Origin of the sequence: Paracoccus shanxieyensis (assembly GCF_009711265.1) — a bacterium.
GTDB lineage: Bacteria > Pseudomonadota > Alphaproteobacteria > Rhodobacterales > Rhodobacteraceae > Paracoccus > Paracoccus shanxieyensis.
This window is the reverse complement of sequence record NZ_WMII01000007.1, coordinates 55,579-166,202: the sequence shown is the minus strand read 5'-3', so window position 1 is coordinate 166,202 and position 110,624 is coordinate 55,579. Positions and strand designations below refer to the sequence as shown.

Here is a 110,624-nt window from a genome sequence, read left to right as displayed (position 1 = left end):
CACCTCGGGCGACTGGCCGGGCGGCAGCAGCGCACTGCCGGTCTCGGCCAGCAGGCGGATGGTGGCCAAGGGCTGGTTCACCTCATGCGCGACGCCCGCGGTGATCTGGCCCAGAGCCGCCAGCTTGTTGGCCTGCACCATGTCCGCCTGCAACTGATGCAGCCGCGCCTCGGCTTCGCGGCGTTCGTGCATCTCACCCGACAGCGCGCGGGTGCGTTCCTCGACCGCCTGTTCCAGATCGGCGCGATAGCGGCGCTCGGTCTCGGCCCGGCGGGCAGCGCGGCGGCGGGCGCGCAGCGTCCAGCCAAGGCCCGCGCCCAGCATCATCACCCCGAACCCGGCGCTGCCCGTGGTCAGCAGCGCCGCCCGCCATGCAGGCGCGGCCGAGGTCGCCATGACCATTGTCCAGTCCGTCCCCGGCACCGCCGTCTGCGCGGTGATCCGGCCCGTCTTGGGCGGAGGCGCGCCAAACCGCAGCGCCGGATCGCCACTCAGGATCACCTGCCCCGTGGCGTCGGTCACATAGGTCAGGCCACCCGCCGCCGCCCAGATGTTTTCCACCCGGTCGAACTCAACCTTGACGACAACGACACCCAGTGCGCGGTCCTGATCCACCACGTCATGCGACAGATACAGGCCGGGCCGGTGGCTGACCGTGCCCAAGGCGAATTGCGTCGCCTGCCCGCGCAGGATCGCGTCGCTGAAATAGTCGCGAAAGCTGTAATCCTGACCGACGAAGCTTTCCGCATCGTCCCAGTTCGAGGCGGCAATGGCCACGCCGCGGCGATCCAGCAGATATATCACGGCGCTGTCGGTTTCCCCCCGCAGACGGTCCAGCTTGCGCGACACCACCGCCCGATGCGCGGCGTCCTGATGCAGCAGCCCGTCGCGGATGGCACTGTCATCGGCCAGAACGGTCGCCACGGCGCGCTGGCGCGACAGCACGCTGTCCAGAGACTGCACCCGGCTGCGCAACTCGACCGCCTGCGCCTCTTCCAGATCATGCGTGGCGCCGCGATGGCCAAGGACGAAGCTGGCCACCAGCACCGCCGCAGCCACCCCGCCCCAACACAGCAGGCGGAACATGAACGAATCAATTCGGAATCGTGACACCCCTGACGCCTCTGCATCCAGACCATGCGGATTCCCACACTATCAGATCCGCAATGTGCGGAAAACCACACAATGAAACATGCCAAACCTTGCGGATTCCCCATGAAAACAGCGCATTCCAGCTATGCATTCCGCTTTTGGCCCGCATCGGCACTGCGCCTAATTTGCCCCGGTCAAACATCGCAGGTTGGAGGAGGCCTCAATGCAACTCGATACGTCGGCACAGCCGACCCCCCACGCCCATCGCCCGTTCTATCGCCATCTGTATTTTCAGGTGCTGTGCGCCATCGCCGCCGGTGCGCTGATCGGCCATTTCTATCCCCAGACCGGCGAGGCGCTGAAGCCCCTGGGCGACGCCTTCATCAAGCTGGTCAAGATGATCATCGCCCCGGTCATCTTTCTGACCATCGTGACCGGCCTTGCGGGCATGGGCACGCTGAAGGGCGTCGGCTCGGTCGTGGGCAAGGCCTTCGCCTATTTCTTCACCTTCTCGACGCTGGCGCTGATCGTCGGTCTGATCGTGGCCAATGTGGTGCATCCCGGTTCGGGCATGAATATCGACCCGGCAACGCTGGATGCCAGCAAGGTCGCGACCTATACCGAAAAGGCGCATGAGACCTCGCTCACAGGCTTTGTCATGGACATCATCCCGACGACGCTGGTTTCGGCCTTTGTCGAGGGCAACATCCTGCAAGTGCTGTTCGTCGCGATCCTGTTCGGCATCAGCCTGATCCTGATCGGCGAAAAGGCGAAACCCGTCGTCAGCCTGTTCGAGACGCTCAGCCTTGCCATCTTCCGCGTGGTCGACATCCTGATGAAGGCCGCTCCGATCGGCGCCTTCGGGGCCTTCGCCTTCACCATCGGCAAATACGGCATCGCCTCGATCGTCAATCTGGCGGCGCTGGTCGGCACGTTCTACCTGACTTCGGCGCTTTTCGTGATCGTCATTCTGGGCACGGTCTGCATGCTCAACGGCTTCTCGATCTTCCGGCTGATCTCGTATCTCAAGGCCGAGCTGCTGCTGGTTCTGGGCACCTCTTCCTCGGAATCCGCGCTGCCCTCGCTGATGGAGAAGATGGAGAAAGCGGGCTGCAAGCGTTCGGTCGTCGGTCTGGTCGTTCCCACCGGCTATTCGTTCAACCTTGACGGCACCAACATCTACATGACGCTGGCGGCGCTGTTCATCGCTCAGGCCACGAACACCCACCTGTCGCTGGAACAGCAGATCCTGCTTCTGCTGGTCGCCATGCTGTCCTCGAAAGGTGCTGCGGGTGTGACCGGCGCGGGCTTCATCACGCTGGCAGCCACCCTGTCGGTCGTGCCGACAGTTCCGGTCGCGGGCATGGCGCTGATCCTTGGTGTGGACCGCTTCATGTCGGAATGCCGCTCGATCACCAACTTCATCGGCAACGCCGTGGCCACCGTCGTGGTCAGCCGCTGGGAAGGCGCGCTGGACCGCGAAAAGTTCGACGCCGCCATGGCTGGCCGTCCGCAGGGCACCGCCCGTCCGGTGACCGAGCTGGACCACGCCCCCTCGGGCCTGCGTCTGGGCGAAGCCAGCGCCGACTGATCGACAGTCACCCGAGGCCAAAGAAAGACCGCGCCCCCCTGACCGAGGGCGCGGTTTTTCATTGAACGCCGGTCACGCCATCATCCCGCGCGCAAGCCTCCGGCCTTCTCTGTTCCCCAAATACTCACCTGCGACGCCTGCAATCAGGTAACCACGCCGATCTGCCAGGGCACGAATTCATCCTGCCCATACCCATGTTCCTCGGATTTCGATTTCCGCCCCGAGGCGCAGTCGATCATCATCTGAAAGATCACCTCGCCCAGTTCCTCGATCGTGGCCTCGCCATCGATGATGCTGCCGCAGTTCAGATCCATGTCCTCGGTCTGGCGCAGCCATGTCGCGGTATTGGTCGAGAATTTCAGCGACGGCGCGGGCACGCAGCCAAAGGCCGAGCCGCGCCCGGTGGTAAAGCAGATCAGGTTCGCCCCCGAGGCCACCTGCCCCGTCGCGGACACCGGGTCATAGCCGGGGCTGTCCATGAAGACCATGCCGTGTTCGGTGACGGGTTCGGCATATTCATAGACGCCGCGCAGATTGGTCGTGCCGGCCTTGGCCACCGCGCCCAGCGATTTCTCAAGAATGGTGGTCAGCCCGCCCGCCTTGTTCCCGGCCGAGGGGTTGTTGTTCATCTCGGCCCCGCTGCGGGCGGTGTGCTCTTTCCACCAGTCGATGCGGGCGATCAGCTTTTCGCCGATCTCGGGCGTTTCGGCCCGGCGGGTCAGCAGATGTTCGGCGCCATAGATCTCGGGCGTCTCGGACAGGATCGCGGTGCCGCCATGCGCGACCAGCAGATCGACGGCATGTCCCAGCGCCGGGTTCGCGGTGATGCCGGAATAGCCGTCCGAACCGCCGCATTGCAGCCCGACCACCAGCTCTGACACCGGGATGGGTTCGCGCGTGACGGCATTCGCCGTGGCCAGCATCGCGGTGATCTGGTCGATGCCGTGCTGAATGGTCTTTTGCGTGCCGCCCTGATCCTGAATGGTAAAGGCCTTCAGCGTCTTGCCCTCGGCCAACCCGCGCGAGGTCATGATCTCATTGATCTGGTTCGTCTCGCAGCCAAGGCCGATGAACAGGACGGCGGCGAAATTCGGATGCACGGCAAAGCCCGACATGGTGCGGCGCACGATATCCATCGACTCGCTTTTGCTGTCGACCGCGCAGCCGATGCCATGGGTCAGCGCCACGACGCCATCGACATTCGGGAAATCCGCCAGGGCCTCGGGGCGGATGTCGCGGCGGAAATGATCGGCGATCAGCCGCACCACCCGCGCCGAGCAATTCACCGAAGAGATGATGCCGATATAGTTGCGCGTTGCCACCTGCCCATTGGCGCGGCGATAGCCCATGAACGTCGCGGGTTCGGCAACCTGCGGCGTCGGATGGGCGTCCGCGCCGATGGCATGGTCCATCTGCACATCGGTCATCGCAAGGTTGTGGACATGGATATGCGCCCCCGCCGCAATATCCTGCGAGGCCAGACCGATGATCTGGTTATACCGTCGCACCGCCTGCCCGGCAGAAATCGCGCGCGTGGCGATCTTGTGGCCGGGGGGAATGTCGTCTTGCGTCGTCACGCCCTCGGTTGGCAGTTCGGTGCCTGCCGGAATGGCTGTCGTGGCGATCACGACATCGTCTTGCGGGCGCAGGCGGATGATGGCTGGCGCGGTCATGGCTGGCGATCCTTACTAATGGGGGCCTTGGAAATGGGGTCCTTAGACATCAAGAATGGCCTTGATCACGCCCGCCTCGGGGCGCGACCACTCCTTGAACAGGTCGACCCCGTCGCGGATCGGGCCGCGATGGGTATTCAACGCCTCGGTCGGCACATGGCCGGCCTGCATCTGCGCGACCACCTCGGCGAAATCGGCAGGCAGCGCGTTACGGCTGGCAATCAGCGTCGCCTCGCGCTTGTGAAACTCGGGGTCCGAGAACGAGATCTCTTGCCGCACGACGGATAACAGCACATAGCGCGCGCCATGCGCCAGAAAGTCGAAGCCGCGCATCATCGGCGCGGCGACCCCGGTGGCGTCGATCACCACGTCGAAACCGTCGCCCCGCGCCAGCGCATCGGCCTGATCGCTGGTGGCGATGACACTGGCATCCGCGCCCAGACCGCCGGTGGCGAAGGCCAGCCGATCCTCGCGCGTGTCCATCACCGTGACATGCGCGCCGCGCGCCTTGGCAAAGATGATCGCCGACATGCCGATGGGTCCGGCCCCGGTCACCAGCACCCGGTCATGCGCGGCGATATGTCCGCGCGACACGCCATGCGCGCCAATGGCCAGAAACTCGATCATCGCGGCGTCGCGCAGCGCGATGCCGCCGGTCGGGATGACATTCTGCGCCGGGACCGAGATGCGTTCGGCCATGCCCCCGTCGGTATGCACGCCCAGCACGCGGATATTGCGGCAGGCATTGGTCAGCCCGATGCGGCAGGCCTGACAATCGCCGCAGGACAGATAGGGCACGATATAGACCGGATCGCCCGGCTGCAGATCGCTGCCTTCGGGCGCCGCCTCGACCGTGCCCGACAGTTCGTGGCCCATGACGCGGGGATACTCCAGAAACGGATGCTTGCCGCCGAAGATGTGGAAATCCGTGCCGCAGATGCCGACATGGCGGATGCGGACCAGCACCTCGCCCGCCGCCGGTTCGGGATCGGGGCGGTCGATCAGTGCCAGCTCGCCCGGTTGATTGCAGATCAGGGCCTTCATGCGCGGCTCCATTCGGCGATGGCGGCGTTCACCCGGTCGCGCCAGTCGCGATTGCCGGACAGCGCCTGCGGAAACAGCCCCGGAATGGCGAAAAACGGGGCCGAGGCATCCCCCTCCGGCATGGCCTGCACCGCCGCGATCAGATCGTCCTTGCGCGGGTCGTCCGCCTCGCCGCGATGTTTCAGCGCGGCGATCCAGATGCCGACGGCGCGGGCAAAGGCCGCCGCATCGTCACCTGCGGCCAGCGCATCCACGGCAGGCGACAGCAGGCGCTGCGGCAGCTTCTGCGTCGTGTCCATGGCGATCTGCAGATTGCGATGCGCAATCGCGGGATTGGCAAAGCGCGCGATCAGGTCGTCCATATAGGCGTCCAGATCAATCCCCGGCACCGGGTCCAGCGTCTGCACCGCCGCCGCCATATGCGCCCGCGCCAGCGCGGCAAGCTGGGGCACGGCCATCACGTCGCGCACATGCTCCAGCCCGTTCAGCACCCCCAGATGCGCGATCAGCGTATGCGCACCGTTCAGCAGCCGCAGCTTCATCTTTTCATAGGGTTCGACCTTGCTGGCAAACACCGCGCCGCCCGCCTGCCAGTCGGGGCGGCCTTGCGGAAACCGATCCTCGATCACCCATTGGATGAAGGGCTCGGTCTCGATCGCCAGCGCGTCCTGCGTGCCCAGCAGGGCCGCCGCGCGGGCGCGGGTGTCATCGGTCGCGGCAGGCACGATGCGGTCGACCATGCTGCACGGGAAGGCCACATGATCCGCGATCCATTCCGCAAGGGCCGGATCGCGCGCCTCGGCCAGTTCCAGCACCAGCCGCCGCACCACCCGCCCGTTCGAGGGCAGGTTGTCACAGCACAGCACCGTGAAGGGCGCGGTGCCCGCGTCGCGGCGCAGACGCAGCCCCTCGACCAGCCAGCCGATCGGGCCGGTCGGACGTTCGGGATGCTGCAGATCCGCCGCGACCGAAGGATGCGCATGGTCCAGCCCGCCGGTGTCGGGATCCAGCCCATAGGCCTTTTCCGTCACGGTCAGCGTCACGATGCGGATGCGGGCATCGGCCAGATGCGCCAGCACGGCATCGGGATCCTCGGCGGCACAGGCCCAGTCGCAGGTCGCGCCGATGACGCGGGCGCTGTCGCCATCGGCGCTGCGCGTGACGACGGAAAACAGCCCGTCCTGCGCCTGCAGATCCTGCACCGGCTTCGGGCTGCGCAGATTGACCGCGACGATGCCCCAAGGGCCGAAATCCGCGTTCAGCGCGTCATCGGTATAGACCGCCTGATGCGCGCGGTGAAACGCGCCAAGCCCAAGATGCAGGATGCCGGGGCGCAGTTCGTCGCGCGGATAGGCGGGGCGCTGCACATGGGCGGGCAAGGATGTCGTGGCGTTCAAGGTCATGCGAAGATACCCCGTTGCGGGTGGGACAAAGCGGCTTCGATGCCGCGCAGTTCGGCCAGCCCCTTCAGGCGACCGATGGCCGGATAGCCGGGCTGAGCGCCGCGCGTCAGGTCATCAAGGATTTCCTGCCCGTGATCGGGGCGCATGGGGATCTGGTGATCGGCGCGGCCTTCGTCGCGGCGGCGCTTTTCCTCGGTCAGCAGCGCCGCGATGACCTGAACCATATCGGTGCCGCCCGCCAGATGCTCATCTTCAAAGAAGGAACAGGGCAACGTGTCGGCGTCGCGCGTAACATTGCGCAGATGCACGAAATGGATGCGGTCGGCAAAGGCGCGGGCAATCGCGGGCAGGTCATTGTCGGCCCGCGCCCCCAGCGAGCCCGAACACAGCGTCACCCCCGAAGCGCGAGAGTTCACCTGCCCCAGCATATGCGCGTAATCCGCCTGCGTGGACAGGATCCGCGGCAGGCCCAGCAGCGGCCATGGCGGATCGTCGGGATGGGCGCAGATATTGATGCCGACCTCTTCGGCGACGGGCACCACGGCGGCAAGGAAATCGACCAGATTGCCGCGCAGGCGGCCCGCGTCGATGCCCTGATACGACCGCAGCCTTTCCAGCAGTTGCGGCAGGGAATAGCCATCCGCCGATCCGGGCAGACCCGCACCGACATTGCGGCCAAGCTGGGCGATGCGGTCGTCGGTCATGTCGGCAAAACGGCGGGCGGCTTCGGCCTGCAAGGGCTGGGGATAGTCTTCGGCGGCAGCGGGCCGTTTCAGGATATGCAGATCGAAGGCCACGAAATCCACCAGATCGAAGCGCATGGCGCGGGCGCGCTGATGGGTTTCCCAGCGCAGATCGGTGCGCGTCCAGTCCAGAACCGGCATGAAGTTATAGCACACCGTGCGGATGCCGCATTGCGCCAGATGCCGCAGCGTCGTCTGCCAGTTCGCGATATGGTCGCGCCAGTCGCCGGTCTGGGTCTTGATGTCTTCGGACACGGGGATGCTTTCCACCACCTCCCATGCCAGCCCGCCGGCCTGCACCTCGGCCTGACGTTGGCGAATGCCCTCAATGGTCCATGCCTGCCCGGTGGGGACGTGATGCAGGGCGGTGACGATGCCCTGCACGCCCGCTTGCAGCGCGTCCGTCACCGTCACCTTGTCCACGGGGCCGAACCAGCGCCATGTATGTCTCATGCCTTTTCTCCGGCGAAGGTCAGTTGCACTTTGCAGGCGATGCTGCGGTCCGATGCCATCTCGAAGGCCGCAACCGCCTGATCCAGCGGCAGGCTGTGGCTGATGATGGGGCGCACGTCGATGGCGCGGCTGCCGATCAGATCGACCGCCAGCGGAAATTCGGCATGGAAGCGTTGCGAGCCGCGCCATGTCACCTCTTTGCCCACCAGCGCATTCAGCGGGATGGTGATGTCGCCGGTGACGCCGACCTGAATGATCGTGCCGCGCGGGCGGATGGCCGCGAAGGCCGCGCGCAGGGCGGGACCGGCGGCCGAGCAATCGAAGATCAGGTCGATCCGGCCCTTGTCCTTGCCCAAGGGCTCAAGCCCCGCCGCGTCGGTGGCGACGTTGATCGTGGCCCCTGCCCCCATCTGACGCGCCCGCGCCAGCGCGGCATCGGTCAGGTCGGTGACGATGACATCGCGCGCCCCCGCATGGCGCAGCGCCGCCAGCACCAGAAGGCCGATGGGGCCCGCGCCCGTCACCATCACCCGCAGCGCGGACAGGTCGGGCAGCAGATCGCGCGCCTGCGCCACGGCATGCAGGCAGACGGCCAGCGGTTCGGCGCAGGCGGCCTCGCCCGGTGTGGCGGTGTCGGGCAGCGCGTGGATCTGAGCGGCATCGACCACGAACAGATCGCGGAACATTCCCTGTTCATGCGGCAGCCGCATGGCGCTGCCGATGAAATGCATGTCCAGACAATGGATCGGCAGCCCCTTGGCGCAATAGTCGCACGACCCGCAGGGCTGCGAGGGGCTGACCGCGACCAGCGTGCCGGGCGGCAGATCGCCCCCGGACACCACCCGCCCCGATGCCTCATGCCCCGAGATGATCGGCTCACGCACCCGGACCGGGCCGAAGCCGCCATCGTGATAGTAATGCAGGTCCGAGCCGCAGATGCCGCCCGCCTCCATCGCCAGCAGCACCTGACCGGGACCGGGGGTCGGCACCTCCTGCTGCTCGACGCGCAGATCATGGGCGGCGTAAAGCCGGGCTACACGGGTTTTCATGCGCGCGCTCCTAGCGGATCAGGCCAAGCTGCGTCGGCAGCCACAGCGTCAGGGCGGGAATAAAGGTGATCAGCAGCAGCGCCACGAACAGCGGGATCATCCATGGCAGGATCGCCAGCGCCGTGCGTTCGACCGACATCTTGGATATTCGCGCCAGCACGAACAGCACCATCCCCACCGGAGGCGTCAGAAGCCCGATCATCAGGTTCAGCGTGACGATGACGCCCATATGCACCGGATCGACGCCGTATTTCGCCGCCACCGGCATCAGGATCGGCACAAGGATCGAGATGGCGGCAATGGTGTCCAGAAACGCGCCGACGATCAGCAGGATGATGTTGACGATGATCAGGAAGGTCCACCAGTTGTCGGTCAGCGAGAACATGAAATCGGCAAACAGCGCCGCCGCCTGCGACACCGTCAGCAGCCAGGCAAAGATCGACGCGGCGGTGACGATGAACAGCACGGATGCCGTGGTCTCGATGGTGTCGAAGCTGGCCTTGGCAAGCGTGCGGAAGGTCATGGTCCGATACCGCACCAGTCCCAGAAACAGCGACCACAGCACGGCGGCGACAGCGGCCTCGGTGGGGGTGAACCAGCCCATCGTCATGCCGCCGATCAGCAGCACCGGGGCCATCAGCGCCATGACGGCGTGCCAGTCGAAATACCAGTCGGCGGCGATCAGTGCGGCCAGCGCGATCAGCACCGCGATGTTGATCGACAGCCCCGCCATGATCATCAGATAGACCGCCAGCGGGAAGCACAGCACGATCACCACCTCAAGCCCGGCCCCCATCAGCTGGCGCAGCTCGAAGGGCGTATCGCTGCCCCAGCCCTTGCGGCGGGCAAAGATCCAGACGGTCAGCATCATCAGCACCGTCATGACGATGCCCGGCAGGATCCCCGCCATGAACAGCGCCCCGATCGAGGCATTGGCCATCATGCCATAGATGACGAAAGGCAGCGACGGCGGAAAGATCGGCCCCAGCGTAGCCGATGCGGCGGTGACGCCCACGGCGGCCTCGACCGGGTAGCCGTGATCCTTCATCGCCTTGATCTCGATCGTGCCGATGCCCGCCGCGTCGGCCAGCGCCGTGCCCGACATGCCCGAGAACACGACCGAACCGATGATGTTGACCTGCGCCAGACCGCCCTTCATCCAGCCGACCAGCGACAGGGCAAAGTGATAGATGCGCCCGGTCACGCCCGCGATGTTCATCAGGTTGCCGGCAAGGATAAAGAACGGCACGGCGATCAGCGGAAAGCTTTCCACCCCCGCGATCATGCGCTGCGCGGCCACGATATCGGGCGCGACGTTATAGACCAGAAGATAGGCCAAGGACGACACCGCCATCGACACCGCAACCGGCACCCCGACGATCATCAGCAGAAGAAAGCCACCAATAAGCAGAAGCATGTTCAGATCCCTGTCGTGCCGCTTTCGGCAGCTTGTTCACGGACGGTTTTCGCGCGGGTCAGGTCGCGCACGAAGTTCTGCACGCCGCGCAGAAACATCAGCACAAAGGCCACAAGCACGGTGTAGAAGACGATGCCGCGCGGCAGATCGACGGTCACCATGCGCTCGGATCCGACGATGGCGACATAGCGCCACATCAGCCAGCACATATAGCCGAAGAACGCGACCGAGATGATGTCGACGGCGATTTCCAGCGACCGGCCGACCTTGCGCGGCAGGAAGTTGAAGATCAGGTCCACGACGATGTGGCGCGCCTGCCGCACGCACATGACCGAGCCCAGAAACACCACGACCACCAGACAGTTGGCGGCGATTTCCTCGGTCCAGGCGAAACTGTTGTTCAGCACATAGCGCGTGAAGAACTGCAGAAAGATGCAGACCGCCATGGCCCAGAAAACGGCCAGCGTCAGCCAGTCCTCGGGGGCATAGGGTGACAGGTCCACCTCGGTCACCTCGTCCTCGAAGGCATGCGCCATTTGCTCCACGCTGGTCAGCGTGTGATCGTGATCGGCCATGGATCAGCTCCGGAATTTTGGGATGGGCCGGGGCGCATGGCCCCGGCGCGATGGGGTTACTGGACCGCGCGGATGGCGTCCCAGTCCTCTTTCAGATAGCCGTATTGTTCCAGCGGCGACTTTTCGAGGACGTTCTTCAGGAAGTCTTCCTTGTCCACCTCGGTCACGGTCAGGCCGTCGGCCTTGAACTTGTCGACCAGCGCCGCCTCGCGTTCCTCGACGATCTTGGTGGCGCGTTCGGCGGCCTCAAGCATGACTTCGGAAAAGATCGCCTTGTCCTCGTCCGAGAGGCTGGCCCATGTGGTTTTCGACATCACGGTGTTCAGGTGATCGACGATATGGCCGGTCAGGACGATGTTCTTCTGAACTTCGTAGAACTTCTTGGCCTCGATGGCGGTCAGCGGGTTTTCCTGCGCCTCGACCGTGCCGTTCTGCAGCGCCAGATAGACCTCGGCAAAGGCGATGGGGGTGGTGTTCGCCCCACAGGCACGCGGCATCGCCAGATAGGCGGGCACGTCCGGCACGCGCATCTTCAGCCCCTGCATGTCGGCACAGGTCTTGATGTCCTTGTTGGCCGTGGTGTGGCGCGTGCCGTAATAGGTCACGGCGGTGATGTGGTTGCCCGAGGCTTCCTCATATCCGGCGGCCAGCTTCTTGAAGACATCGCTTTTCGTATAGGCGATCAGATGCGACGGGTCGCGGAAGATATAGGGGTAATAGGTCACGCCGATCGGCTTGTATTCCCGCGACGCGAAGCTGGAGCCCGAGATGATGATATCCACCGTGCCCAGCTTCAGGCCCTGATTGATGTCGGCTTCCTTGCCCAGCTGCGAGGCGGGGTAGACGTCGATCTTGTAGCGGCCATCGGTGCGCTTGGCGATCTCGTCGGCGGCCCAGACAGATTCAGTGTGGAACGGCTCTGACGTTTCATAGACATGCGCCCATTTCAGCGTGGTCTGGGCCTGCGCGACGGCGGCGCTGGCCAGCACGGCCGCGGCACCCAGCAGGGCTTTCATCGTGAACTTCATGCGTATCCTCCCAATAGCGTTAAGTTCGGTGTCAGGGTTTCAGCGCTCGAACAGGCGTCCTTCGATAAAGCGGCGCTGAGATTCGGTCAGGTGATGGCGCATCGCTTCGCGCGCTGCGGCCGGGTCGCCCTCGGCAATGGCATCGCGGATCGCGCCATGTTCGGCCAAGGCCAGCCGCCAGGTGCGCGGCCCCTCGAAATGGGTCGAGAATTGCGCGAACAGCGGCGACAGACGGCGGGCATAGATATTTTCGGTCAGGCTGCCCAGCACGGCATTGCCGATGCCCGAGGCCAGCGTGATGTGAAATTCGCCATCGGTGCGGATCGCCACGGGCGTATCGTGAACCGCGGCCCCCATCTCGGCCAGATTGCGGTCAAGACGCGCAATCAGATCGGGTGTGGCGCGCCGCGCCGCCTCCTCGGCGATGGCGCTTTCGATGATGCAGCGGGCCTGCAACAGCTCCAGCGGGCTTTCGCCGGTCTGATCGGCCCCCGGTTCCGGCGGACGCGCGCCCAGATAGACGCCCGAGCCCATGCGGATTTCGACATGGCCTTCGACCTCAAGCGCGATCAGCGCCTCGCGCAGCGACGGACGCGACACGCCAAGCTGTTCGGCCAGATCGCGTTCCGACGGCAAGCGCGCGCCGGGACCAAGGCCCTGCCCGCTTGCCAGCCCAAGGATCTGATCGGCCACCTGCCGATATTGGCGGCGCGGCCTTGCATCTGTCAGCATGTTCCCTCCGCCGATGCGCGGCCTCCACACCGCGCGGCCAAACTGGTTTGACCACTTGTGACGTTATGGGGCGATTCCAATTTTGGTCAAGACAATTTTCCAGCTTGGCCTGAAATCTGTTCGCGGATGCCCCTACATGTCGGGCATCACGATGCCCAGCCGTGTGGCCCAATGATCAAAGCCCGCCAGCGTCACCGGGTCCAGAACCACCCCGTTTTCAAGGCGTTCCGCCGCAACCTGCCATTCGCGATCCCCCGGAGCCATGACCTTGCAGCCCGCGCGCGCGGGTGAATTGCGCAGTGTATTCAGGTAATGCGCCATTGCGGCATCAAAGCCCGCGCGGTCGCCGAAAGCTTCAGGATTGACCGCCATGACAAACGATCCCATCTGCCGCGGCGTGGCCATGTCCGGGCCGCCCATGGGGGCAATATCAAAGCTGAGCGTCATGCCGGTCAGCACGGCGCTGAAGATCTCGGCCACACCTGCCAGCGCCGCGCCCTTGAAGCCGAACTCGCCCCCCAAGGGCGCCAGCATATCCGCCTGATGCGCATCGCGGGTATCGACGCCCTGCACATCCGAGGCGACCCCTTCCGGCAGCGTGACGCCAAGGCTTTGGTAAAGCTGCACGCGGTTAAAGGGGATGGCGCTGGTTGCCATATCCAGCAGCCATGGATCGCCCGCCGCAGGTGCTGCAACCGCAATCGGATTGGTGCCGTGAAACCGCATCGCACCATCATGCAGACGCACGAAACTGTCGGAATTGCAGAAGGTTACGCCGATCATGCCTGCCCGCGCCGCCTCGACCGCATAGGCCCCTGCCGGACCGAAATGCGACCCGTTGCGCACGCCCACCGCGCCGATCCCGAATTGCCCGGCCAGTTCGATGGCGCGGGCCATGCCGCGATATGCGCCCACCGCACCCTGCGCGTGATCGGCGTCCCAGACCTCGACCGCGCCGAAACCGCCGAGTTTTTTCGGCTGCGGGTTCAGGTTCAGCCGCCCGCCCTGCAGCGCGGTCAGATAATGCGGCAGCAACCGAACGCCGTGGCTGTCGACGCCCAGCGTCGTGCCATGCATCATCGCGCGGGTTGCGGCATCGGCGGTTTCGGCATTGGCCCCCAAGGCCAGAAACGCCGCGCGGCAAAAGCGGTCAAGATCGGGCAAGGACACCCGGCTGGCTGCGGTCATGAGCACCTCCCGTCAATGATCTTTGCGCACACTAGACACCTGCGACACAATTGCGCAACAGCCGATTGGAATTGCAAAACCCGGCCTCATGCGCAATCTGCGCCCATGTCCGACACCGACCCCGCCCGCCCCGCGAAACAGCTTGCGCCGCGCCTGTATCAGCAGGCCCGCGACGCGCTGGCCCATGACATTACCAGTGGCGCCCTGCCCGACGGGACGTTCCTGACCCAGCTTGGTCTGGCCGAGCGGTTCGGCATCAGCCGCGCCCCCGCCCGCATGGCCCTGCAGGAACTGACCGAGGCCGGGCTGATCGAGCGGGTGGGCAGCCGCTACAAGGTCCGCGGCGGCTCTGCCACGGCCCCCTTGGGCGTCTTGCCCGAAACCCGGCTGACGCCGCGCAGCAGTTGGGAAATGCTGTATCCCGATATCGAGCTTGCCATCGTCTCGCGCACCTCACTGGCAAGCTGGCGGGTGAATGAGGCCGAGATGGCCCGCCATCATGGCGTCAGCCGCACGGTGGCGCGCGATGTCATGGGGCGGCTGCAACAGCGCGGCATCATCCGCAAGGATGACAACAGCCGCTGGATCGCCCCGGCCCTGACGGCGGCGAATGTCGATGAGCTGTTTGAACTGCGCTGGCTTCTGGAACCGGCGGCCATGGAAAAGGCCGTGCCGAAACTGCCCGCAGGCTTTCTGCAACAGATGCAGGCCGATCTGCACAGGGCCATGGCGCGGGATGCCAGCATCGACGCCGCCGTGCTGGACCGGCTGGAACAGCAGCTGCATGTCGATCTGCTGGGCCATTGCGGCAATGAGGCGCTGATGCGCGCGATCAGCCTGCCGCAGGCGCTGCTGGTCGCGCATCATTTCCTGTATCAATGGACGCTGGAACTGTTCGGAACCGAACCGTTTCTGGGCGAACATCTGGAGATCGTGAACCACCTTCTGGCCGGGGACGTGGCGGCGGCCAAGGCCGCGCTGGTCGCGCATCTGCGCATCTCGCGCCGCCGTGCCATGCTGCGGATCGAGGCGGTGCAGGACATGATCCAGCCCGAACCCCTGCCCTATCTGGAGCGGCTGTAGCCGCTGCCCAGCCAGTCCAGCATCTCGCGTTCGGCGATGCGCAATGCCTCGACATTCAGGGCGCCGCTGGTCATGGCGCAGGCGACGGCGCGCACGCGCTTGTTCATCGCCTGCGCGTCGCCCGGCAGATCGACGGCCAGCTTGTCGTAAAGCGCCAGCAGCCGGTTTTGCACCGTGCGTTCGGACATGCCCCGCCTGCGGGCGATTTCGCGGTCCGGCAGCCCCAGCGCCATATCCAGCAGCACCTGATATTCGCTTTCCGACAGGCCCTGCGCCGGGCGGCTTTGGCGCTGTTGCAGCCGGTGGATTTCGCGGTCCACGACAACCTGCCCCTCGACCAGCACGGCGCGCATCGCCAGATGCAGCCGCTGCACGGGCGCGGTCTTCAGCACATAGCCATAGGGCGAGCCGTTGGGCACGATCCGCGTCAACCCGCGCAGATAGGCCTCATCGGCATAGTTCGACCAGAACAGGATCCGGGTCTCGGGACGTTCCGACCAGATGGTGCGGGCGGCGTCGATGCCGTTGCGTTCCTTCATCTGCAGATCCATGACCACCGCCTGCACGTCGCGGCGGGCCATCGCCTCGCCCTCGCGGCCGTTTTCGGCGGTCAGGATCTGGCTGACCTCGGGCAGCGCCTGACCCACGGCATCGCGCAGAAAGGCGGCGTGCAGGGGGTCGTCCTCGACCAGCAGGATCTTCATGGCTGCTCCTTCGGCAGGCTGACGCTGACGCTGGTGCCGGTGCGGCCCGAGCGGACCGACAGCCGCGCCCCGATCAGCTGCGCGCGGGTGCGCATATGCGACAGGCCACCCCGCTTGCGCGACCGGCGGATGTCATCGGGCAGGCCGCAGCCGTCATCGGCCACGGTGACACGCAGGCGCGGCGTCTGGGCGATGCGCACGTCGATCCGCGCGGCGCGGGCATGGCGCCCGGCATTGTTGATGGCTTCCTGCACGATGCGGTAAAGCGCGATCCGCGCCACCGGATCCAGCCGGTCTGGCGCGCCGTCGCTGTCGTCATGCACCGCAATCCGCGTGCCGTCGCGGGTGGCGCGTTCCAGATGCACGCGCACGGCATGGGCAAAGCCGAACATCTCAAGGATCGAGGGCACGGCGGTGTCGATGATCCGCCGCAGATCGCTGACACAGCCATCCAGCCGCGCCATCACCTCGGGCGTGGCGGGCGCATCGGGGCGCGTCAGATCGCGCATCAGCCGCGACAGGTCGGCCAGCGTCTGGTCGTGCAGATCCATACCGATGCGCTGGCGTTCCTGTTCCAGCGCCTGCGTCAGATCGCGCGCGCCCAGCCGCAATCCCTCTTCGCGGGCGCGGGCCTCGGTCTCGACGATGGCGGCATGGCGCGACCGCTCGGCCTCGCGCAGCGCGAACACATAGGGCGAGATCAGATCGGCCACATATTGCGCCGCCGCCACGTCGCGCGGCCCGTAGACCCCGGCGCGGTGCGAACTGATGCTGAGACCCCCGATGACGCCATCCGCCACGACCAGCGGCACATGCACCCGCGCGCGCAGCCCGTGATCGTGAATGGGCCCGTTGAACGCCTCGGCGAAGGCAAAGCGCGGATCGCGGGTCGCATCCTCGGTCAGCATGTTGGGCAGGTGGCCCAGCAGGATCTCGCGGATGGGGGAATTGCGCACATCGCCGGTGCCGTGGCGGCCCCATGCGGTTTCGATCCCGGTTTCATAGGCAGCCGAGACATTGCCGTCATGGCGCAGCAGGCACAGGTCCAGATGGTCATAGGGCAAAAAGCGTTCGATTTCCTGCGCGACCGACTGGATGGCCGACAGGAAATCCAGCCGCCCCGCCAGCGCCCGCGAGATGCGGAACAGATGCGGCAGCAGCGGGCCGGGGTCGATGTCATCGACGGTGACTTGCACATGGCCGCCCTCCCCTGCGGTGTCATGACGTTGCCACAAAGCCCATGTCAGCGCCAAGCACCCGCATGGACCCTTGCGGGTTTCCGCAAACGGGACGCGGGGACATGCAGCACGCCCGCGCATCCGGGGCTATGCAGATGCCGCCGCGCGCCTATCCTGATGCGACCAGACGCTGGGGAGAGCGTCCTAGGGAGGGGAAAGACCATGACCCGCAAGGGATTGATGCTGACGGCTGCCGCCATGCTGGCCGGCACGGCCGCGATGGCCGATACGGCCGACAAGAAAATCGCACTGTCCAACAACTATGCCGGCAACAGCTGGCGTCAGGCCATGCTGGAAAGCTGGAAGCGCGTGACCGACAAGGCCGTGGCCGATGGCGTCGTGGCCAGCGCCGACGCCTTTACCACCGCCGAGAATCAGGCGACCGAACAGGCCGCGCAGATCCAGAACATGATCCTGCAGGGCTATGATGCCATCGTCATCAACGCGGCCTCGCCCACGGCGCTGAACGGCGCGGTGAAAGAGGCCTGCGATGCGGGCATCACCGTCGTCAGCTTCGACGGCATCGTGACCGAGCCCTGCGCGTGGCGCGTCGCCGTGGACTTCAAGGCCATGGGCAAGGGCGAGATCGACTATCTGGCCGGTCGCCTGCCCGAGGGCGGCAACCTGCTGGAGATCCGCGGCCTTGCGGGCGTTTCGGTGGATGACGAAATCCATGCGGGCATTCAGGAGGGCGTGGCCGCGCATCCGAACTTCAAGGTCGTGGGATCGGTGAACGGCGACTGGGCGCAGGACGTAGCGCAAAAGGCCGTGGCGGGCATCCTGCCGTCGCTGCCCGATATCGTGGGCGTGGTGACGCAGGGCGGCGACGGCTATGGCGCGGCGCAGGCCTTTGCGGCGGCGGGACGGCCCACGCCGATCATCATCATGGGCAACCGTCAGGATGAGCTGAAATGGTGGGGCGAACAGCGCGACGCGAACCAGTATGAAACCATGTCCACCTCGATTGCGCCGGGGGTCTCGACGCTGGCCTTCTGGGTGGCGCAGCAGATCCTGGACGGGCAGGACGTGCCCAAGGATCTGACCGTGCCTTTCCTGTCGGTGACGCAGGACACGCTGGATCAGGCGCTTGAATCGACCCCCGAAGGCGGCGTCACCAACGTGGATTACACGCTGGACGACGCCAAGCAAGTGATCGGCGGGTCCGCAAGCTGATGACCGACGCTGACCGCGCGGCGGTCGTGGTGCTGGATGGCGCGTCGAAATCCTTCGGCGCGCTGAAGGCGCTGGACCGCGTGACCCTGTCCATCGGCCCCGGCGAATGTCTGGGGCTGGTGGGCCATAACGGGGCCGGAAAATCGACGCTGGTGAACCTGATCACCAGCCTGTTTGCGCCGACCGAGGGCCGGGTCGCCTATCCCGGCCATGCCGATCACCTGTCCGCAGGCATCCGCGCCATCTCGCAGGAAGGCACGCTATGTCCCAACCTGACCGTGCTGGAGAACCTGCAGGTGACCCAGCGCGACCTGACCGGCTGGGGCTGGCGCGGGGTGGCGGGGGGCCGTGTCATGGCGGCTTTGGACCGGATCTTTCCGGGCCACCGCATCCGCCGCGACACGCTGGTCGTCGACATGACGCTGGCCGAAGCGCAGATGGTGGAAATCGCCATCGGTTTTGCCGAAGGCGCGTCCCCGGCCCGGCTGGTGGTGCTGGATGAGCCCACCTCGTCGCTGGACGCCTCGATCGCGGCGCAGCTAATGGCGCATATCCGGCGCTTTTGCGGCGCGGGCGGCGCGGTCATCTTCATCTCGCACATGCTGGGCGAGATTTTCGATGTCGCCACCCGCATCGTCGTCATGCGCGACGGGCGCTGCATCGCGGATCGGCCAGCGGCAGCGTTTTCGCGGCAGGGGCTGGTCGATCTGATGGGCCATGTGGCCGATGACGATCACCAGCCCAGCGCCGCAGCCCTGGCCCGCGCGCTTGGCGACACGTCCAACCACATCCTGCGCACCCCCGAAGGGATCGAGGCCCGGCGCGGCGAAATCGTCGGTCTGGCCGGTCTGGCAGGCCACGGGCAGGCCGAGGCTCTGGCGCGCTTTTATCTGTCGCGCAGCAGCGACTGGCGCGGCAGCCGCGATCCCGAAGCGGTCTTTGTCGCGGGCGACCGGCGGCGCGATGGCGTCATGCCGATCTGGTCGATCCGCCGCAACCTGACGCTGGCCGCGCTGGACCGCCTGACCCGCTGGGGGCTGGTCGATCAGGCGCAGGAACAGCGCATCGGCACGGATTGGCAAAAGCGCATCGGCATCCGCACACCCGACATGGGCAACCCGATCCTGTCGCTGTCGGGCGGCAACCAGCAAAAGGCCCTGTTCGCCCGCGCACTTGCGACGCATGCGCCGGTCGTCGTCATGGACGATCCCATGCGCGGCGTCGATATCGGCACCAAGACCGAGGTTTACGACATGATCCGCCATGAGGCCGCATCCGGCCGCACCTTCCTGTGGTATTCGACCGAGATGGACGAGATCCGCAACTGCGACCGGGTGTTCGTCTTCCGCGACGGCGCGATCTCGGCCGAGCTGCAGGGGCAGGACATCACCGAGGAAGCCGTCCTTGCCGCCAGCTTTGAATTCGGAGACCACGCGGCATGAGGGTGGTGAACGCACGCCTTGCGCTGCCCGTGATCTCGCTTGCGGTGCTGATCTGCGCCGTATTCTGGCTGCAGCCCCGCGCCATGAGCTATGTCGGGCTGAACCTGCTGTTCAATCTGGCCGTGCCCATCGCCTTGGCGACGGTGGCGCAGATGGTCATCATCATGGTCGGCGATATCGACCTGTCGATGGGGGCCTTTGTCAGTCTGGTGGCCTGCATCACCGCCGCGATCCTGCCGGTGAACCCGGCGATGGGCGCGCTGATGCTGCTGGGTTGCGTCGCGGCCTATGCCGCGCTTGGCGCGCTGATCGAGGCGCGCGGCCTGCCCGCCATCGTCGTCACGCTGGGCATGTCCTTCGTCTGGGGCGGGGCCGCGGTGCTGATCCTGCCCTCGCCCGGGGGCACGGCACCGGTCTGGCTGACCGCCATCATGAAGGCCAAGCCGCCGATGGTGCCGGTGGCGATCATTGCCAGCGTGGTCATCGCCACGGTCGCGCATCTGGTCATCATGCGATCGGCCTTCGGCGTGCGGCTGCGCGCGCTGGGGGGCAATGCGCGGGCGGTGTCGCGCGCGGGGCGTTCGACCATTGCGCTGCGGGCATGGGCCTATGCCGTGGCGGGGGTGTTTGCCGTGCTGGCCGGGATGGCGCTGGTGGGGCTGACCACCTCGGGCGATGCCAATATCGCGCTGCGCTATACGCTGCTGTCCATCGCAGGGGTGATCCTTGGCGGCGGCGAATTCACCGGCGGGCGCGTCTCGCCGGTGGGTGCGGTGATCGGGGCGCTGACCCTGACGCTGGCGGGCAGCTTCCTGTCCTTCCTGCGGCTGTCGCCCGACTGGCAGATCGGCGCGCAGGGCGCGATCCTGATCCTTGTGCTGGCCGCCCGTCTTGTCGTCCGTCAGGCAGAGAGGCGCACATGACAAACCTGCACAAAGCCCCGTGGTTCTGGGCATGGATCGCGGCCTTCGCGGCCTTCGGCGCCACATGGCCGCTGAGCGCGGGCGGCGGAGGCGGCATGGCGCTGCTGGTCGCGGCGCTGACCTTTGGCAGCTTCTCGGTCCTGACCGGGCTGGGACAGATGCTGGTCATCACCATGGGGCCGGGCAATACCGATCTGTCGATCCCCGCCACGATGACGCTGGCCGCGACCCTGTCGCTGAAGCTGATGAACGGCGCCGGCGGCCTCTGGATCGTCGCGGGGCTGCTGGCGGCGCTGCTGATCGGGGTGGGCGTGGGGATCGTGAACTTTGCGCTGATCCGCCTGCTGCGCATCCCGCCGATCATCGCCACCCTGTCGGCCAGCTTCCTGTATCAGTCGCTGGCCATCTGGTCGAACCGTGGACTGCGCATCAAACCGCCGCAGGCGCTGGCCGATTTCACCACAGGCCGCGCGGTGCTGGGCATCCCGAACCTTGCATGGGTGGCGCTGGCCATCACCGTGCTGTTCTGGATCATCCTGAACCGCGCGCGGTTCGGCAGGCGCATCTCGGCCATCGGGCAGAACCCGCGCGCCGCGCGGCTGGCTGGTGTGCCGGTCGCCAGCGTGACAGCCGCCACCTATATCACCTGCGCCGTCATGGCGGGCCTGACCGGCTTTCTGCTGGCCTGCTTTTCCGGCGGCGCGGCGCTGAACATGGGGGCCGAGTTCCTGCTGATGTCCATCGCCGTCACCGTCATCGGCGGATCCTCGATCGCGGGCGGCAATTCCAACGTGCCCGGCATCTGGGCGGGCGCGCTGTTCATGTATCTGATCGTCTCGATGCTGAACTCCTATGGCTTGGGGGCCGGCGTGCGGCTGCTGGCCACCGGGGTCATCATCATCGCCATCGTCGCCACAGCCAGCGGCAGAAAGGCCCGTCTATGAGCATTTACGACAAACGCGACCCACGCTTTCGCGGGCTGATCCATCCCAATGCCCAGCTTCGCCAGATCGGCGCGGGCTTTGAATGGACCGAGGGTCCGGTCTGGTTTCCCGCCGCCCAGATGCTGCTGTTTTCCGACATCCCCGCGCATCGCATGATGCGCTGGACCGCACAGACCGGCTGTTCGATCTTTCGCGAGGATTCGGGCTATTCCAACGGCAATACTCGCGACGGTCAGGGCCGCCTTGTGACCTGTCACCACGGGCTGCGCGCGGTGACACGGACCGAACATGACGGCACGCTGACCACGCTGGCCAACCAAGGCGCGGGCCAGCGGCTGAATTCACCCAATGATGTCGTGGTCAGCCGCGACGGCAGCATCTGGTTCACCGACCCGACCTATGGCATCATGTCGGATCTTGAGGGTTATAAGGCCACGCCCGAACAGCCCGGCAGCTATGTCTGGCGCATCCCTGCCGAGGGCGGCGCGGCCCAGCCCGTCATCACCGATTTCACCCAGCCGAACGGCCTGTGCTTTTCGCCCGACGAACGCCTGCTGTATGTCGCCGAATCCGGATCAAGCCATGACGCGGCCATTCCCCCGGTGATCCGCGCCTATGAGATGACGGCCGAAGGCCCGGCGAATGGCCGCGATTTCGCGACGGTCGATGCCGGGCTGCCGGACGGGATCCGCTGCGATGCGCAGGGCAATATCTGGTCCTCGGCTGCGGATGGGGTGCATGTGTTCGCGCCCGACGGCACGCTGCTGGGCAAGATCCTTGTGCCGCAGGTCGTGTCGAACCTGTGCTTTGGCGGGCCGCGCGGCAACCGGCTGTTCATCACTGCGACGACCGGGCTTTACACGATCGCGGTGAATGCGTCAGCGGCCCAGCCCTGACGCAATGCCGCTTACGAACAGAAAAAAGGCCGCCCCAAGCTGGGACGGCCCTGATGCGTTCAGCGACCTGGCCTTAGTTATAGCGCGAAAAGCCGCGTGCGGTGTTGGCGGTGAAGAGACCCCCCAGCAGCATCGGACGCAGCACGCGGCTGGCCCCCAGCGTCTCGGCGATTTCGGGGGCGCGTTCCTGACCCCAGCGCAGACTGATGATCGCGCCATCCACCAGCCCCGAGGCAATCTCGGCCTCGGACAGGTCCGAGATGGCGGGCAGGATCAGCACGACGTGATCCACCTTCTCGCGCAACCCCTGCAATACGCCGGCCAGCGCCTGAAATTGCGCGGGCGACAGCAGATCGGCGGTGACGCCTTCGGCCATGGACACCACGGCAGGACGCCCCGCCTGTGCCAGTTGCGCGATCCGGCCCGACAATTGGGCGACATCGCCGATCTGGTTCAGCGCGGGCAGCGCCATGTGGCCCGGCTGGCCTGCGAACAACCGCGCATGTTCCGGCACAATCGAGATCAGCGCCACGCGCGCATCATGGCCCGCCAGTTCCGCCGACAGCCAGCCTGCGGTCTGTGCCCGCCCCTCGCCCCGGCGGCAGGACACGACGCCCGTGACCAGCGCACCGCGTTCCGGGCGACGCTGCTGCAATTCGGCGGCAAGGCCGCGCAGCACGCGCTGCACGCCGTCGCCGCGCGCGGGCTGCATCAACCCGCTGGGCTTGACCGAATAGGACGAACGCACGCCGGGCAGCATCCCCAGATAGCGCAGACCCAGCCCCTCGCGCACATCCGAGATGCGCAGCAGCCGGTTGTCCATGACCTCACGCAGGAAAGCCAGCGCCGAACCGATGACCAGACCACCGAAAATGGCAAGGATCAGCGTGCGCATGCCCTTGGGCGAGGATTTCTCATCCGGGGGCACGGCCTGCCCGATGACGCGGGCGGGCGAGCGCTGGAAGGTTTCCCGCTGGGCCGAGGTGTTCAGCTCATTCAGCATCGACTGATAAAGGCCGCGTTTGGCGTCGGCCTCACGCTCCAGCACGTTCAGCTGGATCGACTTCTGCGCATCCGAGTTCGAGCGGTCGCGCAATTCTTCCACATGCTGTTCGGTCGCGGTGATCTGGCGACGCACGGTGATGATCTGCGTGTCCAGACGTTCGACGATCTGTCCGGCTTCCTGCATCATCGCTTCGCGCAGGCGGGCCTGATCGCTGCGGTTGCGGTTCACCATGTCGCTGTTGGCGCCCCAGCGCGTGACCAGATCGGTCTCCTCGGCCACCAGCCCGGAATAGCGGGTCTGGAAATCGCGCAGCGCCGGGCTGGCGACTTCGCCGCCCAGCGTGCCGTCCAGCAGCGCGCCCGTGGATTGCGACGCGACGATGGCCTTGATCTTGTCCTGACGGGTCTGGGTTTCGATCAGTTCCTGACGCAGGCGGATCAGCAGATCGTTGGCGTTGGAGAGTTCCACCTCGGACGGCAGATTGCCGTCGCGCATCGCAAACAGGTCATTGGCCTGGCGATATTGCGCGACTGCGGCATCGGCGGTCTGCACCTCCTGCCCCAGCACCTGCACGCGCTGGTCCAGCCAGCCATGGATGCGGCGGGTGTCGGACAGCGCGGCATCCGAGGCGGCCTTGAAATATTCGTCGACCATCGAATTGACCGCGCGGGTCGCAAACATCGGATCTTCCGAGGTATAGGCGATGTCGATCACATAGGTGCCGCCGTCACGGCTGATGTCGAAACCCTCCATCATCTTCTGACGGATCGTCTCGCGCCGGGTCGCCTCGGCTGCTTCGGCATCGGCGAAGGTCGGCGGCTCGGACCCGCTGCCCAGCAGGGCGCCGATCCCGTTCAGCACCATGCGCGGCAGGCTGACGGATTCCGGCTCGGGCTCCATGTCGTAAAGGCCCAGCGACTGCGCCACGCGCGAGGTCACATCGCGCGAGCCCAGCACTTTGATTTCACTGTCCACCAACAGCGCATCCGACAGCAGAAGCGTCGGCGCCTCGACCCCGTTGGGCGAGTTCGAGATGCGCGGGTCGATGACCAGCGCGGCGCGCGCGGTATATTGCGGCGTGGCCGTCAGCACATAGGCCAGCGCCAAAAGCGACATCAGAAGCGTCGTCCCGGCGATCAGACGCCAGCGACGGCGCAGGCCGGATGTGATGGCCCGCAGCGTCGAGGCAAGATCGACCTCAGGCACAGTCCCATCCCGCGGCGGTTCGGCGACACGGCGCCATTGACGGTCATTCTGGATCATGCGGCTATCACTTTCAGTTCTTGCTGCATCAGGCCAGGCGCGATGCGTCGGGAATGTTCAAAAAGCTCGATATCGGGGGCGCAAAGCTGCTCAAGCCGGCGCCGCTGGCTTTCGGTCATCTGCAACGGGGCGTCCTGTTTGCCCGCGCCGTTGTAATGCGCGATCCGCGGTTTCACGCCGAAGATCTTGCCGAAATCGCGGGCGAACCCGTCCATGTCCTCCATGAAGCCGATCAGCGCGAAGCGGGCCATGTTCTGCTTGGCCAGCGCCATGGCCTGCGCCTCCTGATCGGGGCGCACCGTGGCCATACCGCTGAAATAGCGCAGCTTGTGCAGCGCCTGACGGCGACCGTGATCGCTTTCCAGATATTCGTCGAAATCGCCGAAGAAATGCCCGATCCGCTTGTCGAAGCGATAGTTCGAGATGGTGCGCTTCACCGGATCGCGCAGGATGGTGATATAGCTGTAATCCTTGCCGAAATGCTTCCACGCCTGTTCCGAAAACAGGAAATGCCCGTGGATCAGCTGCGCGTTATGGCACATGTGCATGACCAGCAGCTGTTCGCGAAAGGCGGCGATTTCGTCGGCATTGTCGCCTTCGTCGTGAAAGGCGATGTCATTGTTCACATCCGCCTTCAGCACGCCCATGGCCTTGCGGATCGACACCGAATCCAGAATGCCGATCTTCTGATGCAGGGGAACGGTGGCATACAGCGCCTCGGACACCGAGGTGCCGCCGCATTTGGGCATATGCATATAGACGCAGCGCTTGCGCAGCCGCGTCGGAGAGACGGTGTGGATCGACCGGCCCATGTAAAGACGCGACCTGCGACGAAACTGCGTAAGTGGAGAAAATTTTATCATCTTTAATCATTCACCTGGGAGAGATCGCCGGCCAGATTACGGCTTGACGGATTGACGAAGGGCGGCGCGTGACATTTCACGCTGACACCGATCATGATAAGCCACATGAGCATGAACTCGTGCTGGCGGAACAAATAGGTTTCGACAAGACCCACATTCAGCGGAAGCAGGGTCAGCACCAGACAGCCTGATGCCAAGGCCCAACCTGTCGCCAGATAAAACCGCAGCGTCCGCCACAGCACGGTTCCCAGAAGCGTCAGGTTGCACGCAAGCCCGATCGCTCCCGTGCCAACCAGAATGTCGATCATGAAGTTGTGAAAGGACGGTGCAGGGGAGCCCGCCTGAACCACCGCGAATTGCTCTGGTGCAAATCTGTCCATCGCCCAGAAGGCACCAAAGCCGAAACCCGTGAGCGGGGATTGCGCGGCGACGCCCAGACCGATGCCCCACAAATCCGTGCGGCCGGTCAGGGTCGGATCCTTGCCTGTCGCCCGGAAAATCTCGGTCAGAGGGTCAATGCCCATCAGTGCCAGCACGAAGGGACCTGCTCCGATCAGCACGATCAGCAGCCCGATCGTACCATAGCGCAGACTTACCGGAAGCCGGCGGCGATTGATCAGCAAAAACAGCCCCGTATAGCAGGGCAACAGCAGCACCGCTGTCATGGACTTCGACATGACCATTGCAAATGCACAGATGGCAAAAGCAAACGGCGCATACAGGCGCAGCAGGCGCGGCACTTCTCCGGGGCGCATCAAAAGGACGGTCAGCGACATCAGCGCCGCCATCTGCGAATAATGTCCCAAGGTGTTCTTGTTTGTATAGATCCCAAGCAAACCGCCAACAGCGCTGTAGACGGGCTGCACAAATCCCACGACCATGTTGACGAGCGACAGCGCAGACCCCGCTGATACGATCAGGAAGATACCGATGATCAGCTGCTTTGGACTGAACCTCCATCCGACATACACAGCGATCAGCGTCGACATCATCATCTGCGTGCCTGCCGCCATGGTCGTCGCCCGAGACCCCGACCACACCACCGAGATCAGGCAGACTGTTGCGAACAGCAGCAGCGTCCAGTTGCGCGACAGCAGCCGGAAGTAATCCGGCCAGATCATCGTGACTCGCAGGATGAACAGCAGATAGACCAGCAGCCAGACCAAGCCACCCACACCCCAGCGCTGCGGCATGTCGGCCATGGCAATGACCGTCAGCGACAGCAGGCCGACATCATAGGCCAGCCAGAATGCGCGCTGCCCATCGCCGATCCGGCCCCCCCACCCCATCGGGCGATCGGGGCCCTGCGTCAGATCGACCATTTGGAAAACTCCTGCCCGGTCATCTTGCGTAACCGGCTGACCTCGGGGGCCAGTTCGCTGCGCATGGTCACAAGCATCGGCTCGGGAAAGCAGGGTGCGACGCGCGCCGAGCCCAGACGCGCCAGCATCTGCCGCAGCCTGCGGCGCAGCGCCGGGCTGATAAGGCGCGTCAGCAGCGGCCTCAGCCTGCCTTGCGACAGCTTCAGCACGGCCATCGGCACGCGCTCCAATTCGTCATTCGCGTTCTGCCGATCCATGCCGGGCATCTGCATCGGGCTGGCGCCGATATGGGCCAGTATCGCATCAAGATGCACCTGTGGCGCGCTGATCAGGCTTTCGAATTCAATCACAAGAATCTGCGAGCGGTCGAAATATTGCAGATAGGCATCCAGCTGGGCGGCATAGTTGCTGGTGTCCATGATGCTGAAATATTCATGTCCTCCCGCCATCTGCGCGGGCGTTTCCGTGACCTCACCCATGTTCCACGAATGCAGGTATTGCGACACGGCCCGTTTGACCGGATCGCGCAGCACATAGATCAGCCGGGCATCGGGACAGTCGCGGAAGATCCGCTGGGGCACGCCGGGAAAATCACGGGCCTTGGCATAGTTCGGGCTGACCTCGCCGCGCAATGCCCGCGTGGTGTCGAACTGCCCGCGATACCAGTCGGGACCGCGCGCATAGTTCTTTTCGGCGATAAAATAATCGGTTTCCTTGACCCGCGCCATCGAGATCTGGGGGTGCTTTTCCAGAATGTCCTGCAACATCGTCGTGCCGGCGCGCATGGCACCGATCACGATGAAATCCACGAGCCTGTCTTCGTCCCTGCGCACCAGTGACGACGTTTCAATGATCGAGGGATCGATCTTCATTGTAGCTTGGACCTTTCGACAGCGCCCAGAAAACCCGGATCACATCGCGTGCTGGACGAGGAAATAGGCTTCCCAGTAGCGCGGCAGATACTCGGCGGCTCCCGATGGACGCGAGAAGTTGATATCCCAGCGCCGTGACCTGACATCCACATGTTCGCGGCGCATGTAGTATTTGTGGCTCTGCGATTCATGCATGGCGATCGCGGCGGCCTTGGTCTCATAGTCTTCGGTGATGTCGACGAACCAGTTAGGGCGGAACGTCATGTCGTGGTCGATCCCCTCGCCCAGCAGCAGGGTGGGACGCCATGGCGCACGGCGGACGGCGATCTGCACCGCAGCCTCGACCGCCACGTGGTCCTGATGGCTGGTGCGGTTGTCGCCCGTGAAATGGGTCAGCACGATATCTGGCCGCCACTCTTGCATCAGGCCTTCGATCCAATGCACCAGATCGCCCGATACCGTGACGAACCCGTCCGAGAAATCCCCGAAGATCAGCTCGGCGCCGATACTTTCTGCAGCGCGGCGAGCCTCATTCATTCTGTCCCAGGATGCGACATCCGCACCGTTTTCGCCGCGCGTGACGACGACCATGGCAATGCGCCAACCTTCGCGGCGAAGCTTGGACAGCAAACCAAAACAAGAAATCTCTGCATCGTCGGGATGTGCGAAAACAGTAAGCGCGGTGCGCTGAACATCAGGGGAAAATAAGCTTGGAGACATGTGGTCCATCTTACTCGCTAAAACACATAATCGGCAAAGATGCGCCTATGCAGGCAGTGTTGGACAACGCAGGGCATCTGTCGATATCCAATTGATCCGAAATCAGTAATACTATCCCAAAGGGCAAGTATCAACGGCTAATAAATAAGCAGTGTGACTTATAAAAATACCACACAGGCGAATATCCGCCTGTTGAAAAATTTTGCGCTTGGCAACCAAAGGTTGAATGTCGCTCACATAATCTACCCTCCAATTCGGTAAAATTTTAATGTTTTCAGAGATGCGGAGGATAAAATTAAAATAGTGCGCAACTGTCATTTAAGAGAAATGCAATTCTTGGATGCAGTGCTGCATCAGATTCGTCCGATCTTCGCTGCCCTGCAGCAAAATTTTGCCGAACTCAGCAGTTTTCCGCCAAGCTGCAATTGACAGCCTTCTGCATCAGGGTTCACTTTCAGGTCAGAACTACTGTTATTTATCCGGGCGATAGAGTTTTCTTCCTTCCCCGAGCTTTGGCGCATGTTTCAGGAGCGAGTATCAATGTTGTCTGACGCCGTAAAAACGACCCCCGACGCCATGGACAGACATGCTTTGGGGGCGCAGCCGCGTCTAAGCCCCGGGCCGGTTTCGGGCCGCAACTGGTACAACGTGGCGGGCAAGCGCACGCTGGACGTGACCGGTGCTTTCACCATTGGCATGGTATTCCTGCCGATCATTCTTGTCGTGGCATTTTTCGTTAGAATGCAAGGTAAAGGCATGATTTTCGGTCACGAGCGCGTGGGCCGGAACGGGCGGAAATTCCGCTGCCTGAAGTTCCGCACGATGGTTCCCAATGCCGAACAGCGCCTGCAAGACCTGATTGCAAACGATCCCATCGCCCGCAAGGAATGGGAAGAGCATCGCAAGCTGGACAAAGATCCGCGCATCACCAAACTGGGCCAGACGCTGCGCAAAACCAGCCTTGATGAGCTGCCGCAGCTGTGGAACGTGATTCGTGGCGACATGAGCCTGGTCGGCCCCCGCCCCGTCACCGCGCCCGAACTAGAGCGTTATGGCGAATCTGTTCATCACTACCACGCCGTCCGGCCCGGCCTGACCGGCATGTGGCAAGTCAGCGGGCGCAACGATGTGTCTTATGACGAACGGGTCCGGCTTGACCGCGATTATGCGCAGTCACATTCGCTGACGAAGGATATCTCTATTCTCGCCCGGACCGTGATGGTCGTTGTTGGGGCAACCGGGAAATGAACGGAACGGCGGTCCTTCGGGCCGCCGGTTTCTTGTTCTGCCTGACAAAAATCGCACCTGCTGCGAAAACATTCGCAGCAACAACGACGACCGCAAGTGTCGCAAGGGGCCCTGTGCCCGCGAAACCGGCCGCCAGCAAACCGGCGACCGCACCTGCGACAATTCCTGTGAGAAGAATGCCAAACATGATACTGCAATCTAAACACGAGTTGCAGATGTTGGCCAGCCCCGCATTGCCTGCTGGGCCTGACCTTTACGTCAAATTTTCCGGTTTCAGCCATGGTTAAGTTTCTGGGGAAACGCATGGGCAGCGACCATTCCGGCGGTCTGATCGATTCGCTTCTGCTGATCGTCGCCCGGATCGGAGCGAATGTGCTGACGCTGGTCTGGACGCTGCTGCTGGTTCGGCTGCTGCAGCCCGAGGCCTCGGGCCATGCGTTGCAGGCGATTTCGGTGGCGCAGATCATCTCGATCATGATGACGCTGAACCTTGAATCCGGCGCCATGAAGGTTGTCGTGCCCGCGCGCCATGACGGGCAGCTTGAAAAGGCCGCGGGCTATATCCGCTTCAACCGCCAGCTTGTGATGATGATGACGCCGGTCCTGCTGGCCATCGTCGGGCTGATTTATGCGGTCGGGATTGCCGTGCCCGAAACCCCGGCGACGGTCGCTGCGATGGTGCTGGCCATTGTGCTGGTGGCCATGGCCCGGCTGACCGCCCGCCATGCCTCGGCGCTTGGTGTGATGCGCAAGGGGCTGATGCCGCGCCTGCTGACCGGGCCTGTTGTGCTGACGCTGGGACTGGGACTGGCCTGGCTTGCGGGTCTGCAGATGCAGCCATGGCATGTCGTGCTGCTGTTCGCCCTGTCCGAGGGCATCACGGTTCTGATCCAGAACCGCCTGCTGCGCGACGATTTCACCTTTCTGCAGCATACCCGCAGCGACCGTTCGGAATGGCTGGGCTGGACCAAGCTGGGCATCTGGCTGACCCCCGGCCTGATCATGACCGAATACCGCAAGGCGATCCTGATCGCGACGGCCGGCCTTGTGCTGACCGGCACCGAGACCAGCCTGTTCGCCGTCGCCTTCTCCATCATCAACATCATCAATTTCGGTGTCGTCGCCGTCGACGTGGCCTTCAGCCCGCGCATCGCGCAAGCCATGGCAGCGCGGGCCGATCAGCGCCGCGACAAGCTGCTGGCCAGCTCGGGCGCGATCAAGCTGGCGGGGCTGTTGCTGGGCGCGGTGCTGGTTCTGCTGTTCGGCCGCATGGCGCTTGGCTGGTTCGGGACCGAGTTCCATGACGCCGGCCCCGCGCTGCTGATCATGCTGCTGATCCCCGCCACGTCGGTCGTTTTGGGACCGGCCACGGTGCTGATGTCGTCGCGCGGTCTGGGCCGGCAGGACTTTACCGGCAATGTGATCGGCGCCATCAGCTGCGTCGTGCTGATCTGTGCCTTTGGCGCGCTTTGGGGCGTCGTCGGCGCGGCCATCGGCGCGGTCATGGCCAATCTGCTGGGCCAGATCGCCATGACGGTGCTGTGCCGGCGCAAGCTGGGCGTGGACCCGACGTTGGCCACGCTGCGCCACCTGTTGCCGGGCAACACGGATGGCTCGAAAACGGTGTCGCCATGAACCAATTTGCCTCGATCAACGACACTGACCAAGACACGGGCCACGCCATCCGTGGCGATGAGGTGCTGATCGTCGTGCCCACCCTGAACGAGGAAACCGCGATCGAGCCCTGCCTGCGGTCGCTGCTGACCGGCGATCCGCGATTGCGGCATGTCGATATCGTCGTGGCCGATGGCGGCAGCCATGATGCCACGCGCCAGATCGTCACCCGCCTGTCGCAGGAATTTCCCAATCTGCGGCTGATCCATAATGCCGGTCGGCTGCAATCGGCGGGCATCAACCACGCCGTCGAATTCTGCGCGCTGCCGCGCCACCGCGTCATGCTGCGCGCCGATGCCCATGCGCTTTATCCCCCGGGCTATGCGATGCAGGCGGCGGATATGCTGGTCGAAAAGGGCTGCGCCTCGGTCGTGGTGCCGATGGATTCGCGCGGGCAGAGCTGCTTTCAGAAGGCCGCCGCATGGATCGTCGACACGCCGGTCGGTTCGGGCGGATCGGCGCATCGCGGCGGGCGCGCCTCGCGCGAGGTGGATCACGGCCATCATGCCGCCATGGATCTGGACTGGTTCCGCCGCGTCGGCGGCTATGACCCCAGCTTCAGCCATAATGAGGATGCCGAGCTGGACCACCGCATTCGTCTGGCGGGCGGCCGGATCTGGCTGGCGGCAGAGTTGCGGCTGGATTACTGGATGCGCCCGACCCTGCAGAAGCTGGGGCGGCAATACTGGAACTATGGCCGGGGCCGCGCGCGCACCGTCACCAAGCACGCCATGCGTCCGCGCTTGCGTCAGATCGCGCCAGCGGTCAATCTGGTGCTGATCGCGGCCGGGCTGCTGCTTGTGGCACTTGGCGCGCTTGCGGGTGCGTCGGGTCTGGTCTGGCTGGGGCTGTTCTGGCCTTTGCTGTATCTGGCTGTTCTGGTCGGCGCTTCGCTGGCCATGACCTTTCGCCATTCCAGCGCCTGCGGGCTTTGGGCTGGTCCCGCGCTTGCTGCCATGCACATCCCTTGGGGCGCCGGTTTCCTCAGCGGGATGATTTTCAAACGGAGCCAGACCCATGCGCATTGATATCCTGATGTGCACGTTCCGCCGCCCTCAGGTCGCGGAAACCATTGCATCCATCGGCAAGCTGCGCGGGGTCGACCAGCATGAGCTGCGCCTTGTCATCGCCGATAATGACGACACCGACAGCGCCCGGCAGGTCGTGACCGAGGCGGCGGGGCTGCTGCCCATTCCGCTGGTCTATGTCCATGCGCCGGCGCGCAATATCTCGATCGCGCGGAACGCCTGTCTGGATGCGGCGGGCGATGCCGATTGGGTTGCCGGGCTGGATGACGATGAAATCGTCACCCCCGACTGGCTGGCCGAGATCCTTGATGCCGCCGTCAAGGCGGGCGCGGAATGCGCCATCGGCAAGGTGATCGCCGACTATCCCGCCGACACCCCGCATTGGGTGCGCGAGCTGGACTATCACTCCAGCTATCCGGAACTGGAAAAGGTGCCGACGGCCAACAGCGGCAATGCCATCATACGCTGGAAAGGCATGCCATGGGTCAATGAGCGTTATGATCTGGCGCGCGGCACCACAGGCGGCGAGGATACCGAATTCTTTCTGCGCCTGTCGCGCATGGGGATGCGCATGGTCGCAGCGCCCAAGGCCACGCTCAGCGAATCGGTGCCGCCGAACCGGCAGACGCTGGAATGGCTGGCCAATCGCCGCTTCCGCATGGGTCAGACCCATATCATCACCGCGCCGACGCCTGTCGCGCGGGCCAAGCTGCTGGTGACGGCCAGCGCCAAGGCCGCTTATTGCCGCATTCAGGAACGCCGCCACGCCGATGACGAAACCAAGCGCAATTTCTGGTTCCTGCGTGGCCAGTTGCATCGCGGCGTCGTCACCGCGCTGACCACCGACCGCCCGCAGGCCCAGCTTTACGGCGGCGATCCGGCATGACCCCGATCCAGCCCGAACAGGCGCAGGGGCTGCGCATCGCGGTCTTTGGCTTCGATGTGGCCGAGGCTTCGCAGATCCGCCGCATCCGGGCGCTGCGGGCGCTTGGCTGCGAGGTCACTTCCTTTTGCCAGCGCCGCGAGGGCAGCCCGGATTTCAGCCCGGAATGGCAGAACATCGACCTTGGGCTGGTCAAGCATCAGGACATCAAGGGCCGGGCGCTGGGGCTGGGCGGCGCGGTCCGCCGCGCCATGTCGCAATGGCGCGTGCTGGCGGATGCGCAGCTGATCATCGCGCGCAATCTTGACCTTGCGATGATCGCCCTGACCGCCCGTCGCCTTGCCGCCCTGCGTGCCGGGCGGGCCGCTGCGCCGCTGGTCTATGAATGTCTGGACATCCACGACCTGATGACCGCGTCCGGCCGCAAGGGCCGGATCATGCGGCTGGCCGAACGCCGCGTGCTGGCCAATGCCGCGCTGCTGGTGGTGTCCTCGCCCGGCTTTGTCGAGAATTACTTCGCGCCGATGCAGGGCTATCGTGGCCCGGTGGCCTTGGTGGAAAACAAGCTGTGGCTGGGACTTGATCCCGCCGCCGCCCCTGCCCGTCCGGCGATGCCCGACCCCAAGCCCGATGATGCGCCGATCACGCTGGGACTGGTCGGGTCGATCCGCTGTCAGGCCTCGGCCGACTTGCTGTTCCGGACGCTTGATCTGATGGGCGACCGGCTGCGCCTGCGCTTTTCCGGCGCGCTGCACGATCATGCGCTGACGAATTTCCGCGATGAACTGGCCAAGCGGCCCAATGCCGAATGGACCGGCCCCTATCGCTACCCCGATGGGCTGGCGCAGGCCTATGCGGGCTGCGATCTGGTCTGGGCACAGGATATGTGGCAGCGCGGCACGAATTCGGATTGGCTGTTGCCGAACCGGATCTATGAGGCAAGCTGGTGCGGCTGCCCGCAGATCGGTTTGTCCGACACTCAGACCGGGCGGCGCATCGCGCAGGACGGGCTGGGCTTCACCATTCCCCGTCCCGATCCGGCAGAACTGGCGGCGCTGCTGTCGCGCCTGACCCGCGCCGATCTGGCGCAGGCGCGGCAGGCCCTGCTGGCCCGCCCGGCCACCGATTTCGTGCAGTCCCCCCAGGAATTGCTGCCGGTGCTGGCCCCCGCCATCACCCGGCGCGGCGGGCCGTCTGCCCTGGCGCGTCCGCAACCGGCGCGCTAATTCGGGCGCTCGGTTCCGGTCCGGCCCAAGCCTGCGGTTTCAGGCGCCTGCCCCGACAGCCCGACCGGATCGACCTGCGCGATCCATTTGCTGCGGTCGCGGTCTTTCAGCAGATCCTCGACCGCCTGACGCGGCGTGGCGGTCAGGAAACTGATCGGCTTGCCGTTCAGGCGCGGCACTTCGCCGGTGCGGCGATCAATCAGGCGGATCGCGAACAGCGGCGCCCCCGGTGCGGCATTGCTCAGCGCGTGCAGCGGAAATCTTTGCATCATGGCCATGGCTCCCTTGTTGTCCCAGCGGTAAAAATTCATGAGCGATAAATACACGACATTGCTTATCGTTTATAGGTAGAATAATCTCCTCCCCGATAGCCAAAGCTGACAGGGGTTGGAAAATATGTCTGATCTGGACCTGATCGACCGCAAGATCGTTGCTGAACTGATGCGCGACGCAACGCTTCCCATCTCGCAAATCGCGGAAAAGGTGGGGCTGTCGCAGACGCCCTGCTGGAAGCGAATTCAGAAGCTTGAGGCGAATGGCGTGCTGACCGGCCGCGTGGCGTTGGCAAACCCGTCGCAGTTGGGTCTGGGCATCGTCGTCTTTGTCGAGATCGAGGCCCCGAATCATACCGTGGAATGGCGGCAGGATTTCACCAAAGCTGTCGAGACGCTGCCCGAGATCATGGAAGCCTATCGTATGGCGGGCGATATGGACTATCTGCTGCGGGTGGCGATTTCCAGCATGGAAGCCTTTGATATATTTTACAAACGCCTGACCGATGCCGTGCCCATCAAGAACGTCACCTCGCATTTCGCGATGGAGCGGATCCGCTTTACCACCGCCTATCCCATCGACACGCGCAACCGCTAGCCTTAAGCCGAAGCTCTGACGACGGAAGGATGGACCATGCGCCAATATCTCGACGCACTTCGCACCGTATTGGAGCAAGGCACGCAATCCACCGACCGCACCGGCACGGGCACGCTGTCGCATTTCGGCATGCAGTGCCGCTATTCGCTGGAGGATGGCTTTCCGCTGGTCACCACCAAGAAGCTGCATCTGCGCTCGATCGTGCATGAGCTGCTGTGGTTTCTGTCGGGCGACACGAATATCCGCTATCTGCAGGAAAACGGCGTCAGCATCTGGGACGAATGGGCGGATGCGCAGGGCGATCTGGGGCCGGTCTATGGCCATCAGTGGCGCCATTTCCCGACCCTGCGCGAAGCCGATGGCCGCGTCGTGGTGGGCGAGGTCGACCAGATCGCGCAGCTGATCGACCGCATCCGCAAGACGCCCGATTCCCGCCGCCTGATCGTGTCGGCATGGAACCCCGGCGAGGTCGACCAGATGGCCCTGCCCCCCTGCCATACGCTGTGGCAGGTGCGCATCCAGAAGGGCAAGCTGCATCTGCAGCTTTACCAGCGCTCGGCCGACATGTTTCTGGGGGTGCCCTTCAACATCGCCTCTTACGCGCTGCTGACGCATATGCTGGCGCATGTGACCGGGTATGAGGCCGGGGATTTCATCCACACCATGGGCGACGCGCATATCTATCTGAACCATCTGGATCAGGTGCAGACGCAGCTGTCCCGCGCCCCCCGCCCGCTGCCCCGGCTGCGGATCGCGCGGCAGGTCGATTCGATCTTTGATTTCCGCTTCGAGGATTTCGAGTTTCTGGACTATGACCCCGCCCCCGCGATCAAGGCTCCGGTGGCGGTATGATCTCGCTTGTGGTGGCGCGGGCGCGCAATGGGGCGATTGGCCGCGACAACGACATCCCGTGGCATTCGCCCGAGGATCTGCGCAGCTTTCAGCGCGAAACGCTGGGCAGCGCCGTGGTCATGGGCCGCCGCACATGGGACAGCCTGCCTGTCAAACCGCTGAAGAACCGCATGAATATCGTCGTCAGCCGTGATGCCGGGCTGGCCGAACATGTTGCAGCCAGTGTTGCGGATGCCATCGCCATGGCGCAGGCCGCAGGCTATACCCGCATCAACGGCATCGGCGGACAGGCGATCTATCGCGAGATGCTGCCGCTGGCCGACCGGCTGCTGGTGACCGAGGTCGATCTGGACATCCCCGATGCCGATGCGTTCTTTCCGGCCTTCGACGAAGGCGACTGGAAAGAATTGACCCGCCGCACCTTGTCGGGCGACGGGCCGGGTTGCGTGCTGCGCGAACTGATCCGCCGCTGAGGCCGCGTTACAGCGCCGTCCAGCCGCCATCGACGGAAATCGCCGTGCCGGTGATCTGGTCGGCGGCGGCCGAGCACAGGAAGACCGCCGTGCCGCCCATCTGTTCGACCGTGGCGAATTTCCCCGAGGGCTGCCGCTCCAGCATGACCTTTTCGATCACGTCTTCGCGCGACATGCCGGTGGCCTTCATCTGATCCGGGATCTGCTTTTCCACGATGGGCGTCAGCACATAGCCGGGGCAGATCGCATTGGCCGTGACGGCATCCTTGGCGGTTTCCAGCGCCGTCACCTTGGTCAGCCCGACGATGCCGTGCTTGGCGGCGACATAGGCCGACTTATAGGGGCTGGCCGTCAGACCATGCGCCGAGGCGATGTTGATGACCCGTCCCCAGCCCGCCTTGCGCATCATCGGCAGCGCCACGGCGGTGGTGTGGAAGGCCGAGCTGAGGTTGATCGCGATGATCGCGTCCCATTTCTCGACCGGGAATTCCGGGATCGGCGCGACATGCTGGATGCCGGCATTGTTGACCAGAATATCGCAGGTGCCGGCCTTTTCGATCAGCGCGCGGCACTCATCGCCCTTGGACATGTCGGCCTGGATATAGCGCACCTTGACGCCATGTTCCTTGGCCAGCTTTTCGGCCAGCGCGTGATCTTCGGGCGCATCGGTAAAACTGTTCAGGACCAGATCCGCCCCGGCCTTCGCCAGTTCGACCGCCACGCCAAGACCGATCCCGGAATTCGAGCCGGTCACAACGGCGGTCTTGCCGCCAAGGAATTTCTGAAACATCGCCATCTCCTCACCTGATGCTGCGCGTGCAGCATCGGAAATTCTTCGCGCAAGAACAAGTCCGGGACCGGGCAGAGGTTCCGTGCAAGCCAAGGATGGCTGCCATGCGAAATCCGGGCGGTCACCGCCTTCTCACGCTGCATCGCGAATGTTTGACACGGCGTGGGCTGGTCCCTGAAAGCCGTGGTGCTATGCAGACGCTCCGATCTAACATTCCGGAATATCACCATGAAGATTGCAGCTTACGCAGCCCTCGCCACCATCGCAGCTTCGGCGTCGGCCCATGCTGGCGGCTACGTCGCCCCGGTCGTCGAAGCGCCGGTCGTCGTCGCGCCCACGCCCGTCACCGTCGACGCCAGCGACTGGACGGGCTTCTATGCCGGTCTGCAGTACAGCAAAGGCAATGCCGAGCCGAACTACGCCGCAGACGAGGACTTCGATTCATACGGTCTGCACGGCGGCTATCTGCGCGACTTCGGCAAATTCGTTGCCGGTGGCGAACTGTCCTATGACAAGACCGATTTCGACAATAGCGGCGACGCCGATCTGTGGCGCCTGCGCGCCCGCGCCGGTTACGACATGGGCCGCTTCCTGCCCTATGTCACGCTGGGGGCGGCCCATGTCAGCGGCGACAACGACCTGTCGGAAACCGGCGTGACCTATGGTGTCGGCGCCGACTTCAAACTGACCGACAAATTCACCGTGGGTGCGGAATATTCGCGCGCCGACTTCAAGGATGTCTTCGACGTGGACAACGCCGATATCGACACCGATCTGGTGCAGATCCGCGCATCCTATCGCTTCTGATTGCGGCTGACGCATTCGTGACCAGCTTGGCGCCCCCGAAACTCCGGGGGCGTTTTGCATGGCGCAGACAGGATTTTCTGCCTGTCGCGCAGGGCTGATACAGAACAAAAAAAGCGCCCGCACAAGGCGGGCGCAAGTCATGAGGCAGGTTTCATACAGGCAAGAAACCTATCGAGCAGTGAGATATCTATACGCTTTTCCCCAGTTGAGTCCAATGGGTAAGTTTGCCCTCTGGTAAACGCGCGGTTATTCTGATGTGCAACAAAACCAGCGACCCGAAAATCAGGGCCATCGAGCATGCGATTCTTCAGATTCTCCCGTGAATCCGCGATCTGGCGGGCGCTCGCGCTTAGCGTGTGTGTTGCATCCATGCCATTGGCAAGCCCTGCCGAGCCCAGCCATGCCATTGCAATGTATGGAGAACCTGCGCTGAAGCCGGGCTTTACCCATCTGCCCTATGCCAATCCCGACGCGCCCAAGGGCGGGACGATTCGACTGGCAGAATCAGGCACGTTCGATTCGCTGAACCCCTGGATCCTGATGGGCAATCCGGTCTGGCCGATCTTTACCCAGCCGGGCCTTCTGGCCGAGCCGCTGATGATCCGCTCGATCGACGAGCCGTTCACGCTTTACGGGCTTCTGGCCGAAAGCGTCGAGACCGATGCGGCGCGGTCATGGGTGGAATTCACCCTGCGCCCCGAGGCGCGGTTTTCCGACGGATCGCCGGTGACGGTCGAGGATGTGATGTGGTCGTTCCAGACACTGGGGACCAAGGGGCATCCGCGCTATACCAGCACATGGTCGCGCGTCGAAAAGATGGAACAGACCGGCCCGCGCTCGGTCCGGCTGACCTTCAACACGCCCGACCGCGAACTGGCGCTGCTGATGGGGATGCGCCCCATCCTGCAAAAGGCCCAGTGGCAGGGGCGCGACTTCGACAGATCCGGGCTGACCGTGCCCATCGGTTCGGGGCCCTATGTCATCGACCGGGTGGATGCCGGGCGGTCCATCACCTTCCGCCGCAATCCCGAATACTGGGGCCGCGATCTGCCGGTGATGCAGGGGCTGAACAATCTGGATGTCATCCGCTACGATTATTTCGGCGATGCCTCGGCCATGTTCGAGGCCTTCAAGGCCGGTGAGATCGACCTGTGGCGCGAACTCGTCGCCTCGCGCTGGGACAGCAATTTCGATTTTCCCGCCATGCGTGACGGCCGCATGGTGAAATCCGAAATCGAGGATCACCGCCCCTCGGGGATTCAAGGGCTGGTGATGAACACCCGCGATCCGATCTTTGCCGATTGGCGCGTGCGGCAGGCGATGATCGAGGCGTTCAATTACCGTTTCATGAACATGACGCTGTCGGGCGGCAAGGATCCCCGGATCACCAGCTATTTTTCGAATTCCGAACTGGCGATGCAGCCCGGTCCCGCCACGGGCCGCGAGGCCGAGTTGCTGGAACCGTTCAAGGCCGATCTGCTGCCCGGAACGCTGGAGGGCTACGTCCTGCCGCCGGGCGGCGACCGCGCCATCGACCGCAAGGGCATCCGCGCCGCGCTGGACCTGCTGCATCAGGCGGGATGGACGGTGCAGGACGGGGTTCTACGCAACGACAAGGGCCAGCCCTTCGCGTTCGAGATCCTGCTGAACCAGTCAGGCAGTGCCATGCGCTCTTCTGCCGAGGTGCGGCAGATGGTGAACATCTTTGTGGAATCGCTGCGAAATCTGGGTATTCGCCCGCAAGTCACGATGCTGGACGCGGCGCAATATGTCGAACGCACCAACAACTATCAGTTCGACATGACATGGTATGAGCGCGGCCTGTCGCTGTCGCCGGGCAATGAACAATTGCTGTATTGGGGCGCAAAAGGCGTGACCGCGACAGGCACGCGCAACTGGATGGGGATGAATTCGCCCGCAGCCGAGGCGATGATCGCCGAGATGGGCCGGGCGACATCCGAGGCGGATTTTCAGGCTGCGGTCAGGGCGCTGGACCGGGTGCTGACGGCGGGACGTTACGTGATCCCGGTCAGCTCACCCCGGATTTCGCGCTTGGCGCATCGCGCCGACCTGCATTATCCTGAAAAGACGCCACTTTACGGAGATTGGCCCGGCTTCATGCCGGAAACCTGGTGGCAGGAAGAAAGGAAGTGAACGTGATCAGAACCGCAACTCTTATCGCCCTTCTGGCGTTGGCCGGATGTAACACCGTGGCAGGTGTCGGTGAAGACATCACCGGCGCATCGCGCATGGTCCAAGGAGGCGTCGGCGGAGGCGGATACTGATGAAATGGACGCATGTCAGTGAGAACTGGCCAGCCTTTTTCGAGGCGATCACCGAGAAATGGCCCGAGGCTGACGAGGCCGAGCTGGATGAGATCGACGGCGACCAGCGCGCCTTCATCCGCTATATCTCGGAAGTAACCGGGCAGGAAATCGAGGAGACCCGCGATGAGATCCGCGAATGGCTGGCGGGTGAAATCCCGTCCGATGTCGTGATGGATCCCACGCATGACGGTCATTCCATCGCGCTGTCGGCAAAATATGTCGGCGAGGGCGAGGATGAATATGACGACGATGCGCGCTTCGGCGATGACGACGACGCCGAAGACCGCGACTGACGGCGTTTTCCGAGGCGCTGCGGGGGCTCTGCCCCCCGCCTTTGCCACCCCCTTGATGGGGGCGGCAAAGGCGTCCCCCGGGGTATTTTCAAAACAAGGATGGCAGGTCGGCCTGGCGAGTTCAGCGCGTCTGGATCAGGCGTCCAGCGTCACCCAGACCGGCACGTGGTCGCTGGGCTTGTCCTTGGCGCGTTCGTCGCGGTCGATGCCAAGGTCGACCAGCAGATCGGCGGCCTGCGGCGACAGCAGGATATGGTCGATGCGGATGCCATTGTCTTTCTGCCACGCGCCTGCCTGATAGTCCCAGAAGGTGAAGGGACCACGGGTGGCATCGGGATCGCGCAGGCGCACGGCCTCGGTCCAGCCGTCATGCAGGATGCGGCGCAGGCTGGCACGGCTTTCGGGCTGGAACAGCGCGTCATCCAGCCAGCGTTCGGGATGGGCGGCATCGCGCGGTTCGGGGATCACGTTGAAATCGCCCAGCATGATCGTCGGGATCTCGCTGCTGCGCAATGCGTCGGCGCGGCTGCGCAGCCGTTCCATCCATGCCAGCTTGTAGTCGAATTTCGGCCCCGGAAACGGGTTGCCGTTCGGCAGATACAGGCCCGCGATGCGGATGGCGGCATGTCCGACCACCGTCGCCTCGATATAGCGGGACTGTTCGTCGCTGTCGTCGCCGGGCAGGCCGCGCATCACGTCTTCCAGCGGCAGGCGCGACAGGATCGCCACGCCGTTGAAGCCCTTCTGGCCGTGCGTTTCGATATTGTAGCCCAGATCGGCGATGGGATCCGCGGGGAAGCCTTCGTCCTGCGTCTTGATTTCCTGCAGCACCACAACGTCCGGCTGGGCCTCGGCAAGCCAGCCGGTCAGGGTCTCGATCCGGGCGCGGACGCCGTTGATATTGAATGTCGCGATCTTCATGGCGCAGAGACTAGCGGCGCGGATCGGCGGTGGCCAGATCAGATCGCGCCCGATCAGGTCACGCCCGGTCAGATGGCGAAGGACGTGCCGCAGCCGCAGGATGAGGTGGCGTTCGGGTTTTCGATGACGAAACGCGCGCCGATCAGTTCATCGGTGAATTCGATCACCGCGCCGGTCAGGAACGGCAACGACACCGGATCGACCACGACGCTTTGCCCTTCCCCCTTCAGGATCAGGTCATCGTCGGCCGGGTCGTCCAGCTTGATGTCATATTGAAAGCCCGAGCAGCCCCCGCCCAGCACCGCCACCCGCAAGGCGCGCATGGGCCCGTCGGCATTGATCTGGGCCAGTCGCGCGAATGCGCGTTCCGTGACCTTGGGGGGCAGGTTCAACTCTACGTTCATGGGGCGTTCCCGTTTCCGTCTTCTGGTGTGGAATATAGGGTTCGGGACAACCACCCGCAAGGAATGCCGCACCGATGACCGCCCCTTATGCCTGCCAGCCCGAAGACAGCCGCGGCCGCCACTGGCCCGAGCGCATGTCGACCTTTCGCAGCCCATGGCAGCGGGACCGCGACCGCATCATCCATTCCAGCGCCTTCCGCAGGTTGAAGCACAAGACGCAGGTGTTTGTCGAACATGACGGGCAGGCCTATCGCGGCGATTACTTCCGCACCCGGCTGACTCATACGATCGAGGTGGCGCAGGTCGCCCGCACCATCGCGGGCGCGCTGGATCTGAACCCCGATCTGGCCGAGACCGTGGCCTTGGCGCATGATCTGGGCCACCCGCCCTTTGGCCATACCGGAGAGGATGCGCTGGCCGAGTTGATGGCCCCCTATGGCGGCTTTGACCACAACGCGCAGGCCCTGCGCATCGTCACCCGGCTGGAGCGTCACTATGCCGATTTCGACGGGCTGAACCTGACATGGGAAAGCCTTGAGGGCATCGCCAAGCACAATGGCCCGGTGACGGGCGCGTTGCCCTATGCCCTGGCCGAGGTGAATGCCGAATGGGATCTGGAGCTGCACACCAATGCCAGCGCCGAGGCGCAGGTTGCAGCCGTGGCCGATGACGTGGCCTATAACCACCACGATCTGCATGACGGGCTGCGCGCGCGGCTGTTCACCGAGGACGACCTGTCGCAACTGCCCGTCGTCGGCGAGGCCTTTGCCGAGGTCGACCGCCTGCATCCCGGTCTGGACCCCATGCGACGCCGTCACGAGGCGCTGCGCCGCGTCTTTGGCGTCATGGTCGAGGATGTGATCGCCGTGGCGCAGGGCCGTCTGGCCAGCCTGCGTCCGACAAGCGTGCATGAGATCCGCGACATGGACGGGCCGATCATCCGCTTTTCAAAGCCGCTGTATCAGAACCTGAAGGCCATCAAATCCTTCCTGTTCCAGCGCATGTATCGCGCGCCCTCGGTCGTGGTGGAACGCACCAGCGCAACCCAGATGCTGAACGGGCTTTTCCCGCTTTATCTGAACGATCCCTCGAAAATGCCGGATCACTGGTGCGCCGCGGCCGATGCCGCAAAGGACGACACGCAGCGCGCGCGCATCGTGCTGGATTACGTCGCGGGCATGACCGACCGCTATGCCATTGCCGAGGCGGAAAAGCAGCTGGGGTGACTTGCATCTGCCGGGCGGGCTTGGCATCACACGGCTGTTCTCAGGGCGGGGCGGAATTCCCCACCGGCGGTTACAGCCCGCGAGCGCCTTTCGCAGCGAAAGGGTCAGCAGATCAGGTGAAACTCCTGGGCCGACGGTCACAGTCCGGATGAAAGAGAGCGTGCGACCCCGTTTTGCGGGATCGCAGCGTGATCGCCTTGGGTGACGTGTCACTTTGGAAAGGGATCATGATGACACACACCCGCTATGCCTTCGTAAAGGCCAATTGGCATACCGATATCGTCGATCAGGCGCTGGACGGGTTCTGCCAGATCATCCCGCGCGATCAGGTCGATGTCTTCGACGTTCCCGGCGCGTTCGAGATGCCGCTGATGGCGCGCGATCTGGCGCGGACCGGGCGCTATGCCTCGGTCGCCTGCGCGGCGCTGGTCGTGGATGGCGGCATCTATCGCCATGATTTCGTGGCGGCTGCCGTGGTTCAGGGGCTGATGCAGGCCGGTCTGGAAACCGGCGTGCCGGTGCTGTCGGTGTCGCTGACGCCGCATCACTATCAGGAAACCGATCATCACACGGCCATCTTCCGCGACCATTTCGTCCAGAAGGGCCGCGAGGCCGCCCATGCGGCGCTGGCCATCGCCAAAGCCCGCGAGGCCATCGGCTAAGCCAATGGGGCGGCGTTCCAGCCGCCCCACCATCCTAGTGGTCGTGCTTGGCCAGCCAGTCCTGCATGAACTTGATCTCGGCCTCTTGTGCGTCGATGACCTCTTGGGCCAGTTTGCGAACTTCGGGATCCTTGCCATATTCCAGCGCGATCTTTGCCATGTCGATGGCACCCTGGTGGTGCGGGATCATGCCGCGCATGAAATCGACATCGGCATTGCCGGTATAGCCCACCATCATGTCTGCATGCATCTTTTCCATCGCCGCCTGATAGGCTGCGGTCGAGGGGCTGTCGGCGGTTTCAGCAGTGCCATGGCCGCTGTGATCCTGCGCAAAGGCAAGGCCGGGGATCAGGGTCAGGGCAAGGGCGGGGATCAGGGTCAGGGCAAGGGCGGCAGCTCGGATCATCTTGGTCTCTCCGTCAGGTTACCCGGCAAGCTTGGCGCAATGGCGGGCTTTGGCAAGTGACAAGCCCGTCAGCGCAGGAAGATCAGCGACATGCCGATCACCGCCAGCGCCGCCCCCGCCCATGACGTGGCCGAGGGGCGCGCGCCGGTCAGCGCCCACAGCACCGGCAGAATCAGCACCGGCGACAGCGCCGACAGGGTCGAGACGATGCCGACCTTGCCGCCCTGCAGGGCAAACAGCATCAGCGTCATGCCGATGACCATGGCGACGATGCCCGACAGCACCGTCATCACCAGAATGCGCGGCGTGACGGCGCCCTTTGGCCGGAACATGGCCAGCGGCAGCGTCATGATCGCCACCTGCGCCACCGAGGCCGCGCCGATGCGGATCATCGAGGCGACATAAGGGTCGAACCCCTGCGCCATGGCCGGGCGCGCGATCAGCGATCCCGTGGCCTGTCCGGTCGCGGCCAGAACGCCCATGCCGACCGCGATCCAGACCGGGCCGCGCACCTCCTCGAAGCGGTGCTGGCCCGACCGGCCGGGGCGACCCAGAACCGCCATGGCGATGCCCAGCGTGGCAATGCCGATCCCGGACGAGGCCATCAGCGACAGTTCCTCGCCCAGAAACAGCCAGCCCAGCAGCGCGGCGATGGGGGCGTTCAGCGCAAACAGCGCCCCGGTCCGGCGCGGACCCAGCCGCACCATGGCCATGAACAGCATCATGTCGCCCAGAAACACGCCCAGCAGCCCCGACACCGCGATGCGCCAATGGCCCGGCGCGGTCACGCCGTCCCACCGCCCGCTGATCACGACAATCGCCAGCAGGATCAGAAACACCGAAATCCAGCGGATCCTGTTGAAGGCAAAGGGCCCAAGCACCGACACAGAATGTGCGGCGATCAGCCCGGTCACCGACCAGCACATTGCCGCGCCAAAGGCGGCCAGTTCATGATACGGCATGTCGTGCCCGCCCTTTGCGCCCCCACACTTCGCGCCATGGATAGGCGCAGAATTGAACCGCCTCAAGCCGGGCCGCGTTGGGAAGGCGCAATGCATTCAGAACAGGAGTTCGACAATGATCGTCAATCATGGTTCGGCGAAATGGGAAGGCGGCCTCAAGGATGGCAAGGGTCTGGTCTCGACCAAATCCGGCGCGCTCAGCGATGTGCCTTACGGCTTCAAGCAAAGGTTCGAGGATCAGCCCGGCACCAATCCCGAAGAGCTGATCGGCGCCGCGCATGCCGCCTGTTTCAGCATGGCCCTGTCGATGATCCTTGAAGGCAAGGGCATCACCGATGTGAAGATCGAGACCACCTCGAAAATCGGTCTGGACAAGGATGGCGACGGCTTCGCGATCAAATCCGCCGCGCTGACCGCAAAAGTCAGCGGCACCGGCGACAAGGCCGTGATCGAGGAAGCCGCGAAAGCTGCCGAACAGAACTGCCCCATCAGCAAAGTGCTGAACGCCGACATCACGCTGGACCTGACGGTGGTGTGACTGGGCCTCAGGCCCGCAAGGGCTGACCCGATCGCTTAAGTGGCGCTGAAGGTCAGCACCCGACCGCGGGTCAAAACATGCAGCGCGGTGAAGTGCTGCCACAGGCGGCGGATGGTATCAGTGTCCGCCGCCAATATTTTCAGGGCGTCGTCGGTGACCACATCCGGCGCCCCCGAGTTTTCGTATACCAACAGCTCATTACGCTGGAACGACGCGTAATTGCCCTTGGCGGCACGGTCAGATTTGCTGTTGATCGCGTGCGCCATGCAATGCGCCCATTCGCGCTGTGGCTCATCCCGATGCCAACCGCAGCGGTCAAGCTTTCGGTCAATGACACGTCGTCTGATCTCATGGCGTTTCGACATCTGGCTGTCCGACCTGTAAAAGCTGAGATCATAGCATTTCGGCAGATCGTGGTCGTCGCCTGATGCGTCGTCGCCGTTTGACGCATAGAGCCTGTTGATTTCGCTGCTGGCGTGGGCGCGCTGGGGGGAAATAGCCTCGACCACTTCCAGGCCAATCGTGCCGCCCGGTGTTTCGATGTGAAAATCCGGGCTGTCGCGATGCCAGATCGTCTGCGGAAAATCCGGCCCGAAGATGTGCGGATTGCCCATCAAGGCATGCGCAAGGGTCCAAAGCTCACTTGGCGCTGTGGTCTTGCCGATCCCGTGTCGCGGCGCGACCTCCCCCGCAATGCGGACAGCCGCACGGCGCATCATCAAGGCATCGGATGCCTTGATGAGCGGCGCGGTCACACCATCATTTCCTTGGTCGCGGTCAGCTTCAGGTCCGGATGGTCGCGCTGCACGCGGTCGATGTCCCATTGCAGCCGCGTCAGATAGACCAGATCGCCGTCGTGATCCTGCGCCATATGGCCCTTGTTGACATTGGCAAAGGCCTCGACCTTGTCCTTGGGCCCGGCGACCCAGCGGGCGCTGGTGAATTGCGAGGGTTCAAACCGGACCGGCAGGCCGTATTCGATCTCGATCCGGCTGGCCAGAACCTCGAATTGCAAGGCCCCCACCACGCCGACGATGAAGCCCGAGCCGATCATCGGCTTGAAGACCTTGGCCGCGCCCTCTTCGGCGAATTGCATCAGCGCCTTTTCCAGATGCTTGGCCTTCATCGGATCGCCCGCGCGCACCGTTTGCAGCAGTTCCGGCGCGAAACTGGGGATGCCGGTAAAGCGCAGCACCTCGCCCTCGGTCAGCGCGTCGCCGATGCGCAGCTGGCCGTGGTTCGGGATGCCGATGATGTCGCCCGCCCATGCCTCTTCGGCCAGTTCGCGGTCGGCGGCCAGAAACAGCACCGGGTTCGACACGGCCATCGGCTTTTTCGAGCGCACATGCAGCAGCTTCATGCCGCGTTCAAAATGCCCCGAGGCAAGACGCACGAAGGCCACCCGGTCGCGGTGCTTGGGATCCATATTGGCCTGCACCTTGAAGACAAAGCCCGTGACCGGCTTTTCGTCGGGGCTGATCTGGCGTTCCGAGGCGTTCTGCGGTTGCGGCTGCGGGCCGTATTCACCGATGCCCGCCATCAGTTCGCGCACACCGAAGCTGTTGATCGCGCTGCCGAACCAGATGGGCGTCAGATGGCCTTCCAGAAACGCCTGACGGTCGAAGGCGGGCAGCAATTCGCGCGCCATCTCCAGTTCTTCGCGCAGCTTTTCCAGCAGATCGGCGGGAACGTGATCGGCCAGCTTCGGATCATCCAGACCGCTGATCTTGACCGATTCCGCCACCTTGTTGCGGTCGGCGCGGTCCATGATCTCCAGCCGGTCGTTCAGCAGATCATAAGCCCCGATAAAATCGCGGCCCATGCCGATCGGCCATGAGGCGGGGGACACGTCGATGGCCAGATTTTCCTGAATCTCGTCGATGATTTCAAAGGTATCGCGGGATTCGCGGTCCATCTTGTTGCAGAAGGTCAGGATCGGCAGGTCGCGCAGACGGCAGACCTCGAACAGCTTGCGGGTCTGGCTTTCCACGCCCTTGGCGCCGTCGATCACCATGATCGCCGCATCCACGGCCGTCAGCGTGCGATAGGTGTCTTCGGAAAAGTCGCTGTGGCCGGGCGTGTCGACCAGATTGAACAGATATTTGTCGAATTCAAACGACATGGCCGAGGCCGAGACTGAGATCCCCCGGTCCTGCTCCATCTTCATGAAGTCCGAGCGCGTGCGCCGCGCCTCGCCCTTGGCGCGGACCTGACCGGCCATCTGGATGGCGCCGCCGAAAAGCAGGAACTTCTCGGTCAGGGTGGTCTTGCCGGCGTCGGGATGCGAGATGATCGCGAAGGTCCGGCGGCGGGCGATTTCGGGCGGAAGGACGGGCATGTTTGTCATGCCCGCGCTTTACCCTGCCCCGGCTGCCGCCTCAAACGAATTGTTCGCGCATCAGCCGTTCATCCAGCCCGTGGCCGGGATCGAACAGCAGACGGTGGCGGATGCTGGTTTCGGTCCGGATCTCGACCCATTCGACCGAGTCGACGCCGCGGCTGTCGGCATCGGCCATGACCGGGCGCTTTTCCAGATCCAGCACATCGAAGCGCACTACGGCATTGCTGGGCAGGATCGCGCCGCGCCAGCGTCTGGGGCGGAAGGCGGCAATCGGGGTCAGCGCCAGCACATCGGAATCCAGCGGCAGGATCGGGCCATTCGCCGAATAGTTATAGGCCGTCGAACCCGCGGCGGTGCACAGCAACACCCCGTCACAGACCAGTTCCGGCAGCCGCACCCGGCCATTCACGCTGATGCGCAGGCGGGCGGCCTGCGGTCCGGCGCGCAGCAGGCTGACCTCATTGATGGCCAGCGCGCAATGTTCGTGCCCATCGGTGGTGCAGGCGGTCATGGCCAGCGGATTGACCACGGTTTCCTCGGCTGCGGTGATGCGTTCGATCAGGCGGTCTTCGGAATAATGGTTCATCAGGAACCCGACCGTGCCGCGATTCATGCCATAGACCGGCAGCCCGCGATTCTGATGCATGACCGACAGCATCAGCCCATCGCCGCCAAGCGCCACGATCACCTCGGCATCGCGGATCGCGTGCTGACCATAGCGCGCCGAAAGCCGGTCGGCGGCATCTGCGGCGGGTTCGGTGCTGCTGGCGATGAAATGCATTTTCATGCCCGACATCTTCCCCGCGCGGGGCGCAGACGCAAGCCCCTGCGGTGTCATGGAATATCTACCGCCCGCGCGTCGCATCCGTCCTAGCGGGGAATTGCAAAACCGTCTAGAACGCGGCCAAGCCGTTTTTGCATGAGGGACGACATGAGCAATACCGGATTCTTCACCGAAACGCTGGACAGCCGCGACCCCGACGTGTTCGGCGCCATCCGCAAGGAACTGGGCCGCCAGCGGGACGAAATCGAACTGATCGCCTCGGAAAACATCGTCTCAAAGGCGGTGCTCGAGGCGCAGGGCTCGGTCCTGACCAACAAATATGCCGAGGGCTATCCGGGCAAGCGCTATTACGGCGGCTGCCAATATGTCGACATCGTCGAGGATCTGGCGATCGAGCGCGCGAAACAGCTGTTCGGCTGCGAATTCGCCAACGTCCAGCCGAACTCGGGTTCGCAGATGAACCAGGCGGTGTTTCTGGCGCTCTTGCAACCGGGCGACACTTTCATGGGTCTGGACCTGAATTCGGGCGGCCACCTGACCCACGGCTCGCCGGTGAACATGTCGGGCAAATGGTTCAACGTCGTCAGCTACGGCGTGCGTCAGCAGGACCAGTTGCTGGACATGGAAGACGTGCGCGCCAAGGCCTTGGCCAACAAGCCCAAGCTGATCGTCGCGGGCGGCACCGCCTATAGCCGCGTCTGGGACTGGGCCGCCTTCCGCGCCATCGCGGACGAGGTTGGCGCCTATCTGATGGTGGACATGGCCCATATCGCCGGTCTGGTCGCCGGTGGCCAGCACCCCTCGCCGCTGCCGCACGCCCATGTTGTGACCACCACCACGCATAAATCGCTGCGCGGCCCGCGCGGTGGCATGGTGCTGACGAATGACGCCGATATCGCGAAAAAGATCAACTCGGCGGTGTTCCCCGGCCTGCAGGGCGGTCCGCTGATGCATGTGATCGCCGCCAAGGCCGTGGCCTTTGGCGAGGCGCTGCGCCCCGATTTCAAGGATTATGCCGCGCAGGTGGTGAAAAACGCCCAAGCCATGGCTGATGAGCTGATGAAGGGCGGCGTCGACATCGTTTCGGGCGGCACCGACAACCACCTGTGTCTGGCCGACCTGCGCCCGAAAGGCGTGACCGGCAAGGCGACCGAGGCGGCCTTGGGTCGTGCGCACATCACCTGCAACAAGAACGGCGTGCCGTTCGATCCCGAAAAGCCCTTCGTCACCTCGGGCATCCGTCTGGGCGCGCCCGCAGGCACCACCCGCGGCTTCGGCGAACAGGAGTTCCGCCAGATCGCCCGCTGGATCGTCGAAGTCGTCGACGGGCTGGCCGCCAATGGCGAAGAAGGCAATGCCGAGGTCGAGGCCAAGGTCAAAGCCGAGGTCGAAGCCCTGTGCGCGAAATTCCCGCTTTACAGCGGCATGTAATCGCCAGACCTGATCCGTCAGATGAAGCCGCGCATGACAACCTCATGCGCGGCTTTTTCGTCTGCCTAGATCAGCCCACGCTGCAGCATGATCCACACGACTAGCGCCGCCAGCACCATCAGCCCCAGCACCACGCCCGATGCCCAGCGAATGAAACCGCCTTGCAGTCGCGCCCCCTGCCCCAGCGGACGCAGATAGGCCGTCAGCGCCTTATGGGCCCGCAACAGCCGGTCCTGATCGACCTGCCGTGCCAGCTTGGGCTGGCCCGCCATGCGGTCAGCCTGCACCAGAAACATCGCCTCGCGCCGCAATTTCCGGGGCAGCGCGCCGCCGCGCTTGCGCATGACGCCCTCAAGATCGGGCTGCTGGCCGCGTTTCGCGCCGCCAAAGCGTGCCGCCATCAGTCCCGCCACCTCATCCGCCATCGGGCGAATATTCTGGATGCCCATGGATCTCTCCTGTTTTGGGGCAGGCTAGCGCCTCTGGCGCACCGCCGCCAGTGGCGCTAGGGTCGCGTCATGATGCTGAACATGACCGAAATCGGAAGCGAGAATGCCGGCCCGCCGGTGATTGTGGCGCATGGCCTGCTGGGGTCGGGCAAGAATCTGGGCGGCATCGCGCGGCGTCTGGCGGAAAGCGGGCGGCGGGTGGTGCTGGTGGACATGCGCAACCACGGCGACAGCTTTCACGATCCCGACCACAGCTATGCCGCCTTGGCGGATGATCTGGCAAGCGTGATCGAAGCCAAGGGCAGCCCGGCGGATGTGCTGGGACATTCCATGGGCGGCAAGGCTGCGATGATGCTGGCGCTGACGCATCCCGATCTGGTGCGCAGGCTTATGGTGCTGGACATCGCGCCCTATGCCTACAGCCACACGCAATCCGGCTACATCGACGCGATGGAAGCGGTCCGGCTGGACGGGCTGAAACTGCGCTCGCAAGCCGATGCGCAGATGGCGGAAAACATCCCCGAGCCGGGTGTGCGCGCATTCCTGCTGCAATCGCTGGATCTGAAATCCGATCCGCCGCGCTGGCGCGCCAACCTGACGGCGCTGCGCGACCAGATGTCCAATCTGGTCGGCTGGCCCGACGCCCCCAAGGCCAGCTTCCAGGGCCCGGTGCTGTTTCTGGCCGGAGGTCAGTCCGATTATTGCCGCGAGCCGCAGGTTCAGGCGATCCGCGAATACTTCCCACAGGCCAAGATCAAGTTTCTGGCGGGCGCCGGGCATTGGCTGCATGCCGACCGCCCGACCGAGGTGGCCGATGCCGCCGCCGAATTCATGGGCTAAGCCTCAGCAGCGCAGGGTGATGCGCGCCTCTCCGGTGTCGCCGGGAATGCGGGTCACCATGCTGTGCGGGATGGCATCGCAGCCGCTGGCCTTGGCTGCGGCCTGCATCATCAATCCGGGGATCCGGTCGCGGTCCTTGCGGCGCAGATAGCCAAGGCGGATCACCTCGGCCTCATTCGGTTTTACGAAAACCGCGAAATCCACGCCATCCAGCGTGATGTCGTGACGCGGCGCGCCGATGAAGCCGGGCGCGGGCGAGGCGCATCCGGCAAGGATCAGCATGGCAAGAAGCAAAAGCGATCTGGTCATGCCGGACACAGTGGCAGGATTTCATTAACCAAAAGCTAATTCGCGCTGGAACTGTCGGCGGTTTCATGACGTTACCTCGCAGACACAAACCGCAGGAGTTCCAATGATGCGTCGCGTTATGAAGCTGACCCCTATTCTTGCCCTGATGGCGCTGGCCGCGTGCGAAACCGTTCAGGGTGCAGGCCGTGACATGCAGGCCGCTGGCACCGCCGTTTCGCGCGAAAGCCAAGAGGTCCAGCAAGGGATGTAATCCACCCCCTGCATGACCACAAGGCGGCCTTCGGGTCGCCTTTTTTCATACCCGCTGTTGAATACACGGCATTTTAATGTCGTGGGATCACGGGAAATATTCCATCCGCCGCCCGATCGGCATAGAGAAATATCGGTGGATTTCCGCCGATAATCGCGTGTCTTCTGATTCTCGCGCTTCCGTGAGCAGCAGACAAATCCAGCCTGAATTAGATTCGCCGCAAAAGAGCAGTCAAGAAAGGACAAAAAATGGGACGGATGCTTCAATTCGCACCGCTGATCGGGCTGATGGCCGTGTCTGCCTGTGAAACCATGCAGGGCGCGGGCCGTGACATGCAGTCGGCAGGTGCGCTTCTGACGGAACAGTCGGCCAATACCCAGACCCAGATGGGCCAGACCCCCGGCCAGCCCTATGTCGCGCCGGGCGGTGCCGCCTATGGCGCGACCGGGACGGCCGCGCCTTACAGCCCCGGCCCCGGCGGCTTCTGAACCGAACGCCTTGATCTGACGTGATCTGACGGGCAGCCCTGCAACCGATGTTGCGGGGCTTTTGGCCGTAAAGCCATGACGGGCGGGACAGCCGCGCGGCCATGAAAAAGGGCGCCGCAGCGCCCCGTTTCAGTTGTCCATTTTCAGCGCCTGAATGAAGGCTGTCTGCGGGATTTCGACCTTGCCGAACTGCCGCATCTTCTTTTTCCCGGCCTTCTGCTTTTCCAGCAGCTTCTTTTTGCGGGTGGCATCGCCGCCATAGCATTTCGCGGTCACGTCCTTGCGCATCGCCGACAGCGTTTCGCGCGCAATCACCCGCGCGCCGATGGCCGCCTGAATCGGGATCTTGAACATGTGGCGCGGGATCAGCTCTTTCAGCTTTTCGACCATGACCCGGCCACGCGATTCCGCGCGGTCGCGATGCACCATGATCGACAGCGCGTCCACGGGTTCGTCGTTCACAAGGATCGACATCTTGACCAGAAAATCCTCGCGGTATTCGCTGATCTGATAGTCGAAGCTGGCATAGCCCTTGGTGACGGATTTCAGCCGGTCATAGAAATCGAAGACCACCTCGGCCAGCGGCAGGTCATAGACCACCATGGCCCGGTTGCCCGCATAGGTCAGGTCCATCTGGATGCCGCGGCGGTCCTGACACAGCTTCAGCACATCGCCCAGATATTCGTCCGGCACCATGATCGTGGCCTTGATGCGCGGTTCTTCGATATGGTCGACATAGGTCAGGTCGGGCATGTCGGCGGGGTTGTGCAGGTCGCGCACCTCGCCATCCTTCATGTGCAGCTTGAAGACCACGCTGGGCGCGGTGGTGATCAGGTCCAGATCGTATTCGCGTTCCAGCCGGTCGCGGATCACCTCAAGGTGCAAAAGCCCAAGGAAGCCGCAGCGGAAACCGAAGCCAAGCGCGGCCGAGGTCTCCATCTCATAGCTGAAGCTTGCATCGTTCAGCGCCAACTTCTCGATGGCGTCACGCAGAGCCTCGAAATCATTGGCATCGACCGGGAACAGACCACAGAACACCACCGGCTGAGCCGGCTTGAAGCCCGGCAGCGGCGTATCGGTGCCTTTTTTCTCATGCGTGATGGTGTCGCCGACGCGGGTGTCGCGCACCTGCTTGATCGAGGCGGTGAACACGCCGATCTCACCCGGGCCAAGCTCGGCAATGTCCTGCATCTGCGGACGCAGCACGGCCAGCTTGTCGATGCCATAGACCGCGCCGGTCTGCATCATCTTGATGCGCTCGCCCTTTTTCACCACGCCATCCATGACGCGGATCATGACGACCACGCCCAGATAGGCGTCATACCATGAATCGACCAGCATCGCCTTCAGCGGCGCATTGCGGTCACCCTTGGGCGCAGGCAGGCGGGTGACGATGGCTTCCAGCACATCGGGAATGCCAAGCCCGGTCTTGGCCGAGATCGGGATCGCATCCTGTGCATCGATGCCGATGACTTCCTCGATATTGGCCTTGACGCGCTCGGGTTCGGCGGCGGGCAGATCGATCTTGTTCAGCACCGGCACGATCTCGTGGCCTGCGTCGATCGCCTGATAGACATTGGCCAGCGTCTGCGCCTCGACGCCCTGCGAGGCATCGACGACCAGAAGCGAGCCTTCGACCGCGCGCATCGAGCGGCTGACCTCATAGGCGAAGTCGACATGGCCGGGCGTGTCGATCAGGTTCAGGACATAGCGCTTGCCGTCCTTCGCCGGATAGTCGATCCGCACGGTGTTGGCCTTGATGGTGATGCCCCGCTCGCGCTCGATATCCATGCTGTCCAGCAGCTGGGCCTTCATGTCGCGTTCGGCGACCGTGCCCGTCATCTGGATCAGCCGGTCGGCCAACGTGGATTTGCCGTGGTCGATATGCGCCACGATGGAGAAATTGCGGATCAGGTCAAGCTCGGTCATGATGGCCGGGCTATACAGGGGGTTTCGCGCGCTCGCCAGAGATTTCGCGCAATCCGCCGCTCAGGCGATCAATCCCGCCGCACGCCGGATGCGCCGACGCAACAGCGCTTCGCGCCACATCGCATAGGCCCCCGAGGCAACGATCACCGCCGCACCCAAAAGCGTCAGCGTATCGGGGCGTTCGTGAAACACGATCAGCGCCAGCACCAGGGCAAAGACCAGCCGGACATAGCGATAAGGCGCCAAGGCCGAGGCCTCGCCCAGCCGGGTGGCCGAAACCAGCAGCCCATAACCCAGCACTCCCACGGTCAGGCAGCCCGCGACCTGCAGCCATTGCCACGCATCCGGCAGCACCGGCCGCTGCCCCAGAACCAGCGCCATCGGGATCGAAACCAGCGCCAGCCCCAGAAAGGCCGAGGCGGAAAGCTGCAGCGAATGCACATGTGCCGGCACCCGGCGCGTGACGATATCGCGCGCGGCAAAGCACAGGACCGCCAGCAGGGCCAGCAGCGATGTCGCCGAAAAGCCGTCGATTCCGGGCCGGATCACCAGCAAAACCCCGAAAAACCCGGCCCCGATCGCGGACCAGCGCCGCCAGCCCACAGGCTCGCCCAGAAACAGCGCAGCGCCCATGACGATGACCAAAGGCAGCGCCTGCATGATGGCTGCGGTCGGGGCCAGTTCCCCCAAGGCCAGCGCGCTGACAAACAGCACCGAGCCCAGGGCCTCGCCCAGATTGCGCAGCACCAGCGCCGGATTGCACAGATCGCGAGTGAACAGCCGCCCGCCCCGCAGCCGCAGCACCGCCCAGAAACTCAGCCCGCCGATCACCCCGATCAGCCCCAAAACCTGCGCATAGGGCATCTGTGCCGTCAGCAGCTTGATGAACATGTCCTCGAAGGCGAAAAACACCATCGAGGCGATCATCAGCAACGCGGCACGAAAATTCTCGCTACCCATGGGGCATCCTGATCTGGCAATTATGGAAAGAAGACCATGCGGCCTGCACGGCTTGCCGCAATCATAGGCAGGTTACTGCGGAAGAAAAAGGCGAAGTGATGAGATTTCTGGTCGAAGACATGAGCTGCAGCCATTGCGCGGCAACCATCGAAAACGCCATCGCGACAGCCGGCGGCCGGGCCAGCTCCGATCTGGCGACCCATACGGTGCAGGTCGAGGGGCTGGACGACGAACGGGCAGCGCAGGTGATTCGCGACGCCGGATACACCCCCCGCCCGGCCTGAGCGCATATGTTGCGCCTGATCCGGCGCATCGCGCCATTTCTGGTCACGGTCTCGCGATTGAGCGCAAGCCCGCTTTCTGCTAGCATCGCATGAAACAACACGCGGCCATGCGAGGGCGATCAGCTCCGCCGCGACGGGCAAGAAAAATCCGAGGAGACAGCCATGTTCAACCGCCTGATGATCGCCGCGGCCGCGGTGGTGCTGACCGCACCGCTTGCCGTTGCCGGCCCCATAGATTCCGCCTGCAACCGGTCCGAGCGCACGGCCTCCAGCCGCCAGCTCTGCAACTGCATTCAGCAGGTCGCCGACATGACGCTGTCGCGCGCCGACCAGCGCCGGGCGGCCGCGTTCTTCAAGGATGCGGATTCGGCGCAGGATGTGCGCATGTCGAAATCGAATGCCGATAACGCGTTCTGGGGCCGCTACAAGAACTTCGCCGACACCGCCGAGGCCTATTGCGCAAAGTAACACGATGCGGATCGCCATCCTGACCGGTGCCGGGATCTCGGCGGAAAGCGGCATCCGGACCTTCCGCGCGACCGATGGCCTGTGGGAGGAACACCGCATCGAGGATGTGGCAACCCCGCAGGGCTTCCGCCGCGATCCCGCATTGGTGCACCGCTTCTATAATCAGCGCCGGGCCGATGCCGCCCGCGCCCAGCCCAATGCCGCGCATCGCGCGCTGGCGCGGCTGGCCCGCCACCATCAGGTCACGCTGATCACCCAGAATGTCGACGACCTGCACGAACGCGGTGGCTCGCCCCATGTCATCCATATGCATGGCCGCCTGCTGGGCGCGCTTTGCGCCGCCTGCGGCCATCGCTGGCCTGCCACGCTGGTCATGCGCGCAGCCGACCCCTGCCCCGGCTGCGGCCAGCCCGCGACACGGCCGGATATCGTCTGGTTCGGCGAAATCCCCTATCACATGGAAGACATCTGGCAGGCGGTCGAAGATGCGGAAATCTTTGCGGCCATCGGCACGTCGGGACAGGTCTATCCGGCGGCGGGCCTTGCCCAGCACGCCCATCGCAGCGGTGCGCAGACGGTCGAACTGAACCTGACCCAGACCACGGCCAGCCGCGACTTCACCCAGCACCTCGTCGGCCCCGCCACTCGAACCGTGCCCGATTGGGTGGACAAGCTCGTCGCCGAACACGGCTAAGATCCTTGTTTTCAAAATACCCCGGGGGTGGGCCGCGCAGCGGCCAAGGGGGCAGCGCCCCCTTGCCGCAGGTCAGGCCATCAGGCGGTCCTTGACCATCGGGCCGACCGCGCCGAAATCCATCTGCCCCGCGTGACGCTCACGCAGTTCCGCCATGACGCGTCCCATGTCGCGGATCGTGCTTGCGCCCAGATCCGACACCACCGCATCAATGGCCGCCTGCGTTTCTTCCGCGTCCAGCTGACGCGGCAGATAGCCTTGGATCACGGTGATCTCGGCCTGCTCGCGTTCGGCCAGTTCAAGCCGCCCACCCTCTTCATAGGCTTTCGCAGATTCCTGACGCTGCTTGACCATCTTCGACAGGATCGCCGTCAGATCGGCATCGCTCAGCCCCGCCTCGTCGCCGCCTTCGCCGCGCGCGGCGATCTCGCGATCCTTGATCGCGGCCGAAATCAGGCGCAGCGTAGACAGCCGCGCGCTGTCCTTGGCCTTCATAGCGTCCTTGGTGTCGGCGGTGATGCGTTCACGCAATCCCATGTCATCCCCTTGGGCTGTGGTCCGGCGGCGCTTGTCTAAGGCTTCGCGCCCGGCGTCAACCCGGCCCCCTGCGGCAAAGTTCCCGCCATGCGGCCTTGACGCCTGCCTGCGCTGCTTCTAGTTTCCCGCCGATTTATTCCCGGAGACACGACGATGGCCCAGAAACCGACCGCATGTCTAGCGCTTGCCGACGGCACCGTTTTCCACGGCCAGGGCTTTGGTGCCACGGGCGAGGTGGTGGCCGAGCTGGTCTTCAACACCGCGATGACCGGCTATCAAGAGATCATGACCGATCCCTCTTATGCCAGCCAGATCGTCACCTTCACCTTCCCGCATGTCGGCAATACCGGCGTGACCGAACAGGATGACGAGGCGGGCGATCCGGTCGCCTCGGGCATCGTGGTGAAATGGGATCCGACCGAACCCTCGAACTGGCGCGCCACCGACGATCTGGTGCAATGGATGGCCCGGCGCGGCCGCATCGGCATCGGCGGCATCGACACCCGCCGCCTGACCCGCGCGATCCGTCAGCAGGGCTCGCCGCATGTCGTCCTGGCCTATGATCCGCAAGGGAATTTCGACATTGCCGCCATGGTCGCCAAGGCGCGCGACTGGCAGGGTCTGGTCGGTCTGGATCTGGCCAAGGACGTGACCACCCGGCAAAGCTATCGCTGGGATGAAGGGCTGTGGGAATGGCCCGGCCAGTTCGGCGCGCCCGCAGAACAGAAGCCGTTCAAGGTCGTGGCGCTGGATTACGGCGCGAAACGCAACATCCTGCGCTCGCTTGCGGGCAGCGGGGCCGAGGTCATCGTGCTGCCCGCCAGCGCCACCGCCGATGAGGTGATGGCCCATGATCCCGAAGGCGTATTCCTGTCGAACGGCCCCGGCGATCCGGCGGCGACCGGCGCCTATGCCGTGCCGATGATCCGCGAATTGCTGAACCGCGATCTGCCGATTTTCGGCATCTGCCTTGGCCATCAGATGCTGGCTTTGGCGCTGGGGGCCAAGACCGTGAAGATGGGCCACGGCCATCACGGCGCGAATCACCCGGTCCGCGACGTGGAAACCGGCAAGGTCGAGATCACCTCGATGAATCACGGCTTCGCCGTCGATGCCCAGACCCTGCCCGAGGGCGTGATCGAAACCCATGTCAGCCTGTTCGACGGCAGCAATTGCGGGCTGCGCATGGCGGATCGGCCGGTTTTCTCGGTGCAATACCACCCCGAGGCCAGCCCCGGCCCGCAGGACAGCGCCTATCTGTTCGACCGCTTCGCCGAGGCGATGCGCGCGCGGCGCTGAAGCGGCGGCTGCGCGGTTAACCCGTTCTTAACCTGTCCTGTGCTTCTAGTGGCGCAGCAAGACAGGGGACAGACATGGCCAGCAACGCAGTCACCAAGCTTCGCGCGACGATGCCGCAGGCGGCTCCTTCGCCGTCCGCGCCTGCGCCGGCTCAGGTCATTTCCGGCCGCGACCTGCGCCCGCTTGGGCAGATCCTGATCGAGGATGGCGCCGTCGATCCCCGCCACCTGCTGCGCGCTCTGGTCATGCGCCAGCGCCAGTCCCTGCGGCTGGGGGAAATCCTTCTGGCCCATGGCTGGGTCGAGGAAGAGGCGCTGACCCGCGCGCTGGCGCGGCAATGGCGCGCCTCGGTCATTGATCTGGCCGCCATGCCGCCGGATCCGCGGCTTGTCGATGCGATGGGTGCGGGGCTGTGCCTTTCCGAAGGGGTCGTGCCGTGGCGGCGCATCGGCGGCATCACCTTCGTGGCAACCGCCCGCCCCGATCTGTTTCAGGCGCTGCTGCCACAATTGCCGGCACATTTCGGCACGGTGCGCATGTTGCTGTGTTCCGAAGCCTCGGCGCGCGAGGCGATTCTGCGCACGCGCAAGACCAAGATGATCCGCCAAGCCGAAATGCGTGTGCCTGCCGCCGAAAGCTGCCGCACGCGCAACGAACGGCTGACCGGCCGCATCGCCGTCGCGCTGATCGTCGCGACGCTTTTGGGGCTGTTGCTGGCGCCGGTCGCGGTGATCGGGGTTCTGACCTTCTGGGCGGTGCTCTCGCTTGTCGCCTCGATGGGGCTCAAGGTTCTGTCCTTTCAGGCGATCCTGCGCAAACAGGCGCAGGACCGGACGCTTGCCCGCGCGGTGGCCGCAGGCCAACTTGCCCGGCCCGAGATGTCGGGGGCCTTGCCGGTCATCTCGGTCATGGTGCCGATGTTTGCCGAGGCGGATATCGCCGACCGGCTGATCGGGCGGCTGTCCCGGCTGGACTATCCGCGCGAGCTGATGGACGTGCTGATCGTGGTCGAAGAGACCGACCGCATCACCTGCGAGGCGCTGGAGGGGGCGACGCTGCCGCGCTGGATGCGCGTGGTCAAGGTGCCCGACGGGCCGGTCCGCACCAAACCGCGCGCGCTGAACTATGCGCTGAATTTCTGCCGTGGCTCGATCATCGGGGTCTGGGACGCCGAGGACCGGCCCGAGCCTGACCAGTTGCACAAGGTGGCGCGCGGCTTTCATTTCGCCGCGCCCGATGTGGCCTGCCTGCAGGGCGTGCTGGACTATTACAATCCGCGCACCAACTGGCTGGCCCGGATGTTCACCATCGAATATGCCGCGTGGTTCCGCGGCACACTGGCCGGGGCTGCGGCGCTGGATCTGGTGGTGCCGCTGGGCGGCACGACGCTGTTCTTTCGCCGCGACCTGCTTGAGAAAGTCGGTGCCTGGGACGCATGGAACGTCACCGAGGATGCCGATCTGGGCGTGCGTCTGACCCGGCGCGGCTATCGCACGGAAATGCTGGACACCGTTACGCATGAGGAAGCCAACTGCCGCATGATCCCATGGGTCAAGCAGCGGTCGCGCTGGCTCAAGGGTTTCATGATGACATGGGCCGTGCATATGCGCGACCCGGCGGCCCTGTGGCGCGATCTGGGCGCGCGGCGTTTTATCGGGCTGCAGGTGCAGCTTGCGGCCTCGGTGTCGCAATATCTGCTGGCCCCGGTCCTGTGGAGCTTCTGGCTGCTCAGCCTCGGCCTGCCGCATCCGATCCGGGAATCGCTGGCAGGCCAGCTTGGCGGCAACGCGATCCCGCTGCTGTTCACGGTGTTTCTGGCCTCCGAGCTGCTGAACTGGGCCGTGGCATTCTGGGCGGTGCGGGGCCGCGAACATCGCCATCTGATGCCGTGGGTGCCGATGCTGCATCTGTATTTCCCGCTGGGCTGCCTTGCTGCGTGGAAAGCGATCTATGAGGTGGTCAGAAAGCCGTTCTATTGGGACAAGACCCAGCACGGCCTTTTCGACGCGGCCACCGATATGCCCGCCGCGCCGGTCACGGCAGAGGCGACCCTGATCCCGCTGCACGGCGCGGCAAAGCCCGCAGCCGCGCCGCAAACGGCTGCGGTGGGAATGCCGGTGCTGGGCAAGATCGGCTAAGCCCCGCGCGCCTGCCGCCCCCGGCACGTCACCGCCCCGCCCATCGGTCAGGCCTTGGTCTGATCGGCGGGTTTCGGGCGTTCGGTCCCAGCCAAGGCGTTGTCGATGATCGCCCCGGCGGCCGTGGTGGCCGTGCGCAGCTGTTCGGCAAGGGCGTCCAGCGTCTCGCTTCCCGTCTCGCGCAGCAGGAAGGCCTGTCCACCGCGTCCGACATGGTCCATGTCCAGCGGACGCTCGGTCAGCAGGCGGGTCGCGGATTGCAGGCTCCACAAAAACCGCCGCGCCGAGGCCAGCGTCTCCGCATCCTCGCGCGAAATCAGCCCCGCGCGGGGGCCGACGCGCAACTGTGCCGCCGTGCCGCGTGCCGGGCTGGCCGCGCGCAGGGCAAAGGATTGCGCCAGCAGGTCGATATCCTGCAGATGGCCCGGACCGATCTTGGCCTGCCACACGCTGTCGGCGGCCTTGGCGGCAAAGATCCGGGCACGCATATCGGCCAGATCGGCCATGACCTGCGGCCCGGTTCCGGTGGCGGCCAGCACCTCGACGCGCAGCGCCTCGACTTCGGCGGCCAGTGCTTCGGCCCCTGCTCCGCAGGACCCGACGACGCGGGCGCGGGTCAGGGCCAGATGTTCCCATGTCCAGGCCTCGGTCAGCTGATAGTCGCGGAAGCTTTGCACCGAGGTCGCGACCGGCCCCTGCCGTCCCGAGGGGCGCAACCGCATATCGACCTCATAAAGCCGCCCCGCCGATGTGGGCGCGGATACGGCGGTGATCATCGCCTGCGTCAGCCGCGCGTAATAGGGCCGCGTCGCCAAGGGCCGTGGCCCGTCCGAGCCGTCGCTGCCATCCGCGTCATAGATCACGATCAGGTCCAGATCCGATCCGGCATTCAGTTGCCGCGCGCCCAGCGACCCCATGCCCAGCACGACCGCGCCGCGACCGGGGGGCGGGCCGTGGCGGCGCGCGAATTCATCGGCCACGACGGGAAACAGCGCGGCGATGGCGGCATCGGCGATATCGGCATATTGCCCGCCCGCCTCCTCGGCGCCGATCAGGGCGCGCAGGTGGTGAACGCCGGTGCGGAACTGCCATTCATGCGCCCAGCGGCGCGCCGCGTCCAATGCGCGTTCATAGCCGCCATCCGGCGCGGCCAGAATGCGCGCCAGATGGCGCGACAGCTCGGCCCGCAGCCCGGACGCGCCCGGCCATTCCAGAAAGAAGCTGCCGCCCAGCACACCGTCCAGCACCTCGGGATGGCGCGCCAGATAGGCCGACAGCGCGGGCGAGATCCCGCAGATATCGGCAATCAGATCAATCAGTTGTGGATTCGCCTCGAACAGCGAGAAAAGCTGCACCCCGGCAGGCAACCCGGCCAGAAAGGCGTCGAAACTGGCCAGCGCGTCATCGGCATGTGCGCCGCCGGTCAACCGCGCCAGCAGCGGCGTTTCGATCCGGGCAAAGACCTGCCGCGCCCGGTCCGAGCGCAGCGCGGGATAGGCGCGCCAGCCATCGACCAGCGTCTTTGCCGTCGAGGACAGCTGCGGACGCGGCCCCTGATCGGTCGGCGAGAAGAAATCGGCGGTCAGCGCCTCGACCCGCGCCAGACGGTCGGCCAGACGCGCCGACCATTCGGCGGTATCGGCCTGCCCCATCAGATGCGCGATGGTGGCCACCCCCTCGGGCGAGGTCGGGACCTGATGGGTCTGCGCATCGTTCACCATCTGGATGCGATGTTCGATGTCGCGATGCTCGCGGTAATGCCGGGTCAGTTCTTCGGCGACCTCGGGGGGCACCCAGCCCTTTTCGGCCAGCCGCGCCAGCCCCTCGACCGTGCCGCGCACGCGCAGATCGGGATCGCGGCCCCCGGCAATCAACTGGCGGGTCTGGGTGAAGAACTCGATCTCGCGGATCCCGCCCTGCCCCAGCTTCATGTTATGGCCCGGAACCTCGATCCGGCCATGCAGCCCCTTGTGGTCGCGGATGCGGCGGCGCATGTCGTCGGTGTCCTGGATCGTCGCGAAATCCAGATGCCTGCGCCAGACAAAGGGCGTCAGATCCCGCAGGAACCGCTGGCCCGCCGCGATGTTTCCGGCACAGGCGCGCGCCTTGACATAGGCCCCGCGTTCCCATGTCCGGCCTTCGGATTCGTAATAGCCAAGCGCGGCCGAGATCGAGATGCAGACCGGCGTCACCGCCGCATCGGGCCGCAGCCGCAGATCGGTGCGAAACACATAGCCCTGATCGGTATTGTCCGACAGCGTGGCCGCCGCCTTGCGCGTGGCCCGGATCAGCGCCGCCCGCGCCTCGTGCTGGTCATCGGGCGCATATGCGCTGTCATCGTAAAAGACGATCAGGTCGATATCCGAGGAATAGTTCAGTTCCCCCGCGCCCATCTTGCCCATGGCCAGCGCGGTGATGCCGCCTGCATCGGCATCGGTATCGGGCAGCTTGCGGCGGGCGATTTCATGCGCGACATGCGCGCGCAGCGCCAGATCGGTGGCGCGGTCGGCCAGATCGGTCAGCGCGCCGGTCACCTGCTCCAGCCGCCACACCCCGCCCAGATCGGCCAGCGCCGTCCACAGCGCCACCCGCCGCTTGGTGCGGCGCAGCGCCGGCCCCAGCGCATCGCCCCCCAGCGCGTCATAGCCTTGCGTCTCGTGCCGCACCACATCCCGCACCGGGGCGTCGGGATCTGCCAGCATCCCGGCCAGCCACTCGGCCTCAAGCCCGATCAGCCCGGCCAGATAGGGGCTAGAGCCCGCCGCGCCGCGGATCAGATCGCCAAGCGCGGCATCGGTGATGCCCGTGACCGCCAGCGCCGAGGCGCCCCGGTCGGGATCCATGGGAATCGGCAGTCGTGTGATACGCGATGCAAAGCTCATGCCCGAAGCCTAGCGGGCGGCCCGGCAAGGTCAATGCGCCGAAAATGCCGTGACATCGGGCAGATGCACCGTCTTTACCAAGCCATGGTTTCCCGGCTTGGCGCGGGGGGGAACTGTTGCTACGCTTCGGTCCACCCGGATAGCCGATGAAACCAGATGAGCCGCCCGCCAAAGATGCGCGCAATCAGGATCAGACCGCTGGAGCCCATGCTTCGCTGCCCCCGCTGCCCCATGCAGGCGGGGCCTGTCTGATGCGCCACAGCCTGCCGCACGCGCCGCAATTCTATGTCACCGCGCCCCAGCCCTGCCCCTATCTGCATGGCCGGGCCGAACGCAAGCTGTTCACCGCGCTGGCCGGGGACAGCGCCAATGAGCTGAACAACGCCTTGTCGCGCCAGGGCTTTCGCCGGTCTCAGAACGTGCTGTATCGGCCAAGCTGCGAAAGCTGCGTGGCCTGCATGTCGGCGCGGATCCGCGTGTCGGAATTCCAGCCCTCGCGCACGCAGCGCCGGGTGCATCGCAAGAATGGCGCGCTGCGCCGCCTGCCGACCAGCGCATGGGCAACCGAGGAGCAGTATGAACTGTTCCGCCGCTATCTGGACGCGCGCCATGCCGATGGCGGCATGGCCGACATGGACATCTTTGAATTCGCCGCGATGATCGAAGAAACGCCGGTGCGCACCCGCGTCATCGAATATCGCCATACCGAACCCGGCAGCCCCTCCAGCGAGGATGACCGGCTGGCCGCCGTCTGCCTGACCGATGTGCTGGATGACGGGCTGAGCCTTGTCTACAGCTTCTATGACCCGGCGCTGGAGGCGTCGAGCCTTGGCACCTATGTCATTCTGGACCATATCGAACTGGCGCGCAGCGCGGGCCTGCCCTTTGTCTATCTGGGCTATTGGGTGCCGGGCAGCCGGAAGATGGATTACAAGGCGAAGTTCAGCGCGCTCGAGATCTATAAGGGCGGCGTCTGGCAGCCCATCGGCGATCCCGCGCAGCATTCCTCGGACATCCATCCGCTGTCGGTCGACCCGATCGTCGAACAGGTCGCCCGCATCACCCTGCCGCAGAAGCAGCGTTGATGACGCAAAACGGCAAATTTCGGTAATAAAATTTCAATAAATCCGATTTTCAGGTTATTTTCTGTGAAAATCGCCATTGACCCTACCCGGCAAGCCCCATAGTTTCCCCCGACGCGACGACCAGGAGGACGGCGTTGCATTCAGGCTTAACTATGGAGAATGGGCATGTCCCGAAGCATGACGGGTGCAAGGATGGTTATCGAAGCTCTGCGCGATCAGGGCGTCGATACGGTATTCGGCTATCCGGGCGGCGCCGTTCTACCCATCTATGACGAGATTTTTCAGCAAAACGACATCAAGCACATTCTGGTCCGCCACGAACAGGGCGCGGTGCATATGGCCGAAGGCTATGCGCGATCGACCGGCAAGCCGGGGGTCGTGCTGGTCACCTCGGGACCGGGGGCGACGAATGCCGTCACCGGCCTGACCGATGCGCTGCTGGATTCGATCCCGCTGGTCGTGCTGTCGGGTCAGGTGCCGACCTTCCTGATCGGCACGGACGGCTTTCAAGAGGCCGATACCGTCGGCATCACCCGCCCCTGCACCAAGCATAACTGGCTGGTCAAAGAGACGGACGATCTGGCTGCGACCATCCACAAGGCGTTCCACGTCGCCACCTCGGGCCGTCCGGGGCCGGTGCTGGTCGATATTCCCAAGGATGTGCAATTCGCGACCGGCAGCTATGTCGGCCCGTCCGAGATCGCGACCCCCAGCTATCAGCCCGCGCGCAAGGGCGACATCGCTGCGATCACCCGTCTGGTCGAGTTGATGGAAAAGGCCGAACGCCCGATCCTTTACACTGGCGGCGGCGTCATCAATTCCGGGCCAGAGGCCAGCGACAGCCTGCGCGAGTTGGCCGATGCCACGGGCTTTCCGCTGACCTCGACCCTGATGGGTCTGGGGGCCTATCCGGCCTCGGGCAAGAACTGGATCGGCATGTTGGGCATGCATGGGCTTTATGAAGCCAACATGGCCATGCATGACTGCGACCTGATGATTGCCGTCGGCGCGCGGTTCGACGACCGTATCACCGGGCGCGTGGCGGATTTCAGCCCCGGCTCGGTCAAGGCGCAGATCGACATCGACCCCTCGTCCATCAACAAGGTCATCCATATCGACCTGCCGGTTCTGGGCGATGTCGGGCTGGTGCTGAAGGATCTGCTGGAGATCTGGAAATCGCGCGGCTCCAAGGTGAACCGCGCGGGCCTGACGCAATGGTGGGCGCAGATCGAAGCGTGGAAATCGGTCGATTGCCTGAAATATCGCGGCTCTGGCACGGTCATCAAGCCGCAGCACGCGCTTGAGCGGCTGCAGGCGCTGACCGCGCATCGCAAGGACCGCTACATCACCACCGAGGTCGGCCAGCACCAGATGTGGGCCGCGCAATATCTGCATTTCGAGGATCCGAACCGCTGGATGACCTCGGGCGGGTTGGGGACCATGGGCTATGGCCTGCCGGCCTCGATCGGCGTGCAGGTCGCGCATCCCGATGCGCTGGTCGTCAACGTCGCGGGCGAGGCCAGCTGGCTGATGAACATGCAGGAAATGGGCACGGCGGTTCAGTTCCGCGCGCCGGTCAAGCAGTTCATCCTGAACAACGAACGGCTAGGCATGGTGCGGCAATGGCAGCAATTGCTGCATGGCGAGCGCTACAGCCAGTCGTGGTCCGACAGCCTGCCCGATTTCGTCAAGCTGGCCGAGGCCTTTGGCTGCAAGGGGCGGCTGGTCAGCGATCCGGCCGATCTGGATGCCGCCATTCAGGAAATGCTGGATTATGACGGCCCGTTCATTCTGGATGTCATGGTCGAAAAACACGAGAACTGCTTCCCGATGATCCCCTCGGGCAAGCCGCATAACGAAATGCTGCTGGGCGAAGCCTCGACCGAAGGTGCCATCACCGGCACCGGCGCGGCACTGGTCTGAGGAGAGCGAACATGGCGGCACTGAACATTCAGAAGGGCGCGTCCAGCCATTCGGCCTATGACCTGCGCGACCCCAATTCGCAGGTGATCGAAAGCCACACGTTGGCGATCCTGGTCGAAAACGAGCCGGGCGTTCTGGCCCGCGTCATCGGGCTGTTTTCCGGGCGCGGCTACAATATCGACAGCCTGACCGTGGCCGAGGTCGATCATCTGGGCCACCGCTCGCGCATCACCATCGTGACGCGCGGCACGCCTGCCGTGATCGAACAGATCAAGGCGCAGCTTGGCCGGATCGTTCCGGTCCATGAGGTGCATGACCTGACTGTCGAAGGGCCGAATGTCGGCCGCGAGCTGGGGCTGTTCAAGGTGGGCGGGAAAGGCGACAAGCGCGTCGAGGCGCTGCGCATCGCCGAGATCTTCCGCGCCAATGTGGTCGATTCGACGCTGGAAAGCTTTGTCTTTGAAATCACCGGCACGCCCGAAAAGCTGGACGCCTTCGCCGATCTGATGCGCCCGCTGGGCCTGTCGGACATGGCGCGCACCGGCGTCGCCGCGCTGGCGCGCGGCGTCTGACCGATCAGCCTGCCGCCGCCACCTTGCGCGGCGGCAGTTGCGGCCCGGCAAACGAGGTGTTGGAAATCACCCGCAGCACGGGCGGCTCTGCCGGCGAAACATCGCCCATGCCCCGCAACAGCCCCGGCAGTTCCGAGCGGTTTCCATTCGAGACCAGCGACACAGACCGCGCATGGCGCAGCTCGTTGATGGTCTCGAACTCAAGCTCCACCAGATCACCCGATTCGGGCCAGCGATCAGCGGATTGCAGGTTTTCCTGTCCTTGCAGATAAGCCAAGGCGCCATGGTCTTCGCACCAGATGACAGCCTTTTCCTTGGCAAGACTGCTCCACAAAATGATGCCGATCATAAAATAGCCCCCAAAAATTTTGCCCTTATGCGGCGGGCCGCCGTTTCAATCTGTCTTCCTGATCTTCAATCACACCGGGAAACTATAGGCGAAGTCTCGCCTATGAAAGCAATTTTTGGGAACCCGGCGCCCACAAGCCATGAAACCACACGTCATATATGTTCGTTTTGTTGCTGACCGAAAAATTCCAGACCGTTCCGTTCATGAAAAATCACGCAGATTCCTTGGCTTAACGGCCAATCGGCGGCTTGCGGCAACTCTGCCACAGGGGCAAGGTTTTATCGCGCGCGACCGGATCTGTAATCGGCAACCGCGCGGCTGACCTGGGCGATCCGCGCCTCGCGCGACGGGTGTGTGCCCAAAATCTTATCACCCGGATCGGGGATGCGAGCGAAGAATTGCGCACCGTGCTGCGGGTCATAGCCTGCATTCATTGTGATAATCGCGCCCAGATAATCCGCCTCAAGCTCCCATTCCTTGGAATAGTAGCGCGCGCCGAATTGTGCGCCCATTTGCTGGGCACTTTCGATCGCCTCGCTATTGCCGCCATAGGCGCTGGCCAGACCGCCAAGAATCACCGCGCCCATTGTCGCGGCGCTGCTTTTGCGGGTGATATGTCCAAGGATGTGGTGGCTGGCCTCATGGCCGACGACAAAGGCCAGCTCGTCCTGATTGCGGGCAGCGCCGATCAGCGACAGCGTAAAGCCGATGATCGGGCGACCGCTGTCATCGACGGTCTGAAAGGCGTTCGGCTCCAGCCCCTCGCGGTCGTCGACGACGAACTGGAAATCGCAATTGATCGGCTGCTGGCGACGTTCGCGGCATTCGCGTTCGACGGCAGGCTCCATCCGGTCGATGACCTGAATGAAGGCGCGGGCCGAAGCGCGCGGCCCGGTCGGCGTATCGGGCGCGGGGCTGCCCGAGGGCAGCGGCAACGGGGGCAGCGCGCCGCCCGGCGGTTGCGTCATCGGCTGCGCGACGCAGCCAGCAAGGACCAGCGCCGAAATCGCTGCCATCTGCCACATTCTGAACATCCGCGCCCCCTTTGTAGGTCCGGCGCGTCGTGGCCGGTCGTCAGATCAACATATCCGTGTGGCGGCCCTGACGCCAACCCCCGCTCTTGCCCCCGCTCCCGGTTCACGCGAAAGTTGGTTAAATCCTGCCGCAGAAAGGCTTTGCGATGTTCACCATCGAACATGACTTCGACGCCACCGTCATCACCCTTGTCGATGAGCTGCCCCGCGGCCCGAATGCCAGCGAGCGTCCGCTGAACGAAGATGTCATCATCCAGACCTTCGACGACCGTGTGGTGGTCGAGCAATTCGACCCCGATACCGGCGAGCTGGCCCAGATCGTCATGACCATGGAACAGCTTGAGGAATTGCGTGCGGCCCTGAACCTGCCCGAGGGGAATTACCGGCTGGAACGCCGCTAATCCACGCGAAACACCTTGTCGCGCGCAGTCGCGCCCCGGATCAGCACCAGCCGCGACGGCGCGATGCCCAGCGACTTGGCCAGCAGCTTCTGCACCGCCTTGTTGGCCTTGCCATCTTCGGGAACGGCGGTGACGGTCACGCGCAACCCGCCCGCATCCGCCAGCACGGCGTTGCGGCTGGCCCGAGGCGTCACGCGCACCGCAATCTCGGTGCCGGGTTGCGCAAGATGGCTGAGATCGGTCATGGTCCCCGGCATGACGAAAGCGCCGCGCCGATGCAAGACGCGGCCCATTGCCCCTGCCCCAAGGTGACCCGATTGCAGCATACCGACCCCGCCGCCCTTGCCTTCCTGCGCAACCGCCGCTCGCACCCGCCGAAGCTGCTGACCGGCCCGCCACCCTCGGATGCCGAACTTCTGGATCTGCTGGAACTGGCCGCCCGCGCGCCCGATCACGGCAAGCTGGAGCCGTGGCGCTTTGCCGTTCTGGGCCGTGCGGCGCTGGACCGGTTGGCGCCGCTGTTGGGCCAGCATGTCGCGGCAATGGGCGGCGATGAGGCTGCGGTGGAAAAGGCCCGCTCGGCCTTCGGCTCGCCCGTCGTGGTGGCGGTGATCTCTGCCCCGGTCGACAGCCCGAAGATCCCGGAATGGGAACAGTTCCTGTCCGCGGGCGCGGTCTGTCTGGGGCTGGTCAATGCGGCGCTGGCGGCAGGCTATGGCGCAGCATGGCTGTCCGGCCCGGCCACCCAGCCGGAATTTGCACAGGCGCATCTGGGCACGACCCCGCAGGAACGGGTCGTCGGGCTGATCCATATCGGCCAGCGCGGCACCACGCCCCCCGACCGCCCGCGCCCCGATATCGCCGCCAAGACGGTCTTTCTGTGATCGTTCCGGCAGCCCTGATCCGCGCGCTTGGCGACCTGCGCCGCCCGCGCATCTTCGGCGTGGTGGCGCTGGGGGTGCTGCTGTCGCTGCTGCTGTTCGCTGCCTTGCAGGCCCTGGTGATCTGGGCAGTGCGCAGCTTCGGCCCCGACATCCTGACCCTGCCCCTGATCGGAGAGATCCATATCAACGGCGCGCTGTCATGGGGCTCGTTGCTGCTGTTTCCGATCATGTCGATCTTCCTGATGGCCCCGGTCACCGCGGGCTTTGCAGGGCTTTTCGCCGAGCATCTGGCCAAGGCCGTCGAGGATATCCATTACCCCGGCGTGCAGGGAAAATCCGTCCGCTTCCGCGAGGGGCTGCTGGAATCCTTGGCGGTGATGGGCGCGGTGATGCTTGTCACGCTGGTCTCGCTGATCGCCTCGCTGTTTCTGGGGCCGCTGGCATCGCTGCTGTTCTATGGGCTGAACGGCTGGCTGCTGGGGCGCGAGTTTCTGCAGATGGCCGCCCGCCGCCATCTCAGCGCCGAGGCGACGCGGGCGCTGCGCAAGCGGCTGTTTGCGCAGGCAACCGCGCTTGGCATCGTCATTGCGCTGCTGGCAACGGTGCCCATCCTGAACGTCTTCGTGCCGGTGCTGGCGGCGGTGGGCTTTACCCACCTGTATCATCTCAGCTCGTCCAGGACTGCAGATCGGCGCGGGTGATGATATCGGCCAGAATGATCCATGCGATCACCGCCCAAAGCACCGCGGTGATCAGCGTGGCCCACAGCATCTTCTTGCGCAGCATCGGTCGATAGGGCGCGCCGGGCGGTGTGCCGGGCGTCACCTCGCCCATTTCCTCCTGACTGCGATGGCCGATGGGCAGCAGCAGGAACATGACCAGAAACCACAGGACGGAATACAGCACGATCCCCCCGGTCAGGCTCATCAGACCTGCTCCAGTTCGATCAGGCAGCCGTTGAAATCCTTGGGATGCAGGAACAGCACCGGCTTGCCATGTGCGCCGATCTTCGGCTCACCGCTTCCCAGAACGCGCGCACCCTCGGCCTTCAGACGGTCGCGGGCGGACAGGATATCCTCGACCTCGAAGCACATGTGATGGATGCCGCCCGAGGGGTTCTTTTCCAGAAACCCCCTGATCGGGCTGTCATCACCCAAGGGGTAAAGCAGTTCCAGCTTGGTGTTGGGCAGGTCGATGAAGATGACGGTGACACCGTGATCGGGTTCGTCCTGCGGCTGGCCGATGGCGGCCCCCAGCGTATCGCGGTATTGCGCCGCCGCCGCCTCAAGATCCGGCACGGCGATGGCGATATGGTTCAAGCGTCCGATCATGCGATGTCCCCCCTGCATCCCCGTTCTAGGGCGGGCAATGCCATGGTGAAAGCAAAAACCGCCCGACTGCTTTCCCGCCCGTTAACCACTTCTTAGGCGAATCGCGCGATTTTTAACGCATGAGGAAGCGACCCCCATTCAAGGAATCGGACCATGAGCGACGATCTGACCACGGACCTCGATGAAATTCCCACTCTGATCTCCGGCTTGCCCAACCGGCCACTGGCCGGGCTGACCGTGCTGGTGGTCGAGGATTCGCGCTTCGCCTCCGAGGCGGTGCGGCTTTTGTGCCTGCGGTCCGGCGCGCGGATCCGCCGTGCCGATACCATCCGCGCGGCGCTGCGCCATCTGCAAACCTATCGCCCCGGCGCCGTCATCGTCGACATGGGCCTGCCCGACGGCAACGGGGCCGACATGATCCGCACCATCCTGCGCGCCACGCCCCGCGTTCCGGTGGTGCTGGGCATCTCGGGCGATCCCGACAACCGCGATGCGGCGATGGCTGCGGGGGCGGACGGGTTCCTGACCAAGCCTATCGAAAGCCTCGCGACATTCCAGCAGGCCATTCTGGCCGCCCTGCCGCCACAGGATCGCCCGCAAGGCCTGCGCCTGCTGCCCGACGATGTGATCACGCCGGATCAGGACGCGCTGCGCGACGACCTTGCCCATGTGGCCGAGGTTCTGTCGGGTGCCGATGACATCGCCGCCATCGAATACATTGCCCGTTTCCTGGCCGGTGTCGCACGCTCGTCGCATGACCGGCCGCTGGAGGATGCCGCGACAGCGCTGACGCGCGATCAGGCGAACGGCCCGGCACTGGCGATGGAACTGGCACGAATCAGCGGCATGGTGCAGGACCGGCTGTCGGCGGTTCAGGGCTCCTGACCCCAACGCCTCAAGGCTGATCCCAGCCCATCGCCTGCGCCGTCAGCTGCGACAAGGCCTGACGCTGCCGCCCCGCCCCGTCGAAATTCGCCGGATCCAGCCATGCCGCATGGGCAGGCCCCAGCCGCGCCCATTCGTCATCCAGAATGGCAAACCACGCGGAATCGCGGTTGCGCCCCTCGACCAGCATGTGCTGGCGAAACGTCCCCTCATGGCGAAAGCCATAGCGCCTTGCGGCCAGCATCGAAGGCGCGTTCAGCGCATTGCATTTCCATTCGACGCGGCGATACCCCGCCTCGAAGGCCCACCGGATCATCAGCGAAATCGCCTCGGTGGCCGCCGGGCTGCGCTGCATCGCGGGCGAAATCTGGATATGCCCGATCTCGATCACGCCATTCGACGGATCGATCCGCAGATAGGACGCCAACCCGCCGACCCGGCCCGAAATCGTGTCGCGCAGCGCGTAAAAGAACGGATCGGCCTTCGTGGCCATCTCTGCCTGCCAGTCGCGATACTCCTGCAAGCTCGCGAACGGACCATAGGGCATGTAATCCCACAACCAGTCCTGCCCCAGATTGTCGGCAAAAAGCGGATCGGCATGCCGCGCCGCATCCAGCCGCTCCAGCGTGACATGCACGCCGCCGATCACCTCCGGACCGGGGGGCGGGGGCGGCACGAAACCCGCAACCTGCGGGCCAAGGGGGCGTTCACTCATGATTTTTCGGCCTGTAACTGCAACCCGGCCAGAATGCGCCCGCAGCCGGGCAGGTCAAGCCCGCAGCGCAGCGCCACAGGTTTCTTCGTTCCGAAAATACTCCGGGGGAGTCCCGCAGGGACGGGGGCAGCGCCCCCCCTTCCCCGCTCAGGCCAGCATCTTCGGATCGCCGCCCAGATCCAGCCCCGGAAAGATGCTGCGCTCCAGCATGTCGCGATCGGCGCCGAACAGCCCGCGCATGGCCCATGCGGCATAGGCGCGGATGTCGCGCGTGGGCATCAGGTCGCGATCGGCGTAAAGCTGCCCCTCGCCCAGCCCCGGCCAGTCGCCATAGGCGCGCCCGCCCCGGATGGCGCCCCCGGCCATCAGCATCGCGCCGCCGGTGCCGTGATCCGTGCCGCCGGATCCGTTCTCGCGCACCGTGCGCCCGAATTCGGTCATGGCCAGAACGGTGGTGCGCGACCAGTTCGGTCCCAGCCCGTCCCGCAGCGCCAGAATTGCCGCGGCCAGCCGGTCCAGCGCCCGCCCCAGCGCCTGTTCCTGATTGGCATGCGTGTCCCAGCCGGCGATGGAAAACGCCGCAATCCGCGATTGGCCATTCAGCCGGTTCGCCGCAAAAGCCCCCAGCGCCTGCGCATCGGCGGTCGGCCCCTTGCCACGCTCGCCCTGCTCGGTCTCGGACCCGATGCGGATCGCATCGCGCGCCGCTTCGCGAAACAGCGGGTCTTCATGATAGACATGCTCCAGCAGGGTCTGGGCTTGCGGCGACAGCGTCAGGCTGGCGCGCGGGGCCCATGCCAGATGGGCGGCATCGCCCGACAGAATGCGCATCTGCTCGACCCCGACCGCATAGGCGGTTTCCGCGGTCGCCCCCGGCATGGTCTGCAACAGCCGGTTCAGCCAGCCCCCGATGCGACGGTCGACCGGCAGGTCATTGCCGGTCCCGGCCTCCAGCAGATCCTGCCCGTCGAAATGGCTGCGTTTGTCGCGGTAGGGGGTCGAGACCGCATGCGCAAAGCCCAGCTCGCCCTTCTGCCACAGCGGCAGCAGCGGCTGCAGCCGGGGATGCAGCGCATAGAACCCGTCCAGATCCAGCGCCCCCCGCTCGGGCCCGGCCGAGATGTCGCGCCGCAGCTTGGCCAGCATCGGATCGCCGTAAGGCTGCAAGACATCCAGCCCGTCCATCGCGCCGCGCAGGATGATGACCACCAGCCGGTTGTCCGACGGGACCGAGGCAAAGGTCATCGACGACATCAGCGGATGCGCCGCAGCCGAGCAACCGATCAAGGCCGCGCTTTTCAGAAACAGGCGCCGGTCCAGTTCGATCATCATCGCCTCCTATCGCCGGTTGAAATCGGTCGAGGCCAGCACAAGCGCCACGCCCTCGATCTGGCTTTCGGCCTTGGGCACGGCCCATGCCAGTTCCTCGGACCGGGTGCTGCCAAGCGCGGTTTCCAGAAACGCGCGCGGGTCCGGCAGGGTGTTCAGCATCTTGCTGGGCATCTGCAACGACCATGTGATGCGCGCAGCCAGCATCTGCGGCGCGATCCAAGCCTGCGCCTCCTCGGGCCAGCCATCGGGGCCGGTCTGGCGCGACCATGGCTGCCCCATGCGGTTCATCTGATCGAAGGTCATTGCGGGCAGTTGCGGAAAATCTAGCGCCATCAGATCCTTGCCGGTAATTCCCAGCGCCCGGTATCCGGCGGCCAGCAGATCGAAGGGCTGGCGCACCTTCTGTCGCATGGCCGATTCCAGTTCGGGATGCGTCACCATCACGCGATAGACCTGCGGCAGATCGCCCCCGGTCTCGCGCCATGTCGCGGCCATGGCATCGACCAGATCGTCCGATGGATTGTCCGAAATGAAATGCACCGCCAGCTTGCGCGACACGAATTGCGCGGTGTCCGGACGCCGGGCCAGATCGCGGAACACGGCGCGGATGTCGTCGATGCTGGGATGGCGCCCGCCGCCATAGCTTTTGCCCAGCACGGTCTCGGCCCCCGGCTCGGCGATATTCGGCCGGAAGGCAAAGCCGTCCTGCGGGCTATAGGTCAGGCCGGTCAGCAATTCGGCAAGCTGGCGCACGTCATTCTGGTCATAGGAGGCGCCGACGCCCAGCGAATGCAGCTCCATCGCCTCGCGCGCAAGGTTCTCGTTCAGGCCCAATGCGCGGTTCGCGCGGCGCTTGGCAAAGGGCGAGTTCGGGCCACGGCTGCTGTTCTGGTTCAGATAGACCAGCATCATCGGATGGGTGTCGGCGGCAAAGAACATGTCTTCAAAGCGGCCATTCACATGCGGGCGGATCGCCTCATCGACAAACGCCATGGTCAGCGCCTGATTGCCGGCGCTGCCGGGGCTGACGGTGAAGTGGTCGGCCCAGAACTGCACCAGCCGTTCGCCGAACCCCACCGGATCGTCGATAGCGCGCACCAAACGGCGGCGCAGGTCGCGCACCAGCAACCGCCCCAGATCGCGGTTGTATTCCATGAACGCCTTTTCATCGGCATCGCCGCCATCCTTGCGGGCGCGGCTCAGACGCATCAGTTCAAGACTGATCTTGCGCGCCTCATCGGTCGTCATGGCTTGGGCGTCGGGCCCGGCATTGGCCGGGCCGGACAGAACCGCCTCGACATCGCGCGGCGGCGGCATCAGCGGGGACAGCCCGTAACCCAGCCGGATCGCGGCCAGTTCGGGAAAGCCGAAAGACATGCGGTGACCTTTCCGGGGCGCTTGTTTCATCCGCAGATTAGCGCAGATCGCCGCCGGAAGTCAGATCACGGTTTTGGCAAATGCGGCGGTGCAGCAAAGCCTTGCCGAAGGATCACTCCTTCGGCAGCGCCCGCAGCCGCAATTCGCGCATCTGGTCGTTGGTGGGTTCGGACGGTGCGCCCATCATCAGGTCTTCGGCGCGCTGGTTCATCGGGAACATGATGACCTCGCGGATGTTCTGCTCATCCGCCAGCAGCATCACGATCCGGTCGATCCCCGCAGCACAACCGCCGTGCGGCGGCGCGCCATAGCGGAACGCCTTGACCATGCCGCCAAAGCGCTTTTCGACCTCATCCTTGCCGTAACCGGCCAGCTCGAACGCCTTGAACATGATTTCCGGCTTGTGGTTGCGGATCCCGCCCGAGATCAACTCATAGCCGTTGCAGGCCAGATCATACTGATAGGCATGGACCTTCAGCGGATCGCCATTCAGCGCCTCAAGCCCGCCCTGCGGCATCGAGAACGGGTTGTGGCTGAAGTCGATACGGCCCTCGTCGCCCTTTTCATACATCGGGAAATCGACGATCCACGCAAAGCGGAAGCTGTCGGTTTCCGACAGGCCCAGTTCGCTGCCGATGACATTGCGGGCGCGGCCTGCGACGGCCTCGAAGGTTTCGGGCTTGCCGCCAAGGAAGAAGGCGGCATCGCCCTCGCCCAGAGCCAGTTGCAGCCGGATCGCCTCGGTCCGTTCGGGGCCGATATTCTTGGCCAGCGGGCCTGCGGCCTCCATCTGGCCATCATCGCCCTTGCGCCAGAAGATATAGCCCATGCCGGGCAGACCCTGTTCCTGCGCGAATTTGTTCATCCGGTCGCAGAACTTGCGCGAGCCGCCTTTCGGCGCGGGAATGGCGCGCACCTCGGTGCCGTCCTGTTCCAGAAGCTTGGCGAAGATCGCAAAGCCCGAGCCCGCGAAATGCTCGCTGACGATCTGCATTTCGATGGGGTTGCGCAGGTCCGGCTTGTCGCTGCCATATTTCAGCATCGACTCTTTGTATGGGATCAGCGGCCAGTCGGCATCCACGCGGCGGCCTTTGCCGAATTCCTCGAACAGGCCCTGAATGACGGGCTGGACGGCGGCAAACACGTCCTTTTGCTCGACAAAGGACATCTCGATGTCCAGCTGATAGAAATCCGTCGGCGACCGGTCGGCGCGCGGGTCTTCGTCGCGGAAACAGGGCGCGATCTGGAAATACTTGTCGAACCCCGCCACCATGATCAGCTGCTTGAACTGCTGCGGGGCCTGCGGCAGCGCATAGAACTTGCCCGGATGCAGACGCGAGGGGACAAGAAAATCGCGCGCACCCTCGGGCGAGGAGGCGGTGATGATCGGCGTCTGGAACTCGGTGAAACCCTGATCCCACATGCGGTTGCGGATGGAACGCACGACCTGCGAGCGCAGCATGATGTTGTTGTGCAGCGTTTCCCGGCGCAGGTCCAGAAAGCGATAGGTCAGCCGGGTTTCTTCGGGATAATCCTGATCGCCAAAGACCGGCAGGGGCAGATCGTCCGAGGCGCCAAGGATGTCCACATCGGTCGCATAGACCTCGATCTCGCCGGTGGGCAGCTTGGCATTGACCAGCGCGGCATCGCGCAGCTTCACGCGGCCGTCGATGCGGATCACGGTTTCGGCGCGCAGCTTTTCCAGCGTGCCGAAGGCCGGGCTGTCGCTGTCGGCGATGACCTGCGTGATGCCGTAATGGTCGCGCAGGTCGATGAACAGCACACCGCCGTGATCTCGGACCCGGTGGACCCAGCCGGACAGGCGGGTTTCGGTTCCGGCAGCTTCGGCAGTCAGCTGGCCGCAGGTATGGCTGCGATAGGCGCTCATCGTTTTTCCCCTTGCGTATCAGGCAACGCATGAACCGTGTCGCCGGGGGGAAGTCAAGCTTTCAGAACGGCCGCACCACGTTGCCGCTGTAGAAGTAGGCCCCCATTCCCACGGCAAACAGCACATTTCCCGCCACGGCATGCAGGATCCACGCCGCGGGAAAGCCCCGGTCCAGATAGGCGCGGGCAAAGACCCAGCCGCCCACGAAGGTCAGAAGCGCCACCACCCATGACCAATACATCAGATGGGCAAAGGAAAAGATCGCCGCGTTCAGCGCGATGGCCCCCCGGCCGTCGGGCAGCAGCACCTTGTAGCGGTGAAAGAACAGCGGGCGGAAGATCAGCTCCTGCGGCAGGGCGGACAGCAGGGGATAGAAGGTCCAGATCACCGGGATGAATTCCGGCCGGTTCCGCAGCATCTGAAACAGCGCATCGGGGCGCGACAGCGACAGGATCACCACGCCCGCCAGCAGGGTGGCCAGCGCGATCAGCACCACATCGCGCCACGGCACACGGCTCCAGCCCCGCACAAGGCTGCGCCAGTGAAAGCCGCCGGTGAACCACAACAGCACCAGCCCGGCAAAGCTGAAGACGGCCAGCGCCTCGAACAGCAGATGGCCGGGCATGAACAGGGCGATGCCAAGGGGTGCCCCGATATAGAGCACCCCGAATTCAAACCACAGAAGCGATCGGGCTATTGCAGCCGTCGGTTCAGCCATTGGCGCCACTGGGCCGGATCCCCGGCAAAGACGTTCAGGTCCACATTGCCCCGGATGCCCGGCACGATCCCCGTGCCGGTATATTGCCAGAACGTGTAACGCTGGCCCGGATAGACGATGCGCGGATGGCCTGCGACCGAGCGCAGCCAGAACTCCTCGGGCCATGAGGCCAGGTTGTTGTCGCGATAGAAATCGACGGTGGTATAGATGATCGGACGCTGGCCGTAATACTGGTGCAGGATGTCCTTGAAGATCTTGGCCTCGCGCAGGACCTCATCGCCCGGCGGACGGCGCGGGCAGGTCTTCGAGGCGGTCCATTCCAGATCCAGCACCGGCGGCATCGCACCGCGTTCGCGCGGCACATTGGCGATGAACCACGCCGCCTGCTGCGCGCCCGAGCGGCAGAAATAGAAGTAATGATAGGCCCCGCGCGGAATGCCCGCCTGCCCGGATTCGTACCAGTAGCGGCGGAAGTTCGGGTCCGCGTGATCGCCGCCCTCGGTCGCCTTGATGAAGGCGAAGCTGACGCCCGTGCCACGCACGCGCTGCCAGTCGATATCGCCCTGCCAGCGTGACACGTCGATGCCGTGGACCGGGTGATCATAGGGGTGGCCGCCGACCCATGCATGGGGCTGGCTGTCGCCGAATTTGGGGCCAAGCCCCTGCCCCACCATCACGGCCCGCTGCTGGGTCGGTTGGCCGCCGCCACAGGCCGCCAAAGCGACCAGCAGCACCACCGACATTATCCTTGCAAGAAACTTCATGACTGCCCTCTGCCCTTTGCGCCTGTCTCGGCACTTTGGGCCTTTATCGCAAAGGCGCAGGTTTCTGTCACGATGGCGTGACAGTCACGAATGTGTCAGGCTGTCTTTTATGGCGGTCCAATGCCACCGCGGGCGGGATCGCCACGCGGAAAACCACACTGGAACAGGCCGCGCGCCGGATGGGAAACGGATGTTCGAGATCGTCTTTGCCCTGCTGATGTTTCTGACCCTGACCGCGGCGGCGCTGACCGCGCGGCACCTGACGCCGCGTCTGGCCAGCCAGCATGTCAGTGACGAGACGAACAATGTCATCCGCCTGGTGGCGAACCTGTTCGTTGTCATGACCTCGCTGGTGTTCGGCCTGCTGATCAATTCCTCACGCGCGGGGTTCGAGTCGCTGGACAATCAGGTCCACAGCTATTCGACGCATCTGATTCTGCTGGACCGTTCGCTGTCGGCCTATGGCCCGGATGCCGATCCGACGCGGGTGCTGCTGGCCCGCTATGTCGAGCTGGCGATCGCCAATCCCGCCCGCCTGCGCCGGGACGAGACATTGCGCGATTACAGTTCCGAACACGGGCTGACGGCGGTGGGCGACGCGCTGGCGGTGCTGGTGCCCGCAGATGCCGCCGCGCAATCCCTGCTGGACGATATCCGCCAGCAATATCAACAGCTGGTCGAGGAACGCTGGGACATCATCGAGGCCGCGCAGCGCAGCGTGCCCGTGCCGCTGATCGCGATGCTGGCGGCGTGGCTGGCGCTGATCTTTGCCAGCTTCGGCTATCGCGCGCCGAAAAACGGCGTGGTCACGGCCTGCGTGACGATTGCCGCCGCGCTGATTTCCGGGTCGCTGTATCTGGTGATGGACATGAACCGGCCGTTTTCAGGGCCGATGCAGATCTCGGACGCGCCCTTGCGGCAGGTGCTGAGCGAATTGCGGCGTGACCGGACGCGGTAATCAGCCGGGCAGCATTTTGCCGGGGTTCATGATGCCCTGCGGATCCAGCGCCGCCTTGATCGCGGCCATCACGTCCACAGCGTCGCCATGCTGGGCGCGCATCAGGCCGCGCTTGCCGATGCCCACGCCATGTTCGCCGGTGATCGTGCCGCCCACCGACAGCGCGCGTTCGGCCATGCGAATGGCGACGCGCTTGGCTGCGGCCATTTCGGCGTCATTGCCGGGCATCACCAGAATCTGAGAATGGAAATTGCCGTCTCCGACATGGCCGACCATCGGACCAAGCAGCCCCTCGGCGCGGATGTCGCGGGCGGCCTCGGCCACGGCCTCGGGCAGATGCGACATCGGCACGCAGACATCGGTGACGACCGCCGTCGCGCCGGGCCGCAGCGCCAGGCATGAGCGATAGGCGTTGTGGCGCATCTTCCACAGCGCGGCGCGGGCCTCGGGCGTGGTGGCCCAGTCAAAGCCGGTGCCGCCGAAATCCTGCGCCAGCGCGCCGAAGGCCTGCGCATCCGCCGCGACCGAGGCCGGGCTGCCGTGGAATTCCACCATCAGATGCGGGCCGATATGCATCTGGGTGCCGGTGGCGGCGTTGAAGGCGCGCACCACATCGGCGTCGATGAATTCGATCCGCGCCATCGGGATGCCCGACTGGATGGTGGCGGTGACGCATTCCACCGCCGCCTCCAGCGTCGCAAAGGCGCAGACGGCGGCGGCGGTCTCTTCGGGCTGGCCATGCAGGCGCAGCGTCAGTTCGGTGATGATGCCCAGCGTCCCTTCCGAGCCGACGAACAGCCCGGTCAGGTCGTAACCCGCGCTGGATTTCGCCGCCCGCGTCCCGGTGCGGATGACGCGGCCATCGGCCAGCACCACCTCCAGCGCCAGCACGTTGTCGCGCATCGTGCCGTAACGCACGGCGGTCGTGCCGCTGGCGCGGGTCGCGGCCATGCCGCCAAGGCTGGCATTCGCGCCGGGATCGACCGGAAAGAACAGCCCCGTGGCGCGCAGCTCGGTATTCAGCGCCTCGCGGGTGACGCCGGGCTGGACGCTGGCCTGCAGGTCTTCGGCGCGGATGTCCAGCACCCGGTCCATCCGCATCAGATCCACGACCAGCCCGCCATGCGGCGCCAGCGCGTGCCCCTCAAGCGAGGTGCCGGTGCCCCAGCCGATCACCGGCACGCCCTGCGCATGACAGATCGCCATGATGCCCGACACATCAGCCGTCGACACAGGAAAGGCCACGGCATCGGGCGGGCGCGCGCGGTGAAACGTCTCGGACTGGCCATGCAGGTCGCGTTCGGCCTGCGCCTGCGAAAAACGGTCGCCCAGCAATGCCTGCAGGGCGTCGATGGCGGCGGCGGGAATGGGCATCGCTCTCCTCCTTGGCGGTATGGCAGTTAAATCCCGCTACGCCGCCAAGGGCAAGCGTCACGCCTTGCCAAACAGCCCCGACACCGCGCCAAAGACCGGCGTGATGACGTAATGCGCCACCGGGATCAGGATCAGCCCCAGCAGCAGGCCGAAGATGCCGTCGAAAAACGCCGTCGTGGCCCAGCTGGCAAGGCCCGGCGCGGCAGGCAGGGCGGCTGCGGCGGATTGCGCCATGTGGCTGACCCATTCATAGGGCTGATGCTGGCCCAGCTCGTGCATGCCATGCACGACGATCTGGCCGCCGACCCAGATCATGGCTGCAGTGCCAACGATCGTCAGCAGTTTCATGAAGCCCGGCATTACCCGCACGATCCCGCGCCCCAGCCCGGCCAGCGGGCCGCCGCGTTCCGCCAGATGCAGGCCAAAATCATCCGCCTTCACGATCAGCGCCACAAAGCCATAGACTGCCACTGTGATGCCCACGGCGACCACGGCAAGGATCAGCGCCTTTTGCCAGATCGTGTCGCTGGTGGGGATGGTGGCCAGCGCGATAGTCATGATTTCCGCCGACAGGATGAAATCCGTCTTGATCGCGCCCTTGACGCGCTTTTCCTCAAGCCCCGCGCCGCCATCCTCGGTGGTTTGCAGCTTGGGGGCGTTGACCTCGTGCTGGCTGAAGACATGGGCGACCTTTTCGGCGCCCTCGAAGCACAGATAGGCGCCCCCCAGCATCAGCAAGGGCGAGATCAGCCACGGCGCAAAGGCCGACAGGATCAGCGCGATGGGCAGCAGGATCACCAGCTTGTTGAACAGCGACCCGCGCGCGATCTTCAGCACGATGGGCAATTCACGGCTGGCCTTGAAGCCCTGCACATATTTGGGCGTCACGGCCGCGTCGTCGATCACCGCCCCCGCTGCCTTCGCCCCGGCCTTCGCGGCCTGTCCCGCCACGTCATCGACCGAGGCCGCCGCAATCTTGGCGATCCCCGCCACATCATCCAGAAGCGCCAGCAATCCGCTCATATCCGCACCATCCGTCCCGTCTGTCGTTCACGTTCGCTTGAACGTATCTGCGCAAAGCAACGCGACAAGGGCAAGTCGGTTCACGAAGGTTCAGGGCGACAGCGTTGAAATGGCGATGATCGGGCCTGTGGCGACACCTGCGGGCGCGCCGCCTTCGGGTTCGTCGGACAGCGCGATCTGCACGCCGTCTGCCGCGTCCAGCCCCTGCGGCAGCGGACGGGTCACGCTGCCTTCCTCATGCGGGACCAGCCCCAAAGATACCGGGGCCGCGCCATCGGGGGCCATCCACCACAGTTCCCAGTCCCGGCCCACAGGTGCAGCGCCGCTTTGCAGCGCGATCTGCAGATCGCGCTGATGGACCGAGACATCGACCCGCAGCCCCGCCGGCTGCGAGACGACCTGCGTCTGCCAACCCGCCTGCCCCGAGGGCGCGATGACCGGCACCAGCAGCACCGCCGCCACCACCAGCACCGCCACGACCGCACCCAGCAGGGCCTGCGGGCGCTGCCACCAGCGGATGCGGCTGTCCAGCACCTCGGAAAACGGGGCCTGCGCCATGCCCAGCTCTTCGCGCAGGCGGTTGCGGGCGCGGGCGGGCGGCATCACGGGCGTCGGATCCGCGGGCATGGCAGGCAGGGCCGCATCGGGTGGCAACAGCGCCGCCGCACTGGCGCGGGCCTGATCGTCCAGCCACGCCAAGGCGGGCGTGCCGCTGTCATTGGGGCGCCGCGTGCCGCGCCAGATATCGGCATAGACGCGTTGCAGCGCCTGTTCGGCCAGCGGGCGATCGGGCAAAAGCGACAGGCAGATGGCGTAAAGCCGGGCCGAGGTCACCTCATAAAGCGCATCGAACGCGGCGCGGTCGCCGCTTGATCCGCGCGCAATCAGTTGGTGCAGTTCAAGAAGGCGCGCTTCCGACAAGGCGGGATTATCCTTTTGCGATAGCATCCGCCCATCTAGACACGCGCAAATGCGGGGGTCAACGCAGCCCGTGGGCGGGATTCCGCGCATTTGCCTGCGCCAGTGCAGGACGGGATTGCGCCTGCCGCTAGTGCTTGCGTGTCACCCGCAAATGCGCGAACAAGTCTCTCGTTGCGAGGAAAGGGCCCGAGAATGCTGGACGTGAACGCCAAACCCACCGAAGAGATCGACCTGCGCGAGGTGTTCGGCCTTGACAGCGACATGAAGGTGAAGGGCTTTGCCGAACGCACCAGCCGCGTCCCCGAGATCGACCCGACCTATAAATTCGATCCCGACACCACCATGGCGATTCTGGCGGGCTTTGCCTATAACCGCCGGGTGATGATCCAGGGCTATCACGGCACCGGCAAATCGACGCATATCGAACAGGTCGCCGCCCGCCTGAACTGGCCCTGCGTGCGCGTCAACCTTGACAGCCATGTGTCGCGGATCGACCTGATCGGCAAGGACGCGATCAAGCTGGTCGATGGCAAGCAGGTCACCACCTTCCACGAAGGCATCCTGCCCTGGGCCTTGCGCAATCCGACCGCCATCGTCTTTGACGAATACGACGCCGGCCGCGCCGATGTGATGTTCGTCATCCAGCGCGTGCTGGAGGCCGACGGCAAGCTGACGCTCTTGGACCAGAATGAGGTCATCACGCCGAACCCCTCTTTCCGGCTGTTCGCGACCGCCAATACCGTGGGTCTGGGCGATACGACGGGCCTCTATCACGGCACGCAGCAGATCAACCAGGGCCAGATGGACCGCTGGTCGCTGGTCTCGACGCTGAACTATCTGTCGCATGACGCCGAGGCCGCCATCGTGCTGGCCAAGAACCCGACCTATAACACCGAAAAGGGCCGCAAGATCATCAACCAGATGGTGACGCTGGCCGACCTGACCCGCACCGCCTTCATGCAGGGCGATCTGTCGACCGTGATGAGCCCCCGCACCGTGATCGCATGGGCCCAGAACGCCCGCATCTTCGCCGACAATGTGGGCTACGCCTTCCGCCTGACCTTCCTGAACAAATGCGACGAACTGGAACGCCAGACCGTCGCCGAATTCTACCAGCGTTTGTTTGATGAGGAACTGCCGGAGAGTGCTGCGGTCAAGGCGGGGTGATGGGCAGATCCGCTGCGTTCTTTTCTGCGGCGGCGCTGGTTTTGTTACTTGGCGCGGCTTCTTTCGCAGAGGACGCGCCCGAGCGCGTTCCAATGCCGCAATTCGTCGTCAAGCCGATACCATCTCCATCGCCGTCCCGACCTCGGTTGGATCGCTCGGCGGAAGGCTACGCACGCTGTGCTGGATACTACCTTTACGCGACCAAACTGGCTGATGGTAACAAATCTTCGATGGAAGCTGAGGCGGTTCTGATGGCAAAGGCGCTTGTCGTCGGTGGCCCCAGCAAAGCCGAAGCCCTGCAACGACTGCGCGACGATGAAAGCGTGCAGGTCGAACAGCGCCGAAGGGAACAAGCGGCCGCCATGCGCAGGATCGACGATATGGACGAGCAGGAGCAGGCCTCTCTGTCGGTAGAACAGCAGGAAGACATGATGCGTCCGATGTATGCGGAGCTTCTTCGGCAATCTGACTGCAACCAACTGGTCTGGGAGCTACGGGAAAAAGCCGTCAACCCATGAAAAACCTGACAACCCCTCCGATCCTTTCAAGAAGGCTCTGACCGAGGCCACCCGCGCAATGGCCGAGGATCACGAGCCGACCCCTTGACCTTCACCGATCCGTGTCACCTGCGAAACCATGTGCTAGCCTTAGGTCTCGCCCACCCGCATAAAGCATCGGAGCGCGCAGGGCTGCCGCGAACCTTGCAGAAATGCTCTGCCGCAGGGCGACCGACAGCCCCCCTACCCCGCCGCCCGGTTCCACGGCATCCGTTGCAACAACAACGCCATGCCGCACCAGCCGGTGACGCCCGCCAGCGCCAGCATGAAGCCGATCAGGCCGGCCAGCGCGAAGAAGGCCGGGGCGATCAGGAAACCGGCCATCACCAGCAGCAGCACCAGCGCGCCGACGACGATCTGCACTTGCCGCATCAGCGGCAGGGGCTCGCGGCCATCGGCTGCTGCAACGACGACCGGCAGCCCTGCCGCCTTCCAGGCTTCGATGCCACCGTCAAGGTTATAGGTCTCGCCCTGCCGCGCTTCGGCAATCGCGCAGGCCGATGCGCCGCGCGTGCCGCGCTGGCACTGAAACACCACCCGCCGTCCGGCCAGCGACGGCAATGCGGCCCGCAGCCTGTCCAGCGGCACCGATACCGCCAGCGCAATATGCTGGGCGCGGAATTCGTCGGGCGAGCGCACGTCCACCAGCACGGCGCTTCCCTCGGTCAGCCAGCGCGCGGCCTGAGGCGCGGACACAAGATCGCGGGTCATTCGGATTTCCCTTCGCAAAAATGGCGGTACAGCACCTGCATGATCTCGGCCACCGCCGGGTGCTCGATGCGATAGTAAAGCGTGCGGTGGTCACGGCGGACCGCGACGATGCCCTCGGCCTTCAGGCGGGCAAGATGCTGCGACATCGAGGTCTGGCCGATGCCCGTCGCCTCGACCAGCGCGCCGACATGACGCTCACCCCGGGCCAGACAGCACAGCACCAGAAGCCGCTGCGGATTGGCCAGCCCCTTGAGAAAGCCCGAGGCCCGGCCGGCACTGTTCGCCATCACGGCAAGGTCCGAAAGAATGTCCGGCGGCAGCGTCATGTCGATCCTTTACAATTCATGTTTTTATTATATCAGCAAATAATGAATTGTAAAGAGGAGAAGTTCCATGACCGCCGACAAGGACTATGCCGCCATCATCGCCGGGATCGGCGCATATACCGCCGAGCTGCGCCGGGCGGTGCCGCCGGTGATGCAGGGCTTCGGGACGCTGGCCCGCGCGGCCACCGCCGGGGGCGCGGTGGATGCCAAGACCAAGGAACTGATCGCACTTGCGATCGGCGTGACCCAGCGCTGCGACGGCTGCATCGGCTTTCACGGCAAGGCGCTGGTGGAACTGGGCGCCACCCGCTCTGAGGTCGCCGAGGTGCTGGGCCTGTGCGTCTATATGGGCGGCGGACCCGCGCTGATGTATGCCGCCGATGCGCTGCGGGCCTATGACCAGTTCGCCGGGCCACAACCCGCCTGAGCGGGCGCGAAGCCCTTGCAGTGCGGGCGCGGGCGGTGTCTAACTTGCGCCATGAAAAAGTCCGACAACCCCGCCGATCCGTTCAAGAAGGCTCTGACCGAGGCCACCCGCGCCCTGTCGCAGGATCATGAGCTGAACGTGACTTTCAGCGCCGACCCCTCGGGCGTCAGTGGCGACACCATGCGCCTGCCGCAGGTCAGCCGCCGCATGACCCGCGACGAGGTGCTGATGGCGCGCGGCACGGCGGATGCGCTGTCGATGAAACGTCGCCATCACGATATGGCGACGCATCTGAAATACGCCCCCTCGGGCCCGATGGCCCGCGATCTGTACGAGGCGCTGGAGACCGCAAGATGCGAGGCGTTGGGCGCGCGCGACATGCCGGGCGCGCTGTCCAATATCGACGCCAAGATCGGGCAGGAAGCCGACCGCAAGGGCTATGGCCAGATCAAATCCCCCGCCGATGCGCCGCTGTCGGTCGCGGCGGGCTATATCGTGCGGCAGGCGGCGACGGGGCGCGCGCTGCCGCCTTCGGCGCAGCATGTCGCGGATCTGTGGCGGCCCTTCGTCGAGGAACAGGCCGGCGGCAGTCTGGACGACATCAAGCGCGTGCTGAACGATCAGGCAGCCTTTGCGCGGCTGTCGCGGCGGGTGATCTCGGATCTGGGATATGGCGATCAGCTGGGCGAAGACCCCGATGAGCCGCAGGAAGACGAGGCCGACGACAACGCCGAACAGGACGAGGAATCGGGCGACAACCAGTCGAACGAGCAGGATCAGGGCGAAGACGCCGAGGCCAGTCAGGAACGCACGCAGGAACAGACGCAGGACGAACGTCAGGCTCAGGTCAGCATGGATGACATGGCCGACGAGGAAATGGCCGATGAGGCCGAGATGTCCGAGGCCGACACGCCCCCCGACATTCCGCCGCCCGTCAGCGAAGCCAGCGCCGATTACAAGGTCTGGACGCAGGAATTCGACGAAGAGATCCGCGCCGAGGATCTGGCCGACCCCGCGGAACTGGAACGGCTGCGTGCCTATCTGGACAAGCAGTTGGAACCGCTGCGCGGCGCCGTGTCGCGGCTGGCCAACAAATTGCAGCGCCGCCTGCAGGCGCAGCAGAACCGGTCCTGGGAATTCGACAAGGAAGAGGGCGTTCTGGACGCCGGGCGGCTGGCGCGCGTGGTGGCCAACCCGACGACGCCGCTGTCCTTCAAGGTCGAAAAGGATACCGAGTTCCGCGACACCGTGGTGACGCTGCTTCTGGACAATTCCGGCTCGATGCGCGGGCGTCCGATCAGCATTGCCGCGATCTGCGCCGATGTGCTGGCGCGCACGCTGGAACGCTCGCAGGTCAAGGTCGAGATCCTTGGCTTCACCACCCGCGCCTGGAAAGGCGGCAGCAGCCGCGAGAAATGGCTGGCCGAAGGGCGGCAGGCCCATCCGGGGCGGCTGAACGATCTGCGCCACATCATCTACAAGGCCGCCGATGCGCCATGGCGGCGCGTGCGCCCGAACCTTGGGCTGATGATGAAGGAAGGGCTGCTGAAGGAAAACATCGACGGCGAGGCGCTGGAATGGGCGCATAAGCGTCTGGTGAAACGCCCCGAGCAGCGCCGCATCCTGATGGTGATCTCGGACGGGGCGCCGGTCGATGACAGCACGCTGTCGGTGAACCCGGCGAACTATCTGGAAAAGCACCTGCGCGACGTGATCGCCATGATCGAAAAGCGCAAGCAGGTCGAACTGCTGGCCATCGGCATCGGCCATGACGTGACGCGCTATTACCAGCGCGCCGTCACCATCACCGATGCCGAACAGCTGGCGGGCGCGATCACCGAACAGCTTGCGGCGCTGTTTGAAAGCGACCCGCGCAAACGGGCGCGCGCGATGGGCAATTTCTCCCGCCGCGCCGGGTAACCATCCTTGCCGGATCGCTTGAATGGTCGCCTGCGCTATGCGACCAATTCAGGCGACCCCTTTTCGGAGGCTTTCCGTTGCTGCGCATTGGTTTCTTCATTCCCGAATTTCCCGGCCAGACCCATATTTTCCTGTGGCGCGAACGGCAGGCCCTGGCTGAACTGGGCGTGGATGCCGATCTGATCTCGACCCGGCCGCCACCGCGCGCCGTCGCCTCGCACAGCTGGGCGGCCGAGGCGCAGGGGCGCACGCGCTATCTGACGCCGCTGTCGGGCGGCGATGCGGCCAAGGCCGTGGCCGAGATGCTGCGCTCGCCCGCGGGGGCGATGCGCGGGCTGGGGGCGGCGATGCGGGCGGAAACGGCGGGCGGCGCGAAAGGGCGCGCGCGGTTGCTGGGGCTGCTGCTGATGGGCGCGCGGCTGAAGCGGATCGCCCGCGAACAGGGCTGGGACCATGTGCATGTGCATAGCTGCGCCGACAGTCTGAACATCGCCATGCTGGCCGAACGGCTGGGCGGCCCCAGCTACAGCCTGACGCTGCACGGCCCGACGCTGGAAGGCTATGGCCCGAACCAGCGGCAGAAATGGCGGCACGCGAAATTTGCGACCATCATCTCGAGGCTGCTGACGCGGGTGGCGCAGCAGCAGATCGGCTCGGATCTGCCGGGCTTCGTCAATCTGGCGCCCATGGGGGTGGATCTGTCGCAGATCAGGCGCAGCGCGCCGTGGCAGCCCCCTGCCGCCGGCGGGCCGGTGCGGATCTTTTCCTGCGGGCGGCTGAACGCCGTCAAGGGCCATGACCACCTGATCGAGACGGTGCGGCAGCTGCGCGAACAGGGCATCGACGCGCATCTGGAAATCGCCGGCGAAGACGAACAGGGCGGCAGCGGCTATCGCCAGCATCTTGAGGGGATCATTCGCCAGAAAGGGCTGGCCGATGCCGTGACCCTGCTGGGCGCGATCAACGAAACCGCCGTGCGCGAGGCGCTGGAGCGCGCGCATGTCTTTGCGCTGGCCAGTCTGAACGAAGGCATCTCGGTCGCGATCATGGAGGCGATGGCGATGGAAATGCCCGTCGTCGTCACCGATGTCGGCGGCAATCACGAATTGATCGAAAGCGGCCGCGATGCCGTGCTGGTGCCGCCCGAACAGCCCGAGGTGATGACGCAGGCGATTGCCGCGCTGGTGGCAGATCCCGCCTACGCGACCCGGCTGGCACAGGCGTCGCGCGCCCGCATCGCCGAGGAATTCCATCACCGCCGCAGCGCCGAGGCCGTGGCCGAAGGCCTGCGCGAAACCCTGCCGGGCGCGGATGCCGCGCGGCGTTTGACTGCCTGAAAGAAGACCGATGTTTCAAAGCTATGAAAGCCATTCCGATCCCGCGCGCCATGTCCCCCGCCTTCAGGCACTGCGCGCGGCGCTGTCTGCCCGGCGGCTGGACGGGTTTCTGGTGCCGCGCGCCGATGCGCATCAGGGCGAATATGTCGCGGGCCATGACGCCCGGCTGGCATGGCTGACGGGATTCAGCGGCAGCGCCGGGTTCGCCATCGTGCTGGCCGAGCGCGCGGGCGTCTTTATCGACGGGCGCTATCGCGTGCAGGTCAAGGCCGAGGTGGATCTGGCGCATTTCACCCCCGTGCCATGGCCCGAGGTGAAGGCGGCGGACTGGCTGCGCCAGGCGCTGCCCGAAGGTGGGCGCGTGGGCTTCGATCCGTGGCTGCACACCCGGCGCGAGATCCGCGAGATGGAGAAATCGCTGGCCGGGACCGGGATCGGGCTGCATCCGGTTTCCTCGAACCCGGTCGATGCGATCTGGGACGACCAGCCCGCGCCTCCGGTCGGTGCGGTGCGGCTGTGGCCGGATGCGCTGGCGGGCGAGACGGCGGCGGAAAAGCGCGCCCGCATCGCGGGTCTTCTGCGCGAGGCGGGCCAGCAGGCGGCGGTGCTGACGCTGCCGGATTCGATCTCGTGGCTGTTGAACATCCGCGGCGCGGATGTGCCGAAGAACCCGGTGGTGCAGGCTTTCGCCATCATCGAGGAAAACGGCCATGTCGCCATCTTCACCAATCCGGCGAAGTTTTCCTCCGAACTGCGCGCTGCTCTGGGCAATGAGGTGCAGGTGCTGCCCTTCGACGCGCTGACCGTGGCGCTGACCAATCTGGGCGGGCCGGTCCGCGTCGATCCCGCCAGCGCGCCAGAACAGGTGTTTCAGCTGATCGAAAGCATGAAGACGCCGATTGCCGAGGCGGCCGATCCGGTCATCATGCCGAAAGCCGTCAAGAACGCCGCAGAAATTGCCGGAATGCGCGCCGCGCATCTGCGCGACGGCGCGGCCATGGTCGAGCTGCTGGCATGGCTGGATGCCCGCGCCCGCGATCTGGACGGCGCGCCCCTGACCGAGATCGGCGTGGCGCAGAAGCTTGAGGAGTTGCGCGCCCGGCAGGGCATCATCGACATCAGTTTCGACACCATCCTTGGCTCGGGTCCGAACGGGGCCATCGTGCATTACCGCGTGACCGAGGCGACCGACCGCCGCATCCAGTCCGGCGATGTGCTGCTGGTCGATTCCGGCGGGCAATATGACGACGGCACCACCGACATCACCCGCACCCTGCCGATGGGTCCGGTCGATGCCGCCGTGCGCCGCCCCTATACCCGCGTGCTGCAGGGCATGATCGCCATGTCGCGGGCGCAGTTTCCCAAGGGCGTCGCGGGCTGCCATATCGACGCGCTGGCCCGTGCGCCGCTGTGGTCCGAAGGCATGGATTACGATCATGGCACCGGCCATGGCGTCGGCGCGGGCCTGTCGGTGCATGAAGGTCCGGTGCGGCTGTCGCGCGTGTCGGACATCCCCCTGCGTCCCGGCATGATCCTGTCCAATGAGCCCGGCTATTACCGTGAGGGCGCCTTCGGCATCCGCATCGAGAACCTGATCGTGGTGCGGGAACTGGGCAGCCCCGACGGGCGCGAGATGCTGGGTTTCGAGACCCTGACGCTGGCCCCCATCGACCGCCGCCTGATCGAGCCCGGCCTGCTGTCGCCTGATGAGCGTGACTGGCTGGACGCCTATCACGCGCGGGTGCGCGATGAGATCGGGCCTTTGGTGTCTTCTGAGGCGCGCGACTGGCTGGAACTGGCGACGCGTCCCGTCTGAGCGGTGATCGGCGCTGAATATGCAGATGCGGCGCTGGGGGCAGCGCCGCATGAGTATTTGGGGAACAGAGAAGACCTGAGGCCGCGCGCCGGATCGCGGGCGCCAAGATCAGCGGTGCCAGATCAGTCGGTATGCGCCTCGGCCTCCTCGGGGTGGCGGCGGCGATAGGCGAGCGAGTTCAGGAAGGCCACGCCGATGAAGCAGGCGCCCAGGAGGCCGGTGATATATTCCGGGATCGGCCGCAGCGTCTGCACGAACATGATGATCGACAGTACGAAGATCGACCAGAACGCACCATGTTCAAGATAGCGGAACTGCGCCAGCGTGCCCTTTTCCACCAGCATCACCGTCATCGAGCGCACATACATCGCGCCGATGCCAAGCCCGATGGCGATCAGGAACAGGTTCTGGGTCAGGGCGAACGCGCCGATCACGCCGTCGAAGCTGAACGAGGCATCCAGCACCTCGAGATAGAGGAAGGCGCCGAAGCCGCCGCGCGCCATGTCGCCGGGGGTGATCTCGCCGCCGCCCCATTGGTCCAGCACATGGCCCAGCGCGTCGACCAGAAGATAGGTGATGACGCCCCAGACCGCCGCGACGATGAAGGCGTGTTCCTTGCCGGGGGGCAGGAAATGCAGCACGACCATCATGCAGACAAGGACGAAGCCCACCTCCATGCCGCGGATCTCACCGATCTTAAGCAGGGCCTTTTCGATCCAGCCGATCCAGTGGATGTCCTTGGACTGGTCGAAGAAATAATTCAGCGCCACCAGCATCAGGAACGCGCCGCCGAAGGCCGCGATGGGCAGATGCGCTTCGTGGATGATGGCGGCGTATTCCTGCGGCTGGGTGGCGGCAAGGCGCACGGCCTCGATCGGGCCAAGGCTGGCGGCGATCACCACGATCAGCAGCGGGAACAGCACCCGCATCCCGAAGACCGCGATGATGATGCCCCAGGTCAGGAAGCGGCGCTGCCAGACCGGCGTCATCTGCTTGAGCTTGTTCGCGTTCACGATGGCATTGTCGAAGGACAGCGAGATTTCCAGCACCGCCAGCACGGCGGCGATCAGGAAAAACGAGATCATCCCCGAGCGCGTGCCGGAATATTGCCAGCCGATCCAGGCGGCAAGGATCAGCCCGATCACCGTCACGATGAAAGGCCATGTCATATAGCGGATGGTGGATTTCATTCCTTCGCGTCCCCGGATTGTGGACCTGCTGCATCAGCCATAAGGTCGCCGCACAGCATCGGCAAGCCATCCCGGCAGCTTTTCGGCGGGATGCGGCCATACGGGGCGTGAAGGAGCGGATCATGAACTTCCGGCGTTATGCGGTCTATCACCTGCCCGGCGGGCCTTTGGGCCAGTTCGGGGGCGCGTGGCTGGGGCGCGATCTGGCGCGGCCCGTATCCGGCGCCGAGGCTGCCTTGCGTCCCGATGTGCCGGGCCTGCCCGCCCCCGCCGAGGCGCTGACCCGGACGCCGCGCCGCTATGGGTTTCACGCCACGATCAAGGCGCCGTTCCGGCTGGCCGATGGCCATGGCCCAAACGATCTGATCCGCCGCGCGGCGTTGATCTGCGATCATCTGACGCCCTTCGATCTGGCGCTGGAATTGCGGCAGGATTACGGCTTCGTGGCGCTGCGTCCGACGGCCCAGCCGCCCGAGCTGCTGGCGCTGGAACAGGCGCTGGTCACCCGGCTGGACGATCTGCGCAGTCCTCTGACCCCCGACGAGCGCGACCGCCGCCGCCCCGATGCCCTGCCGCCCAAGGCCCGTGCGCATCTGGACCATTGGGGCTATCCCTTCGTGCTGGACCTGTTTCACTATCACCTGACGCTGTCGAACAGCCTGCCCGCGCCGCAGGCCGATGCGCTGGTCGCGGCCTTGCAGCCCGTCGTCGCGCCGCTGCTGGCGCAGCCCATGCGCGTCGAGGCCGTGTCGGTGGTCGGTGAGGATGCCGATGGGCTGTTTCACCACATCGCCGATATCGCGCTGCGCGGCTAAAGCCAGTCTTTCCATTTCAGCACCGCCAGCACGACACAGATCGACACGATCATCATCAGAAGCGACGTGGGAAAGCCCAGATTCCAGTTCAGCGTCGGCATCCATTCAAAGTTCATGCCAAAGATGCTGGAGATCAGCGTGGGCGGCAGAAACAGCGCCGTCATCACCGACAGGATGCGCACGCGTTCGTTCTGTTGCAGCCCGATCATGCCCATGGTCGCGTCGATGGTCATGCCAATGCGCGAGGTCAGGAAATCCGCATGCACCTCCAGCGCCTGAATGTCGCGCTGCAGCGCGGTGCGCAGCCCCTTGATCCCCTGCCCCTCCGAGCGCAGGTTGCCCGCCTCATAGACCAGAATGCGGTCCATCGACAAAAGGCCCATGCGCACGCGGCCCAGCAGTTCGGATTGCTGACCGATGGTCACCAGCACCTCTTCCAGCGAACCCGATTTGGTCGTGGCGGGCCGCAGCACCTGCGCCGATGTGGCGTCCAGCACCTTGCTGACGCCTTCCGAGATATCGGCAAGGCGGCCGACGATTTCCTCGACCAGACCCAGAAACACCCGCTCGGGGGTGGCGCAGCCGCTGCTGGAGCGGCCTGCGCGGGTCGGGAAGGTCTCGAACGGGCGCGGCGCGTGGTGGCGGATGGTGATCAGCTGACCCGGCGCAAGGATGAAGGTCACCGGCATCGCGGCATTCTGGCCGTCGGGCAGCGTCCCCGGCAGAACGCCGGTCATGTAGATCCGCCCGCCTTCGGTATAAAGCCGGTTCGAGATCTCGATCTCTTCCATATCGGCCAGCGTCGGCACTTCATAGCCAAGCGCCGAGACGGCCTGCACTTGGGTGTCCAGCCCGCGGTAGAGGTCGATCCAGATCGCATCGCTTAGATCCTGATCCTTGGGCAGCGGCTGCAATCCCTGACCGCTGGTGACATAGGCGTATAGCAATCCGGCTTCCCCATCTGCGCGATGCTGGGGCGACCCTGCCCCCGACTGTTGCCGCAGGTCAACCCCGCCAGCATTCATGCCTTATCCGCCCGGAATGTCATTTGCATTTCACACGCTGCGGGCAGGATCGGCACAACCACCGGTGCGAGAAAACCCTGATGCCCTATCTGCCACCCATGCGCCTGACCGGCGCGACCATCCTGCGCGAGGGCGAGCTTCGCCAGCGGTCGGTGGCGATCTCGCGCGGGCGGATCAGCAAGGGGCCGCTGCCGGGCGTCGATCTGGAGGGCTATCTGATCCTGCCCGGCATCGTCGATCTGCTGTTCGTGCCGCCGCCGGGAACCGAGCCCGCCTTGCGCCTGCGCCAGTCCTCGGCCATCGCGGCGCGCAGCGGCATCACCACGGCATGGGTCACGCCGCGCTGGGGCTGGGACCATGGCCATGACGCGCCCGAGGCAACTGCGGCGCTGCTGCACGCGATCCGCCCCGAACGCGCGCCCGATCTGCGCCGGGGGCTGCGGATCGAAAGCGCGCGCACGGAATGCACGCAGGCGCTGGTCGATCTGACACAGGCGTTGCGCATCGAACTGGCATGGTTCGAAAGCGAATTCGCGGCCTTGCTGGATCAGCAGAAGCACCGCCCCGATGACTTCGCGGCATCGGCAGTGCGGCTGGGGACCGCGCCGGGGATCCTTGCCCGCGCGCTGGACGGCGTGGCCGAGCGCGGGCGCGAAATGCCGCGTCACCTGTGCCGTCTGGCCGAAGGGTTCGACGACATCCGCGCCCGCTATGGCAGCATCGGCGATGATGGCGGCGCCATGCGCGAGATGCATTCGATGATCGGCGCGGGCCTTGCCGCCCGTCCTGCCGCCCATTCGGCCGCGGCAGCCGCGGCGGCCATGGGCGATCCCGTGCTGCTGTCCTTGCGCGAAGAAGAACGTCTGCGCGATTTTCTGCGCGGCGGGCTGGGGGATGCAATCATCTCGGACGGCGCGCCCGAGGGGATGGTGGCGCTGGCCCTGTCGCTGGCGCGCGACGATCTGGCGGACCTGCCGCGCATCTGGGATCTGATGTCGGCGCGCCCGGCTGAAATCATGCGGCTTGCCGATCGCGGCCGGCTGGATCATGGCTGCCGCGCCGATCTGGTGATCGTGTCGCGCAAGACCGGCAAGGTCGAAATGACCATCAGCGGCGGGCAATTGACCTATCTGACCGGCGAGGCGCGCGAGCGGTTCCTGCAGGCCTCGCTGCAGCCGACGCGCGGTGGCGGGGATGAGCCCCGCATCGCGGCGGAATAGCCCCTGCCTCAGGCGCGCAGCAGCACGGCCAAATCGGCGACATTGGTGCCGGTCGGGCCGGTCATCACCAGCGCATCCGCCGCCTGCAGGGCCGGAGTGGAATCGTTATCGGCCAGCCGGGCCTGCGGGTCGATCCCTGCGGCGCGCATTGCCTGCAGCGTGCCCGGCCCGACCAGCCCGCCCGCCGCCTGTCCCGGCCCGTCGCGCCCGTCGCTGCCGACCGAGGCAAAGCGCCAGTCGAACGCCACAGGCGCGGCCTCGGCCAGCAGGGCAAGGCGCAGCGCCAGTTCCTGATTGCGCCCGCCCATGCCGGTTCCGGTCAGGCGCACCGTGGTTTCGCCGCCCATCACCAGCGCCTGACCGGGGCGCAGATCTGCGGCATGGTCCCAGATCCTTCGGGCGCAATCCTGCACATCGCCCGCCAGCTCAGGGCCTTCCTTCGCGCCAAGCGCCCGCATCGCCGCCACCGAAATCCCGTTCGAGCCGACAAGCACATTGCGCGCAACCGGCAGCGCCGCGCGGTCCTGGGGGCGCAGCAAGGCGTCCTGCGCAGCTTTGGGCATGTCGTTCCAGATGCCCAGTTCACGCGCCAGATCGACCGCCTGCACCCGGCTGCCGACCGGCGCGACCGTCGGCCCCGAGGCGATGACCCGCAAATCGTCGCCCGGTACATCCGACAGGATCAGCGCCGCGACCGGGGCCTGCGACAGCCGCAACCAGCCGCCGCCCTTCAGCCGCGACAGGCCCTGCCGGATCAGGTTGACCTGCGAAATATCCGCGCCCGAGGCCAGCAGCAGCCGGTTCACCGCCTGCTTGTCGGCCAGCGTCATTCCCGGCGCGGGCGCGGGCAGCATGGCCGAGCCGCCGCCCGAAATCAGCGCCAGCACGCGGTCATCGGGCCCGGTGGCATGCAGGCGCGCCTCGACCTGGGTAGCGGCGCGGGCGCCGTCCTCATCGGGTTCGGGATGGCCCGCGCGCAGGACCGTGGCCCCCGCCAAGGGGGCGTCATCGCCGGTCACGACCAGCGTATCCGCGCCCGGCAAGGTCTCAAGCGCCGCCCCGGCCATGGCGCGGGCGGCCTTGCCCAGCGCGATGATCTGCCAGCGGCCACCGGGTGGCGGCGGGTCTTGCAGCACCTGCACCATGCCCCGGCGCACCGCGCTTGCGGGATCGGCAGCGGCGATGCCTGCGTGAATGAACCCCATGGCGCGCGCGTTCAGATCCATCGCCGATCCCCCCTTCCGTGATCAATAAAGCTTGCCGCCCAGCGGCACGTCCTGCCCCGGCCCGATCAGCACGACCTCGCCTTCGGCATCGGGGACGCCCAGCACCAGAACCTCGGACATGAACGGGCCGATCTGGCGCGGCGGGAAATTGACCACGGCCAGCACCTGCCGTCCCACCAGTTCATCGGGCGTATAATGCCGGGTGATCTGGGCCGAGGATTTCCGTTCACCGATCTGCGGTCCGAAATCCAGCCACAGCTTGATCGCGGGGCGGCGCGCCTCGGGGAAGGGTTCGGCGCGGGTGATGCGGCCGACGCGGATCTCGACCTTTTCAAAATCGGAATAGCCGATCATTTGCCCAGCTCGCGCCCACGTTCTGCCGCTGCCGCGATGGTGCGGCGCATCAGGGGCGGCAGGCCGGTCTCTGCGTCCATCAGTTGCACCAGTCCCGCCGCCGTCGTCCCGCCCGGAGAGGTCACGTTCTGGCGCAGCACAGCCGGATCCTCATCCGCCGAGATCGCCAGCGCCCCCGCACCCGCCACGGTGACGCGTGCCAGTTCCAGCGCCAGTTCGGGAGGCAAGCCTTCGGCCTGACCTGCGGCAGCCATCGCCTCGATCATGTGAAAGACATAGGCCGGGCCGGATCCCGACAGCGCGGTGACCGCATCCATCTGGTCTTCGGCCTGCAGGCGGACCACGCGACCCACGGCGGACAGCAGCCCTTCGGCCAGCGCCATCTGCGGCTCGGACGCATTGGCATTGCCGATGATCGCGGTGATGCCCTGCCCGATCGCGGCGGGCGTGTTGGGCATCGAGCGCACGATGGGCGCCGCCGGAAACGCCGCCTGATAGGCGGCAAGCGTCACCCCTGCGGCCACGGACAGCACCAGCGTATCCGCGCCGACCGTCAGGCGTGGCAGCACATCGCCCATCATCTGCGGCTTGACGGCAATGACCAGCACAGCCGGATCGTCGGGCAGTTCGCCGTTGACCGACACGCCCAGATCCGCCAGTTCCGGCCTGGCATTGGGGTCGATCACATGCACCGCGCTGGCCGACAGCCCGTTTTTCAGCCAGCCATCCAGCAGCGCGCCGCCCATGCGCCCGCAGCCGATCAAAACCAGACCGCGGGCGTTTATCGTTGAAAAGTCCATGCAATCCCCCTGCCGGTCACCGCAGGGGGCGACCCATCAGGCGCGACCGTAAGCCTCGGACATGGCGATGTCCATTGCGGCCTCGGGCGAGGCATCGCCCCAGCAGGCCAGCTGGAAACAGGGATAGAACCGCTCGGCATTCTCAATGGCATTGCGGATCATCTGGTCGATCTGTTCGGGGCTGGCAATCGCTTCGCCCGACAGCACCAGCCCATAGCGCCAGACCATCAGCTTTTGCGGCGCCCAGAAGGTAAAGCCGCCGTCCCAGACCTGATCATTGGCCAGATTCAGCACTTCATACAGCGCAGGCAGCTTGTCCGAGGGCGGGTCCATGTCGAAGGTGCAGATCAGGCGCAGCACTTCCTCGCGCCCCGACCATGCAAGCGTGATCGAATAATTGCGCCACTGGCCTTCGACCGCCATGGCGATCTGATCCTCGGCGAGCCGGTCGAAGTCCCAAGCGTGATGGGTCGCGACCGTTTCGACGATGTCGATGGGATGGATCTCGTCACTGTGGATAAAATCAAGCTGCGCCATGTTTCCCTGCCTTTCCAGAGTAGGGTCAGCCCACAAATCTTGTGGGCCCCGACTACACCCGGCGTAGTTTCCGGAATGTGCCTACAACATATCGTGTTCTGCTTCTACGAGGGTGTAAAGAGAAAATTAAGTTACCTCAGACAGTTTTGCTGCACCTGCATTGTTGTAAACCAGCAAATGCAGAAGGTTTTCGGAAAGGTGCGATGATGCGCGATCATGGCGGCGATATCGACAGGGCGGCGGCGGGCCATGGCGCTGGCGATTGGGTCGATCTGTCGACGGGGATCAACCGCAGGCCGTATGACCCCGCCCCGATATCGCACCATGCCCTGACCGCCCTGCCGACCCGCGCGGATGAGGCGGCGTTGATCGCCGCCGCCGCCCGCCGCTATGGCGCGCCCGCCGCTCAGATCGTGGCGCTGGCGGGGGCCTCGGCGGCGATCCAGCTGATGCCGCATCTGATCGACGGCAAACGGGCGGCAGTGCTGTCGCCGACCTATAACGAACACGCGGCCAGCCTGCGCGCGGCGGGCTGGGACGTGGCGCAACCAAGCCAGCCCGCGCAACTGTCGGGCGCGGATCTGGCGGTGATCGTGAACCCCAACAATCCGGACGGGCGGTGTTTCACGCCCCGGCAGATCTCGCAGATTGCGGACCGCGTCGGGCATCTGATCGTGGATGAAAGCTTTGCCGATCCGCGCCCCGATCTGTCGGTGGCGGGCGAGCGCCCGGCCAATGTCACCGTGCTGCGCAGCTTCGGCAAGTTCTGGGGCCTGGCCGGGCTGCGGCTGGGCTTTGCCATTGCCGCGCCCGATCTGGCGGCGCGGCTGGCCGAACGTGCGGGCCCGTGGTCCGTCAGCGGCCCGGCAATCCAGATCGGCACGCAGGCGCTGGCCGATGACGCATGGTCCGACGCCAGCGTGACCTGGCTGGCCGAGGCCGCGCTGCATCTGGACCAGATCGTCACGCCGCATTGGCCCTTGGTCGGCGGCACGCATCTGTTCCGGCTGTATCACACGCCGGATGCGCAAACCGCGCAGGCAAAGCTTGCCCATGCCGGAATCTGGAGCCGGATCTTCCCATGGCATCCGCATTGGATCCGCCTTGGCATTCCGGGATCGCGGGACGAATTCGACCGCGTGAAATCGGCGCTTACAGCACGCGATTGACATGGCCCATCTTGCGACCGGGGCGCGCCGCGCCCTTGCCGTAAAGATGCACCTGCGTGCGCGGCTGCGTCAGAAGCTGCGGCACGCGGTCGATATCGTCGCCGATCAGGTTCTGCATCTCGACATCGGCGTAACGCTGTCCATCGCCCAGCGGCAGGCCCGCGACGGCGCGGATATGCTGCTCGAACTGATCGACGGCGCAGCCCGCCTGCGTCCAGTGCCCCGAATTGTGCACGCGCGGCGCGATCTCGTTCACGATCAGCCCGCCGGGCGTCACGAACAGTTCGACCCCCATGACGCCGACATAATCCAGCGCATTGACGATCTTGGCGGCAATCAGCACCGCATCCGTCAACAGCGCCTGCGACAGCCCGCAGGGCACGGTCGTCGTGCGCAGGATGCCGTCGCGATGCACGTTCAGGCCCGGATCGAAGGCCGCGACCTGACCATCGGCACCGCGCGCCACGATGACGCTGACCTCGGCCGAGAAATCCACGAAACCTTCAAGCACCGAGGGCGCGCCGGTCCAGTCGCCGCCCTGCGCATCGTTGAACCGGATCTGACCCTTGCCGTCATAGCCCATGCGGCGGGTCTTCAGGATGGCGGGCGTGCCCAGATCGGCCAAGGCTTGCGGCAGATCGGCCTGAGTTTCGACATTGCGATAGGGCGCACAGCGCAGGCCGATTTCCGTCAGGAAGTTCTTTTCCGTCAGCCGGTCCTGCGACACCGCCAGCGTGCGGCGATTGGGGCGGATGGGGCGGATCGATTCCAGCAGATCCAGCGCCGCCGTGGGCACGTTTTCAAATTCATAGGTGATGACATCGACGGCCTCGGCAAAGGCCCGCAGCGCCGCCTGATCCTCATAGGGGGCGGTGGTGACGGCATGGGCCACATCGCCCGCAGGCGCCGCGCCCGGCTCATAGACATGCGTGCGATAGCCAAGGCGGCTGGCCGCGACCGAAAGCATGCGCCCCAGTTGCCCGCCGCCCAGAATGCCGATGGTCGCGCCGGGGTGCAGTTCAGTCATCCTTCGGCTCCTGCGGGATGGAATCGGACAGCGCCTGACGCCATGCGTCCAGACGTTCGGCCAAGGCGGGATCGCTGACGGCAAGAATGCCCGCCGCCATCAGCCCGGCATTGGCCGCACCGGCCGCGCCGATCGCCATGGTCGCCACGGGATAGCCCTTGGGCATCTGCAGGATCGAATACAGCGAATCGACGCCCGACAGCGCCTTGGTCTGCACCGGAACCCCGATCACCGGCACCCGCGTCTTCGAGGCCATCATGCCCGGCAGATGCGCCGCGCCGCCCGCGCCCGCGATGATGACCTTCAACCCGCGCGACACGGCGGTCTTGCCATAATCCCACAGCCGGTCGGGCGTGCGATGGGCGCTGACGATCCTTGTCTCATAGGCGATGCCAAGCGCGTCAAGGATCAGCGCAGCCTCGCGCATGGTCGGCCAGTCGGACTGGCTGCCCATGATGATTCCGACGGGTGTTTCCATGGTCGAATCCCTTGTTTGGCCCTGCCCTAGCGTGCCGGACCCGGTGATGCAATCTGGGATACGGTCAGGCGATGATATCCGGGGTCAGATCGTCTTCCAGCCGGGCGATGCGGTCCTTCAGCAGCAGCTTCTGCTTTTTCAGGCGCAACAGGCTCAGCGAATGGGTCAGGCTTTGTTCCGACAGCGCGGCAATCGCCTCGTCCAGATCGCGATGCTCGCGCTTGAGCACGGCAAGCCGCGCGCGGGAGACATCTTCTGAACTCATCTCATACTGGGCATTCATGGTCGGGCCTCGGGCTGGATGGCTTCTTATAACGTGCCGATTACAATCTGTTAATGGGCTTGCATGCCCCGGCCCGCAGAAAGGCAGCCCGCCGCGCATCTTGTTTCGCGGGGCCGCCGCACACATATTGCTGGGGCGGGGTTGCCATACCGGGATCCTGCCGACAGTCGCTTTGAAAAGGGCTTGGGAATGACCAAGATAAGTCTGGCCACACATCCGTTCCTGCTGGGCTTTGACCAGCTTGAGCGTCTGGCCGAAAGGGCCGCCAAGGGGGCCGAGGGCTATCCGCCCTATAACATAGAACATCAGGGCCAGAACGGCTTTCGCATCACGCTGGCCGTGGCGGGCTTTTCCGACGACGATCTGTCCATCACGCTTGAGGATCGCCAGCTGGTGATCCGGGGCCGTCAGGCCGAAGCCGAAGCGGACCGCGTCTTCCTGCATCGCGGCATCGCCGCCCGCGCCTTCCAGCGCAGTTTCGTGCTGGCAGATGGGGTCGAGGTGGTGTCGGCGGGCCTTGAAAACGGGCTTCTGAACATCGACCTGCGCCGTTCCGTGCCCGACAGTATCGTCCAGACCATACCGATCAGCCGCAAATGAAAGGGGATCGCAGATGAATACGAAATTCGATTTCAGCCCGGAAGCATCGGGCAACACCGTCTACATCCGCCGCGTCGCGATGGAGAGCCTGCCTGACGAAGTGCGCGCGCAAGCCCCCGATGCCGATGCGCTTTACGCCGTCCACGGACCCGATGGCGAACGTCTGGCACTGGTCAAGGACCGCAGCATGGCCTTCATGCTGGCCCGTCAGAACGAATTGGAGCCGGTCAGCGTCCACTGACCGCCGCCCGGCGTCAGCGCCGGGCAACTTCCATACCAGAACATCCGAATTTTTATCGGTTTTTTAAGAATTTTGTGCCCGTTGTGTCGGGTTTCTGACACAAGCTTCGCGCCTCGGGGCTAAAGAGACCACGCCCGTCCGGAGATCCGCAGTCAACCGGTATCGTGTTAATCAGTATCGGACCTCTGGCGGCATGGGTTCACCCATAGGCATAATTTGTATGTCAATTCCTTTGCGATTTTCGCGTTAAAAGTGCTATTGCCCCCGGCATAGGCTTTCAGGGAATCGTTGCTATGTCGACTGGGATGGATCTGACCCCCGGCCCATCGGCCGGGCGGAACCTGCGACAAGCTGCTGCGCCGGTCACTGCCCGTGCCATTGGCGTCAAGACATTCCTGCCCGATCTGTTCCGCGGCCTCAGCGAAGAACAACGCCACGCCTTCTATGCGGAATGCACGCCCCGGCTGTGCCGCACCGCAACCGAAATCCTGCGGCAGGATGAAGAAGCCCCCTGCGGTTTCCTGATCATCTCGGGCCGGGTGCAGATCACCTATGTCGATTGCGATGGCAATGTGGTCATCGCCCATGTCGCCGGTCCCGGCGAGGTCGTGGGCGAGGTCGAGTTGCTGTCGGGCAAGACCTGCGCGGCAACCTGCATCACCATTCCCAACACCACGCTGCTGGTGTTTTCCGAGGCGCTGCTGAAGAAATACGTCCCCGCCGACATCCTGCTGCGCAATTTCGCGGGCATCCTGCACAGTCGGCTGATGCGCGACAACCGCCTGCAATCCATCGCGCAATTCTATCCGGCCGAGGCGCGGGTCTGCCTGCATCTGCTGAACCTGACCAATGACGACCAGCACGCCTATATCAGTCAGGCGCAACTGGCGATCCTGTCGGGCTGTTCGCGCCAGACCGTCAACCGCACGCTCAGCGATCTGCGCGCGCAGGGCATCATCGAACTGGGCCGTGGCGTGATCCGCGTTCTTGACGACACCCGGCTGGAGACGTGGCAACTGACCTAGCGCGGCGGATTGCTGGCCAGATAGGGCTGCACGATCTGGTCTCGGATGGCGCGGCGCACCTTGATGCGCAGCCAGTGCTTCTTGCGCCCCATCGCCAGTCCAAAGGCCGAGCGGCGGAAGATCTCGATCCGGTTCAGATATTGCGCCGCGGTCGGGGGCTTGCGGGCGGGCATCAGGTCGGCGATGCGGTCAGCGTGGAATTGCCAGACCTCGCCAAAGGCCACGCGCCAGCGCCATGGCTTCATATTGACCACGAAATGCAGCACGGCCACATCCTTTGGCAGATCTTCGGGCCGTTTATAGGCCGAGTCATTGGCATAGATGTTGAACGCGGCAGGCAGATGCAGGATGCGGCCGCGACAGGCGATGTTCACCGCCGACTGATCCTCGCTCAGCAGCGGGCGGGACGGGTCCGACAACAACTCCATGCAGCGCAGCGACAGGTTTTCCTGCCGCCAGACCGGCAGGTTCATCACCAGAAAACCCGCATTGACATATTCGCCCTGCGCGGTTCCGGTCGCGGCCAGCTCGCGCCGGTCGGGATTGGGACAGGCCACGGCGGCAACCGGCGCATCGCCCAGATCGATCTGCGCGGGCAGCGACAGATCCCCGGTCACCACCATGTCGCAATCCATATAGATCACCCGGTCCTCTTGCGGCATCAGGTCCGGGATCAGCAGGCGCAGATAGGTGCTGCGCGTCAGATGCGAACGCCGGACCGGCAGTTTCTGCAAGACCTGCTCGGAAACCTCGATCCGGTCGATGCGCACCGCCAGCCTTTCGGCCAAGGCGTCGATGCGCTGCCGGTTCTGGCCCGAGATCCCCATATCCAGCACGGTAAAGCGCGCCTGCGGATTGTGCCACGCCGCCGAGGCGATCAGCACCATCACCCCCGCCGCATAATTGTCGTCCGATCCCGTCACGATATGCATATCTGCGTTTTCCAGATTGGCCCGGACTATTGCGCCGTCCATGCCTGCCTCAGCCAGTTGATATTGCCGATACGCCTGTACCAGCGGTTGCCTTTCCCTGAAAACACATCCGCCATCTTCGGGTTGCCTGCAAACAGCACAATTCTTGCGCCCGGCGGCAGGCTGGGGTCACGCAGGTAGCTGCGCAGATTGCGCGGCACGCAGTCGTTCTTGAAGCTGACGCACAGCCCGCGCGGCCAATAGGACAGGCGCCCCTGCGCCAGCAGCACCGCGCTGAGATATTGCTGTTCGTGTTCGTAATCGCGCGCTGCGGCAGCACTGTCGGCCAGATATCCCGCCAGCACGTCGGCATGCGCGCCCACGGTATATCGAAACACCGAGGAATTGCCGACCGAATGCAGGAAGGCATCGCGCTGCGCGTTGATCCGGCGCAGCGGCTTGGGGCGAAACAGATCGTCGTCGCGGATGATCAAAAACTCGCCCGGCAGATCGAAAAACGGCGACATGTCATCGACCACGACCAGATCCAGATCCAGAAACAACGCGGTCATTCCGGCAAAACCGCCCAAATCGGGCTGAAACAGTGCCAGCTTGCGCCAGCGCGTGTCGGTATTGCCCTTGGGCAGGCCCAGTTCGGGCAAGGGCAGCACCTCGACGCCGGGATCGATGCCGCGGCCATCCTCGGTAAAGCAGATGAACCGAAAGGGGCGTGCCAGATGGCGGCGCACCTGACGGTAAAGCCGGTTCACGTCGCCTGCCCCGTAAAGCGTGCCCCATTTCATCGTCAGGATCAGGACCGGATCGGACATGTCGCGCCTTTGTTTATCCATGGCCTATGCCAAGCCGCGCAAGCGGTCAACCAAGCCCGATCAGGCCCATCTGCTCAAGCTTCAAAAGCACCTGCTGGGCGGCATGATCCACGTCATATCCTTCGGTCTGGATGCGCAGTTCGGGGTTTTCAGGCACCTCATATGGATCCGAGATGCCGGTGAATTCGCTGATCTTGCCGTCGCGGGCCAGCTTATACAGGCCCTTGCGGTCGCGACGCTCGCATTCCTCAAGACTGGTGGCGACGTGGATTTCCACGAACGCGCCGCCCGCCTCGACCATCTCGCGCACATCACGGCGGGTGGCGGCATAGGGCGCGATCGGCGCGCAGATGGCAATGCCGCCATTCTTGGTGATTTCCGAGGCGACATAACCGATGCGGCGGATATTGATGTCCCGGTCCTGCTTGCTGAAGCCCAACTCGCTGGACAGATGCTTGCGCACGACATCGCCGTCCAGCAACGACACCGGCCGCCCGCCCAGTTCCATCAGCTTGACCATCAGCGCATTGGCGATGGTGGATTTGCCCGAGCCGGAAAACCCGGTGAAAAACACCGTGAAGCCCTGCCGGTCGCGCGGCGGGCTGGTGCGGCGCAACTGGGCCACCACCTCGGGGAAGCTGAACCATTCGGGGATGTCCAGACCTTCGCGCAGCCGCCTGCGCAGTTCCGTCCCCGAGATGTCCAGAACCGTCGCGCCCGGCTCGACCTCATCCTTGGGTTCGTATTGCGCGCGGTCCTGCACATAGACCATCTGCTTGAAATCGACCATCTCGACGCCGATTTCGTCCTGATGCTGGCGAAACAGCTCTTGCGCGGCATAGGGGTCATAGAAATCCTGCCCGGTGTTGGTCTTGCCCGGCCCGGCATGGTCGCGCCCGATGATCATATGCGTCAGGCCGTGATTGCGGCGGATGATGCCGTGCCACACCGCCTCGCGCGGGCCGGCCATGCGCATGGCAAGGTTCATCAGGGACAGATGCGTCGTGGCCTGCGGGTATTTGTCCAGCACGGCCTCATAGCAGCGGACGCGAGTGAAATGATCGACATCGCCCGGCTTCGTCATGCCGACGACGGGGTGGATCAGCAGATTGGCCTGCGCCTCGCGCGCGGCACGGAAGGTCAGTTCCTGATGCGCGCGGTGCAGCGGATTGCGGGTCTGAAACGCCACGATGCGCCGCCAGCCCAGCTTGCGGAACTGCGCGCGCAACTGGTTCGGCGTGTCGCGCCGCGCCCGGAAATCGTAATGCGTCGGCGGCTGCAGACCCTTGACCCGCCCGCCCAGATAGACCGGACCGGCGATGTTTTTCAGGTAATGCACCGCCGGATGCGCCGGATCATCGGCGCCAAAGACCATCTGCGCCTCATGCGCCTTGTCGGGGGTCCATTTGTCGGTGACCGACAGGATCGCCAGCACCACGCCTTCGGCATCGCGCAGCGCCACATCGTCGCCGGGCTGGATCCGGTCGGCAAAACCCTGCGACACATCCAGCGTGATCGGCATCGGCCACAGCGCGCCCGAGGCCAGCCGCATATTCTGCACCACGCTGTCGTAATCGGCCTGCGTCAGAAACCCCTTCAGCGGCAGAAAGCCGCCATTCATCAGCAGTTCCAGATCGCAAAGCTGCCGCGCGGTCAGATCCCATGACGGCAGTTTGCCCGCCTCATGCTTCAGGGCATCGGCGGCGGCTTCGCTGACGTAAAGCTCGGGGATCGGCGCGTGGTTGGGCTGGGTCATCAGCAGATGCCTTCTGGGAAAAGCCAAGCCTAAGCCGCCCGGCTTTTCCCGCGCAAGTCCCACGGACCTTGCCGCTTACGCCTCGGCCGGGATTTCCGCGCCGTGGGTGTCGGGCTGGCCGGCCATGTCGTGTTCGGCCAGCCAGCGTTCCGCATCCAGCGCCGCCATGCAGCCCATGCCCGCGCTGGTCACGGCCTGACGATAGATGTGGTCGGTCAGATCGCCCGCCGCGAACACGCCGGGGATCGAGGTGCGGGTGCTGCCCGGCTCGACCTTGACATAGCCGCCGTCATGCAGCTCCAGCTGATCCTTGACCAGTTCCGAGGCCGGCGAATGGCCGATGGCGATAAAGACGCCATCCGCCGCGATGCTGCGTTCCGCGCCCGTAGAGGTGTGGCGCAGACGGATGCCGGTCACGCCCGGCGGCTGGCTTTCGCCCTGAACCTCGGCCAGTTCATGATCCCAGATCACCTCGATCTTGGGATGCTTGAACAGGCGGTCCTGCAGGATCTTTTCCGCCCGCAGGCTGTCGCGGCGATGCACCAGCGTCACCTTGCTGGCGAAATTGGTCAGAAACAGCGCCTCCTCGACGGCGGTATTGCCGCCGCCGATCACCGCCACCTGACGGTTGCGATAGAAGAAGCCGTCGCAGGTCGCGCAGGCCGACACGCCGAAGCCCTTGAACTTTTCCTCCGATGCCAGCCCCAGCCAGCGCGCCTGTGCGCCGGTCGCAAGGATCACCGCATCCGCCGTGATGGTCGCGCCCGAATCAAGCTGCGCGGTAAAGGGGCGTCTGGACAGATCCAGCGCCGTCACCGTGTCGATGAAGATGCGGGCCCCCATGGCGCGGGCATGGGCCTCCATCTTGACCATCAGGTCGGGGCCCTGGATCTCGGTTTCGCCGGGCCAGTTCTCGACCTCGGTGGTGATGGTCAGCTGGCCGCCCGGCTGCGTCCCCTGGATCAGCACCGGCGACAGCATGGCGCGGCTGGCATAGACCGCCGCCGTATAGCCCGCCGGACCCGAGCCGATGATCAGCACCCGCGTATGGCCGGGAAGGGTGGAATCGTCGATGGAAGCATGGGACATGGGTCTGGACCTTTCACGTTTCGACCGCTAGGTAATCACCCCTGCCCCGTCTTGCAATCCATCAGCGACCGCCCGCAAAGGTGGAAACAATATTGCGCAAAGCCGCCCGACAAGGTAGCTTCCGGCATGTTTTTGGCCGAAAGACTGGCCTATGAGGAATATATGACCGGCGCGCGACTAGACGAAATCGACCGCAAGATCCTTGCCGAACTGCAAGCGGACGGTCGAATGACCAATGTCGAGCTGGCGCGCCGGGTGGGCATCTCTGCGCCCCCCTGCCTGCGCCGCGTCCGCGCGCTTGAGGAAACCGGCTTCATCCGCGGCTATCACGCCGATATCAACGCCCGCGAACTGGGCTTCGAGGTGCAGGTCTTTGCCATGGTGCGCCTTGTCAGCCAGTCCGAGCGCGACCTGTCCGCCTTCGAGGCGCTGGCCCGCAGCTGGCCGCTGGTGCGCGAATGCCACATGCTGAACGGCGAGATCGACTTCATTCTGAAATGCACCGCGCCCGACCTGCCCAGCTTTCAGCGCTTCCTGACCGAAAGCCTGACGGCGGCCCCGAACGTCGCCTCGGTCAAGACCAGCCTTGTGATCCGCTGCGCCAAGGACGAACCGGGCGTCCCCTTCGATGTGGTCGAGGATCGGGTCGCGGCGCTGGGCTGAACCCGCAGCCCGACCACGGCGTTGGCCATCGGAACCGCGACCGGAGGCCATATGATGACGATCCGCCCGATTGCCCTGCTGATCCTGCCGCTGCTGCTGGCGGCGTGCGAGACCGCGCCACCCGGCCCGCCCACGGTCGTCGGCGCGACGACAACGCTGTCGGTATCGCCGCAGCAGACCGGCCCCCGGCCGATGGACGAAGTGCCGCAGCAAAGCCTGATGCCCAATGGCGAACGGGTCTATGGCTTTGCCAGCGGCTGCCGCATCGTGATTGCGCCGCGCCGCGCCGTTGTCCAATCCGAAGCAGGTGCCTGTGAGCTGTATCACCGCGACATTGCCCTGCTTTACGCCTCGGGCGACTAGCGGGTCACAACCGGCGCATCACAGCGCGATCGCTGAAATCAGCCGTCCGTAATCGGCCTGTTTCTGATGCGTGGTGCGGCGATAGGAATAGAACCGCTCGGGATCGGAATAGGTGCAATGGCCGGTCCATTCCGCCTCGACCCCGGCATCGCGCAGCCGCATCAGCCCGAAGCCCGGCAGATCGAACATCGGCTTACCGTTGGGACCGCCGGAAAAGAAGCGCTGCAGATCTGGGTCTTCGGCCAGAAATTCGTCCATGAACTCCTCGCCGACCTCATAGGCGCGCTGGCTGATCGTCGGGCCGATCACCGCGCGGATATGGGTCGCGCCCAGATCGTTCATCGCACCCACCGCCGCCTCGATCACGCCCGACAGCGCGCCGCGCCAACCGGCATGGACCGCGCCGATGACGCCCGCCTGCGGATCGGCCAGCAGGATCGGCTGGCAATCGGCGGTCAGCACCGCCAGCGCGATGCCGGGACGGTCGGTGACCAGCCCGTCCGCCCGCAGATCCGCGACATCCGCCGCCTGATCGTCCTTGCGCAGCACAGCGATTTCAGCGGAATGCACCTGATGCACCGTCGCAAGCTGCGTCGGGCCGACGCCCATGGCCGTCGCGACGCGGCTGCGGTTGATGGCCACGATCTCGGCCTGATCGCTGGAGCCGAAGCCGCAATTCAGCCCGGAAAACAGCCCCGAGGACGCGCCGCCCCGCCGGGTGAAAAAGCCGTGCCGGATGGGTTGCAGCAGCGGATGGGTCACAATCTCAAGCGTCGTGTGCATTAGGCTCCCACACCTCGAAGCCGGGCGGGACCGGCGCATCGCGGCCCCAGATGGCGATGGTTTTGAATAGCTGGCCCATTTCAGCAGGCGCGGTCAAGCGGCGAAGCGCGGCCATCGCGCCACCGTCTCCGGCAGCGGCCAGACGTTGCGCACGGGCCTGAATGCCCAGACGCAGCAGCCAGTCGCCCTGCGTTTCCATGCGCGAGACCTGCGCGCCCGCCCGCCGCGCCGCCTGCGCCAAGGGCTGAAAATCGACATGCGCGGTCAGATCGGCCTCGCCCGGATGGGCAAAGGGGCTTTCGGGGCGGTGCTGGCGCAGCGCCTGAAACGTATC

General features: G+C 64.9%; 116 protein-coding genes and 1 riboswitch (2 of these 117 only partly in view). Of the genes, 52 read left to right on the top strand and 64 right to left on the bottom strand.

Going from position 1 to position 110,624, the window contains the following annotated elements; translation table 11 throughout:
• Positions 1–1,086: the 5' portion of a sensor histidine kinase gene (locus tag GL284_RS09430; RefSeq protein ID WP_155044350.1), read on the bottom strand. Its footprint begins 543 nt before the window's first position; only the first 1,086 of its 1,629 coding nucleotides appear in the window; it begins with the start codon at positions 1,084–1,086; the stop codon falls past the left edge of the window.
• Between the two features lie 229 nt (positions 1,087–1,315).
• On the opposite strand from GL284_RS09430, the gene GL284_RS09425 reads away from it, so the two are divergent.
• On the top strand, positions 1,316–2,683 hold the full coding sequence (locus GL284_RS09425; protein ID WP_155044349.1) for a dicarboxylate/amino acid:cation symporter: 1,368 nt from the start codon (positions 1,316–1,318) through the stop codon (positions 2,681–2,683).
• Between the two features lie 143 nt (positions 2,684–2,826).
• Here GL284_RS09425 and GL284_RS09420 read toward each other — a convergent pair whose 3' ends face one another.
• The 10 genes from GL284_RS09420 to GL284_RS09375 all read right to left on the bottom strand — a co-directional run bounded on the left by GL284_RS09420 (position 2,827) and on the right by GL284_RS09375 (position 13,988).
• Entirely contained in the window at positions 2,827–4,356 is a 1,530-nt protein-coding gene (locus tag GL284_RS09420) for a UxaA family hydrolase (protein ID WP_155044348.1), read from the bottom strand.
• A gap of 42 nt (positions 4,357–4,398) precedes the next feature.
• Entirely contained in the window at positions 4,399–5,400 is a 1,002-nt protein-coding gene (locus tag GL284_RS09415) for a zinc-binding alcohol dehydrogenase family protein (protein ID WP_155044347.1), read from the bottom strand.
• A complete protein-coding gene (locus GL284_RS09410; protein ID WP_155044346.1) occupies positions 5,397–6,803 on the bottom strand; it encodes a mannitol dehydrogenase family protein in 1,407 nt (468 codons plus the stop codon). Before GL284_RS09410 ends, GL284_RS09415 begins: the two co-directional genes overlap by 4 nt.
• The gene (gene uxuA, locus GL284_RS09405) at positions 6,800–7,999 is read right to left on the bottom strand and encodes a mannonate dehydratase (RefSeq protein WP_155044345.1); all 1,200 of its coding nucleotides are present in this window, start codon (positions 7,997–7,999) and stop codon (positions 6,800–6,802) included. The genes GL284_RS09410 and uxuA overlap by 4 nt, the downstream gene beginning before the upstream one ends.
• A complete protein-coding gene (locus tag GL284_RS09400; protein ID WP_155044344.1) occupies positions 7,996–9,048 on the bottom strand; it encodes an L-idonate 5-dehydrogenase in 1,053 nt (350 codons plus the stop codon). Before GL284_RS09400 ends, uxuA begins: the two co-directional genes overlap by 4 nt.
• Positions 9,049–9,058: 10 nt before the next feature.
• Positions 9,059–10,465, bottom strand: coding sequence for a TRAP transporter large permease (locus GL284_RS09395; RefSeq protein WP_155044343.1), 1,407 nt, complete (start codon positions 10,463–10,465; stop codon positions 9,059–9,061).
• A 2-nt stretch (positions 10,466–10,467) separates the two neighbouring features.
• The gene (locus tag GL284_RS09390; RefSeq protein ID WP_155044342.1) at positions 10,468–11,040 is read right to left on the bottom strand and encodes a TRAP transporter small permease; all 573 of its coding nucleotides are present in this window, start codon (positions 11,038–11,040) and stop codon (positions 10,468–10,470) included.
• Positions 11,041–11,096: 56 nt separating this feature from the next.
• Entirely contained in the window at positions 11,097–12,068 is a 972-nt protein-coding gene (locus GL284_RS09385) for a sialic acid TRAP transporter substrate-binding protein SiaP (protein ID WP_155044341.1), read from the bottom strand.
• A 39-nt stretch (positions 12,069–12,107) separates the two neighbouring features.
• The gene (locus GL284_RS09380; RefSeq protein WP_155044340.1) at positions 12,108–12,800 is read right to left on the bottom strand and encodes a FadR/GntR family transcriptional regulator; all 693 of its coding nucleotides are present in this window, start codon (positions 12,798–12,800) and stop codon (positions 12,108–12,110) included.
• 132 nt (positions 12,801–12,932) lie between these two features.
• Positions 12,933–13,988 (bottom strand): Ldh family oxidoreductase, encoded by a 1,056-nt coding sequence (locus GL284_RS09375; protein ID WP_155044339.1) that lies wholly within the window; start codon positions 13,986–13,988, stop codon positions 12,933–12,935.
• Positions 13,989–14,093: 105 nt separating this feature from the next.
• Here GL284_RS09375 and GL284_RS09370 point away from each other — a divergent pair, with 105 nt between their 5' ends.
• The gene (locus GL284_RS09370) at positions 14,094–15,071 is read left to right on the top strand and encodes a GntR family transcriptional regulator (RefSeq protein WP_155044338.1); all 978 of its coding nucleotides are present in this window, start codon (positions 14,094–14,096) and stop codon (positions 15,069–15,071) included.
• On the opposite strand, the gene GL284_RS09365 is transcribed toward GL284_RS09370, so the two are convergent.
• The gene (locus GL284_RS09365; protein ID WP_155044337.1) at positions 15,053–15,775 is read right to left on the bottom strand and encodes a response regulator transcription factor; all 723 of its coding nucleotides are present in this window, start codon (positions 15,773–15,775) and stop codon (positions 15,053–15,055) included. The two genes, GL284_RS09370 and GL284_RS09365, sit on opposite strands and share 19 nt — an antisense overlap.
• Entirely contained in the window at positions 15,772–17,028 is a 1,257-nt protein-coding gene (locus GL284_RS09360) for a GAF domain-containing sensor histidine kinase (protein WP_230383003.1), read from the bottom strand. Before GL284_RS09360 ends, GL284_RS09365 begins: the two co-directional genes overlap by 4 nt.
• Positions 17,029–17,175: 147 nt before the next feature.
• Here GL284_RS09360 and GL284_RS09355 point away from each other — a divergent pair, with 147 nt between their 5' ends.
• From GL284_RS09355 to GL284_RS09335, 5 genes are read left to right on the top strand one after another with little or no spacing between them, the layout of a single operon-like run.
• Positions 17,176–18,186 (top strand): ABC transporter substrate-binding protein, encoded by a 1,011-nt coding sequence (locus GL284_RS09355; RefSeq protein WP_155044335.1) that lies wholly within the window; start codon positions 17,176–17,178, stop codon positions 18,184–18,186.
• Positions 18,186–19,628 carry an ATP-binding cassette domain-containing protein gene (locus GL284_RS09350; RefSeq protein WP_155044334.1) on the top strand — a complete coding sequence of 481 codons (1,443 nt, stop codon included), beginning with the start codon at positions 18,186–18,188 and terminating at the stop codon, positions 19,626–19,628. Before GL284_RS09355 ends, GL284_RS09350 begins: the two co-directional genes overlap by 1 nt.
• A gap of 5 nt (positions 19,629–19,633) precedes the next feature.
• Complete coding sequence (locus tag GL284_RS09345) at positions 19,634–20,551, top strand: ABC transporter permease (protein WP_341870335.1); 918 nt, start codon at positions 19,634–19,636, stop codon at positions 20,549–20,551.
• A complete protein-coding gene (locus tag GL284_RS09340) occupies positions 20,548–21,495 on the top strand; it encodes an ABC transporter permease (RefSeq protein WP_155044332.1) in 948 nt (315 codons plus the stop codon). Before GL284_RS09345 ends, GL284_RS09340 begins: the two co-directional genes overlap by 4 nt.
• Complete coding sequence (locus GL284_RS09335) at positions 21,492–22,391, top strand: SMP-30/gluconolactonase/LRE family protein (protein ID WP_155044331.1); 900 nt, start codon at positions 21,492–21,494, stop codon at positions 22,389–22,391. Before GL284_RS09340 ends, GL284_RS09335 begins: the two co-directional genes overlap by 4 nt.
• Positions 22,392–22,464: 73 nt before the next feature.
• On the opposite strand, the gene GL284_RS09330 is transcribed toward GL284_RS09335, so the two are convergent.
• Genes GL284_RS09330 through GL284_RS09310 form a run of 5 tightly spaced genes read right to left on the bottom strand, consistent with a single transcriptional unit; the run spans position 22,465 to position 28,446 of the window.
• Positions 22,465–24,603, bottom strand: coding sequence for a Wzz/FepE/Etk N-terminal domain-containing protein (locus GL284_RS09330; protein WP_196216750.1), 2,139 nt, complete (start codon positions 24,601–24,603; stop codon positions 22,465–22,467).
• 53 nt (positions 24,604–24,656) lie between these two features.
• Complete coding sequence (locus GL284_RS09325; RefSeq protein ID WP_155044329.1) at positions 24,657–25,523, bottom strand: sulfotransferase family 2 domain-containing protein; 867 nt, start codon at positions 25,521–25,523, stop codon at positions 24,657–24,659.
• Between the two features lie 2 nt (positions 25,524–25,525).
• The gene (locus GL284_RS09320) at positions 25,526–26,845 is read right to left on the bottom strand and encodes an O-antigen ligase family protein (protein WP_155044328.1); all 1,320 of its coding nucleotides are present in this window, start codon (positions 26,843–26,845) and stop codon (positions 25,526–25,528) included.
• The gene (locus GL284_RS09315; protein ID WP_155044327.1) at positions 26,833–27,717 is read right to left on the bottom strand and encodes a sulfotransferase family protein; all 885 of its coding nucleotides are present in this window, start codon (positions 27,715–27,717) and stop codon (positions 26,833–26,835) included. The genes GL284_RS09320 and GL284_RS09315 overlap by 13 nt, the downstream gene beginning before the upstream one ends.
• Positions 27,718–27,756: 39 nt before the next feature.
• On the bottom strand, positions 27,757–28,446 hold the full coding sequence (locus tag GL284_RS09310) for a PIG-L deacetylase family protein (RefSeq protein WP_155044326.1): 690 nt from the start codon (positions 28,444–28,446) through the stop codon (positions 27,757–27,759).
• 531 nt (positions 28,447–28,977) lie between these two features.
• Here GL284_RS09310 and GL284_RS09305 point away from each other — a divergent pair.
• The 5 genes from GL284_RS09305 (at position 28,978) to GL284_RS09285 (ending at position 34,496) form a co-directional block, all read left to right on the top strand.
• The gene (locus GL284_RS09305) at positions 28,978–29,685 is read left to right on the top strand and encodes a sugar transferase (protein ID WP_230383004.1); all 708 of its coding nucleotides are present in this window, start codon (positions 28,978–28,980) and stop codon (positions 29,683–29,685) included.
• A 279-nt stretch (positions 29,686–29,964) separates the two neighbouring features.
• Complete coding sequence (locus GL284_RS09300) at positions 29,965–31,320, top strand: lipopolysaccharide biosynthesis protein (RefSeq protein ID WP_155044325.1); 1,356 nt, start codon at positions 29,965–29,967, stop codon at positions 31,318–31,320.
• Entirely contained in the window at positions 31,317–32,387 is a 1,071-nt protein-coding gene (locus tag GL284_RS09295; protein ID WP_155044324.1) for a glycosyltransferase family 2 protein, read from the top strand. Before GL284_RS09300 ends, GL284_RS09295 begins: the two co-directional genes overlap by 4 nt.
• Positions 32,377–33,273, top strand: a complete 897-nt coding sequence (locus tag GL284_RS09290) for a glycosyltransferase family 2 protein (protein ID WP_155044323.1) — start codon at positions 32,377–32,379, stop codon at positions 33,271–33,273. The genes GL284_RS09295 and GL284_RS09290 overlap by 11 nt, the downstream gene beginning before the upstream one ends.
• Positions 33,270–34,496, top strand: coding sequence for a glycosyltransferase (locus GL284_RS09285; protein ID WP_155044322.1), 1,227 nt, complete (start codon positions 33,270–33,272; stop codon positions 34,494–34,496). Before GL284_RS09290 ends, GL284_RS09285 begins: the two co-directional genes overlap by 4 nt.
• Here GL284_RS09285 and GL284_RS09280 read toward each other — a convergent pair.
• On the bottom strand, positions 34,493–34,768 hold the full coding sequence (locus GL284_RS09280) for a hypothetical protein (RefSeq protein WP_196216751.1): 276 nt from the start codon (positions 34,766–34,768) through the stop codon (positions 34,493–34,495). The genes GL284_RS09285 and GL284_RS09280 overlap by 4 nt on opposite strands.
• A 124-nt stretch (positions 34,769–34,892) precedes the next feature.
• On the opposite strand from GL284_RS09280, the gene GL284_RS09275 reads away from it, so the two are divergent.
• Genes GL284_RS09275 through GL284_RS09265 form a run of 3 tightly spaced genes read left to right on the top strand, consistent with a single transcriptional unit; the run spans position 34,893 to position 36,691 of the window.
• Complete coding sequence (locus GL284_RS09275; RefSeq protein WP_155044321.1) at positions 34,893–35,366, top strand: Lrp/AsnC family transcriptional regulator; 474 nt, start codon at positions 34,893–34,895, stop codon at positions 35,364–35,366.
• A 36-nt stretch (positions 35,367–35,402) separates the two neighbouring features.
• Entirely contained in the window at positions 35,403–36,218 is an 816-nt protein-coding gene (locus GL284_RS09270) for a thymidylate synthase (protein ID WP_155044320.1), read from the top strand.
• Complete coding sequence (locus GL284_RS09265) at positions 36,215–36,691, top strand: dihydrofolate reductase (RefSeq protein WP_155044319.1); 477 nt, start codon at positions 36,215–36,217, stop codon at positions 36,689–36,691. The genes GL284_RS09270 and GL284_RS09265 overlap by 4 nt, the downstream gene beginning before the upstream one ends.
• A gap of 7 nt (positions 36,692–36,698) precedes the next feature.
• Here the strand turns inward: GL284_RS09265 and GL284_RS09260 are convergent, their stop codons facing one another.
• Positions 36,699–37,481, bottom strand: a complete 783-nt coding sequence (locus tag GL284_RS09260) for a 3-hydroxybutyrate dehydrogenase (RefSeq protein WP_155044318.1) — start codon at positions 37,479–37,481, stop codon at positions 36,699–36,701.
• A 228-nt stretch (positions 37,482–37,709) separates the two neighbouring features.
• Here GL284_RS09260 and GL284_RS09255 point away from each other — a divergent pair, with 228 nt between their 5' ends.
• The 3 genes from GL284_RS09255 (at position 37,710) to GL284_RS09245 (ending at position 40,908) form a co-directional block, all read left to right on the top strand.
• Positions 37,710–38,288 (top strand): outer membrane protein, encoded by a 579-nt coding sequence (locus GL284_RS09255; RefSeq protein ID WP_155044317.1) that lies wholly within the window; start codon positions 37,710–37,712, stop codon positions 38,286–38,288.
• A gap of 297 nt (positions 38,289–38,585) precedes the next feature.
• The gene (locus tag GL284_RS09250; protein WP_155044316.1) at positions 38,586–40,442 is read left to right on the top strand and encodes an extracellular solute-binding protein; all 1,857 of its coding nucleotides are present in this window, start codon (positions 38,586–38,588) and stop codon (positions 40,440–40,442) included.
• 130 nt (positions 40,443–40,572) lie between these two features.
• Positions 40,573–40,908 carry a hypothetical protein gene (locus GL284_RS09245; protein ID WP_155044315.1) on the top strand — a complete coding sequence of 112 codons (336 nt, stop codon included), beginning with the start codon at positions 40,573–40,575 and terminating at the stop codon, positions 40,906–40,908.
• Between the two features lie 135 nt (positions 40,909–41,043).
• Here GL284_RS09245 and xth read toward each other — a convergent pair whose 3' ends face one another.
• Entirely contained in the window at positions 41,044–41,829 is a 786-nt protein-coding gene (gene xth / locus GL284_RS09240; RefSeq protein ID WP_155044314.1) for an exodeoxyribonuclease III, read from the bottom strand.
• A gap of 68 nt (positions 41,830–41,897) precedes the next feature.
• Entirely contained in the window at positions 41,898–42,233 is a 336-nt protein-coding gene (locus GL284_RS09235) for a HesB/IscA family protein (RefSeq protein ID WP_155044313.1), read from the bottom strand.
• Between the two features lie 74 nt (positions 42,234–42,307).
• Between GL284_RS09235 and GL284_RS09230 the strand changes: the two genes are divergently transcribed.
• Positions 42,308–43,459, top strand: coding sequence for a deoxyguanosinetriphosphate triphosphohydrolase (locus GL284_RS09230; protein ID WP_155044312.1), 1,152 nt, complete (start codon positions 42,308–42,310; stop codon positions 43,457–43,459).
• A gap of 32 nt (positions 43,460–43,491) precedes the next feature.
• Positions 43,492–43,623: riboswitch (FMN riboswitch) on the top strand.
• A 66-nt stretch (positions 43,624–43,689) separates the two neighbouring features.
• Positions 43,690–44,121 carry a 6,7-dimethyl-8-ribityllumazine synthase gene (locus tag GL284_RS09225; protein ID WP_155044407.1) on the top strand — a complete coding sequence of 144 codons (432 nt, stop codon included), beginning with the start codon at positions 43,690–43,692 and terminating at the stop codon, positions 44,119–44,121.
• A 34-nt stretch (positions 44,122–44,155) separates the two neighbouring features.
• On the opposite strand, the gene copM is transcribed toward GL284_RS09225, so the two are convergent.
• Positions 44,156–44,527 carry a CopM family metallochaperone gene (copM, locus tag GL284_RS09220; protein ID WP_155044311.1) on the bottom strand — a complete coding sequence of 124 codons (372 nt, stop codon included), beginning with the start codon at positions 44,525–44,527 and terminating at the stop codon, positions 44,156–44,158.
• Positions 44,528–44,595: 68 nt separating this feature from the next.
• Positions 44,596–45,489 carry a DMT family transporter gene (locus GL284_RS09215; protein ID WP_155044310.1) on the bottom strand — a complete coding sequence of 298 codons (894 nt, stop codon included), beginning with the start codon at positions 45,487–45,489 and terminating at the stop codon, positions 44,596–44,598.
• 115 nt (positions 45,490–45,604) lie between these two features.
• Here GL284_RS09215 and GL284_RS09210 point away from each other — a divergent pair, with 115 nt between their 5' ends.
• The gene (locus tag GL284_RS09210) at positions 45,605–46,027 is read left to right on the top strand and encodes an OsmC family protein (RefSeq protein ID WP_155044309.1); all 423 of its coding nucleotides are present in this window, start codon (positions 45,605–45,607) and stop codon (positions 46,025–46,027) included.
• 35 nt (positions 46,028–46,062) lie between these two features.
• On the opposite strand, the gene GL284_RS09205 is transcribed toward GL284_RS09210, so the two are convergent.
• From GL284_RS09205 to GL284_RS09195, 3 genes are read right to left on the bottom strand one after another with little or no spacing between them, the layout of a single operon-like run.
• Positions 46,063–46,782 carry a hypothetical protein gene (locus GL284_RS09205; protein WP_155044308.1) on the bottom strand — a complete coding sequence of 240 codons (720 nt, stop codon included), beginning with the start codon at positions 46,780–46,782 and terminating at the stop codon, positions 46,063–46,065.
• A complete protein-coding gene (locus tag GL284_RS09200) occupies positions 46,779–48,374 on the bottom strand; it encodes a peptide chain release factor 3 (RefSeq protein ID WP_155044307.1) in 1,596 nt (531 codons plus the stop codon). The genes GL284_RS09205 and GL284_RS09200 overlap by 4 nt, the downstream gene beginning before the upstream one ends.
• 31 nt (positions 48,375–48,405) lie before the next feature.
• Positions 48,406–49,164 carry an NAD kinase gene (locus GL284_RS09195; protein WP_196216752.1) on the bottom strand — a complete coding sequence of 253 codons (759 nt, stop codon included), beginning with the start codon at positions 49,162–49,164 and terminating at the stop codon, positions 48,406–48,408.
• A 135-nt stretch (positions 49,165–49,299) separates the two neighbouring features.
• Between GL284_RS09195 and glyA the strand changes: the two genes are divergently transcribed.
• Positions 49,300–50,583, top strand: coding sequence for a serine hydroxymethyltransferase (glyA, locus tag GL284_RS09190; protein WP_155044305.1), 1,284 nt, complete (start codon positions 49,300–49,302; stop codon positions 50,581–50,583).
• Positions 50,584–50,648: 65 nt separating this feature from the next.
• On the opposite strand, the gene GL284_RS09185 is transcribed toward glyA, so the two are convergent.
• Positions 50,649–51,032 carry a hypothetical protein gene (locus GL284_RS09185; protein ID WP_155044304.1) on the bottom strand — a complete coding sequence of 128 codons (384 nt, stop codon included), beginning with the start codon at positions 51,030–51,032 and terminating at the stop codon, positions 50,649–50,651.
• A 72-nt stretch (positions 51,033–51,104) separates the two neighbouring features.
• On the opposite strand from GL284_RS09185, the gene GL284_RS09180 reads away from it, so the two are divergent.
• On the top strand, positions 51,105–51,872 hold the full coding sequence (locus tag GL284_RS09180) for an alpha/beta fold hydrolase (protein ID WP_155044406.1): 768 nt from the start codon (positions 51,105–51,107) through the stop codon (positions 51,870–51,872).
• 3 nt (positions 51,873–51,875) lie between these two features.
• Here the strand turns inward: GL284_RS09180 and GL284_RS09175 are convergent, their stop codons facing one another.
• Positions 51,876–52,181 carry a hypothetical protein gene (locus tag GL284_RS09175; protein ID WP_155044303.1) on the bottom strand — a complete coding sequence of 102 codons (306 nt, stop codon included), beginning with the start codon at positions 52,179–52,181 and terminating at the stop codon, positions 51,876–51,878.
• Between the two features lie 106 nt (positions 52,182–52,287).
• Between GL284_RS09175 and GL284_RS09170 the strand changes: the two genes are divergently transcribed.
• Entirely contained in the window at positions 52,288–52,431 is a 144-nt protein-coding gene (locus GL284_RS09170) for an entericidin A/B family lipoprotein (RefSeq protein WP_155044405.1), read from the top strand.
• A 248-nt stretch (positions 52,432–52,679) separates the two neighbouring features.
• Entirely contained in the window at positions 52,680–52,919 is a 240-nt protein-coding gene (locus tag GL284_RS09165; protein ID WP_155044302.1) for an entericidin A/B family lipoprotein, read from the top strand.
• 129 nt (positions 52,920–53,048) lie between these two features.
• Here the strand turns inward: GL284_RS09165 and lepA are convergent, their stop codons facing one another.
• Both lepA and GL284_RS09155 read right to left on the bottom strand, forming a co-directional pair.
• The gene (lepA, locus tag GL284_RS09160; RefSeq protein WP_155044301.1) at positions 53,049–54,848 is read right to left on the bottom strand and encodes a translation elongation factor 4; all 1,800 of its coding nucleotides are present in this window, start codon (positions 54,846–54,848) and stop codon (positions 53,049–53,051) included.
• Between the two features lie 60 nt (positions 54,849–54,908).
• Entirely contained in the window at positions 54,909–55,808 is a 900-nt protein-coding gene (locus tag GL284_RS09155; protein WP_155044300.1) for a DMT family transporter, read from the bottom strand.
• Positions 55,809–55,906: 98 nt separating this feature from the next.
• On the opposite strand from GL284_RS09155, the gene GL284_RS09150 reads away from it, so the two are divergent.
• The 3 genes from GL284_RS09150 to GL284_RS09140 all read left to right on the top strand — a co-directional run bounded on the left by GL284_RS09150 (position 55,907) and on the right by GL284_RS09140 (position 57,254).
• The gene (locus GL284_RS09150) at positions 55,907–56,092 is read left to right on the top strand and encodes a heavy-metal-associated domain-containing protein (RefSeq protein ID WP_155044299.1); all 186 of its coding nucleotides are present in this window, start codon (positions 55,907–55,909) and stop codon (positions 56,090–56,092) included.
• Positions 56,093–56,254: 162 nt separating this feature from the next.
• Positions 56,255–56,560, top strand: a complete 306-nt coding sequence (locus GL284_RS09145; RefSeq protein ID WP_155044298.1) for a hypothetical protein — start codon at positions 56,255–56,257, stop codon at positions 56,558–56,560.
• A 4-nt stretch (positions 56,561–56,564) separates the two neighbouring features.
• Entirely contained in the window at positions 56,565–57,254 is a 690-nt protein-coding gene (locus tag GL284_RS09140) for an NAD-dependent deacylase (protein ID WP_155044297.1), read from the top strand.
• A 72-nt stretch (positions 57,255–57,326) separates the two neighbouring features.
• Here the strand turns inward: GL284_RS09140 and GL284_RS09135 are convergent, their stop codons facing one another.
• On the bottom strand, positions 57,327–57,791 hold the full coding sequence (locus GL284_RS09135; protein WP_155044296.1) for a GatB/YqeY domain-containing protein: 465 nt from the start codon (positions 57,789–57,791) through the stop codon (positions 57,327–57,329).
• Positions 57,792–57,944: 153 nt separating this feature from the next.
• Here GL284_RS09135 and carA point away from each other — a divergent pair, with 153 nt between their 5' ends.
• Together carA and GL284_RS09125 are read left to right on the top strand one after the other, a co-directional pair.
• On the top strand, positions 57,945–59,090 hold the full coding sequence (gene carA / locus GL284_RS09130; protein WP_155044295.1) for a glutamine-hydrolyzing carbamoyl-phosphate synthase small subunit: 1,146 nt from the start codon (positions 57,945–57,947) through the stop codon (positions 59,088–59,090).
• 74 nt (positions 59,091–59,164) lie between these two features.
• Positions 59,165–61,228 carry a glycosyltransferase gene (locus tag GL284_RS09125; RefSeq protein WP_155044294.1) on the top strand — a complete coding sequence of 688 codons (2,064 nt, stop codon included), beginning with the start codon at positions 59,165–59,167 and terminating at the stop codon, positions 61,226–61,228.
• A 47-nt stretch (positions 61,229–61,275) separates the two neighbouring features.
• On the opposite strand, the gene GL284_RS09120 is transcribed toward GL284_RS09125, so the two are convergent.
• The gene (locus tag GL284_RS09120; RefSeq protein ID WP_155044293.1) at positions 61,276–64,110 is read right to left on the bottom strand and encodes a [protein-PII] uridylyltransferase family protein; all 2,835 of its coding nucleotides are present in this window, start codon (positions 64,108–64,110) and stop codon (positions 61,276–61,278) included.
• A 251-nt stretch (positions 64,111–64,361) separates the two neighbouring features.
• On the opposite strand from GL284_RS09120, the gene GL284_RS09115 reads away from it, so the two are divergent.
• The 3 genes from GL284_RS09115 to ilvN all read left to right on the top strand — a co-directional run bounded on the left by GL284_RS09115 (position 64,362) and on the right by ilvN (position 67,690).
• Positions 64,362–65,195, top strand: a complete 834-nt coding sequence (locus GL284_RS09115) for an arginyltransferase (protein WP_155044404.1) — start codon at positions 64,362–64,364, stop codon at positions 65,193–65,195.
• A gap of 165 nt (positions 65,196–65,360) precedes the next feature.
• Complete coding sequence (locus GL284_RS09110) at positions 65,361–67,118, top strand: acetolactate synthase 3 large subunit (protein ID WP_155044292.1); 1,758 nt, start codon at positions 65,361–65,363, stop codon at positions 67,116–67,118.
• 11 nt (positions 67,119–67,129) lie between these two features.
• The gene (gene ilvN / locus GL284_RS09105) at positions 67,130–67,690 is read left to right on the top strand and encodes an acetolactate synthase small subunit (RefSeq protein ID WP_155044291.1); all 561 of its coding nucleotides are present in this window, start codon (positions 67,130–67,132) and stop codon (positions 67,688–67,690) included.
• 4 nt (positions 67,691–67,694) lie between these two features.
• Here the strand turns inward: ilvN and GL284_RS09100 are convergent, their stop codons facing one another.
• Entirely contained in the window at positions 67,695–68,039 is a 345-nt protein-coding gene (locus tag GL284_RS09100; RefSeq protein ID WP_155044290.1) for a hypothetical protein, read from the bottom strand.
• A 278-nt stretch (positions 68,040–68,317) separates the two neighbouring features.
• Positions 68,318–69,055, bottom strand: coding sequence for a M48 family metalloprotease (locus GL284_RS09095; protein ID WP_425274263.1), 738 nt, complete (start codon positions 69,053–69,055; stop codon positions 68,318–68,320).
• Between the two features lie 164 nt (positions 69,056–69,219).
• On the opposite strand from GL284_RS09095, the gene GL284_RS09090 reads away from it, so the two are divergent.
• A complete protein-coding gene (locus GL284_RS09090) occupies positions 69,220–69,474 on the top strand; it encodes a hypothetical protein (RefSeq protein ID WP_155044288.1) in 255 nt (84 codons plus the stop codon).
• Here GL284_RS09090 and GL284_RS09085 read toward each other — a convergent pair.
• Positions 69,471–69,719, bottom strand: coding sequence for a DUF167 domain-containing protein (locus GL284_RS09085; RefSeq protein WP_155044287.1), 249 nt, complete (start codon positions 69,717–69,719; stop codon positions 69,471–69,473). The two genes, GL284_RS09090 and GL284_RS09085, sit on opposite strands and share 4 nt — an antisense overlap.
• 72 nt (positions 69,720–69,791) lie before the next feature.
• Here GL284_RS09085 and GL284_RS09080 point away from each other — a divergent pair, with 72 nt between their 5' ends.
• Together GL284_RS09080 and GL284_RS09075 are read left to right on the top strand one after the other, a co-directional pair.
• Positions 69,792–70,358 carry a nitroreductase family protein gene (locus GL284_RS09080; protein WP_155044402.1) on the top strand — a complete coding sequence of 189 codons (567 nt, stop codon included), beginning with the start codon at positions 69,792–69,794 and terminating at the stop codon, positions 70,356–70,358.
• Entirely contained in the window at positions 70,355–71,059 is a 705-nt protein-coding gene (locus GL284_RS09075) for an EI24 domain-containing protein (protein ID WP_341870336.1), read from the top strand. Before GL284_RS09080 ends, GL284_RS09075 begins: the two co-directional genes overlap by 4 nt.
• Here GL284_RS09075 and GL284_RS09070 read toward each other — a convergent pair.
• Together GL284_RS09070 and mce are read right to left on the bottom strand one after the other, a co-directional pair.
• Positions 71,025–71,285: a DUF1467 family protein gene (locus tag GL284_RS09070; RefSeq protein WP_155044286.1), complete on the bottom strand. Its 261-nt coding sequence runs from the start codon at positions 71,283–71,285 to the stop codon at positions 71,025–71,027. The genes GL284_RS09075 and GL284_RS09070 overlap by 35 nt on opposite strands.
• The gene (gene mce, locus GL284_RS09065) at positions 71,285–71,689 is read right to left on the bottom strand and encodes a methylmalonyl-CoA epimerase (RefSeq protein ID WP_155044285.1); all 405 of its coding nucleotides are present in this window, start codon (positions 71,687–71,689) and stop codon (positions 71,285–71,287) included. Before mce ends, GL284_RS09070 begins: the two co-directional genes overlap by 1 nt.
• 153 nt (positions 71,690–71,842) lie before the next feature.
• Here mce and GL284_RS09060 point away from each other — a divergent pair, with 153 nt between their 5' ends.
• Complete coding sequence (locus tag GL284_RS09060; RefSeq protein ID WP_155044284.1) at positions 71,843–72,574, top strand: response regulator; 732 nt, start codon at positions 71,843–71,845, stop codon at positions 72,572–72,574.
• A 10-nt stretch (positions 72,575–72,584) separates the two neighbouring features.
• Here the strand turns inward: GL284_RS09060 and GL284_RS09055 are convergent, their stop codons facing one another.
• From GL284_RS09055 to GL284_RS09030, 6 genes are all read right to left on the bottom strand, one after another.
• Positions 72,585–73,289, bottom strand: coding sequence for a GNAT family N-acetyltransferase (locus GL284_RS09055; protein WP_155044283.1), 705 nt, complete (start codon positions 73,287–73,289; stop codon positions 72,585–72,587).
• 147 nt (positions 73,290–73,436) lie between these two features.
• Positions 73,437–74,618 carry a DUF1501 domain-containing protein gene (locus tag GL284_RS09050; RefSeq protein ID WP_155044282.1) on the bottom strand — a complete coding sequence of 394 codons (1,182 nt, stop codon included), beginning with the start codon at positions 74,616–74,618 and terminating at the stop codon, positions 73,437–73,439.
• Positions 74,619–74,627: 9 nt separating this feature from the next.
• Positions 74,628–75,998, bottom strand: a complete 1,371-nt coding sequence (locus GL284_RS09045) for a DUF1800 domain-containing protein (RefSeq protein WP_155044281.1) — start codon at positions 75,996–75,998, stop codon at positions 74,628–74,630.
• A gap of 112 nt (positions 75,999–76,110) precedes the next feature.
• Complete coding sequence (gene aspS / locus GL284_RS09040; RefSeq protein WP_155044280.1) at positions 76,111–77,886, bottom strand: aspartate--tRNA ligase; 1,776 nt, start codon at positions 77,884–77,886, stop codon at positions 76,111–76,113.
• 61 nt (positions 77,887–77,947) lie between these two features.
• The gene (locus GL284_RS09035; protein ID WP_155044279.1) at positions 77,948–78,604 is read right to left on the bottom strand and encodes a CPBP family glutamic-type intramembrane protease; all 657 of its coding nucleotides are present in this window, start codon (positions 78,602–78,604) and stop codon (positions 77,948–77,950) included.
• Complete coding sequence (locus tag GL284_RS09030; protein WP_155044278.1) at positions 78,580–79,368, bottom strand: glycoside hydrolase family 25 protein; 789 nt, start codon at positions 79,366–79,368, stop codon at positions 78,580–78,582. The genes GL284_RS09035 and GL284_RS09030 overlap by 25 nt, the downstream gene beginning before the upstream one ends.
• A gap of 190 nt (positions 79,369–79,558) precedes the next feature.
• Here GL284_RS09030 and GL284_RS09025 point away from each other — a divergent pair, with 190 nt between their 5' ends.
• Positions 79,559–80,326, top strand: a complete 768-nt coding sequence (locus GL284_RS09025) for a bestrophin-like domain (protein WP_155044277.1) — start codon at positions 79,559–79,561, stop codon at positions 80,324–80,326.
• Here GL284_RS09025 and GL284_RS09020 read toward each other — a convergent pair whose 3' ends face one another.
• The 3 genes from GL284_RS09020 to GL284_RS09010 form a co-directional block, all read right to left on the bottom strand.
• Positions 80,327–81,700, bottom strand: coding sequence for an FAD-binding oxidoreductase (locus tag GL284_RS09020; RefSeq protein ID WP_155044276.1), 1,374 nt, complete (start codon positions 81,698–81,700; stop codon positions 80,327–80,329). It abuts the gene before it with no gap.
• A 57-nt stretch (positions 81,701–81,757) separates the two neighbouring features.
• Positions 81,758–82,723: a DUF808 domain-containing protein gene (locus tag GL284_RS09015; RefSeq protein ID WP_155044275.1), complete on the bottom strand. Its 966-nt coding sequence runs from the start codon at positions 82,721–82,723 to the stop codon at positions 81,758–81,760.
• Between the two features lie 90 nt (positions 82,724–82,813).
• The gene (locus GL284_RS09010; protein WP_196216753.1) at positions 82,814–83,644 is read right to left on the bottom strand and encodes an anti-sigma factor domain-containing protein; all 831 of its coding nucleotides are present in this window, start codon (positions 83,642–83,644) and stop codon (positions 82,814–82,816) included.
• Positions 83,645–83,836: 192 nt separating this feature from the next.
• Between GL284_RS09010 and cobS the strand changes: the two genes are divergently transcribed.
• Entirely contained in the window at positions 83,837–84,811 is a 975-nt protein-coding gene (cobS, locus tag GL284_RS09005) for a cobaltochelatase subunit CobS (RefSeq protein WP_155044273.1), read from the top strand.
• The gene (locus tag GL284_RS09000) at positions 84,811–85,329 is read left to right on the top strand and encodes a hypothetical protein (RefSeq protein ID WP_155044272.1); all 519 of its coding nucleotides are present in this window, start codon (positions 84,811–84,813) and stop codon (positions 85,327–85,329) included. The genes cobS and GL284_RS09000 overlap by 1 nt, the downstream gene beginning before the upstream one ends.
• A gap of 222 nt (positions 85,330–85,551) precedes the next feature.
• On the opposite strand, the gene GL284_RS08990 is transcribed toward GL284_RS09000, so the two are convergent.
• Complete coding sequence (locus tag GL284_RS08990; RefSeq protein WP_155044270.1) at positions 85,552–86,079, bottom strand: rhodanese-like domain-containing protein; 528 nt, start codon at positions 86,077–86,079, stop codon at positions 85,552–85,554.
• Complete coding sequence (locus GL284_RS08985; protein ID WP_230383005.1) at positions 86,076–86,405, bottom strand: ArsR/SmtB family transcription factor; 330 nt, start codon at positions 86,403–86,405, stop codon at positions 86,076–86,078. Before GL284_RS08985 ends, GL284_RS08990 begins: the two co-directional genes overlap by 4 nt.
• A 67-nt stretch (positions 86,406–86,472) precedes the next feature.
• Between GL284_RS08985 and GL284_RS08980 the strand changes: the two genes are divergently transcribed.
• The 4 genes from GL284_RS08980 (at position 86,473) to GL284_RS08965 (ending at position 91,905) form a co-directional block, all read left to right on the top strand.
• Entirely contained in the window at positions 86,473–86,832 is a 360-nt protein-coding gene (locus GL284_RS08980; RefSeq protein WP_155044269.1) for a carboxymuconolactone decarboxylase family protein, read from the top strand.
• 51 nt (positions 86,833–86,883) lie between these two features.
• Complete coding sequence (gene cobT / locus GL284_RS08975; protein WP_155044268.1) at positions 86,884–88,752, top strand: cobaltochelatase subunit CobT; 1,869 nt, start codon at positions 86,884–86,886, stop codon at positions 88,750–88,752.
• 77 nt (positions 88,753–88,829) lie between these two features.
• A complete protein-coding gene (gene epsE, locus GL284_RS08970; RefSeq protein ID WP_155044267.1) occupies positions 88,830–90,089 on the top strand; it encodes an exopolysaccharide biosynthesis GT4 family glycosyltransferase EpsE in 1,260 nt (419 codons plus the stop codon).
• 10 nt (positions 90,090–90,099) lie between these two features.
• Complete coding sequence (locus tag GL284_RS08965) at positions 90,100–91,905, top strand: aminopeptidase P family protein (RefSeq protein ID WP_155044266.1); 1,806 nt, start codon at positions 90,100–90,102, stop codon at positions 91,903–91,905.
• Between the two features lie 122 nt (positions 91,906–92,027).
• On the opposite strand, the gene GL284_RS08960 is transcribed toward GL284_RS08965, so the two are convergent.
• Positions 92,028–93,095 (bottom strand): DUF475 domain-containing protein, encoded by a 1,068-nt coding sequence (locus GL284_RS08960; RefSeq protein ID WP_155044265.1) that lies wholly within the window; start codon positions 93,093–93,095, stop codon positions 92,028–92,030.
• 122 nt (positions 93,096–93,217) lie between these two features.
• Between GL284_RS08960 and GL284_RS08955 the strand changes: the two genes are divergently transcribed.
• Positions 93,218–93,910 carry a DUF1045 domain-containing protein gene (locus GL284_RS08955; RefSeq protein ID WP_155044264.1) on the top strand — a complete coding sequence of 231 codons (693 nt, stop codon included), beginning with the start codon at positions 93,218–93,220 and terminating at the stop codon, positions 93,908–93,910.
• On the opposite strand, the gene GL284_RS08950 is transcribed toward GL284_RS08955, so the two are convergent.
• On the bottom strand, positions 93,907–94,857 hold the full coding sequence (locus GL284_RS08950) for a magnesium transporter CorA family protein (protein WP_155044263.1): 951 nt from the start codon (positions 94,855–94,857) through the stop codon (positions 93,907–93,909). The two genes, GL284_RS08955 and GL284_RS08950, sit on opposite strands and share 4 nt — an antisense overlap.
• A gap of 158 nt (positions 94,858–95,015) precedes the next feature.
• On the opposite strand from GL284_RS08950, the gene GL284_RS08945 reads away from it, so the two are divergent.
• Positions 95,016–96,155, top strand: a complete 1,140-nt coding sequence (locus GL284_RS08945; RefSeq protein ID WP_155044262.1) for an amidohydrolase family protein — start codon at positions 95,016–95,018, stop codon at positions 96,153–96,155.
• A gap of 8 nt (positions 96,156–96,163) precedes the next feature.
• Here the strand turns inward: GL284_RS08945 and GL284_RS08940 are convergent, their stop codons facing one another.
• The 4 genes from GL284_RS08940 to GL284_RS08925 are packed head-to-tail and all read right to left on the bottom strand — an operon-like array spanning position 96,164 to position 99,072.
• Entirely contained in the window at positions 96,164–97,381 is a 1,218-nt protein-coding gene (locus GL284_RS08940) for a glycerate kinase type-2 family protein (RefSeq protein ID WP_155044261.1), read from the bottom strand.
• 21 nt (positions 97,382–97,402) lie between these two features.
• Complete coding sequence (locus tag GL284_RS08935) at positions 97,403–97,735, bottom strand: tRNA-binding protein (RefSeq protein WP_155044260.1); 333 nt, start codon at positions 97,733–97,735, stop codon at positions 97,403–97,405.
• Positions 97,732–98,535, bottom strand: a complete 804-nt coding sequence (gene proC, locus GL284_RS08930) for a pyrroline-5-carboxylate reductase (protein ID WP_155044259.1) — start codon at positions 98,533–98,535, stop codon at positions 97,732–97,734. The genes GL284_RS08935 and proC overlap by 4 nt, the downstream gene beginning before the upstream one ends.
• 36 nt (positions 98,536–98,571) lie before the next feature.
• On the bottom strand, positions 98,572–99,072 hold the full coding sequence (locus GL284_RS08925; RefSeq protein WP_155044258.1) for a type III secretion system chaperone family protein: 501 nt from the start codon (positions 99,070–99,072) through the stop codon (positions 98,572–98,574).
• 206 nt (positions 99,073–99,278) lie between these two features.
• Here GL284_RS08925 and cobD point away from each other — a divergent pair, with 206 nt between their 5' ends.
• A complete protein-coding gene (cobD, locus tag GL284_RS08920; RefSeq protein WP_155044400.1) occupies positions 99,279–100,241 on the top strand; it encodes a threonine-phosphate decarboxylase CobD in 963 nt (320 codons plus the stop codon).
• Here the strand turns inward: cobD and GL284_RS08915 are convergent.
• The 3 genes from GL284_RS08915 to GL284_RS08905 all read right to left on the bottom strand — a co-directional run bounded on the left by GL284_RS08915 (position 100,225) and on the right by GL284_RS08905 (position 102,029).
• A complete protein-coding gene (locus GL284_RS08915) occupies positions 100,225–101,268 on the bottom strand; it encodes a 5-(carboxyamino)imidazole ribonucleotide synthase (RefSeq protein ID WP_155044257.1) in 1,044 nt (347 codons plus the stop codon). The genes cobD and GL284_RS08915 overlap by 17 nt on opposite strands.
• Positions 101,261–101,746: a 5-(carboxyamino)imidazole ribonucleotide mutase gene (gene purE / locus GL284_RS08910; protein WP_155044256.1), complete on the bottom strand. Its 486-nt coding sequence runs from the start codon at positions 101,744–101,746 to the stop codon at positions 101,261–101,263. The genes GL284_RS08915 and purE overlap by 8 nt, the downstream gene beginning before the upstream one ends.
• Positions 101,747–101,810: 64 nt before the next feature.
• Entirely contained in the window at positions 101,811–102,029 is a 219-nt protein-coding gene (locus tag GL284_RS08905; RefSeq protein ID WP_155044255.1) for a YdcH family protein, read from the bottom strand.
• Between the two features lie 189 nt (positions 102,030–102,218).
• Between GL284_RS08905 and GL284_RS08900 the strand changes: the two genes are divergently transcribed.
• From GL284_RS08900 to GL284_RS08890, 3 genes are all read left to right on the top strand, one after another.
• The gene (locus GL284_RS08900) at positions 102,219–102,629 is read left to right on the top strand and encodes an Hsp20 family protein (RefSeq protein WP_155044254.1); all 411 of its coding nucleotides are present in this window, start codon (positions 102,219–102,221) and stop codon (positions 102,627–102,629) included.
• 13 nt (positions 102,630–102,642) lie between these two features.
• Positions 102,643–102,870, top strand: a complete 228-nt coding sequence (locus GL284_RS08895) for a DUF1150 family protein (protein WP_155044253.1) — start codon at positions 102,643–102,645, stop codon at positions 102,868–102,870.
• Between the two features lie 293 nt (positions 102,871–103,163).
• Complete coding sequence (locus GL284_RS08890; RefSeq protein WP_155044252.1) at positions 103,164–103,895, top strand: Crp/Fnr family transcriptional regulator; 732 nt, start codon at positions 103,164–103,166, stop codon at positions 103,893–103,895.
• On the opposite strand, the gene GL284_RS08885 is transcribed toward GL284_RS08890, so the two are convergent.
• From GL284_RS08885 to trxB, 4 genes are all read right to left on the bottom strand, one after another.
• Positions 103,892–104,869 carry a glycosyltransferase family 8 protein gene (locus GL284_RS08885; RefSeq protein ID WP_155044251.1) on the bottom strand — a complete coding sequence of 326 codons (978 nt, stop codon included), beginning with the start codon at positions 104,867–104,869 and terminating at the stop codon, positions 103,892–103,894. The genes GL284_RS08890 and GL284_RS08885 overlap by 4 nt on opposite strands.
• Positions 104,854–105,636, bottom strand: a complete 783-nt coding sequence (locus tag GL284_RS08880; protein ID WP_155044399.1) for a hypothetical protein — start codon at positions 105,634–105,636, stop codon at positions 104,854–104,856. Before GL284_RS08880 ends, GL284_RS08885 begins: the two co-directional genes overlap by 16 nt.
• A 46-nt stretch (positions 105,637–105,682) precedes the next feature.
• Positions 105,683–107,392, bottom strand: coding sequence for a bifunctional sulfate adenylyltransferase/adenylylsulfate kinase (locus tag GL284_RS08875; RefSeq protein WP_155044250.1), 1,710 nt, complete (start codon positions 107,390–107,392; stop codon positions 105,683–105,685).
• Between the two features lie 75 nt (positions 107,393–107,467).
• Positions 107,468–108,481, bottom strand: coding sequence for a thioredoxin-disulfide reductase (gene trxB, locus GL284_RS08870; protein ID WP_155044249.1), 1,014 nt, complete (start codon positions 108,479–108,481; stop codon positions 107,468–107,470).
• Between the two features lie 162 nt (positions 108,482–108,643).
• Here trxB and GL284_RS08865 point away from each other — a divergent pair, with 162 nt between their 5' ends.
• On the top strand, positions 108,644–109,144 hold the full coding sequence (locus GL284_RS08865; protein WP_155044398.1) for an Lrp/AsnC family transcriptional regulator: 501 nt from the start codon (positions 108,644–108,646) through the stop codon (positions 109,142–109,144).
• 51 nt (positions 109,145–109,195) lie between these two features.
• Positions 109,196–109,507 (top strand): hypothetical protein, encoded by a 312-nt coding sequence (locus tag GL284_RS08860; RefSeq protein WP_155044248.1) that lies wholly within the window; start codon positions 109,196–109,198, stop codon positions 109,505–109,507.
• An 18-nt stretch (positions 109,508–109,525) separates the two neighbouring features.
• Here GL284_RS08860 and pgeF read toward each other — a convergent pair whose 3' ends face one another.
• Together pgeF and GL284_RS08850 are read right to left on the bottom strand one after the other, a co-directional pair.
• Entirely contained in the window at positions 109,526–110,290 is a 765-nt protein-coding gene (gene pgeF, locus GL284_RS08855) for a peptidoglycan editing factor PgeF (RefSeq protein WP_155044247.1), read from the bottom strand.
• Positions 110,274–110,624, bottom strand: the final stretch of a protein-coding gene (locus GL284_RS08850; RefSeq protein WP_155044246.1) for a class I SAM-dependent methyltransferase. It continues 705 nt past the right edge of the window; only the last 351 of its 1,056 coding nucleotides appear in the window; its start codon lies beyond the right edge, outside the window; the stop codon is at positions 110,274–110,276. Before GL284_RS08850 ends, pgeF begins: the two co-directional genes overlap by 17 nt.

Excerpts from the sequence above, each read along its gene's own strand:
- GL284_RS09425 (WP_155044349.1), top strand. The coding sequence starts at position 1,316 with ATGCAACTCGATACGTCGGCACAGCCGACCCCCCACGCCCATCGCCCG.
- GL284_RS09420 (WP_155044348.1), bottom strand. The coding sequence starts at position 4,356 with ATGACCGCGCCAGCCATCATCCGCCTGCGCCCGCAAGACGATGTCGTG.
- GL284_RS09415 (WP_155044347.1), bottom strand. The coding sequence starts at position 5,400 with ATGAAGGCCCTGATCTGCAATCAACCGGGCGAGCTGGCACTGATCGAC.
- GL284_RS09410 (WP_155044346.1), bottom strand. The coding sequence starts at position 6,803 with ATGACCTTGAACGCCACGACATCCTTGCCCGCCCATGTGCAGCGCCCC.
- uxuA (WP_155044345.1), bottom strand. The coding sequence starts at position 7,999 with ATGAGACATACATGGCGCTGGTTCGGCCCCGTGGACAAGGTGACGGTG.
- GL284_RS09400 (WP_155044344.1), bottom strand. The coding sequence starts at position 9,048 with ATGAAAACCCGTGTAGCCCGGCTTTACGCCGCCCATGATCTGCGCGTC.
- GL284_RS09395 (WP_155044343.1), bottom strand. The coding sequence starts at position 10,465 with ATGCTTCTGCTTATTGGTGGCTTTCTTCTGCTGATGATCGTCGGGGTG.
- GL284_RS09390 (WP_155044342.1), bottom strand. The coding sequence starts at position 11,040 with ATGGCCGATCACGATCACACGCTGACCAGCGTGGAGCAAATGGCGCAT.
- GL284_RS09385 (WP_155044341.1), bottom strand. The coding sequence starts at position 12,068 with ATGAAGTTCACGATGAAAGCCCTGCTGGGTGCCGCGGCCGTGCTGGCC.
- GL284_RS09380 (WP_155044340.1), bottom strand. The coding sequence starts at position 12,800 with ATGCTGACAGATGCAAGGCCGCGCCGCCAATATCGGCAGGTGGCCGAT.
- GL284_RS09375 (WP_155044339.1), bottom strand. The coding sequence starts at position 13,988 with ATGACCGCAGCCAGCCGGGTGTCCTTGCCCGATCTTGACCGCTTTTGC.
- GL284_RS09370 (WP_155044338.1), top strand. The coding sequence starts at position 14,094 with ATGTCCGACACCGACCCCGCCCGCCCCGCGAAACAGCTTGCGCCGCGC.
- GL284_RS09365 (WP_155044337.1), bottom strand. The coding sequence starts at position 15,775 with ATGAAGATCCTGCTGGTCGAGGACGACCCCCTGCACGCCGCCTTTCTG.
- GL284_RS09355 (WP_155044335.1), top strand. The coding sequence starts at position 17,176 with ATGACCCGCAAGGGATTGATGCTGACGGCTGCCGCCATGCTGGCCGGC.
- GL284_RS09350 (WP_155044334.1), top strand. The coding sequence starts at position 18,186 with ATGACCGACGCTGACCGCGCGGCGGTCGTGGTGCTGGATGGCGCGTCG.
- GL284_RS09340 (WP_155044332.1), top strand. The coding sequence starts at position 20,548 with ATGACAAACCTGCACAAAGCCCCGTGGTTCTGGGCATGGATCGCGGCC.
- GL284_RS09335 (WP_155044331.1), top strand. The coding sequence starts at position 21,492 with ATGAGCATTTACGACAAACGCGACCCACGCTTTCGCGGGCTGATCCAT.
- GL284_RS09325 (WP_155044329.1), bottom strand. The coding sequence starts at position 25,523 with ATGATAAAATTTTCTCCACTTACGCAGTTTCGTCGCAGGTCGCGTCTT.
- GL284_RS09320 (WP_155044328.1), bottom strand. The coding sequence starts at position 26,845 with ATGGTCGATCTGACGCAGGGCCCCGATCGCCCGATGGGGTGGGGGGGC.
- GL284_RS09315 (WP_155044327.1), bottom strand. The coding sequence starts at position 27,717 with ATGAAGATCGATCCCTCGATCATTGAAACGTCGTCACTGGTGCGCAGG.
- GL284_RS09310 (WP_155044326.1), bottom strand. The coding sequence starts at position 28,446 with ATGGACCACATGTCTCCAAGCTTATTTTCCCCTGATGTTCAGCGCACC.
- GL284_RS09305 (WP_230383004.1), top strand. The coding sequence starts at position 28,978 with ATGTTGTCTGACGCCGTAAAAACGACCCCCGACGCCATGGACAGACAT.
- GL284_RS09300 (WP_155044325.1), top strand. The coding sequence starts at position 29,965 with ATGGTTAAGTTTCTGGGGAAACGCATGGGCAGCGACCATTCCGGCGGT.
- GL284_RS09295 (WP_155044324.1), top strand. The coding sequence starts at position 31,317 with ATGAACCAATTTGCCTCGATCAACGACACTGACCAAGACACGGGCCAC.
- GL284_RS09290 (WP_155044323.1), top strand. The coding sequence starts at position 32,377 with ATGCGCATTGATATCCTGATGTGCACGTTCCGCCGCCCTCAGGTCGCG.
- GL284_RS09285 (WP_155044322.1), top strand. The coding sequence starts at position 33,270 with ATGACCCCGATCCAGCCCGAACAGGCGCAGGGGCTGCGCATCGCGGTC.
- GL284_RS09280 (WP_196216751.1), bottom strand. The coding sequence starts at position 34,768 with ATGATGCAAAGATTTCCGCTGCACGCGCTGAGCAATGCCGCACCGGGG.
- GL284_RS09275 (WP_155044321.1), top strand. The coding sequence starts at position 34,893 with ATGTCTGATCTGGACCTGATCGACCGCAAGATCGTTGCTGAACTGATG.
- GL284_RS09270 (WP_155044320.1), top strand. The coding sequence starts at position 35,403 with ATGCGCCAATATCTCGACGCACTTCGCACCGTATTGGAGCAAGGCACG.
- GL284_RS09265 (WP_155044319.1), top strand. The coding sequence starts at position 36,215 with ATGATCTCGCTTGTGGTGGCGCGGGCGCGCAATGGGGCGATTGGCCGC.
- GL284_RS09260 (WP_155044318.1), bottom strand. The coding sequence starts at position 37,481 with ATGTTTCAGAAATTCCTTGGCGGCAAGACCGCCGTTGTGACCGGCTCG.
- GL284_RS09255 (WP_155044317.1), top strand. The coding sequence starts at position 37,710 with ATGAAGATTGCAGCTTACGCAGCCCTCGCCACCATCGCAGCTTCGGCG.
- GL284_RS09250 (WP_155044316.1), top strand. The coding sequence starts at position 38,586 with ATGCGATTCTTCAGATTCTCCCGTGAATCCGCGATCTGGCGGGCGCTC.
- GL284_RS09245 (WP_155044315.1), top strand. The coding sequence starts at position 40,573 with ATGAAATGGACGCATGTCAGTGAGAACTGGCCAGCCTTTTTCGAGGCG.
- xth (WP_155044314.1), bottom strand. The coding sequence starts at position 41,829 with ATGAAGATCGCGACATTCAATATCAACGGCGTCCGCGCCCGGATCGAG.
- GL284_RS09235 (WP_155044313.1), bottom strand. The coding sequence starts at position 42,233 with ATGAACGTAGAGTTGAACCTGCCCCCCAAGGTCACGGAACGCGCATTC.
- GL284_RS09230 (WP_155044312.1), top strand. The coding sequence starts at position 42,308 with ATGACCGCCCCTTATGCCTGCCAGCCCGAAGACAGCCGCGGCCGCCAC.
- GL284_RS09225 (WP_155044407.1), top strand. The coding sequence starts at position 43,690 with ATGACACACACCCGCTATGCCTTCGTAAAGGCCAATTGGCATACCGAT.
- copM (WP_155044311.1), bottom strand. The coding sequence starts at position 44,527 with ATGATCCGAGCTGCCGCCCTTGCCCTGACCCTGATCCCCGCCCTTGCC.
- GL284_RS09215 (WP_155044310.1), bottom strand. The coding sequence starts at position 45,489 with ATGCCGTATCATGAACTGGCCGCCTTTGGCGCGGCAATGTGCTGGTCG.
- GL284_RS09210 (WP_155044309.1), top strand. The coding sequence starts at position 45,605 with ATGATCGTCAATCATGGTTCGGCGAAATGGGAAGGCGGCCTCAAGGAT.
- GL284_RS09200 (WP_155044307.1), bottom strand. The coding sequence starts at position 48,374 with ATGACAAACATGCCCGTCCTTCCGCCCGAAATCGCCCGCCGCCGGACC.
- GL284_RS09195 (WP_196216752.1), bottom strand. The coding sequence starts at position 49,164 with ATGTCGGGCATGAAAATGCATTTCATCGCCAGCAGCACCGAACCCGCC.
- glyA (WP_155044305.1), top strand. The coding sequence starts at position 49,300 with ATGAGCAATACCGGATTCTTCACCGAAACGCTGGACAGCCGCGACCCC.
- GL284_RS09185 (WP_155044304.1), bottom strand. The coding sequence starts at position 51,032 with ATGGGCATCCAGAATATTCGCCCGATGGCGGATGAGGTGGCGGGACTG.
- GL284_RS09180 (WP_155044406.1), top strand. The coding sequence starts at position 51,105 with ATGCTGAACATGACCGAAATCGGAAGCGAGAATGCCGGCCCGCCGGTG.
- GL284_RS09175 (WP_155044303.1), bottom strand. The coding sequence starts at position 52,181 with ATGACCAGATCGCTTTTGCTTCTTGCCATGCTGATCCTTGCCGGATGC.
- GL284_RS09170 (WP_155044405.1), top strand. The coding sequence starts at position 52,288 with ATGCGTCGCGTTATGAAGCTGACCCCTATTCTTGCCCTGATGGCGCTG.
- GL284_RS09165 (WP_155044302.1), top strand. The coding sequence starts at position 52,680 with ATGGGACGGATGCTTCAATTCGCACCGCTGATCGGGCTGATGGCCGTG.
- lepA (WP_155044301.1), bottom strand. The coding sequence starts at position 54,848 with ATGACCGAGCTTGACCTGATCCGCAATTTCTCCATCGTGGCGCATATC.
- GL284_RS09155 (WP_155044300.1), bottom strand. The coding sequence starts at position 55,808 with ATGGGTAGCGAGAATTTTCGTGCCGCGTTGCTGATGATCGCCTCGATG.
- GL284_RS09150 (WP_155044299.1), top strand. The coding sequence starts at position 55,907 with ATGAGATTTCTGGTCGAAGACATGAGCTGCAGCCATTGCGCGGCAACC.
- GL284_RS09145 (WP_155044298.1), top strand. The coding sequence starts at position 56,255 with ATGTTCAACCGCCTGATGATCGCCGCGGCCGCGGTGGTGCTGACCGCA.
- GL284_RS09140 (WP_155044297.1), top strand. The coding sequence starts at position 56,565 with ATGCGGATCGCCATCCTGACCGGTGCCGGGATCTCGGCGGAAAGCGGC.
- GL284_RS09135 (WP_155044296.1), bottom strand. The coding sequence starts at position 57,791 with ATGGGATTGCGTGAACGCATCACCGCCGACACCAAGGACGCTATGAAG.
- carA (WP_155044295.1), top strand. The coding sequence starts at position 57,945 with ATGGCCCAGAAACCGACCGCATGTCTAGCGCTTGCCGACGGCACCGTT.
- GL284_RS09125 (WP_155044294.1), top strand. The coding sequence starts at position 59,165 with ATGGCCAGCAACGCAGTCACCAAGCTTCGCGCGACGATGCCGCAGGCG.
- GL284_RS09120 (WP_155044293.1), bottom strand. The coding sequence starts at position 64,110 with ATGAGCTTTGCATCGCGTATCACACGACTGCCGATTCCCATGGATCCC.
- GL284_RS09115 (WP_155044404.1), top strand. The coding sequence starts at position 64,362 with ATGCGCCACAGCCTGCCGCACGCGCCGCAATTCTATGTCACCGCGCCC.
- GL284_RS09110 (WP_155044292.1), top strand. The coding sequence starts at position 65,361 with ATGTCCCGAAGCATGACGGGTGCAAGGATGGTTATCGAAGCTCTGCGC.
- ilvN (WP_155044291.1), top strand. The coding sequence starts at position 67,130 with ATGGCGGCACTGAACATTCAGAAGGGCGCGTCCAGCCATTCGGCCTAT.
- GL284_RS09100 (WP_155044290.1), bottom strand. The coding sequence starts at position 68,039 with ATGATCGGCATCATTTTGTGGAGCAGTCTTGCCAAGGAAAAGGCTGTC.
- GL284_RS09095 (WP_425274263.1), bottom strand. The coding sequence starts at position 69,055 with ATGGCAGCGATTTCGGCGCTGGTCCTTGCTGGCTGCGTCGCGCAGCCG.
- GL284_RS09090 (WP_155044288.1), top strand. The coding sequence starts at position 69,220 with ATGTTCACCATCGAACATGACTTCGACGCCACCGTCATCACCCTTGTC.
- GL284_RS09085 (WP_155044287.1), bottom strand. The coding sequence starts at position 69,719 with ATGACCGATCTCAGCCATCTTGCGCAACCCGGCACCGAGATTGCGGTG.
- GL284_RS09070 (WP_155044286.1), bottom strand. The coding sequence starts at position 71,285 with ATGAGCCTGACCGGGGGGATCGTGCTGTATTCCGTCCTGTGGTTTCTG.
- mce (WP_155044285.1), bottom strand. The coding sequence starts at position 71,689 with ATGATCGGACGCTTGAACCATATCGCCATCGCCGTGCCGGATCTTGAG.
- GL284_RS09060 (WP_155044284.1), top strand. The coding sequence starts at position 71,843 with ATGAGCGACGATCTGACCACGGACCTCGATGAAATTCCCACTCTGATC.
- GL284_RS09055 (WP_155044283.1), bottom strand. The coding sequence starts at position 73,289 with ATGAGTGAACGCCCCCTTGGCCCGCAGGTTGCGGGTTTCGTGCCGCCC.
- GL284_RS09050 (WP_155044282.1), bottom strand. The coding sequence starts at position 74,618 with ATGATCGAACTGGACCGGCGCCTGTTTCTGAAAAGCGCGGCCTTGATC.
- GL284_RS09045 (WP_155044281.1), bottom strand. The coding sequence starts at position 75,998 with ATGTCTTTCGGCTTTCCCGAACTGGCCGCGATCCGGCTGGGTTACGGG.
- aspS (WP_155044280.1), bottom strand. The coding sequence starts at position 77,886 with ATGAGCGCCTATCGCAGCCATACCTGCGGCCAGCTGACTGCCGAAGCT.
- GL284_RS09035 (WP_155044279.1), bottom strand. The coding sequence starts at position 78,604 with ATGGCTGAACCGACGGCTGCAATAGCCCGATCGCTTCTGTGGTTTGAA.
- GL284_RS09030 (WP_155044278.1), bottom strand. The coding sequence starts at position 79,368 with ATGAAGTTTCTTGCAAGGATAATGTCGGTGGTGCTGCTGGTCGCTTTG.
- GL284_RS09025 (WP_155044277.1), top strand. The coding sequence starts at position 79,559 with ATGTTCGAGATCGTCTTTGCCCTGCTGATGTTTCTGACCCTGACCGCG.
- GL284_RS09020 (WP_155044276.1), bottom strand. The coding sequence starts at position 81,700 with ATGCCCATTCCCGCCGCCGCCATCGACGCCCTGCAGGCATTGCTGGGC.
- GL284_RS09015 (WP_155044275.1), bottom strand. The coding sequence starts at position 82,723 with ATGAGCGGATTGCTGGCGCTTCTGGATGATGTGGCGGGGATCGCCAAG.
- cobS (WP_155044273.1), top strand. The coding sequence starts at position 83,837 with ATGCTGGACGTGAACGCCAAACCCACCGAAGAGATCGACCTGCGCGAG.
- GL284_RS09000 (WP_155044272.1), top strand. The coding sequence starts at position 84,811 with ATGGGCAGATCCGCTGCGTTCTTTTCTGCGGCGGCGCTGGTTTTGTTA.
- GL284_RS08990 (WP_155044270.1), bottom strand. The coding sequence starts at position 86,079 with ATGACCCGCGATCTTGTGTCCGCGCCTCAGGCCGCGCGCTGGCTGACC.
- GL284_RS08985 (WP_230383005.1), bottom strand. The coding sequence starts at position 86,405 with ATGACGCTGCCGCCGGACATTCTTTCGGACCTTGCCGTGATGGCGAAC.
- GL284_RS08980 (WP_155044269.1), top strand. The coding sequence starts at position 86,473 with ATGACCGCCGACAAGGACTATGCCGCCATCATCGCCGGGATCGGCGCA.
- cobT (WP_155044268.1), top strand. The coding sequence starts at position 86,884 with ATGAAAAAGTCCGACAACCCCGCCGATCCGTTCAAGAAGGCTCTGACC.
- GL284_RS08965 (WP_155044266.1), top strand. The coding sequence starts at position 90,100 with ATGTTTCAAAGCTATGAAAGCCATTCCGATCCCGCGCGCCATGTCCCC.
- GL284_RS08960 (WP_155044265.1), bottom strand. The coding sequence starts at position 93,095 with ATGAAATCCACCATCCGCTATATGACATGGCCTTTCATCGTGACGGTG.
- GL284_RS08955 (WP_155044264.1), top strand. The coding sequence starts at position 93,218 with ATGAACTTCCGGCGTTATGCGGTCTATCACCTGCCCGGCGGGCCTTTG.
- GL284_RS08945 (WP_155044262.1), top strand. The coding sequence starts at position 95,016 with ATGCCCTATCTGCCACCCATGCGCCTGACCGGCGCGACCATCCTGCGC.
- GL284_RS08940 (WP_155044261.1), bottom strand. The coding sequence starts at position 97,381 with ATGGATCTGAACGCGCGCGCCATGGGGTTCATTCACGCAGGCATCGCC.
- GL284_RS08935 (WP_155044260.1), bottom strand. The coding sequence starts at position 97,735 with ATGATCGGCTATTCCGATTTTGAAAAGGTCGAGATCCGCGTCGGCCGC.
- proC (WP_155044259.1), bottom strand. The coding sequence starts at position 98,535 with ATGGACTTTTCAACGATAAACGCCCGCGGTCTGGTTTTGATCGGCTGC.
- GL284_RS08925 (WP_155044258.1), bottom strand. The coding sequence starts at position 99,072 with ATGGCGCAGCTTGATTTTATCCACAGTGACGAGATCCATCCCATCGAC.
- cobD (WP_155044400.1), top strand. The coding sequence starts at position 99,279 with ATGCGCGATCATGGCGGCGATATCGACAGGGCGGCGGCGGGCCATGGC.
- GL284_RS08915 (WP_155044257.1), bottom strand. The coding sequence starts at position 101,268 with ATGACTGAACTGCACCCCGGCGCGACCATCGGCATTCTGGGCGGCGGG.
- purE (WP_155044256.1), bottom strand. The coding sequence starts at position 101,746 with ATGGAAACACCCGTCGGAATCATCATGGGCAGCCAGTCCGACTGGCCG.
- GL284_RS08905 (WP_155044255.1), bottom strand. The coding sequence starts at position 102,029 with ATGAATGCCCAGTATGAGATGAGTTCAGAAGATGTCTCCCGCGCGCGG.
- GL284_RS08900 (WP_155044254.1), top strand. The coding sequence starts at position 102,219 with ATGACCAAGATAAGTCTGGCCACACATCCGTTCCTGCTGGGCTTTGAC.
- GL284_RS08895 (WP_155044253.1), top strand. The coding sequence starts at position 102,643 with ATGAATACGAAATTCGATTTCAGCCCGGAAGCATCGGGCAACACCGTC.
- GL284_RS08890 (WP_155044252.1), top strand. The coding sequence starts at position 103,164 with ATGTCGACTGGGATGGATCTGACCCCCGGCCCATCGGCCGGGCGGAAC.
- GL284_RS08885 (WP_155044251.1), bottom strand. The coding sequence starts at position 104,869 with ATGGACGGCGCAATAGTCCGGGCCAATCTGGAAAACGCAGATATGCAT.
- GL284_RS08880 (WP_155044399.1), bottom strand. The coding sequence starts at position 105,636 with ATGTCCGATCCGGTCCTGATCCTGACGATGAAATGGGGCACGCTTTAC.
- GL284_RS08875 (WP_155044250.1), bottom strand. The coding sequence starts at position 107,392 with ATGACCCAGCCCAACCACGCGCCGATCCCCGAGCTTTACGTCAGCGAA.
- trxB (WP_155044249.1), bottom strand. The coding sequence starts at position 108,481 with ATGTCCCATGCTTCCATCGACGATTCCACCCTTCCCGGCCATACGCGG.
- GL284_RS08865 (WP_155044398.1), top strand. The coding sequence starts at position 108,644 with ATGACCGGCGCGCGACTAGACGAAATCGACCGCAAGATCCTTGCCGAA.
- GL284_RS08860 (WP_155044248.1), top strand. The coding sequence starts at position 109,196 with ATGATGACGATCCGCCCGATTGCCCTGCTGATCCTGCCGCTGCTGCTG.
- pgeF (WP_155044247.1), bottom strand. The coding sequence starts at position 110,290 with ATGCACACGACGCTTGAGATTGTGACCCATCCGCTGCTGCAACCCATC.